Source organism: Shewanella sp. SM73, assembly GCF_025653795.1.
In the GTDB taxonomy this organism is placed as follows: domain Bacteria; phylum Pseudomonadota; class Gammaproteobacteria; order Enterobacterales; family Shewanellaceae; genus Shewanella; species Shewanella oncorhynchi.
In genome coordinates, this window is the sequence record NZ_JAKKRY010000016.1 from 1 (window position 1) to 115343 (window position 115343).

Annotated in this window: 111 protein-coding genes, 3 other RNA genes, 2 pseudogenes and 1 CRISPR repeat array (1 of these 117 running past the window's edge); of the genes and pseudogenes, 29 read left to right on the top strand and 87 right to left on the bottom strand. The window is 45.9% G+C overall.

The window, feature by feature from the left end:
• Window positions 1–177: type II toxin-antitoxin system Phd/YefM family antitoxin (locus tag L5M51_RS18420; RefSeq protein ID WP_263174020.1), on the bottom strand; the 177-nt coding region annotated here is incomplete at its 3' end.
• A 267-nt stretch (window positions 178–444) separates the two neighbouring features.
• On the opposite strand from L5M51_RS18420, the pseudogene L5M51_RS18425 reads away from it, so the two are divergent.
• Window positions 445–948 (top strand): annotated as a pseudogene (locus L5M51_RS18425) (Tn3 family transposase); the annotation flags it as partial.
• A gap of 260 nt (window positions 949–1208) precedes the next feature.
• Here L5M51_RS18425 and L5M51_RS18430 read toward each other — a convergent pair.
• The 4 genes from L5M51_RS18430 to L5M51_RS18445 form a co-directional block, all read right to left on the bottom strand.
• Window positions 1209–1556: a hypothetical protein gene (locus L5M51_RS18430; protein ID WP_263174027.1), complete on the bottom strand. Its 348-nt coding sequence runs from the start codon at window positions 1554–1556 to the stop codon at window positions 1209–1211.
• Window positions 1557–2291: 735 nt separating this feature from the next.
• Window positions 2292–2619: direct repeats of the CRISPR family, unit length 28 nt; unit sequence ATTTTCAGCTGCCTATTCGGCAGGTCAC.
• A 130-nt stretch (window positions 2620–2749) separates the two neighbouring features.
• Entirely contained in the window at window positions 2750–3361 is a 612-nt protein-coding gene (gene cas6f, locus L5M51_RS18435; protein ID WP_263174028.1) for a type I-F CRISPR-associated endoribonuclease Cas6/Csy4, read from the bottom strand.
• A gap of 1 nt (window position 3362) precedes the next feature.
• Window positions 3363–4412: a type I-F CRISPR-associated protein Csy3 gene (gene csy3, locus L5M51_RS18440; protein ID WP_263174030.1), complete on the bottom strand. Its 1050-nt coding sequence runs from the start codon at window positions 4410–4412 to the stop codon at window positions 3363–3365.
• 9 nt (window positions 4413–4421) lie between these two features.
• Window positions 4422–6359, bottom strand: coding sequence for a type I-F CRISPR-associated protein Csy2 (locus tag L5M51_RS18445; RefSeq protein WP_263174031.1), 1938 nt, complete (start codon window positions 6357–6359; stop codon window positions 4422–4424).
• A 246-nt stretch (window positions 6360–6605) separates the two neighbouring features.
• Here L5M51_RS18445 and L5M51_RS18450 point away from each other — a divergent pair, with 246 nt between their 5' ends.
• Window positions 6606–7814, top strand: coding sequence for an IS4-like element IS10A family transposase (locus L5M51_RS18450; protein ID WP_001206290.1), 1209 nt, complete (start codon window positions 6606–6608; stop codon window positions 7812–7814).
• Window positions 7815–7857: 43 nt separating this feature from the next.
• Here the strand turns inward: L5M51_RS18450 and L5M51_RS18455 are convergent, their stop codons facing one another.
• On the bottom strand, window positions 7858–9090 hold the full coding sequence (locus L5M51_RS18455; RefSeq protein ID WP_263174032.1) for a TniQ family protein: 1233 nt from the start codon (window positions 9088–9090) through the stop codon (window positions 7858–7860).
• Between the two features lie 276 nt (window positions 9091–9366).
• Between L5M51_RS18455 and L5M51_RS18460 the strand changes: the two genes are divergently transcribed.
• Genes L5M51_RS18460 through L5M51_RS18480 form a run of 5 tightly spaced genes read left to right on the top strand, consistent with a single transcriptional unit; the run spans window position 9367 to window position 19084 of the window.
• Window positions 9367–10992 carry a class I SAM-dependent DNA methyltransferase gene (locus L5M51_RS18460; protein ID WP_263174034.1) on the top strand — a complete coding sequence of 542 codons (1626 nt, stop codon included), beginning with the start codon at window positions 9367–9369 and terminating at the stop codon, window positions 10990–10992.
• Window positions 10989–12191 (top strand): restriction endonuclease subunit S, encoded by a 1203-nt coding sequence (locus tag L5M51_RS18465; RefSeq protein WP_263174035.1) that lies wholly within the window; start codon window positions 10989–10991, stop codon window positions 12189–12191. The genes L5M51_RS18460 and L5M51_RS18465 overlap by 4 nt, the downstream gene beginning before the upstream one ends.
• 18 nt (window positions 12192–12209) lie before the next feature.
• A complete protein-coding gene (locus tag L5M51_RS18470; RefSeq protein ID WP_263174036.1) occupies window positions 12210–15911 on the top strand; it encodes a DEAD/DEAH box helicase family protein in 3702 nt (1233 codons plus the stop codon).
• A 14-nt stretch (window positions 15912–15925) separates the two neighbouring features.
• A complete protein-coding gene (locus tag L5M51_RS18475) occupies window positions 15926–17401 on the top strand; it encodes a hypothetical protein (protein ID WP_263174037.1) in 1476 nt (491 codons plus the stop codon).
• Window positions 17402–17416: 15 nt separating this feature from the next.
• Window positions 17417–19084: a hypothetical protein gene (locus tag L5M51_RS18480; protein ID WP_263174038.1), complete on the top strand. Its 1668-nt coding sequence runs from the start codon at window positions 17417–17419 to the stop codon at window positions 19082–19084.
• 3 nt (window positions 19085–19087) lie between these two features.
• Here L5M51_RS18480 and L5M51_RS18485 read toward each other — a convergent pair whose 3' ends face one another.
• On the bottom strand, window positions 19088–19399 hold the full coding sequence (locus L5M51_RS18485) for a helix-turn-helix domain-containing protein (RefSeq protein WP_411568991.1): 312 nt from the start codon (window positions 19397–19399) through the stop codon (window positions 19088–19090).
• A gap of 135 nt (window positions 19400–19534) precedes the next feature.
• Here L5M51_RS18485 and L5M51_RS18490 point away from each other — a divergent pair, with 135 nt between their 5' ends.
• The gene (locus tag L5M51_RS18490) at window positions 19535–20122 is read left to right on the top strand and encodes a hypothetical protein (RefSeq protein WP_263174040.1); all 588 of its coding nucleotides are present in this window, start codon (window positions 19535–19537) and stop codon (window positions 20120–20122) included.
• Entirely contained in the window at window positions 20119–21531 is a 1413-nt protein-coding gene (locus L5M51_RS18495) for a DEAD/DEAH box helicase (protein WP_263174041.1), read from the top strand. The genes L5M51_RS18490 and L5M51_RS18495 overlap by 4 nt, the downstream gene beginning before the upstream one ends.
• Here the strand turns inward: L5M51_RS18495 and L5M51_RS18500 are convergent.
• The 9 genes from L5M51_RS18500 to L5M51_RS18540 form a co-directional block, all read right to left on the bottom strand.
• A complete protein-coding gene (locus L5M51_RS18500; RefSeq protein ID WP_263174043.1) occupies window positions 21513–22535 on the bottom strand; it encodes a TniB family NTP-binding protein in 1023 nt (340 codons plus the stop codon). The two genes, L5M51_RS18495 and L5M51_RS18500, sit on opposite strands and share 19 nt — an antisense overlap.
• A complete protein-coding gene (locus tag L5M51_RS18505) occupies window positions 22532–24385 on the bottom strand; it encodes a Mu transposase C-terminal domain-containing protein (protein WP_263174044.1) in 1854 nt (617 codons plus the stop codon). Before L5M51_RS18505 ends, L5M51_RS18500 begins: the two co-directional genes overlap by 4 nt.
• On the bottom strand, window positions 24382–25005 hold the full coding sequence (locus tag L5M51_RS18510; protein ID WP_263174046.1) for a TnsA endonuclease N-terminal domain-containing protein: 624 nt from the start codon (window positions 25003–25005) through the stop codon (window positions 24382–24384). Before L5M51_RS18510 ends, L5M51_RS18505 begins: the two co-directional genes overlap by 4 nt.
• Window positions 25006–25212: 207 nt before the next feature.
• Window positions 25213–25818, bottom strand: coding sequence for a hypothetical protein (locus tag L5M51_RS18515; RefSeq protein ID WP_263174048.1), 606 nt, complete (start codon window positions 25816–25818; stop codon window positions 25213–25215).
• Window positions 25819–25913: 95 nt separating this feature from the next.
• Window positions 25914–26951, bottom strand: a complete 1038-nt coding sequence (locus tag L5M51_RS18520; RefSeq protein ID WP_105250503.1) for an acyltransferase family protein — start codon at window positions 26949–26951, stop codon at window positions 25914–25916.
• Window positions 26952–26953: 2 nt separating this feature from the next.
• Window positions 26954–28351, bottom strand: coding sequence for a hypothetical protein (locus tag L5M51_RS18525; RefSeq protein ID WP_263174051.1), 1398 nt, complete (start codon window positions 28349–28351; stop codon window positions 26954–26956).
• Window positions 28352–28544: 193 nt separating this feature from the next.
• The gene (locus L5M51_RS18530) at window positions 28545–28895 is read right to left on the bottom strand and encodes a YkvA family protein (protein WP_263174141.1); all 351 of its coding nucleotides are present in this window, start codon (window positions 28893–28895) and stop codon (window positions 28545–28547) included.
• A 49-nt stretch (window positions 28896–28944) separates the two neighbouring features.
• Entirely contained in the window at window positions 28945–29703 is a 759-nt protein-coding gene (locus L5M51_RS18535; protein WP_263174052.1) for a helix-turn-helix transcriptional regulator, read from the bottom strand.
• A 24-nt stretch (window positions 29704–29727) separates the two neighbouring features.
• Window positions 29728–30270 (bottom strand): YbhB/YbcL family Raf kinase inhibitor-like protein, encoded by a 543-nt coding sequence (locus L5M51_RS18540; protein ID WP_263174054.1) that lies wholly within the window; start codon window positions 30268–30270, stop codon window positions 29728–29730.
• 503 nt (window positions 30271–30773) lie between these two features.
• Between L5M51_RS18540 and speFL the strand changes: the two genes are divergently transcribed.
• From speFL to L5M51_RS18555, 4 genes are all read left to right on the top strand, one after another.
• Window positions 30774–30857, top strand: coding sequence for a leader peptide SpeFL (gene speFL / locus L5M51_RS22855; protein ID WP_224022194.1), 84 nt, complete (start codon window positions 30774–30776; stop codon window positions 30855–30857).
• 321 nt (window positions 30858–31178) lie between these two features.
• Window positions 31179–33341, top strand: a complete 2163-nt coding sequence (gene speF / locus L5M51_RS18545; protein ID WP_105250508.1) for an ornithine decarboxylase SpeF — start codon at window positions 31179–31181, stop codon at window positions 33339–33341.
• Window positions 33342–33427: 86 nt separating this feature from the next.
• A complete protein-coding gene (potE, locus tag L5M51_RS18550) occupies window positions 33428–34747 on the top strand; it encodes a putrescine-ornithine antiporter (RefSeq protein ID WP_105250509.1) in 1320 nt (439 codons plus the stop codon).
• Window positions 34748–34871: 124 nt separating this feature from the next.
• Window positions 34872–36026, top strand: coding sequence for a porin (locus L5M51_RS18555; RefSeq protein ID WP_263174055.1), 1155 nt, complete (start codon window positions 34872–34874; stop codon window positions 36024–36026).
• 374 nt (window positions 36027–36400) lie between these two features.
• Here L5M51_RS18555 and L5M51_RS18560 read toward each other — a convergent pair whose 3' ends face one another.
• Window positions 36401–36961 carry a gluconokinase gene (locus L5M51_RS18560; RefSeq protein WP_263174056.1) on the bottom strand — a complete coding sequence of 187 codons (561 nt, stop codon included), beginning with the start codon at window positions 36959–36961 and terminating at the stop codon, window positions 36401–36403.
• Window positions 36962–37046: 85 nt separating this feature from the next.
• Here L5M51_RS18560 and gntU point away from each other — a divergent pair, with 85 nt between their 5' ends.
• A complete protein-coding gene (gntU, locus tag L5M51_RS18565; protein ID WP_263174057.1) occupies window positions 37047–38390 on the top strand; it encodes a gluconate transporter in 1344 nt (447 codons plus the stop codon).
• 53 nt (window positions 38391–38443) lie between these two features.
• On the opposite strand, the gene gntR is transcribed toward gntU, so the two are convergent.
• The 3 genes from gntR to L5M51_RS18580 form a co-directional block, all read right to left on the bottom strand.
• A complete protein-coding gene (gntR, locus tag L5M51_RS18570) occupies window positions 38444–39442 on the bottom strand; it encodes a gluconate operon transcriptional repressor GntR (RefSeq protein ID WP_168826035.1) in 999 nt (332 codons plus the stop codon).
• A gap of 221 nt (window positions 39443–39663) precedes the next feature.
• Entirely contained in the window at window positions 39664–42084 is a 2421-nt protein-coding gene (locus L5M51_RS18575) for a YgiQ family radical SAM protein (protein WP_263174059.1), read from the bottom strand.
• A 215-nt stretch (window positions 42085–42299) separates the two neighbouring features.
• The gene (locus L5M51_RS18580) at window positions 42300–42710 is read right to left on the bottom strand and encodes an MAPEG family protein (RefSeq protein ID WP_263174061.1); all 411 of its coding nucleotides are present in this window, start codon (window positions 42708–42710) and stop codon (window positions 42300–42302) included.
• Window positions 42711–42867: 157 nt separating this feature from the next.
• Here L5M51_RS18580 and L5M51_RS18585 point away from each other — a divergent pair, with 157 nt between their 5' ends.
• Together L5M51_RS18585 and L5M51_RS18590 are read left to right on the top strand one after the other, a co-directional pair.
• Window positions 42868–44088: a threonine/serine exporter ThrE family protein gene (locus L5M51_RS18585; protein ID WP_105250515.1), complete on the top strand. Its 1221-nt coding sequence runs from the start codon at window positions 42868–42870 to the stop codon at window positions 44086–44088.
• A gap of 191 nt (window positions 44089–44279) precedes the next feature.
• Window positions 44280–45926: a hypothetical protein gene (locus tag L5M51_RS18590; protein ID WP_263147632.1), complete on the top strand. Its 1647-nt coding sequence runs from the start codon at window positions 44280–44282 to the stop codon at window positions 45924–45926.
• Window positions 45927–45991: 65 nt separating this feature from the next.
• Here the strand turns inward: L5M51_RS18590 and L5M51_RS18595 are convergent, their stop codons facing one another.
• Entirely contained in the window at window positions 45992–46777 is a 786-nt protein-coding gene (locus L5M51_RS18595; RefSeq protein WP_263174063.1) for a DJ-1/PfpI family protein, read from the bottom strand.
• A 150-nt stretch (window positions 46778–46927) separates the two neighbouring features.
• Here L5M51_RS18595 and L5M51_RS18600 point away from each other — a divergent pair, with 150 nt between their 5' ends.
• Window positions 46928–47554, top strand: a complete 627-nt coding sequence (locus L5M51_RS18600; protein WP_219234835.1) for a TetR/AcrR family transcriptional regulator — start codon at window positions 46928–46930, stop codon at window positions 47552–47554.
• A gap of 28 nt (window positions 47555–47582) precedes the next feature.
• On the opposite strand, the gene L5M51_RS18605 is transcribed toward L5M51_RS18600, so the two are convergent.
• The 5 genes from L5M51_RS18605 to rsmI form a co-directional block, all read right to left on the bottom strand.
• Window positions 47583–47837 (bottom strand): hypothetical protein, encoded by a 255-nt coding sequence (locus L5M51_RS18605; RefSeq protein WP_263174065.1) that lies wholly within the window; start codon window positions 47835–47837, stop codon window positions 47583–47585.
• A gap of 11 nt (window positions 47838–47848) precedes the next feature.
• Complete coding sequence (locus L5M51_RS18610; protein ID WP_219234833.1) at window positions 47849–48352, bottom strand: hypothetical protein; 504 nt, start codon at window positions 48350–48352, stop codon at window positions 47849–47851.
• A gap of 9 nt (window positions 48353–48361) precedes the next feature.
• Window positions 48362–48685 carry a DUF883 C-terminal domain-containing protein gene (locus L5M51_RS18615; protein WP_105250521.1) on the bottom strand — a complete coding sequence of 108 codons (324 nt, stop codon included), beginning with the start codon at window positions 48683–48685 and terminating at the stop codon, window positions 48362–48364.
• A gap of 372 nt (window positions 48686–49057) precedes the next feature.
• An RNA gene (gene rnpB / locus L5M51_RS18620) (RNase P RNA component class A) lies at window positions 49058–49409 on the bottom strand.
• A 65-nt stretch (window positions 49410–49474) separates the two neighbouring features.
• Window positions 49475–50317, bottom strand: a complete 843-nt coding sequence (gene rsmI, locus L5M51_RS18625; protein WP_105250522.1) for a 16S rRNA (cytidine(1402)-2'-O)-methyltransferase — start codon at window positions 50315–50317, stop codon at window positions 49475–49477.
• Between the two features lie 88 nt (window positions 50318–50405).
• Between rsmI and L5M51_RS18630 the strand changes: the two genes are divergently transcribed.
• The 4 genes from L5M51_RS18630 to dolP all read left to right on the top strand — a co-directional run bounded on the left by L5M51_RS18630 (window position 50406) and on the right by dolP (window position 53889).
• The gene (locus L5M51_RS18630; protein WP_263174067.1) at window positions 50406–52301 is read left to right on the top strand and encodes a penicillin-binding protein activator; all 1896 of its coding nucleotides are present in this window, start codon (window positions 50406–50408) and stop codon (window positions 52299–52301) included.
• Window positions 52298–52624 carry a YraN family protein gene (locus L5M51_RS18635; RefSeq protein ID WP_105250524.1) on the top strand — a complete coding sequence of 109 codons (327 nt, stop codon included), beginning with the start codon at window positions 52298–52300 and terminating at the stop codon, window positions 52622–52624. The genes L5M51_RS18630 and L5M51_RS18635 overlap by 4 nt, the downstream gene beginning before the upstream one ends.
• A gap of 108 nt (window positions 52625–52732) precedes the next feature.
• Window positions 52733–53326 (top strand): phosphoheptose isomerase, encoded by a 594-nt coding sequence (locus tag L5M51_RS18640; RefSeq protein WP_105250525.1) that lies wholly within the window; start codon window positions 52733–52735, stop codon window positions 53324–53326.
• The gene (dolP, locus tag L5M51_RS18645) at window positions 53323–53889 is read left to right on the top strand and encodes a division/outer membrane stress-associated lipid-binding lipoprotein (protein WP_105250526.1); all 567 of its coding nucleotides are present in this window, start codon (window positions 53323–53325) and stop codon (window positions 53887–53889) included. Before L5M51_RS18640 ends, dolP begins: the two co-directional genes overlap by 4 nt.
• Before the next feature lie 75 nt (window positions 53890–53964).
• On the opposite strand, the gene L5M51_RS18650 is transcribed toward dolP, so the two are convergent.
• Window positions 53965–54849 carry a DMT family transporter gene (locus L5M51_RS18650; protein ID WP_131525400.1) on the bottom strand — a complete coding sequence of 295 codons (885 nt, stop codon included), beginning with the start codon at window positions 54847–54849 and terminating at the stop codon, window positions 53965–53967.
• Between the two features lie 119 nt (window positions 54850–54968).
• On the opposite strand from L5M51_RS18650, the gene L5M51_RS18655 reads away from it, so the two are divergent.
• On the top strand, window positions 54969–55841 hold the full coding sequence (locus L5M51_RS18655) for a LysR substrate-binding domain-containing protein (protein WP_173913161.1): 873 nt from the start codon (window positions 54969–54971) through the stop codon (window positions 55839–55841).
• A 61-nt stretch (window positions 55842–55902) separates the two neighbouring features.
• On the opposite strand, the gene trpS is transcribed toward L5M51_RS18655, so the two are convergent.
• From trpS to rpe, 3 genes are all read right to left on the bottom strand, one after another.
• Window positions 55903–56901 (bottom strand): tryptophan--tRNA ligase, encoded by a 999-nt coding sequence (trpS, locus tag L5M51_RS18660; RefSeq protein ID WP_113941452.1) that lies wholly within the window; start codon window positions 56899–56901, stop codon window positions 55903–55905.
• Window positions 56902–56971: 70 nt separating this feature from the next.
• Window positions 56972–57649, bottom strand: coding sequence for a phosphoglycolate phosphatase (locus tag L5M51_RS18665; protein ID WP_263174068.1), 678 nt, complete (start codon window positions 57647–57649; stop codon window positions 56972–56974).
• Between the two features lie 2 nt (window positions 57650–57651).
• Window positions 57652–58326, bottom strand: coding sequence for a ribulose-phosphate 3-epimerase (gene rpe, locus L5M51_RS18670; RefSeq protein ID WP_012090481.1), 675 nt, complete (start codon window positions 58324–58326; stop codon window positions 57652–57654).
• 276 nt (window positions 58327–58602) lie between these two features.
• Between rpe and L5M51_RS18675 the strand changes: the two genes are divergently transcribed.
• Both L5M51_RS18675 and L5M51_RS18680 read left to right on the top strand, forming a co-directional pair.
• The gene (locus tag L5M51_RS18675; RefSeq protein ID WP_212601379.1) at window positions 58603–58968 is read left to right on the top strand and encodes a hypothetical protein; all 366 of its coding nucleotides are present in this window, start codon (window positions 58603–58605) and stop codon (window positions 58966–58968) included.
• The gene (locus L5M51_RS18680; RefSeq protein WP_131525403.1) at window positions 58968–59153 is read left to right on the top strand and encodes a DUF2970 domain-containing protein; all 186 of its coding nucleotides are present in this window, start codon (window positions 58968–58970) and stop codon (window positions 59151–59153) included. Before L5M51_RS18675 ends, L5M51_RS18680 begins: the two co-directional genes overlap by 1 nt.
• A gap of 18 nt (window positions 59154–59171) precedes the next feature.
• Here L5M51_RS18680 and L5M51_RS18685 read toward each other — a convergent pair whose 3' ends face one another.
• The 9 genes from L5M51_RS18685 to L5M51_RS18725 all read right to left on the bottom strand — a co-directional run bounded on the left by L5M51_RS18685 (window position 59172) and on the right by L5M51_RS18725 (window position 68192).
• Complete coding sequence (locus L5M51_RS18685) at window positions 59172–60011, bottom strand: Dam family site-specific DNA-(adenine-N6)-methyltransferase (protein ID WP_131525404.1); 840 nt, start codon at window positions 60009–60011, stop codon at window positions 59172–59174.
• Window positions 60012–60059: 48 nt separating this feature from the next.
• Window positions 60060–61496: an AAA family ATPase gene (locus L5M51_RS18690; protein WP_263174069.1), complete on the bottom strand. Its 1437-nt coding sequence runs from the start codon at window positions 61494–61496 to the stop codon at window positions 60060–60062.
• An 18-nt stretch (window positions 61497–61514) separates the two neighbouring features.
• Window positions 61515–62591, bottom strand: coding sequence for a 3-dehydroquinate synthase (gene aroB / locus L5M51_RS18695; RefSeq protein ID WP_113941457.1), 1077 nt, complete (start codon window positions 62589–62591; stop codon window positions 61515–61517).
• A 9-nt stretch (window positions 62592–62600) separates the two neighbouring features.
• A complete protein-coding gene (gene aroK, locus L5M51_RS18700; RefSeq protein ID WP_006083542.1) occupies window positions 62601–63116 on the bottom strand; it encodes a shikimate kinase AroK in 516 nt (171 codons plus the stop codon).
• A 216-nt stretch (window positions 63117–63332) separates the two neighbouring features.
• Window positions 63333–65384, bottom strand: coding sequence for a type IV pilus secretin PilQ (locus L5M51_RS18705; protein ID WP_113941458.1), 2052 nt, complete (start codon window positions 65382–65384; stop codon window positions 63333–63335).
• A 21-nt stretch (window positions 65385–65405) separates the two neighbouring features.
• Window positions 65406–65921, bottom strand: coding sequence for a pilus assembly protein PilP (locus tag L5M51_RS18710; protein WP_105250537.1), 516 nt, complete (start codon window positions 65919–65921; stop codon window positions 65406–65408).
• Window positions 65921–66544, bottom strand: coding sequence for a type 4a pilus biogenesis protein PilO (locus L5M51_RS18715; protein ID WP_263174071.1), 624 nt, complete (start codon window positions 66542–66544; stop codon window positions 65921–65923). Before L5M51_RS18715 ends, L5M51_RS18710 begins: the two co-directional genes overlap by 1 nt.
• Window positions 66541–67125 carry a PilN domain-containing protein gene (locus L5M51_RS18720; RefSeq protein WP_105250539.1) on the bottom strand — a complete coding sequence of 195 codons (585 nt, stop codon included), beginning with the start codon at window positions 67123–67125 and terminating at the stop codon, window positions 66541–66543. The genes L5M51_RS18715 and L5M51_RS18720 overlap by 4 nt, the downstream gene beginning before the upstream one ends.
• The gene (locus L5M51_RS18725; RefSeq protein ID WP_105253014.1) at window positions 67113–68192 is read right to left on the bottom strand and encodes a pilus assembly protein PilM; all 1080 of its coding nucleotides are present in this window, start codon (window positions 68190–68192) and stop codon (window positions 67113–67115) included. The genes L5M51_RS18720 and L5M51_RS18725 overlap by 13 nt, the downstream gene beginning before the upstream one ends.
• A 188-nt stretch (window positions 68193–68380) precedes the next feature.
• On the opposite strand from L5M51_RS18725, the gene L5M51_RS18730 reads away from it, so the two are divergent.
• Window positions 68381–70915, top strand: coding sequence for a penicillin-binding protein 1A (locus L5M51_RS18730; protein ID WP_263174072.1), 2535 nt, complete (start codon window positions 68381–68383; stop codon window positions 70913–70915).
• Window positions 70916–71015: 100 nt separating this feature from the next.
• Here the strand turns inward: L5M51_RS18730 and argH are convergent, their stop codons facing one another.
• From argH to argC, 5 genes are all read right to left on the bottom strand, one after another.
• Window positions 71016–72383 (bottom strand): argininosuccinate lyase, encoded by a 1368-nt coding sequence (argH, locus tag L5M51_RS18735; RefSeq protein WP_263174074.1) that lies wholly within the window; start codon window positions 72381–72383, stop codon window positions 71016–71018.
• Between the two features lie 108 nt (window positions 72384–72491).
• Window positions 72492–73730, bottom strand: coding sequence for an argininosuccinate synthase (locus tag L5M51_RS18740; protein WP_168826067.1), 1239 nt, complete (start codon window positions 73728–73730; stop codon window positions 72492–72494).
• 59 nt (window positions 73731–73789) lie between these two features.
• Window positions 73790–74695 carry an ornithine carbamoyltransferase gene (locus tag L5M51_RS18745; RefSeq protein WP_263174076.1) on the bottom strand — a complete coding sequence of 302 codons (906 nt, stop codon included), beginning with the start codon at window positions 74693–74695 and terminating at the stop codon, window positions 73790–73792.
• A gap of 12 nt (window positions 74696–74707) precedes the next feature.
• Window positions 74708–75490, bottom strand: a complete 783-nt coding sequence (argB, locus tag L5M51_RS18750) for an acetylglutamate kinase (RefSeq protein WP_106649098.1) — start codon at window positions 75488–75490, stop codon at window positions 74708–74710.
• 31 nt (window positions 75491–75521) lie between these two features.
• Window positions 75522–76502: an N-acetyl-gamma-glutamyl-phosphate reductase gene (gene argC / locus L5M51_RS18755; RefSeq protein ID WP_263174077.1), complete on the bottom strand. Its 981-nt coding sequence runs from the start codon at window positions 76500–76502 to the stop codon at window positions 75522–75524.
• 621 nt (window positions 76503–77123) lie between these two features.
• On the opposite strand from argC, the gene ppc reads away from it, so the two are divergent.
• Complete coding sequence (gene ppc, locus L5M51_RS18760; RefSeq protein WP_263174079.1) at window positions 77124–79793, top strand: phosphoenolpyruvate carboxylase; 2670 nt, start codon at window positions 77124–77126, stop codon at window positions 79791–79793.
• Window positions 79793–80338: a DUF1439 domain-containing protein gene (locus L5M51_RS18765; RefSeq protein WP_263147679.1), complete on the top strand. Its 546-nt coding sequence runs from the start codon at window positions 79793–79795 to the stop codon at window positions 80336–80338. The genes ppc and L5M51_RS18765 overlap by 1 nt, the downstream gene beginning before the upstream one ends.
• 91 nt (window positions 80339–80429) lie before the next feature.
• Here L5M51_RS18765 and L5M51_RS18770 read toward each other — a convergent pair.
• The 42 genes and pseudogenes from L5M51_RS18770 to L5M51_RS18975 all read right to left on the bottom strand — a co-directional run.
• Window positions 80430–81404: pseudogene (locus tag L5M51_RS18770) on the bottom strand (CinA family nicotinamide mononucleotide deamidase-related protein); the annotation flags it as partial.
• 82 nt (window positions 81405–81486) lie between these two features.
• Window positions 81487–81900, bottom strand: a complete 414-nt coding sequence (locus L5M51_RS18775) for a hypothetical protein (protein ID WP_263174080.1) — start codon at window positions 81898–81900, stop codon at window positions 81487–81489.
• Window positions 81901–81911: 11 nt separating this feature from the next.
• The gene (locus L5M51_RS18780) at window positions 81912–87899 is read right to left on the bottom strand and encodes a hypothetical protein (RefSeq protein WP_263174082.1); all 5988 of its coding nucleotides are present in this window, start codon (window positions 87897–87899) and stop codon (window positions 81912–81914) included.
• Window positions 87884–88288: a DUF6950 family protein gene (locus L5M51_RS18785; protein ID WP_263174084.1), complete on the bottom strand. Its 405-nt coding sequence runs from the start codon at window positions 88286–88288 to the stop codon at window positions 87884–87886. The genes L5M51_RS18780 and L5M51_RS18785 overlap by 16 nt, the downstream gene beginning before the upstream one ends.
• A gap of 6 nt (window positions 88289–88294) precedes the next feature.
• Window positions 88295–88909 (bottom strand): hypothetical protein, encoded by a 615-nt coding sequence (locus L5M51_RS18790; RefSeq protein ID WP_263174085.1) that lies wholly within the window; start codon window positions 88907–88909, stop codon window positions 88295–88297.
• Window positions 88906–89508, bottom strand: a complete 603-nt coding sequence (locus L5M51_RS18795; protein WP_263174086.1) for a hypothetical protein — start codon at window positions 89506–89508, stop codon at window positions 88906–88908. Before L5M51_RS18795 ends, L5M51_RS18790 begins: the two co-directional genes overlap by 4 nt.
• A 94-nt stretch (window positions 89509–89602) precedes the next feature.
• Complete coding sequence (locus tag L5M51_RS18800) at window positions 89603–92467, bottom strand: tape measure protein (RefSeq protein WP_263174089.1); 2865 nt, start codon at window positions 92465–92467, stop codon at window positions 89603–89605.
• The gene (locus tag L5M51_RS18805) at window positions 92460–92783 is read right to left on the bottom strand and encodes a hypothetical protein (RefSeq protein WP_263174091.1); all 324 of its coding nucleotides are present in this window, start codon (window positions 92781–92783) and stop codon (window positions 92460–92462) included. The genes L5M51_RS18800 and L5M51_RS18805 overlap by 8 nt, the downstream gene beginning before the upstream one ends.
• Before the next feature lie 17 nt (window positions 92784–92800).
• Window positions 92801–93130, bottom strand: coding sequence for a hypothetical protein (locus L5M51_RS18810; protein WP_263174092.1), 330 nt, complete (start codon window positions 93128–93130; stop codon window positions 92801–92803).
• Between the two features lie 8 nt (window positions 93131–93138).
• On the bottom strand, window positions 93139–94047 hold the full coding sequence (locus L5M51_RS18815; RefSeq protein WP_263174093.1) for a phage tail tube protein: 909 nt from the start codon (window positions 94045–94047) through the stop codon (window positions 93139–93141).
• Between the two features lie 4 nt (window positions 94048–94051).
• The gene (locus L5M51_RS18820) at window positions 94052–94462 is read right to left on the bottom strand and encodes a hypothetical protein (protein ID WP_263174094.1); all 411 of its coding nucleotides are present in this window, start codon (window positions 94460–94462) and stop codon (window positions 94052–94054) included.
• Window positions 94459–94878, bottom strand: coding sequence for a gp436 family protein (locus tag L5M51_RS18825; RefSeq protein ID WP_263174097.1), 420 nt, complete (start codon window positions 94876–94878; stop codon window positions 94459–94461). The genes L5M51_RS18820 and L5M51_RS18825 overlap by 4 nt, the downstream gene beginning before the upstream one ends.
• Before the next feature lie 2 nt (window positions 94879–94880).
• Window positions 94881–95396, bottom strand: coding sequence for an HI1506-related protein (locus L5M51_RS18830; protein WP_263174099.1), 516 nt, complete (start codon window positions 95394–95396; stop codon window positions 94881–94883).
• 70 nt (window positions 95397–95466) lie between these two features.
• The gene (locus tag L5M51_RS18835) at window positions 95467–96372 is read right to left on the bottom strand and encodes a Mu-like prophage major head subunit gpT family protein (protein WP_263174100.1); all 906 of its coding nucleotides are present in this window, start codon (window positions 96370–96372) and stop codon (window positions 95467–95469) included.
• Window positions 96373–96385: 13 nt separating this feature from the next.
• Window positions 96386–97528, bottom strand: a complete 1143-nt coding sequence (locus tag L5M51_RS18840; protein WP_263174101.1) for a phage protease — start codon at window positions 97526–97528, stop codon at window positions 96386–96388.
• A 78-nt stretch (window positions 97529–97606) separates the two neighbouring features.
• The gene (locus L5M51_RS18845; protein WP_263174103.1) at window positions 97607–97993 is read right to left on the bottom strand and encodes a hypothetical protein; all 387 of its coding nucleotides are present in this window, start codon (window positions 97991–97993) and stop codon (window positions 97607–97609) included.
• Between the two features lie 179 nt (window positions 97994–98172).
• The gene (locus L5M51_RS18850; RefSeq protein WP_263174105.1) at window positions 98173–98631 is read right to left on the bottom strand and encodes a phage virion morphogenesis protein; all 459 of its coding nucleotides are present in this window, start codon (window positions 98629–98631) and stop codon (window positions 98173–98175) included.
• 91 nt (window positions 98632–98722) lie between these two features.
• Entirely contained in the window at window positions 98723–99991 is a 1269-nt protein-coding gene (locus tag L5M51_RS18855) for a PBECR2 nuclease fold domain-containing protein (RefSeq protein WP_263174106.1), read from the bottom strand.
• Window positions 99991–101739, bottom strand: coding sequence for a DUF935 domain-containing protein (locus L5M51_RS18860; protein ID WP_263174107.1), 1749 nt, complete (start codon window positions 101737–101739; stop codon window positions 99991–99993). Before L5M51_RS18860 ends, L5M51_RS18855 begins: the two co-directional genes overlap by 1 nt.
• Window positions 101739–103415, bottom strand: coding sequence for a hypothetical protein (locus L5M51_RS18865; protein WP_263174108.1), 1677 nt, complete (start codon window positions 103413–103415; stop codon window positions 101739–101741). The genes L5M51_RS18860 and L5M51_RS18865 overlap by 1 nt, the downstream gene beginning before the upstream one ends.
• A complete protein-coding gene (locus L5M51_RS18870; RefSeq protein ID WP_263174110.1) occupies window positions 103415–103987 on the bottom strand; it encodes a DUF3486 family protein in 573 nt (190 codons plus the stop codon). Before L5M51_RS18870 ends, L5M51_RS18865 begins: the two co-directional genes overlap by 1 nt.
• Window positions 103977–104231, bottom strand: a complete 255-nt coding sequence (locus tag L5M51_RS18875) for a hypothetical protein (protein ID WP_263174112.1) — start codon at window positions 104229–104231, stop codon at window positions 103977–103979. Before L5M51_RS18875 ends, L5M51_RS18870 begins: the two co-directional genes overlap by 11 nt.
• Window positions 104232–104233: 2 nt before the next feature.
• On the bottom strand, window positions 104234–104530 hold the full coding sequence (locus tag L5M51_RS18880; protein ID WP_263174114.1) for an ArsR family transcriptional regulator: 297 nt from the start codon (window positions 104528–104530) through the stop codon (window positions 104234–104236).
• Window positions 104530–104865 carry a DUF2730 domain-containing protein gene (locus L5M51_RS18885; protein ID WP_263174116.1) on the bottom strand — a complete coding sequence of 112 codons (336 nt, stop codon included), beginning with the start codon at window positions 104863–104865 and terminating at the stop codon, window positions 104530–104532. The genes L5M51_RS18880 and L5M51_RS18885 overlap by 1 nt, the downstream gene beginning before the upstream one ends.
• A complete protein-coding gene (locus L5M51_RS18890; protein WP_263174118.1) occupies window positions 104862–105086 on the bottom strand; it encodes a hypothetical protein in 225 nt (74 codons plus the stop codon). Before L5M51_RS18890 ends, L5M51_RS18885 begins: the two co-directional genes overlap by 4 nt.
• Window positions 105087–105170: 84 nt before the next feature.
• Entirely contained in the window at window positions 105171–105740 is a 570-nt protein-coding gene (locus L5M51_RS18895; RefSeq protein ID WP_263174120.1) for a hypothetical protein, read from the bottom strand.
• Window positions 105737–106297 (bottom strand): lysozyme, encoded by a 561-nt coding sequence (locus tag L5M51_RS18900; RefSeq protein WP_263174121.1) that lies wholly within the window; start codon window positions 106295–106297, stop codon window positions 105737–105739. The genes L5M51_RS18895 and L5M51_RS18900 overlap by 4 nt, the downstream gene beginning before the upstream one ends.
• Window positions 106287–106583 carry a hypothetical protein gene (locus L5M51_RS18905; protein WP_263174122.1) on the bottom strand — a complete coding sequence of 99 codons (297 nt, stop codon included), beginning with the start codon at window positions 106581–106583 and terminating at the stop codon, window positions 106287–106289. The genes L5M51_RS18900 and L5M51_RS18905 overlap by 11 nt, the downstream gene beginning before the upstream one ends.
• A 79-nt stretch (window positions 106584–106662) precedes the next feature.
• Window positions 106663–107121: a hypothetical protein gene (locus tag L5M51_RS18910; protein ID WP_263174124.1), complete on the bottom strand. Its 459-nt coding sequence runs from the start codon at window positions 107119–107121 to the stop codon at window positions 106663–106665.
• 53 nt (window positions 107122–107174) lie between these two features.
• Window positions 107175–107609, bottom strand: a complete 435-nt coding sequence (locus L5M51_RS18915) for a Mor transcription activator family protein (protein WP_263174125.1) — start codon at window positions 107607–107609, stop codon at window positions 107175–107177.
• Window positions 107599–108129: a hypothetical protein gene (locus tag L5M51_RS18920; RefSeq protein WP_263174127.1), complete on the bottom strand. Its 531-nt coding sequence runs from the start codon at window positions 108127–108129 to the stop codon at window positions 107599–107601. The genes L5M51_RS18915 and L5M51_RS18920 overlap by 11 nt, the downstream gene beginning before the upstream one ends.
• A complete protein-coding gene (locus L5M51_RS18925) occupies window positions 108126–108740 on the bottom strand; it encodes a gp16 family protein (RefSeq protein ID WP_263174128.1) in 615 nt (204 codons plus the stop codon). The genes L5M51_RS18920 and L5M51_RS18925 overlap by 4 nt, the downstream gene beginning before the upstream one ends.
• Entirely contained in the window at window positions 108734–108955 is a 222-nt protein-coding gene (locus L5M51_RS18930) for a hypothetical protein (RefSeq protein ID WP_131524992.1), read from the bottom strand. The genes L5M51_RS18925 and L5M51_RS18930 overlap by 7 nt, the downstream gene beginning before the upstream one ends.
• Window positions 108956–108970: 15 nt before the next feature.
• Window positions 108971–109047: hammerhead ribozyme type II (locus L5M51_RS18935), an RNA gene on the bottom strand.
• Between the two features lie 14 nt (window positions 109048–109061).
• A complete protein-coding gene (locus tag L5M51_RS18940) occupies window positions 109062–109505 on the bottom strand; it encodes a hypothetical protein (RefSeq protein WP_173247656.1) in 444 nt (147 codons plus the stop codon).
• 11 nt (window positions 109506–109516) lie between these two features.
• The gene (locus L5M51_RS18945; protein ID WP_173247653.1) at window positions 109517–109717 is read right to left on the bottom strand and encodes an ANR family transcriptional regulator; all 201 of its coding nucleotides are present in this window, start codon (window positions 109715–109717) and stop codon (window positions 109517–109519) included.
• Between the two features lie 15 nt (window positions 109718–109732).
• Window positions 109733–109804: hammerhead ribozyme type II (locus L5M51_RS18950), an RNA gene on the bottom strand.
• Between the two features lie 3 nt (window positions 109805–109807).
• The gene (locus L5M51_RS18955) at window positions 109808–110443 is read right to left on the bottom strand and encodes a DUF3164 family protein (RefSeq protein ID WP_263174129.1); all 636 of its coding nucleotides are present in this window, start codon (window positions 110441–110443) and stop codon (window positions 109808–109810) included.
• 1 nt (window position 110444) lies between these two features.
• Window positions 110445–110663, bottom strand: coding sequence for a hypothetical protein (locus tag L5M51_RS18960; protein WP_263174131.1), 219 nt, complete (start codon window positions 110661–110663; stop codon window positions 110445–110447).
• A gap of 42 nt (window positions 110664–110705) precedes the next feature.
• Entirely contained in the window at window positions 110706–111671 is a 966-nt protein-coding gene (locus tag L5M51_RS18965; protein ID WP_263174133.1) for an AAA family ATPase, read from the bottom strand.
• Window positions 111672–111729: 58 nt separating this feature from the next.
• Window positions 111730–113727 (bottom strand): transposase domain-containing protein, encoded by a 1998-nt coding sequence (locus L5M51_RS18970; protein WP_263174134.1) that lies wholly within the window; start codon window positions 113725–113727, stop codon window positions 111730–111732.
• A complete protein-coding gene (locus tag L5M51_RS18975) occupies window positions 113724–114209 on the bottom strand; it encodes a hypothetical protein (RefSeq protein ID WP_263174136.1) in 486 nt (161 codons plus the stop codon). Before L5M51_RS18975 ends, L5M51_RS18970 begins: the two co-directional genes overlap by 4 nt.
• A gap of 110 nt (window positions 114210–114319) precedes the next feature.
• On the opposite strand from L5M51_RS18975, the gene L5M51_RS18980 reads away from it, so the two are divergent.
• A complete protein-coding gene (locus tag L5M51_RS18980) occupies window positions 114320–114772 on the top strand; it encodes a hypothetical protein (RefSeq protein ID WP_263174137.1) in 453 nt (150 codons plus the stop codon).
• Between the two features lie 10 nt (window positions 114773–114782).
• On the opposite strand, the gene L5M51_RS18985 is transcribed toward L5M51_RS18980, so the two are convergent.
• A complete protein-coding gene (locus L5M51_RS18985; protein WP_263174138.1) occupies window positions 114783–115091 on the bottom strand; it encodes a helix-turn-helix domain-containing protein in 309 nt (102 codons plus the stop codon).
• Between the two features lie 175 nt (window positions 115092–115266).
• On the opposite strand from L5M51_RS18985, the gene L5M51_RS18990 reads away from it, so the two are divergent.
• Window positions 115267–115343: the 5' end (the start) of an XRE family transcriptional regulator gene (locus L5M51_RS18990; RefSeq protein WP_263174139.1), read on the top strand. The gene runs 691 nt beyond the window's last position; 77 of the gene's 768 nt are visible here — the first part of the coding sequence; the start codon lies at window positions 115267–115269; its stop codon lies beyond the right edge, outside the window.

A 115343-nucleotide genomic window follows, 5' to 3' on the forward strand; every position in this document is an offset into this window, starting at 1 on the left:
CACCGCTTTGGATTGAAGCAAATGTAATTTTAGTGTCTCGATACTTTGGTATGCATCAGCTGAAATAACAACGGCCACAGGCTTGCCATTTTTATTAATTTGGATTGGAGCTTGTTGAGCTTTGAGCAACAAATCTCCAAAGTGAATTTTTGCTTCATTGGCTGAAAGAGTGTTCATTTATCACCTTTAAACGAATCGTTCGATTCGCTCAATTTACACCAGTTGGGCGATAAAAGTCAAAAATGCACCCTATCAAAATGTATACAATTTGATAGAGTAATTTATCACCTATCAAAACTACTATCATAAGTCGGTTATCAAAATCTCTAAAGAGATTATGGCAAATTTTTAATGTTTAGGTTTAAGGTGTATTTGATATTGAAAACAAGTTGTTACCTCGTGCATAAATCTAACTTTACACTTTTGGCGCGTTGGGCAAATTTAGCCATCAAGCAGGGCACGGTGACGGCCTCGCTGATGCTGCGCAAGCTCGGCAGCTATCCGCGCCAAAACGGCTTGGCCGTCGCCCTGCGCGAGCTGGGGCGCATCGAGCGCACGCTGTTCATTCTGGATTGGCTGCAAAGCGTGGAGCTGCGCCGCCGCGTCCATGCGGGGCTGAATAAGGGCGAGGCGCGCAACGCGCTGGCCAGGGCGGTCTTCTTCTACCGATTGGGTGAAATCCGCGACCGCAGTTTTGAGCAGCAGCGCTACCGGGCCAGCGGCCTCAATCTGGTGACGGCGGCCATCGTGTTGTGGAACACGGTCTATCTGGAGCGTGCCACCAGTGCTTTGCGTGCCCACGGCATGGCGCTGGACGACACGTTGCTGCAATATCTGTCCCCGCTGGGGTGGGAGCATATCAACCTGACCGGCGATTACCTATGGCGCAGCAGTGCCAAGGTCGGTGCGGGGAAGTTCAGGCCATTGCGACCGCTGCCACCGGCTTAGCGTGCTTTATTTTCCGTTTTCTGAGACGACCCCAACTACCTCGCCATTAACGATGGATGTCCATTTAGTCGTTGTGATAGAAGGGCGTGTCTTCAACACTAATCTGAGTTCTGCGAGGGCGCGGCATACAAACCTCCTTGTTCAATGCTTAGCCTAAGCATAGTCGGAGGTTAATTACCGCGCCATTAATGATGGATGTCCATTTAGTTGTAATCACATTTAGTTGTAATCAAAATGGCCTCATCGTAATCAAAAACAGGTTAACTTGTGCGATAAAGTTCCTTGTTACAATGATTGCAAATATGAACACGTCTTTTATCTGATGGGCCATCTATGCCCCAGCTTCTGATGCTTGAGCTATTACACTGAGAACATTTCATTCCATGTGAAGTTTTTTTGTTTGGATTAATTTTAATGTATTCATCAAATGTCTGGTGTTGTTGCCAAGTATTATGAACCTTCCCTTCGTCCATAGTAGGTTTCAAAAAAAAGAGATAAAAAATCCCCCCGCCAACAATAAGCCCTGCAACAGGGTTTATAACATATGCTATGCCTCCAAATATAAAGACAAAGACTGAAACAAATAAAAATTGTATAATCTTCAACATAAACATTCCGTTCTATTAATTTAGCTAGGCACAATACTGAGCAGATTTATCTTAAAATTTTAAATTTTGTGTGACCTTAAATTAATAATATGTCATTTCCCACTACAAAAATAGAGTGTTAAAGCACACTTCAAAGGTAAGCGTCCATTGCTTTGGAAATCTGATCATTATTTAAAGATACCAGAATAAGATCGGTTTCCATGAGTGCAGCTCCTTGAACACATAACGTTTGTATAGTGCGTATGCGCGTTTATCTCATTAGACCAGTAAAAACGCGCACAGTTAACTACATGTATTGCAAAGAACTTATCAGCTTTTCATTAAATACACCATCCTGAAAAACGCGCATGCGCGTTTCCCAAACCGATTATCTAATTTGTAAAAAATATATATCAATAATTTAAAAGGGTTTTGTTTGTTTTTGGCTGGAAAAACGCGCAAGCAAATGAGGTTAAAAACACTCAAAAGCATCTAATTTTAAATACGACTGTATACCTATACATTGTTAGTCGCTTTACGGTAGAGCCAAACATTAGGCAAATAGATGAGATTTTTTAGGGCAACTCGTTCGTCAGCTTTCGATTCACTAAACAAGTGCTAGCAAACTTTGGGGCAGAAATGAGTCAGAAACTATGAATCTTACAGATAAAGCCCTCCTCCCATAACAATGGGAGGAGGTTTAACTACCTTTTCGGCAGGCATCTCAAAGTCGACTTTAAAATCACGATTTTCGCGCTTTTCAGCTGCCTATTCGGCAGGTCACTCATTTTGGACGATTCAACGATATGGACTTGAATTTTCAGCTGCCTATTCGGCAGGTCACTGTTCATCTACTATGATGATTCGAACACTAACATTTTCAGCTGCCTATTCGGCAGGTCACATTTATGGGCCATGGTGTTGGGGGGCACTGTAATTTTCAGCTGCCTATTCGGCAGGTCACGTAAATCTGCGCAAGGTGCTATGCATGGGTGAATTTTCAGCTGCCTATTCGGCAGGTCACACATCATTGTAATACGTTTGGCACTCCATCTTATTTTCAGCTGCCTATTCGGCAGGTCACAATACGTTTATAAAATAAACCTAAATAAAATCAATTGCTAGAGTCAAAATCCAGAAAATAACCATATAATTCCTCATATAGATAATTAGCCTTACAATCAAAACATTACCGCAACCACGAAACCAAAAGGTCAAATTTTATCTATAAGACGAGATAGCTCCGGTACTGTTCCATTTAGTTGTAAATTGCTAGCAACCCCATAGCTACTAAACAATGGTTCAGTTTGCTCCTTTGCTACCATTTTCTGTATATGAAGAAGGTAATCTTGCTTATTACTACCGCTGCTCATTGCTATACGATGGAAAATGTTAAACTCTCTTGGCTGAGTATTTTTTATAGGATTAAATGTCTCACCTCGAGCTAACGCTCGTTTTTCCAAACGTTTTAAGCGTCTGCGAGCCTCACCAACAAACATGTTTGCAATTGCCTGATTACGTTTGAACATCACTTCAACACAATCATCAGGTACAACGTCAACGTTACCAAGACTAAAAAAGCCACATTCTTTCATATCTTGAAAATAGGATTGCTGCTTTAGCTCACTCAAAACCGTTTTATCAGAATGAACAAAAGCAATGACATTACCGATAGAGGCATCCGACCAAGCAGGAAACGTCACCCCAAGACCTTTAATTTCATGTTTGCAGATGTACCCATGCATTACTGAGATACAACGCCCCATCAGCAAGGCCAAGTTTGCTTCTTTTGGTAAGAAACGCACCATAAAAAAGTAGCGCTGCATATTATGCCTTCTTCGTTTCGGCTCTCTTCTGGAACATGCCACCCTTTATCAGGACAGCAAAAAGATAGTAAATATTAGGATGAATTGAATGCCCTGACTCTGCGGCCTGTTGCTTGAGTTCAGCTAAATACAGCTCTGTATTTACAAATAAGGTATAAAAACTCAGTGCAGATTCAGGTGAACGCCGTGCAATACCCAGCTCTTTGTCTGCACCGTACTCATGTACTCGTAATCGTTTAACATCGTCCTGATCCCACCAATTATCAATTGATTGAATAGCCGCACCTATCTTGACCGAATTAAAACTCACCGCATAACGACCATCAGTACATTTAACCTTAGTAAACTGTTTTGAAGTTTCACCTTCTGCGGACTTTTCACCAAAGGTTTGGCTTGGGTAGATCTCTTGGCAAAAGACAGTCTCAATTTTTGCTGTAATATCGGCGTTCCAAAATACATTCGGATCAGTCAAAGCTAAGTGCATCTCTTTACTTAATTCATCAAGAACTGTCCGGGCTTCATCAGACCAAATATTCCAAGCTAACTGCCTCGTATTACTGATTTGATAATACTTTCCCGCACTGGTTTTAATATCTATTTGAGTGTTACCAGAGTTTTGATTACGCCAGAGCCAAGTTCCTAACAGCAGATTTTTACAAAAACGGCTCGCCAGCTCTTGGTAACCGTCGCACTCCTTAAATGCTGCAGACAACTTTTCAAGCAAAGTTGAAACTTCAGGATCGCTGCAGCCAGATGGTTTGAGTGAGTTAGCTTGTACTCTTAGCGAGAAACGGCAATAGATGTGCCCTACATTTGGCGGAACATAACATTCTTCAATCGTTAGAGGATTACAGTGTGTAAGGTCCTGGGGTGCTAAGTTTTTCGATTTAAATTGAGGAGTAAATGCTTCAGTGAATCCAGCTTTTTGACCACGTATACGAGTGATTTCAGCTTCAAGAGGAACAAAATCAGAATCGGCCGTTTTATAGAAAAATACCGCCTTACTTGGGTAGAGGGATCGGTCATACTTTAAAACATTGCATAGCTCCATACACCTTCCTTAAATCCGTTTCATCAGCATTGAATGCTCTTTTGCTTCTAACATCCAAAACGCTCTCTTAAAATAGTTTATTTGCCCCTGTAACCTTATCTCAATTGCCGATGCACACTCAACTACGCCAAGCGCTGGTTCAGCATAGCAATGTAAAGGCTCTAGGCTACCAACTCGGCTAACGGGTTCAGTTAATGGTAAATAGCCAACCATAGTGGGACACAGCGATGAATTTTTATCCAACAAAAACAGAAGATCACTAATATTATCTATTGAATATCTCGTCGGCATAATCCATTTTCCTGACATAGGCAGTCTTTTCAATGTTGAGAAAAGTTCAGCTTCGGATTGATAAAGCTGGCACCACGCACCAACAGCATCTAACTCGGGAGGATGCATTACTCCACCGGCAAAGTTCGCCGGAAAACTTGCTTTCAACATTTCAGTTCGATTATCTAAGATAACTAAATCGTCTTCATAACCATCAATATGAATGACAAGATCAAACACTAAATCACAATGTCTATTATCAATTATTCCAGCTCGTCTAAATTGATTCTCTTTCGATCCTTGCATGCCGTACTCAGGCAGTTTTTTGCCCGAGACAGATGAGTACTGACGAATAAACCACGAAAATGAGGTTAATCTAAGCTGAGTACCCAAGCCTTCGTTTAATCGCCGCTGGTAGTTATGCATCATTCCCCAAACAGCTGTGAGAGAAGGAATGCCAACACAATACGGATTAGATAAAGCTTGGGCATCAAACACTCGAATACCTTTCAAATGTAAATATCGCTGGAAATGCTCACCTTCAGCATCATTTTGTAGCAAAGGTTCTTTACAAGCCCAATGAGTTAACAACCATTTCAAGCTATTTCGAAGAAGGGGCATCAGTCTCTGATGAAAGGCATACTGACTTATCATTGCTGAATGCGACATCACCGAATTCAATCTGCCGAACAGAGGCAGCAGCAATTCAGGTAATAGCTCATTCTCAAAGGTTAAAAACTGATACTCTAATGAGCCATTAATAGGCTCAAGCTCGCTAAGAAGAATCGGCCCCTCTTTAACCTCTAATCGCCATTCCAACATTGGCGCAAGCCACTCAGATAACATCGCTCTTATCTGTCTAAGATTGGCGACTTTTTGTTGCCTGCGTTGCTTTAACGCCAACGCTGATTCACTCGATAACAGTTCATCCAATACCCTCACAAATCGAGGCTGTGACAATACATTTTGATTCAATACATCCTGACCAGATAAGACCCTAGCCAGTAAATTGTTGCCTAATCCGTGAGTTTTTTTATTAATACGAGGCGGATAATTCAGGGCTTTAGCATTACCGCCAAGAGATGCGACTAGCTCACTGACTGCCGCAGGACGAATAAACTCAAGACTGGTATATCGGCCCTGTTTTTTGATTGCTGCTTGCTGGAGTTCAGACTGAAGTGCATGGCTTACAACGGGGGTAATCGCTATATATCCATCACGGAATGGCATTCGAACCTGTACGGAGTATTTATCGACTTTATCTGGGCTTAACTGCGCAGGTAAAAAATGCTTCACCCTGCCGCAAATATTCATAAACTGTTTAACAGGCATGCCAAGTTCTTGAAAAGCCTCTTTCCAGTGTTTTGGTGCTTCACACATTAATGTTGCAAGGCAAGTTACTTTACCTTGCCAAATAAACTGGCAGCCAAACAGCTTGGCAAAATTGACTTTCGCACTGTCATGAGACCACCCTAAAGTACGCTGGCAATTAGCGCTACTCAACATATTGGGATGTAATTGAGGACTGAAGGCAACGAGCCTTTGTTTACTGACCCGAATATCTGGGTACTTGAGATTATGGGTATGCAGCCATTGTACTTCGTCAATGCAAACATCAATATGGGTTTGGTTATTAACAGTTGTTCTAGCTAAGCTTTTATCGAGTAAATCATCCACCAACTTTTTCGGATAGGTAAGATTAAGCAAAATAATTAGGGCAGAGCTTTCCTCGCCAGTCACATCTAACGGTTCTGTATAAGCAGCAAATGCACGCCTCAACGCTGCCGAACGCGCTTGAACGTCTTCAATGTCTAGCACTGAAGAATCCCCTGATGATTTACAAATAAATCATCAAATTAGAGTGGAAGCGCATCTTGTTGCATGATCAAATGGTTTCGCTAAAAACTACACTTGGACAACAAGATGCGCGAAGCCAATATCCTACAACATTCTTTACACCAATACTGCCCAGAACTTCACCTAAAACGATTAAACAGCTTGATGCTGGCCTCTAAGGCACTGATTGAATGTAAGACACTGACCTTGACTGAGTTAGGTCGAAATTTACCAACCACGGCCCGAACCAAGCACAACATCAAGCGCATTGATCGTTTGCTCGGCAACACGCATCTGCATCAAGAACGGTTAGCTGTCTACCAATGGCATGCCAGCCTCATCTGTTCTGGTAACCCTATGCCGATTGTGCTCGTCGATTGGTCAGACATCCGAGAGCATAAACGCATCATGGCTCTGCGCGCCTCAATAGCCTTCAATGGCCGCTCTATTACCCTGTATGAGAAGTCCTATCCCCTATCAGAACAATGCTCTAAGGCCTCCCACAACGGTTTTTTAGCGGACTTAGCCAAGATTTTACCTTTGCATGTTACCCCTCTCATCGTGACTGACGCGGGGTTCAAAGTGCCTTGGTACAAAGAGGTTGAGGCGCATGGTTGGTTTTGGCTAAGCCGTATTCGCGGTACAGTTCAATTTGCAGATATTGGCGCTGAAAATTGGCGTGCAGTTCGCAGTACACATGACTTGGCCAACGGTCAAGCGAAGAGCCTGGGTTGTAAGACCTTGACCAAAACTAACCCTATCAATTGCCATCTCACGCTTTATCGTAGCAAACCTAAGGGGCGTACAAATCAGCGTTCAACGAGGACTAATTGCCACCATCCATCGGCAAAAACGTACTCAACATCGGCGAAAGAGCCTTGGGTGTTAGCCAGCAATTTACCACCAGAATCTCGGAGCCCAAAGCAGCTGGTAAACCTGTACGCCAAACGTATGCAAATAGAGGAAACCTTTCGTGACCTCAAAAGCCCGGCATACGGCTTTGGCTTACGCCAAAGTCGTACCAACAGTCCAGAGCGATTCGACATCATCCTACTGATAGCGTTGATGGTTCAATGCCTGTTGTGGCTAGTTGGTTTACACGCACAGCAACAGGGCTGGGATAAGCATTTTCAGGCCAATACCATTGGGCATCGAACGGTACTCTCAACGATTCGCTTGGGATTGGAGGTACTCAGGCGGCCTGATTATCAAATCACGGAGAAAGAATTGCTGGCGGCCTGGGTATTATTCGCCAATCAGTTGCTCAAATATGGCTATGCTATGGCTGATTTATGAGGGGATCCTTCAGTGTCTAGCAGTGCTCGCAAATGTAAATTCGTTACCATGCCGATATGTACATCCCCTGTTTATCACTGCCGAAGCTGCTTTTATACTCAATCACTTGTCTTAAATAAAAAACACCAATATGTGGATCAATCCTCTGCTTCATTTTTTGCCTAAACGCCGACGTTAATATCCCATCTTGATGAAGCCGATAAACTTGCTCTTGGGTTGTTGACAGTAAAACCGCCGTTTCTGCAACTGTCACTAGCGTATCAGCCACGTTAGGTTTTTTCGATTTTGGATGTAGCTCAACCAATCTTTGCAAATAACGCATTAATGCAACATAGATAAAATGTGGATCTTTATCCTCAGGATACAGACAGCGGGAATGCAGAATTAACTCACCATAAATAAATCGAAATGCAGTGTGGTTAAATAACTTTATCAGTCTTAATTCAGCGCCTTGCGTCAGCTGATCCAGTTCTTGATAAAGGTTTTCGTGCCAGTTATCAAAATACTCCACCGCATCGCAAAAAGAAGCTTCTTTACTTTTGCAATAACGCTTTTGATACCAAACTAGAGCCGCAAGCCGATGAGTTGCAGATACTTCATGAAGAAGCGGATTTGTAGACGTAACATCACCATTGATAAGGCTTCGCGCTAATATGAGATCTGATTGTTTAGCGCTAATAACTGCTGCTTTTGAAATCTCAAATCCACAGGAACAATAGCCAATTGATTCATTCTCAATATAGTTGAGCGGTGCTTTGCATTCGGGGCAATGATGAATCAATTCGCACTCATGCTTGTTACAGGCAGTGTATGGCTTTAAATGCCAAACTTGCCGAATATAAGGCTCATCCTTTAAGCATTGAGGGCAAACGGGCACACTCTCAACATCATCCTCATTTGCATAACGGATAAAACTTAAAGGAATATCGATACCATTACGATGCACTGCAACGCTAGACTCCATAAAGACTCTGTTCGATCTAAATAGGGCTATTTTCTCCAGTTCATGGGGAGGTAAACCAAGAAGGGATTCAAGTAAGCCCAACGCCCTCATCCTAAAGTGGCTATTGTGCTTAGCATGATAAATATTGAGGCGTTTTAGCTCGATAGGAAAAGCCCCATGCGCCTCAAAGTCGAGCTCATGTAGCTCTTCTCTGATCGCCAAGCTGAGCTGCTGGTAAGAATCAAAAAAGTTCTCTGAAACGATTCGAAGCAAATAACTTTCAAGCGACTCATCAATGAATGCTCTTGCTCTAGGGGAAAATAAAAATGCCATCACCCACCAAAAAACTAAGTAATCCTTAGCTAGACGATAAGGTTGTGCCGAAAAAATAGCAAGTTAATCCTCCAAATTTTACCTTCCATAACCTTTAACTGATGCAGATAACTGGCTCAAAAAGTTGGCCTATTACCATAACATAACGCAAATTTACTGCTATGATGAGGACAACTTTTTAGCCGCCAAACGCTAAGGCTTCAGCCTATATCAAGCGGCTCATATCAAGCGGCCCATACTCCGCTTGATTCGTGATATTGAATACAGAGAGATAAAATGTTAACAGGCAAAATACGCAATCAAATCGACCAAGTGTGGACCATGTTCTGGACTGGCGGGGTCGCCAACCCTATCTCCGTGATTGAGCAAATATCTTATCTGTTATTTATCCGCCGTTTAGATGAGCTACAACGCACCGCCGAGCGTCGCGCGCAGGCCACGGGCATTGCTGTAGCTAACCCCATCTTTGGCCCTGATGAACAAGCACTGCGCTGGAGTCATTTTAAAGATAAAGATCCTGATGTGATGATGGACATAGTCCAAAATCAGGTGTTTCCTAAAATAAAAAATCTTCACGATGAAGGTAGCTTTGCCGAGCACATGAAAGATGCCATCTTTATGATCCCCTCCGCTAAGCTGCTATCGCAAGTGGTCGATTTGCTCAATGCCATCAACATGGACGACAAAGACACCAAGGGCGACTTATACGAATATCTATTAAGCAAATTGCAACAATCGGGCGTTAACGGCCAGTTCCGCACCCCGCGCCACATGATTCAAATGATGGTCGAGCTGATGCAGCCAAAACTGGGCGACACCATTTGCGATCCCGCATCTGGTACCTGTGGCTTTTTAATGGCGGCGCTCGAATACGTTGAACACCGCTACAAGCAAGAGGTTAATAAGCCTGCCAATCGCCAGCACTTTAATAATGCCATGTTCACCGGCTTTGACTTTGATAAAAGTATGCTGCGCATCGGCGCGATGAACATGCTGCTGCACGGCATTGAAAACCCAACTGTGCTGTATCGCGATAGTTTACAAGACCAAGGCGATGCCAATATTCGCGAAGCCTATAGCTTGATTTTGGCCAACCCGCCCTTTAAGGGCTCGGTCGATTTTGACATTATTGCGCCGGATTTACTGCGCGCGCTGGGTAAAAACCCTGCCGCCAAAAAAGTCGCGCCAAAGTACAAAACCGAAATCGATGCAGACGGGGTTGAAACCCAAGTTGAAGTGAAAGCCAAGGGCCCGACTGAAAAGTCCGAACTGCTGTTTTTAGCGCTGATTTTACGCATGCTTAAAGTCGGTGGCCGCGCCGCGGTGATTGTGCCAGACGGGGTATTATTTGGCTCAACCAAGTCCCACAAAAGCATTCGTGAAAAACTGGTTAACGAGCAAAAGCTTGAGGCGGTTATCTCGCTGCCATCGGGGGTGTTTAAGCCCTATGCTGGTGTCAGTACCGCGATTTTAATCTTCACCAAAACCAACTCCGGCGGCACCGACAAGGTGTGGTTTTACGATATGCAGGCCGATGGGTATTCGCTGGATGATAAACGAACCCCGCTGGTAAAAGACGGCCCAGATGGTAGTAAAGGGCAGCCGACCCACGAGCAAAGCAATATTGCCGACATTATTGCCCGCTTTACTAGCCTAACTCATGCCGATGGCACGCCCAACCTTGCCAGCCCAGAGCACAACCGCAAAACCACAGATCAAAGCTTTATGGTGCCAGTGGCACGCATTACCGCCAATGATTGCGATTTAAGCCTGAATAAATACAAGCAAGTGGTGTATGAGGAAGTGCAGTACGACTCACCCAAAGTGATCTTAGGACGGATTAAAGCTTTGCAAGCGAAGATGACAAAGAGTGTGGAAGAGCTAGAAGGGTTACTGAAATGAGCTGGCCACTAGTTGCGCTTAAGGACTGCTGTACCGTTGTTGGCGGCGCCACTCCAAGAAGAGAGGTTGAATCTTATTGGGATAGTAAAGATGTACCTTGGGTTACGCCTAAAGACATATCAAAAATAAATAGCCTATACATCAATGATGCGCCTGAATATATATCCAACGAGGGTTTTGATAGTTGTGCTGCATGTAAACTGCCGATAGGAAGTCTATTACTTACCTCAAGAGCACCTATTGGGAATATTGCAATAACAACTAAAGAAATGTGCACCAATCAGGGATTTAAAAGTCTAATACCATCATATAAAGTAGATGTTAAATATCTTTATTTTTGTATGCTTCACTCAGCAGAGAGACTTGAAAATGAAGGCAACGGTGCAACATTTAAAGAGGTTTCTAAAAAAATTGTAGAAGCCTTCAAAATCCCACTCCCGCCACTGGAAACCCAGAAGCAAATTGCGGCGGTATTAGAAAAAGCCGACCAACTACGTAAAGACTGCCAACAAATGGAGCAAGAGCTAAACAGCCTCGCCCAGTCAGTGTTTATTGAGATGTTCGGCGACCCAGCAACCAATCCGAAAGGCTGGAAGATTGGTACTATTGCAGAACTGTTATCATCGGCTAATTATGGAACATCTGAAAAGTCGTCAACTGATATCCTGAAATACCCAGTACTTCGCATGAACAATATAACCTATGAAGGTAATTGGGATTTTACATCTTTAAAGTACATGGATATGGACGAGAAGGATGAAGATAAGTATTTAGTACAAGACGGCGATATATTATTTAACAGAACAAATAGCAAAGAACTTGTTGGTAAAACAGCTGTTTACCGAGAGAAAGAGCCGATGGCATATGCTGGTTACTTGGTAAGAGCACGGTGTAATAAATTCGGACACCCTGACTATATTTCATCTTTTATGAATTCTAAATATGGTAAGCAGACTCTTCAGACAATGTGTAAAAGTATTGTTGGAATGGCAAACATCAATGCCAAAGAGTTTCAAAGTATCAAGATTGCAAAACCACCAATTGAATTGCAGATAGATTTTTCAGTTAGAATCGCAAAAATTAGAGCCTTGATACAAGAGGTTAAATTACAAGATCTTGAATATCAAAAAGTATTCAATGCTCTAATGCAAAAAGCCTTTAGCGGCGAACATAACTTTGCTAACGTGAAAACCTCATAAAATGTAAAAGGAAATTACATGTCAGAGACGGTCACTCCTTCCGCCAGTACGCTAAACCCTGCCAGTGTCGCGTTGGGTGTTAGCAACTTTGCGTTTATGGCTGAGCTGCTTAGCGCCGCCAATGCTAGCGCTAATACAGCGAACGCCACAAATCCCAAGGTAGACAAGGAGACCAATCTCTTTAGCCGACACTGCGCCGAAATACTGGCCCGCGCCCAAAGCGCTGAGGCCAATATTAAAAGCGACCCACGTATTGCAGGCTTTTATGCCCGCAATGCGCTGGAGCTGATGGTTGAAACCGTGTTTGACATCGACAACTGGCTAAAACGGCCGCGCCATGATGCGACCTTAATGTCGCTGATCCATGACCAAGGCTTTAAAGATAACCTTGCCAGTCACTTATTCCCCAAGCTTAAACTCATCATCAAAATCGGTAACGAGGCGGTGCACGGCAAAAGTACCCCGCCACAACGGGATGCGTTACAAGCGGTCAAAGAGCTGCACCATGTGCTGTATTGGTTTATGCGCACTTATACGCCAACGCTCGATAAAACCCGCTTTACCATCGCGCCCTTTGATGAAGCCCTTGTACCGCAAAAGCTCGCCATTGATGCAGGCTTAGTCACTAAAGCCATCAGCAGTATTAAGCGGGTGCAAGAGCTTGAAAAACAGCTCGCCGAAAGCGACAGCATTAAGCGTGACGACTATCAGCAACAGCTGAGTGAAAATGCCGCGTTAAAGGCGCAAAACGAAGCTTTGCTTGCGCAAATTGCCAAGGCCAAGCAAACGGCCGATAGCACGCAGGACAGCCATGACTATAACGAAGTCGAAACCCGTGATTACCTCATCGATGTGCTGCTAAATGAGGCGGGTTGGCCGCTTAAAGATAAGCGCGACCGTGAATATCCCGTAACCACCATGCCGATATCAGATGCTAATCCACAGGGCAATGGTGCTGTTGATTATGTGCTCTGGGGTGATGATGGCACTGCGCTGGCGGTTGTCGAAGCTAAGCGCACCAGTCGCCGCCCAGAAGACGGCCAACAGCAAGCCAAGCTGTATGCCGATTGTTTAGCGCGTCAATGCGGTGTGCGGCCGATTATTTTTTACAGCAACGGTTACGAAACTTATTTGTGGGATGATGCCTTTTACCCGCCGCGCAAAGTACAAGGTTTTTACACCAAAGATGAATTGGCGCTAATGATTAAGCGCCGCAGTGACAGGGTGGCGTTTTTTAGTGACGATAAGGGTAAAGGCAAAAAACTGACTACCCAGATCAATGAGGATATTACCAACCGTCATTATCAAAAAGCGGCGATTACCCATATTTTGCAGCACTTTGAGCTTGAACATCAACGCAAGGCGCTGCTGGTAATGGCAACGGGCACGGGTAAAACCCGTACTGTGATAAGCCTGGTCGATTTGTTGGTTAAAAATAACTGGGTGAAAAACGTGTTGTTTTTGGCCGATCGCAATGCGTTGTTATCTCAAGCAAAAAAGAACTTTGTTAAACTCTTACCCCGTGTCAGTTGCGCCATATTAAGTTCTGGCCAGAGTAAAGACAGCATCGACAGCCGCTTGTATTTTGCCACTTATCCCACCATGAAAAACCTGCTCGACCGTGGCGCGAATGAGCGCCCCTTTGGTGTCGGCCATTTTGATTTAATCATTGTCGATGAAGCGCATCGCTCGGTATATGCCAAGTATCGGCAAATTTTTGAGTATTTTGACGGCCTGTTAGTAGGCTTAACCGCCACCCCGAAAGATGAGGTTGAAAAAGATACCTACGGCATTTTTGACTTACAAAAAGGCATGCCCACCTATGCCTATGAAGACGGCAGCGCCTATGCCGAAAAATACTTAGTGCCACCGACGAAGATTTCGGTCGCGACGCAGTTTTTGCGCGATGGGGTGAAGTATCAAGCATTATCGGATGAGGAAAAACAGGAATGGGAAAGTAAACCCGAGCTTGAGGGCCGCGATGAGGTGCTTCCTTCGGAATTAAATAAGTTTTTGTTTAACGAAGATACCGCCGAGAAGATGTTTGCCCAGCTAATGAGTAAAGAGCCGCTTGGGGGCATTCATGTGGAAGGTGGCGATGTGATAGGTAAAACCATCATCTTTGCAGCCAACAATGATCATGCGGTATTCCTTGAAAAAATGTTTAACAAAAACTACCCCAAATGGGCGGGAAAGCTGGCGCGGGTGATCACCTTTAAAGAAACCTATGCCCAAAGTTTGATCGATGAATTTGGCGGCGATGAAAACGAGCGCAAAGACTTTGATCCGAAGAATCCCACCTGCCGGATTGCGATATCGGTGGATATGCTTGACACAGGTATTGATGTGCCTGAAGTGGTCAATTTAGTGTTTTTTAAAGTGGTTCGCTCTAAGGTCAAATTTACCCAGATGGTTGGCCGTGGCACCCGTTTATGCCCCAATTTATTTGGCCCAGGTGATGACAAAACTACCTTTAAAATATTCGATTATTGCCAAAACTTTGAGTTTTTTGACGCCAACCCTGAAGGTTTACCCGTCGGCATTACAAAACCAGTTATGCAGCAAGTGTTTGAAAAGCGAGTGCAATTAAGTACCTTGCTCAATGCTCGCTTGCTCGATGACACCTACCGCGATAAATACCCAGAAGATTGCGAGCTATTGCGCGACTTGAACAACTATCAACTGGATATGCTGCATCATCAAGTAACGGGCATGAACCTTGATAACTTTATTGTGAGGCCCAAACGCCAGAAGGTTGAACCGTTTTTGGAACGCGGTTTTTGGGATCATATTGATGATGCAAAATTTACTGAGCTTGAAAGCCATGTCTCGGCGCTCCCCACAGAAGCCGACGCTTTTAATCAGGATGAGCAGGTTAGTAATTTATCCAATCGTTTTGACAATCTGATGTTAACCATGCAGTTAGCCTTACTTGAAAAAGGCATGGTGCCAGAACTGAGTCGGCAACGAGTGATGGAAATCGCCCAGCAACTTGAGGCCAAATCCACCATCCCTGCCGTACAAGCGCAGTTACAGTTAATTCAAGACATTCAAGTCCATGAGTTTTGGCAAGATATTCATGTAACGACATTAGAAGATATTCGTAAACGCTTGCGTAACCTAATGTTTGCATTGGATAAAGATAAAAAAGAGGTGGTATACACCCAATTTGTGGATGAAGTACAGGGCGTGCATGACGTAACAGCCGTGTATCAAAATCCTACGATGGATTTAGCCCAATACCGCAAGAAAATTGAACTGTATATTCAAGATCATCAAGATCAACTGACCATTCAAAAACTCAAGCGGAATAAACCCATTACCCAAGCCGACTTGGACGTTCTCGAAGGTTTGCTGTTGGATGCCAGCGGCATGAGTGACATAGAAGCCTATCGCCACCAAATACTACAAGAAAAGCCATTAGGCACCTTTATTCGGCAATTGGTGGGCATGGACTTGAATGCCGCTAAGGAAGCCTTCAGCAGCTTTTTAGATGAAGGGATATATAACGCCGAACAAATTAACTTTGTAAACCAAGTTATTGATTATCTTGTTGATAATGGTGTGCTAGATATGGCGCATATATTCGAGCCGCCTTTTACTGACTACCACGGCGAAAGCGCCTACGGCTTTTTTGATGAAGGCAAAGTGGTCGAGCTGTTTGGGGTGATACGAGCGGTGAATGCCAATGCGGTAGCTGAAGAAAGTAAGAGTGCTTAGGAAACAAACATATTATGAAAACACACCAACAAATATCATTAGACGATATTAGTGCACAACTTAAATTTATTAAGAATTCTGACGATCTACGCTCGGTAAATGAGCTTCTAACTCGTTCAATGGCAACACAAAAAATCCAAGGATTACTCAAAGATGATAATCTTGTTTTGATTTGTAATGCTGTTATTGAGCTAGCCTTAGCGGATAAAGACAATAAACAAGAAAATAGGCTCATTTCTGCAGCAATATTAGGGCGAATTTCTGCTGTTGTACGTAGTCGCAAAGAAATTGTATTTGAGCGACTCGGTGAATTATTTCACGGGGAGCCAGGATCAATAGATTTACTGGCTGACGGTGACGAGAAATATTATGCATCAATAGCATTTGCGTCAGTTAAAGCCCCTTGGTTAGTTAAATACTGTCTTCAAGAAGCTGTATCTGTTGATACAGCCGAAAAAGCCCGCAGAATATTTATAGCTACAGCATTAGGTGAAATAGGCAATTTATCTTCATTTTGGCATGAGTTCAGCAGCGCTTTCGAAGCACTAAAATTGATGGAAGGTAACGAGGCAAGATACAAACGAATCCGCCGAATTTCTAGCTCTACTCTAGAGGTAGTTCAAGAGTGGTCCAGTAAAGTAGGTACAAATCCAGGTACTGCGTTAGGAGAGTGGTTATTTAAGCTGATGCTAACTAATAACCGAGAAGTTGGTGAGGATGTCCTAACTGATATTATCGATGATAGTTTACTTATGTTGGCACGTATTATCGAGTTACGTTTTTCTTATGCGTTATTAGCTCCCACCTATGCAATGCTTGAAAAAGCGCGCACTGTTCTAGGGCGAGATGCGTGGGTTGAAATTATGCGTCAGTCAAAAAATTTAGAGCGTATTAGGACCTGCTTAAAGGAAGCTGCTCTCGTTGTTGCCCGTCAAGGCAAAACCGATAGTGATCTAGTTGAAATGCTTGTATCTGCTTATTACTCAAGATCTCAGGCCATGCCAGCAATTGTTTCCCACTTCACAGAAGCTCAAGAACTTGATCCTGAAGTAAAAGCTTGGTGGGAACAAGCTGGCAATGTGCAAAATAGAATTCGCGAAGCTGTGCATAAAATTGGCAATTCTGAAGATCAACAAATCGGTTCGTTATTGATTAATGTTGAAGACAGTAAAACAGTTATGGAAAAGCTCGAAAGAGCGGTAGTTCCATTTGTTGAAATATCGGACCCAGCTTTGGCTGCTACAGTAAAAAAAGCTGCTTCCAGTTATGCTGAAATAGCCTTAGTGGCAAGACAGCTTGCCACTATGCGTAAATTGAAGCATATGGGGTTAAAAGGCGCGGTTTTAGAATACAACCCATTACAGCACGAATTGCTAGGTGGGCATCAGATGGGGATTAGAACGGTTCGTGTTGAAAGAGATGGTATCCAGAAGGATTTTGGCGGAAAAATCAAAGTCTTGGTTAAACCACGAGTATCAAAAGAAGAATAACCTAGGAGGTGTTATATGGAAAGTATGGAAGCAAAAATCCTGCTAAAGAGTTTGCTCAAACGAATCAAACAAGTCGATGAGGATAGTTTCGAACTAAATGGTCTATTAACGGATGATGAGCTTACCGCACTTAAGTTCGCATTAAGTATGCTAGAAGGTAGTGCTATTTCTGTGACGCCTGTTGAGCCTACAATTATCACATCTACTCTAGCTCAGCCTTCTGAACTAGAAAGTCATGTTATTAAGCTGGACAAATCTGTACTTTCATTACCACAACCAGCCAATGATAAGCGACTTTGTTTAGATTTTGGAACGGCTATGTCTAAAGTTACCTTAGTCAAAGATCGTTCACATAAACGTGATTTTGAAGAGATCCACGTATTGCGATTAGGAGTACCTGGAGATCAAGAAGAAATTTCGGAAACCATGCTGATTTCATCTGTGTTTATTGATCCAGATGGTAAAATCTGGTTTGGTAAGAAAGCACAAGATTGGTCAAAATTTCACTCGGGTTTACAGCGTTTAGATAACATTAAACGTTATTTGTCTGAGGAAGGTTTTAATGAACCGGTTTCCGCTTTGTTTAATCCGACAGACCTCAAAATTACCTACGGTGATATGGTTATGGCTTATTTGATGTATCTTACTTGGGCAGTGAATCGATGCCTAGAAGAGTTCAATGAGCCAAGAAACCTGAATCGTAGATTTGCTATGCCATGTTTAGATACGAGTAAGTCTAGGGATACTGAGCAGCTTTTATCTCGTATGTTAGGTGAGGCGCAAATCTTGGCAGATACTTTTGATCAAGCTTTGGAGGATGGTATTCATCTTTCTGCGTTTATTGAAGCTAAGAGGCTAGTTCGCCAAGATAAGATTGAGTATCCCTTTATTAATAATGGTATCACCGAGCCATTAGGTGTTGCTGGTTCTATTATTAGTTGGGAAGGAACTGTTAATTCATTACTAATGGTTGTTGATATTGGTGCAGGTACCAGCGACTTTAGCGTTTATCGAATGGCTTATAATCCTAGCACAGGGATAAGCAAAGCTTTAGAAGTTGAAAATTCGACGATAGGGATAACTGAAGCTGGTAACCATCTTGATAAACTTCTAAAACAGCTAATTCTTAAAAAAGCCGAGATTACATCTGATAGTGAGAATTTTAGAAACATTTCTGGGGATCTTGAATTGTCACTGCGGGATTATAAAGAGCGATTATTTGAAGATAGTGAAGTACATGTTAAGTTATTCAATGGCGCACTTATACCGATCAGCCTAGATGAATTTATGTCATTGCCCCAAGTCACACTGTTTGCTGATTCACTAGTTGGTTGCAGGGACAAAATTCTCAATAGAATTGATAGCAGTTTTATTACGGGAGCTCCTAATGGGGCATTAGCTGTAGCTTTGACTGGTGGCGGAGCTAGTTTACCAATGGTAAAGGCTTTAGCTAAAGGTTCTATTCGGGTCCAAGGTAAAGAGCTTAAACTGGTTCAAACTAAGGCATTTCCTATTTGGTTAGCGGAAGAATATCCTGAACTAGAAGATGATTATCCTCGAATTGCTGTATCACTAGGTGGTGCGAGGAAGCGCATAATTGATAATGGCGGAGTCGCTAGTCTTACGGCAGGTGGGGAATCAGGAGAACGAACATTAGAGGGATTTTATACTAAAGGGCATTAGTGATTAATCACCTTTAATTTGATGCACTAGTGCAGCTTTTTCTTCCTCAGTCATCTTTTCAAGTAAGCACAGTAACTCTGCTGTGCTTTCTGACTCACAAAAAAAATACGCCACAGGCACACCTAGCTCATGGGCCATGGCCTTTAAGGTCTTGTAGTCAGGCGTGTGTTTGCCTTTCTCATACTGATTCATACGCGCACTGGCGCTACCAACCTCCATACCTAGCTGAATACCCAGTTGTTTTTGACTAATTCCCTTAGCAATGCGGGCTTGTTTAAGTCTAATAGGTAATGGATTGATGATTTTATCTGCCACAGCTTCAACATGATTTGTCCTTTGATGCTCAGATTGTCTTAGTTTTTTCACTTGAGGTATACTAAGGAATCCTTAGCTTTTTATCGCAAGTTGTCAAGCTCTATACGAACTTGGCGTTTAGTATAAGGAAAAATATTGAATGAATGTCATGGATCGGCACATTACATATTGAAACTTAAGACTATTAGTAAATATTTTGGTGCAATAATGATCCGCATAAATGCAGTATTACACACGATTTTGATTGCTAGTGAATTACAACAATTCACTGTTACCTACCTGAAAAACCAAATGATTATGGTAGAACCTTCAATTTTGCCAAAAGAGTCAGATCAAATTGTGCGTCGTACTCTTTCAAAACTGTTGAAAATTGGCTTTTTAGAGAAAATATCTTCTGGAAAACAGTTAAATTTTGAGAAGACGCTAATGTTCGATGCAACTAGACTCATTCAGAGCAAAGCGCGTCCTACAAAAGTAAAAGTATCTCACCCTAAGAGCTCTGAAATAGAGAGCCTGCATGCAACTCTAAATCAGTATCAGGTCGATTTACTCGGCTTTATTGGTGAAGCGGAAGAGTTTAAACGCCTGTATGAAGAGTTTCCAAATTCTAAAGCTAATCTTTATCCTCATTACATGTATGCCCGAAATCAAGGCTCTACACTCATGGGTAAAATTAAGGCTGTTGAAGCCTATTTAAGGCACCTTACAGGAGCATCAGAGTGAAATTAAGGCAATGGCAACGTGCTTGTGTTGATGAGGCGCTTAGACGTTACCAAACACAAAGCCATTTTATGTGTTTAGCCACGCCAGGTGCGGGCAAAACAATAATGGCAGCTGAACTAGCATCAAGACTAATCGATGCTGGTAAAATTGATTTTGTGCTGTGCTTCTCTCCATCATCAGAGGTGAATGACAGCATTCGCTCAACCTTTTCAAAGCGTCTGAACAAGCGATTTGACGGGCTAATGGGTGCCATTGGTAGTGTCTATACCTACCAGTTCATGCCCTCCTTAACTGAGGCGTTTTGGCAGATCTTACGAACGCATAAAGTGTTTGTGATCATGGATGAAGTTCATCATCTAAAAGGCAATCTTCTTAGTAATGCCAATGCATGGGGAGAAGAAGTTCTATTAAATATCCAATACCATGCGGCATATACGTTAGCGCTTTCTGGTACACCTTGGCGCTCAGATAAGGCCCCTATTGTGCTTTCACGATTCACTGAACCAGATAATACAATCCACTGTGATTTTAGCTATGGATTAAAGCAGGCAATTGCGGATAACGTCTGTCGTCAGCCTAATATCGTTTTAATTGATAACAACAAAATCAAACTAGAAATTGATCAAGAGATTGAGACATTTGCATCTATAGCTGAGCTCTTGTTAGATCCAAGATACAGTTATCAGGCATTAATTAATCATCATCAAATAATGCATTATATGTTGAATCAAAGCGTTAAAAAATTAGCTGAAATACGCCTGAGTAACCCGAATGCAGGTGGTTTAGTTGTTGCGGCGTCAATTAAGCATGCTAAACAATTACTCCAAATCCTTGTCTCTGATCTTAAGCAAAACGCGTGTATCGTGACATCTAACTTAAAGCATCCTTCCCGCATTATTGATGGCTTCCGACAAAATAATACCCAGTGGATTGTTAGTGTGGGGATGATTTCTGAAGGGACTGATATCCCTCGGCTGCAAGTATGTTGTCATTTGAGCCGAATAAAAACTGAAATGCATTACCGACAAGTGCTAGGTCGAATATTAAGAGTTAATTCAGATGAGACTCAACAAGCTTGGTTATTCACGTTAGCTGAAACAAACCTGACAGAGTTTGCTTATCGAATTGACCAAGATTTACCAGAGCAATCAGTGGTTATCGAGCAGACTGGCTCACAGGATTTAGACCTAGAGTTACCGCAATTAACATCGAGTGAGGCTACCCAAGGGAATATAGGTAATGAGTTACATGTAGATCTGTTAGGTTTTTCATTATCCAATACTAATGGGCATGCTAGCACTTCACATAAGTCAGCCATTGACGAAGAGAACTCTTACAATCTGGCATTGCTAGGTTCATATAAAGAGCAAATCGTTAGGATGTTTGACAATTATTTACTCAGTAGCTGAGCCAAGGTTTGTGGTTTAGAAAATACTCTAGCAATCAGCATGTCTTCTGCTGACATTGCATTTGAGTTATACCTAGAATGCTCAAAAACTTCAGAAATCAGAATATCCTCTATTGGTTGAGTAAATGGATTATTTGAAACTGTCCCTGATGTTCTATTGAAAAGTGTTGTATAAGCATCAGCAAAATGTTGATTTCCTAGCGTGTTAGCATCTGCGAGCAGCGCATTCTTCAATGCTTCTAAAAGAAGGTGTTTTAGAATCCTATTTTCACCTCTACAGGCTGCAAACAAGGGAATTGCCACATGTTTATCTTCCAGCTTGGGAGGCTCCGCAAACGGCATGTATTTAGCTAAACCCATCAGATATTGGCGGTAATACTTGCTGTCTTTTTGAAGACTAAAATATTCAAGTTTTCTTCTTCTCACTAAGCGAGATGACCACTGTGGTTCTTCTGCAATTTGTTCGGCCCAAGGCATACCGACTAACACAATAGGAACCCTGGCTTCTTCACTTATATACTTGCACGCATTTGCAATCAGCTGTCTCTCTTGAACTGTTTTGAACTCGATTAATTCTTGAAACTCATTAATGATGATCAGTTCAACGTTGGCCTTTATCAGATTATCGACTAGTTTTTTCCTCAAATCCGTTGCATAACCACGGCTTTTTCTTTGATGGCTTCCAAATATGTCAAGATCCATCAACATCTGAGTTAATGTTGCATCTAATCCTTTACCACTAGATATTCGGCTAACCAGAACTGGTATAGATTCACGGCCATAATTCTGACTAGCTAATACGCGTTTTTTATAGTGATTAATTAGGTGGCTCTTGCCTACTCCGGTATCTCCCGTTAAGAGCATACATTGCTGATCTGATTGAAAAGTTCGATTCAACCTTAGCTCATCAAAATCATTAAAAATGGTTATCAACTGAGGATGCATGACAATACAGTCGCTAAATTTACCCAGTTGTTCAATTTGAGTATGACTTAAGGTCTTCATTCAAAAGCCTCTAAATCATCATCCCAATTATCGAAAACATTGATTTTCTTAGTGTCTGATTTATTTGGTAAAAACAAGTCTAGTTCTTCTCGGTTTAGTCTAATTGAACCTTGGCCCGTATTACTGATATCGGCCAATTGAGCTTGTTTTTTTACTGCTGTAATTTTAGCTTTTGTTTTTGATGCAATAAATGCTTCTTGTTCCTGCTTAACTCGCGCATGAATTGCCATACGCGCTTTGGCTAACCCCAAATCATCCTTCCCTTCCCGAATAATCTCACGATTAATTTTCTTAATCACTTTATGCTCATGAAGGCTCAATCCGTGGGTATAATCACTATTATCAGTACAGGGGACTTTAAGATAACCGCCTAATTCCTCGAGATAAACATGGATATTTGATAGATCATCTGGGTCGACTTTAATGATTTTTTTGATGGTTTCTTTGGTTTGTGGGTAATGCTTTCTGTAATCGGCCAAAGCAGTAGAGTCATACATTAACTCTTCAAATTTGAAACCATTTCTGGTTAATGTTCGCTCATCTGAAATACCCATCAGCACAGTAAACCGTTGTTCGTCCTCTGTACTCATCTTTAGTGGCGGGTAAATATCAAAGCCACGCTGCCACTGTTTTATGGGAATTCGTGTTTCACGTGAGTTTGAATCTTGATGATAAATATCAACAATCCAGCGATTGAATTCTTCAACAAAAGTAGAGAAGCGCATAATAGCGTCTTTTTCAGATTTATATTCTTCTTTTGCCAAGATATTCGAGAAGGTTTTCCCTGGTAACTCTGTTAAAAAGTATTGGTTAATCATCCCGAAAAAACGTTCTACAAAAGGCTTTAACCAAGGTTTACGAACTGGGTTATATTGAATGTTTATTCCTGCCTCTTTACAGGCATGCTCTAAACTTTTCGACCAAAATTCAGCTCCATTATCCACAACTAGGTTTTCAAATTTACCATAGCAAGGCCACTCATTTTGAAGCTCTATATCAAGACCTTCAAATGATTTAGGTTTTATTGCATGTACGATTGCCTTGGCAGCTGAAACATATGAAGGCGACCGATAGCTTAAGTGAAACCCCAAAACACAACCACTAAAAACATCGACGATTAAGGTTAAATATGGCCTGCCAAGTGGGATAGATAAATCATCATCAAGCAAGATTAGATCAAGCGGGGTGTGATCGATTTCTACCCGCTCTAATATTCGTGTTGGGGGAATATGGGAAGAGCAATAAGCAAACCATTGGTCAGCTTTAAATTTACCATGCCTTGCGACTGCCACTGGATAAGGAGGTAATGACTTTATTCTTTGGTTAAAGCTTTTATAAGAAATGATAGGAATTTGTCCATCAACAATGCTCTCATTTTCAATTCTGATGGCATCTTTATAGTACTGATATGCTGTAGATACTTTAGGTCTTTTAGCATCTAAAAAACGAGTTAGTGCTTGTTCAAAAAAAGCTTCGTCACCTTTAACACGACTTGTTCTATTGCCCATTTTATGACGTTTAGTAACTAACGAAGCAAGGTCACCATTACTGTCTATGTAGCTTTTACGCCAACGGACTAGGGTTCGCCAATTAGGGCGCTTTTCCATAGCGTTAATAAAAAGTGTATCAAGAATTGGATCTAGATTTTTTTGAGTCCATCCACCTGTAATTTCCTTTTCGATGAAAGCAATAAGTTGATATTTATCGAGAGCTTTATCTTTTAAAAAATCGGGAAAGGTATCTAAATCTCGCTTGACTAATTCGGCATCAGCTAACTTAACATATTGAGCTGGAGTATCAGGTTTATTAACTAATTCAGACTCATTGAATTCATCCTTGAAGTCCATCATTCAATGCACCATACCGAAGGATTACAAGTAAGATCGTCCTGGATTAAGTTGGTCTTGATTAATCCTTTATGTATAAGAGAATAAAGATATGATCTAGCCTCACCTAACGGTAATGACAGCTTAATTGCAACATCACTTACGTTAATTTTTCCTGTTCTTTTTATAAGCTTGATCAATTCAATTTGAATAGCATTTAAGTCATAGATACCTGAATACCGGTGTAATATTTTAAGATTATTTAGAATAGGATTTACGCGGATTTGACGTTCTGTAACCAAAATAAGATCTGCTCCCATGGACTGAGCGACCACTTTCTTGGCTATGAATTGAGATCTAAAAATAGGGTCAAAAATTTTACTGTAGGGCTTATATTCATGATATTTCATAGTCCCATCATTGTAGTAAATTAGCGCATCAGGCGTATAAAATGCTCTTACGCCGTCAAAATCGTAATAAAACTTTTCAGGTTGACTAATAAACATTTTGATCGATTCATTGTACTCAAGATGAAAGTACGCATCAAACTCCAATGAACTCTCACACATTATTGTTTCGCCAACTTTTGCACTAACAAATTTAAATATATTTTTATTAGGTGACGGTTTACGTAAATTTCTCATATTTTCGATAAAAATTGAACAATTCAAGTACATTTAGTGTACTAACATGCAAAAATTTGTCAATGTATGGGTTATTAATCGTTCAAGATACTGATATTAAAGAAAATGACTTTTGTAGTGTAATTACAAAAGTCATTTTTATGTCATTGAATGAGTTAAATTTGTCAGACTATGGGTACATTATGTCAATGTATGGGTTCAGCGACACTAGTCGTGTCCCCAAGGTTTGGGCGGTAATGCTACTGGCTGGGTAAGATCAAAATCGACTTTGAAATCGCGATTTTCGCGCGTAAGTTGATAGCTAAACGTTGTTGGCGTAATTTCCATGTGCCACACATTCGTGATCGACTGGGTTAGCCCATTCTTAACGAAGTTATCGATAGATTCCCTATCGATTGGAAATGATTGTTTCTGTACTGTCCCATCATTCATAGTGTCGCCGCCATACATGGTTACAGCATCTTCACTTCCATCCTGATGGCGATGATCGTGCTTCAACTTAAGTCCTTGCTGCGTTTTAGTCAGCACCCAAGTACGCGAGTGGTCATCACCCACATGGAACGGGATCTTGAGCTCAGTGTCGCTACATTCACGCACGTGCATAATTAACGACTTGCCGCTAAAGGCCGAATCAGCCGTGTCACCCGATACCACTTTTCCCGCAAAGGCTTGGCCACAATGGGCTGCTATTTGTGTGAAAAAAGTATTCTGCGTCTTGGTGGATAGCGACTCAACTTGAGCGGCGATGGATGGCAACGCGATAAAAGACAAACTGATAAGCCCGAGGCTCGGTAGGGTAATGTTGGGATTCATTATGTTCTCCACTTTTTTAGATGGAAAACACCCTAACACTAGGAAATAAATTCAAACTGAATTTCACCTAGTGTTAGTGATGATAAGCCAAGTGATTACCAGCCGATATAAGTACGCGATCGATTACCCAGACGCTTTTTGATAAAGCGAGCCGTCATAATACTGCCTACCATCATGAAAATGAAAATCCCAGCGGAAAAGAGCACGCTAGTCACAGCAGAACCTGGTGGAAAGCGGAAACGCATTACGGTTGCAGCTGTGTTAAATAGCATATCGAAGAGTGGATGAATAAAGAAAATTGCAAAACTCATCTCAGCGACTTCGACTAACCAAGGCAAACGACTTCGTCCCGACAACCATTCACAGAAATTCAGTACTAATACACATAAACAAAGTTTCTGAATAAACTGCCAATCGATACCGTTGTAATCAAACGGTGCCTTATGATAGTTACCAATATGCTGCACTATGTAAGTTTGTTCGACTAAGCTCACCACTAAAAAAATCATCGCTAGTGCGGTGAAAATAGAGCCAAAGCGCGTCACAATATGTTCATCTTGCGAATATAAAATACCAATCAAGTAGAAAGGTACAAAATACACGACTGAGTGGATGAAATTGACGTTACCTATAGGTCTATGCAATAGAATCGCTACCACACAGCTCAGTACAAATAGTGTCCAACGCATCTGCTGCGAGCAACGGATAAACCATAAAAAAATCGGCGAGAATAAAAACACCGCCATGATGAAGGGAATGTACCAGTGCGGATACAGAATATAACCGTTACGCACAGTATAAAAAATACTCAGCAAGACATTATCGAGCGGCTGATGCTCCATAAATATCCAGCGCAAACACAAACAAAATAGACCAATCAATGACACAACTAAAAAAGGATAAAGTACGTTTTGTACTTTGTTCTTCATAAACTTGCTGTAGTCGAAATCCTTATAAAAAATGCGATGGAAAAAGTATCCCGAGATAAACACAAATAACGCCGTGCCACCACGCAATAGATTTTCCAGCAACAGCGGGAAACCTTCACCAGAGTTGTAAATACTGTGGCCAAGCACGATAAAAATAATCGCAATGCCACGCATGTAGGTAAATTCGAGCTGATTTTTTCTCATTATTAATTCATCGCACAGTAGAGGGTTCTTCCATCAACAACACTCGCAGAAACCCTAATAGTTCCATGGACTTCCGCTTCGTTGAATACCAGATACTGACCCTCACGCTGAAAGGGGAATGCTAAAGGTAACAGAGTTGCCGCCTCAATGCCCTCACAAAAATTTTGTACTGGAACATCGAGTAATGGACTGCCACTCACTGACAAGTTACTAAATTGCGCGCTCATCCCTAAATAAGCTTGAGTCATTTCCTCTTGATAGGGCACCACATAAAAGCCAGAACGTACGTCACCCACATCGATAAAACTGCTGCTATCGCTCACGCTCGGCATAACCAATAACGGCACTTTCGGATCCTGCACATTCAACAACAACTGAGACAATTTTGCTTGAGTTGCAGGGTAATACGCTAGCATCTCCTGCAGCTGTTTCTTTTGTTTAGTGTCTTTCTTGTCTAGCGGGGATACTGGCTTTACGCGGTTCAGTAGTAAATCCACAGGCAACATACCCGACATGACCGACTCTTTCCACACATAAGGGTCTTGAGTGCTATCCAACAATATGCCCGCCAGAGCGCCAATATTTGCCGCCTCAGCCGTCCAACCAACCCACATCTTCTGCTGTTGATAATAGTCATACACATATTTTGTCAGTATTTGCTGATAACCAAGTAAAGTTTGATTTTGACTCAACACACGCGCACCAGCGACCAATTCCACATACTTAGCGCTGCCTTCAACGAGATCATTGATGTAACCGACTTTATCTTCATTCGGCGCAATTTGGCGCCATTGCTGCAACCAATAGGCTGCATAGCTAAGATGTAATGACTGTTGCTCGGGTTGTGCCAGCGCCGCCATTAAGGCATCAAATAACTGTAAACGATAATAGCGAGCATCGAAGTTGAGCGGAAAGACTTCGCCCTCATAACGCTTACCGTCTTCCAATACTCGCCATTCGGATTGGGCATAAAAATGGAAGGCTTCATGCAAGCCATTGCTCGCCCAGATTAAAAAAGCTAAATCCGTTGGCTTAGTGTCGCGAGTAAATTGGATGTTCGGCACTTCGAGCTGGATCAATACGCCTGGCTGGCCATTATATTGTGGAAAGCCGAAACTCACCGATAGACCCGAGTGCAGATTGACCGACTCTAACACACTGTTATCTTGGATTATTTCGCCACCAGGCTGTCGAAGCCAGACATTACCACCATAACTAAAGAGGTGTACTTTATCTTCAAGGCGAAAACCGGGCCACAAAGCTTCGCTCTGGCGACTATTCTGTGCCATAAAATCGAGGTAAAGACGGGCGAGTTGTTCCGGAGAGGCCTCATCGGCAAGCGCTGGGGTAGCGGCAGAGACACCTAAAAGCCATAGGATCACTACCATAATATTTTTCATTTATCTGCCTAAACAAACACAAGGGGTTTACAAAACAGCGCTAGCATATAGCGCAATCAAGCAATAGTGAAACATTTGCAAAAAAATATTTTTACCCCAGAAAATCTCAGTCAAAACCAAATCAACGACTCCTAATGAAATCATATTTTTAGCACAATTTTACATCACTTAGGCAATTGCGCTCGCAATAGGTTTAAGTCTTAGGTTCGCTCGGCATATCTCCAAACCACTGTGCGAGTTTATCCGCCGCAAGGGATTTCACTTCATCATCGATATATAAGGTCACCATAGTCAGGGCCGCGGCAAGGGCACCTAAATCATCGGTAAAGCCAACTAAAGGAGTCAGATCGGGAATTGCATCTAAAGGCAAAATAAAATACGCTAACGCGCCGTAGATGACTGACTTAGCCCACTTAGGCGTATTGGGTTGTTGCGCTGCATAATAAAGCCATAGTGCCCGCTCAATGACCTCTCTACCTGCTTGACGGCTAAAGAGTTTGATCTTGTTCCAAAATCCGCTGTCAGTAAATTGCTCATCCGCCATCATATTTCTCCAGTACCCTAAAGTTGTTTGGGTATACACCAATGCCACTTCACAGAGTACGACGATAAGCCGCTGGGGTCAGGCCAAATTGTTGCTTAAAACGTAAGGAAAACTTTTCCGCAGATTGATAACCACAGGCCAAAGCCACTTGTAATACTGGCTCGCTCGAATTCTGCAACATGGCTAAACCATGACAAAGCCGCACTTCTACCAGTAACTGCCTAAAACTGGTGTCTTCTAAGGCCAATTTACGCCTAAGGCTTGCCGTGCTCATGTGTAACTTGTCGGCAATATCCTCCTGCTGCCATGATGCCGAAGGACTCACACTCATCAAGGCCAAGGCCACTTGAGTCACGCTGCGTTGGGTGTGTCCATACAACCAGTTCACACTGCGTTTATCCGGCAAACTTAACAGTAACGCGGCCAAATAATGTAGTTGAACAGGATCGGCCAGAGACAAGGTCAAACTCTGTAATAGCGCATTCCAAGCTAAGTCCACAGCGCGTGATATGTTTTGGACTGGCATAGGGTCACGCCAATCGGTAGCACTTGATAAAATGCCTTGGGGTAAATCGTGGGGGAGTAATAACTGCACCGCCCGATAACGCCCAAGAAAAGGTCGATTAACAAAGCTAATATGCGAACCAGCAGGAATTAACAGTAACTGCCCTTGGCCTACTAAAACAGATTCATCTTGCCAGAGCAGAGACTTTTCACCATAGATAACCCGAATAATCGACGGCTGATGTACAGGGACTTGAGATAAAGATTGTGCCTGCTTCGAATCATATTCAAACATACGGATCATGACACCAGCCTAATTATCAATGGATTATCGATTATATACCGCAGTCAACTTGGCGTTGCCGAGCGCTTGTGCCCTGAGCATAAAGCCCAATAAGGCAGGGCTAGCGTCCTTTGGCAATTCTAAAGCACTGGGTAATGCCCACACAGTAAATTCATACCTGTGAACGCCATGACCTTGGGGCGGGCATGCGCCACCAAAATTTGTAGTGCCAAAATCGTTCTTCAAGGCAATGGCACCTTTGGGCAGTGCATCAACATGCGAGCCCGCACCTTGTGCGAGTGAAGTTTGCGCTAAGGGTAAGTTATATACGGCCCAGTGCCACCAACCGCTGCCCGTTGGCGCATCTGGATCATAAGCTGTCACTGCAAATGCTTTAGTTCCTGTGGGCACCTCAGTCCAAGTCAGTTGCGGTGAAGTATTTTCCCCTTGGCAACCAAAGCCATTAAACACTAATTGCGATGTCAGTTTATTGCCCTCGCTCATATCTTTGCTCGTTAATGTCATAGCACTTGCCTGCCCAACGAATAACCCAAGCACTAAACTCGCCCCTAACCACCCTTTATTCATGTCTATCTCCTATTCATGTTCGACCTGACTCACTTTACGTCAATCAAAAAAATAACATCTGCCCTAAAACGACAACTTTCTGCCCCAAATGCTCAAATGTGAGAAAAAAGTTATCATTTTTGCATTTTTCAAGCAGGAAAATGATTTTGTAACGAGAATATCTGCATAACAATGCAAATATGGAATGCGGTATAAATCAGAATGATGATTACAGCAGCCTTTAAATTAAGATTAGCTATTTTAAATAAGATATTTTATGCAAATAATATTATTTAAATAATGTTGACAATATTTACTTTCATAATTTAGATAAAGATACTTAAGCATGATTGACTCCATTTAATATTGATAAATTAAGTTAAATTGACGTGCTAATTATTTAAAAATAAGACATAGGTCATGATTTTATTTATAACTCGCATATAAACTTCATTACGTAATAAAAACCTAACCATTTTCTCTAAGTCATAATGGAGTCGTATATGAAGAGGAAATCTAAAATTATGGCGCATATCAGGCGCACACGGCATATCATGATGCCTAGTCAACGTGACTATTTCGATCATTCCTTTATCTTCCTCCGCTAACCTTAGCGTAGGTAGTAGGCCAATTAACAGGTCTAAAGTGCTATTGCCCTAATAGGCGCAAACACTTATCGTACTGTTTTCATTTGGTTTATTATCTAACACCTTAATCAAAGCATTCTTTTATCAGTGCAATTTTTCTGCGGCTAAGCTATTCATACGCTCAATAAATATATTTCTACTTATATTTATTTCGTAACTTTGGCATAACCACATTTAATCTGCGCACGGAATAGCTATATCTAATTTTCATACCATTAATGTTTTTAATTAGGTATAGGCACACTTGTATCTATTTTTTATAAAGTAAAAGGGAAATTAACTATGAAATCATTAAAAGTAGCCGCTAGCTTATCTGTTAGATCTTGTTTCGATATCGACAGAGAGGTTGTCAATGTATTAACCACAGATTTTTGCGATGTGGGCGCGGCTGTCGTCTCTGTTGATGATGTTAGAAATGGTATTGTTGAAAAGATTAAAAACACCGGATTGAAACTGCCCATTTTCGTTTCAGTTTGCTGTGAAGAAACCTTCCCTGATGATGTTTGCTCATCGATTACAGGGGTATTTGAACTCTGCGGTGATAACACTGACTTCTACGGAAAACAGGTTGAGACTGCAATAAGTAAATATGAACAAGCGCTATTGCCACCTTTCTTCGGTACGTTAAAAAAATACGTCGAAATGGGTAACTCTACCTTTGCCTGTCCTGGTCACCAAGGCGGACAATTCTTCCGCAAACACCCTGTGGGCCGCCAATTCTTCGACTTTTTTGGCGAAACAATTTTCCGCGCGGATATGTGTAATGCCGACGTGAAACTGGGTGATTTACTGATCCATGAAGGCGCTCCACTGGAAGCACAGAAATACGCTGCCAAAGTTTTTAATGCCGATAAAACCTATTTCGTACTTAACGGCACTTCGTCATCAAATAAAGTCGCGACTAATGCGCTGTTAGCGAAAGGCGACCTCGTGTTATTCGACCGCAATAATCACAAATCAAACCACCATGGCGCATTAATTCAAGCAGGTGCTACACCTGTTTATTTAGAAACGGCACGTAATCCCTTCGGATTTATTGGTGGCATTGATGCCCACTGTTTCCAAGAGTCCTATTTAAGAGAGCAAATTCGTGAAGTCGCGCCAGAAAGAGCCGATGAAAAACGCCCATTCCGCTTGGCGATAATCCAACTCGGCACCTATGACGGCACTATCTACAATGCTCGCCAAGTGATTGATAAAATTGGCCATCTTTGTGACTACGTCTTATTCGACTCGGCTTGGGTGGGTTATGAACAGTTCATCCCTATGATGAATGACTGCTCACCACTCTTGCTCGAACTAACTGCTGAAGATCCAGGCATTATCGTGACTCAATCGGTGCATAAACAGCAGGCAGGTTTCTCACAAACCTCGCAAATCCATAAAAAAGATAAACATATCAAAGGCCAAGATAGATATTGCAACCATAAACGCTTCAACAACGCCTTTATGATGCATGCCTCTACCAGTCCCTTCTATCCTTTATTTGCGGCGCTAGATGTAAACGCGAAAATGCATGAAGGCGCGAGCGGTCGTTATCTGTGGCGCGAAGCGGTAAAAGCGGGTATCGAAGCACGTAAGCTATTGCTCAAAAAGTGTAAATATATCAAACCATTCGTGCCAACAATGATCGACGGCCGCCTATGGCAAGACTATGAAACCGAACAAATGGCCGATGACTTACGCTTCTTCGAATTCGAACCTGGTCAGAAATGGCACTCCTTCGAAGGTTATGAAAAAGGCCAATACTTTGTTGACCCTTGTAAGTTCTTATTAACAACACCGGGCATAGATGCTGAAACAGGCAAATATACCGAATTTGGTATTCCAGCGACTATTCTGGCTAACTTCTTACGGGAAAATAATATTATTCCAGAGAAGTGCGACTTGAATTCGATTTTATTCCTGATGACACCTGCGGAAGATATGGCCAAGATGCAACATCTGGTATCACAAATATCTCGTTTCGAGAAATTAGTCGATGAAGATGCGCCATTATCTGAAGTATTACCTAACGTTTATAACGCCAATAAAGCCCGTTATAAAGACTATTCTATCCGTCAACTCTGCCAAGAAATGCACAATCTTTATGTCAGCCATGACGTAAAACAACTGCAGAAAGAAATGTTCCGTAAAGCACATTTCCCTACAAAAGTGATGGACCCGCAGGAAGCAAACCTAGAGTTTATTCGTGGCAAAGTAGAATTAGTCCCACTCTCGCAAATTGAAGGAAGAATTGCAGCAGAAGGCGCGCTCCCTTACCCACCAGGCGTGTTATGTATGGTGCCAGGTGAAATATGGGGCGGTTCTGTTCAACGTTATTTCCTTGCCCTTGAAGAAGGCATCAACCTATTACCTGGATTCTCACCAGAACTGCAAGGTGTTTATCTCGAAAATACCGCAGACGGCAAAATTCAAGCAATGGGCTATGTACTAAATAAATAATGAAGACTGACTGCAGAGTTTATTAACCCCACTCTGCAGTCAAATTCATGCCTCCTATAATAAGTCACCTAAATTAGGTTATTAGTATGAGTAAATCAGAAAATAAAATTGGCGTCGTCCAATTAACTATTATCACCATAGTCAACATGATGGGTTCGGGCATTATTATGCTGCCAACCCAATTAGCTCAAGTCGGTACTATCTCCATTTTATCTTGGTTAGTAACAGCTGCAGGGTCAACGGCCCTCGCCTTCGCCTTTGCTAAGTGCGGTATGTTCAGTAAAAAATCCGGTGGTATGGGCGGTTATGCCGAGTATGCCTTCGGCCGTTCTGGCAACTTTATGGCCAACTACACCTATGCCGTCTCGCTGTTAATCGCCAACGTCGCGATTGCCATCTCTGCCGTGGGTTACGCAGCCGTGTTGCTGGAAGTTAACTTAAGCCCGATGGCAATTTGTCTTGCGACCATTGGCGTACTTTGGTTGGCAACCATTGCTAACTTCGGTGGTGCCCGCATCACGGGTCGCGTCAGTAGCGTGACTGTGTGGGGGATTATTCTGCCTGTGATTGGCGTATCTTTAATTGGCTGGTTCTGGTTTGACATCGACCTCTATAAAGGCGCATGGAACCCGCATGATATGCCATTCTTCAAAGCCTTAGGCGGTTCTATCGCTATGACTTTGTGGGCGTTCCTCGGTTTAGAATCGGCCTGTGCAAACTCAGAAGCCGTCGATAACCCAGAAAAAAACGTACCTATCGCCGTGATGGGCGGAACCTTAGGTGCAGCAGTGATTTATATCGTTTCCACTAACGTCATTGCCGGTATTGTGCCAAACGCCGAGCTTGCCATGTCGAATGCGCCATTCGGTTTAGCCTTCGCACAAATGTTTAATCCTGTGGTCGGTAAAATCGTGATGGCCTGCGCCATTATCTCTTGTACTGGATCACTCTTAGGTTGGCAGTTCACTATTGCCCAAGTGTTTAAAGCCTCTGCCGATGAAGGATTTTTTCCTAAAATTTTCTCTAAAGTCAGTAAAGCCGATGCGCCAATTTGGGGCATGACTATTATCGTCTCGATCCAAACAGCGTTATCGCTGATGACCATTAGCCCATCACTGAGTAAGCAGTTCGAAGCACTCGTTAACCTCGCCGTCGTCACCAACATTGTGCCTTATATCTTATCTATGGCCGCGCTTGGCATAATGCAAAGACAGCAAAAAGTGCCTATCAATAAAGCCCGCGTTGCCAACGTGATCGCCGTAATCGGTGCGTTATATAGCTTCTACGCTCTGTACAGCTCTGGCGAAACCGCAGTGATGCTTGGCGCCATAGCCACCTTCTTCGGTTGGACTATTTTCGGCGTGATCTCAAACCAAGCGCCTGTTGCCGACACACGTCCAGCCTAAATACGGCTAACGCATGATCGGAAACAATTAATACCAACATCCACATCAAGACTAACGATAACTCTGGGATCATAGGCCAAGCCTATGATCCCCTGGAGAATACTTGCTCATTATCGGGGGATTTATGAATAAGACTTGTCTCGCTTTAGTGTTACCTATGCTATTAACGGCCACCAGCAGTCAGGCGGTTGAACTCTATAAAGATCAAAAAAACACATTAAATTTAACAGGTTGGTTAGGGTTTGCAGCATTAAATGACAGCCACGATACTTCAGTTATCGACGACTCGTCACGCCTAAGATTCAGCTTCGAACGGAGCGAGAAAAATGGCTGGACCGCTTTTGCTACCACAGAATGGGGGATCAACATGGTCTCCAGCGACGATGGGCTAGTGATGCAAGGGGGCAAACTCGCCGCCGAAAAAACCGATGATTTTCTCTATAACCGCTTAGGTTATGTTGGCATGTCCCATGATACATGGGGCAACCTGAGTTTCGGTAAACAATGGGGAGCCTATTACGATGTCGCAGGCACTACAGATTTACCGAACGTATTTGCAGGTTACAGCGTTGGCGCTTACACCTTCGGTGATGGCAGCCTCACAGGTACAGGCCGTGCCGATTCCGCATTCATTTACCGTAATAATTTAGGCCCAGTACAAATCGCCCTGCAATATGCCGCCAAAACCAATGGTGATGTCAGCCTAAAAAACGATGACGGTAGCGAGATGACCAACTCAGAACTGAGTTTTGACAGCAGCTACGGCGCCAGTATCACTTATACGGTAACCGATAAATTTAAGCTACTAGCAGGTTTTAACCGCGGTGATTTTGAAGGCCACTTAGGCAATACTCAAGTCGATGAAACCAATGAAATTATGGGCATTGGTGCCATGTATGGTGACTACTATCACTATGCCGAAGGACGTGAGGCCAACGGTCTCTATGTGGGCTTTAACGCTCACAAAAGTAAAAATAATGAGCTGGTCAACGGCGATCTCTACGACGCCACTGGTGCCGAGTTGATGACGGCCTATCAATTCGACAACGGTTTTGTGCCCATGGTTGTACTCAGTTATTTAGATTTAGACACAGATGCAGCTACGCCGATTCAAGGTCAATGGACTCGCCAATTTGCCATGCTGGGGCTGCATTATCGCTACAGTAACGACACTGTGATGTTTGCCGAGATGAAGCTAGATTTCAGTGATATGGATGATCCTGCACTTGAAGCACAGGAAGACAACAGCTTCGCAGTGGGGATTAACTACTTTTTTTAGGACTAAAGGAGATGTTAGCTAAGGTTTCTAAAGCGCTCATTCTACTTTGGCATTGCTTAGTCGCATGAAGCAGGACGATTTTGAGTAACAGTCTTTAGTGACAGTTCTAATCACATTTTGAGTTAAATCATGTTTAGCAGGATAGGCAGCTCGCGTCATCGCTCATATGCGTGAGCTTATTTGAGACTGAGGTGCGGCGCACGTTCCGTCTACAAACGCTCGCCGTAACACTCATTGGATGGTACCGCAGGCTTACCATTATCTCTACGCCACTCCAAGTTAGTTTCTGGAGTGGCTTTTTTTATAAAAAATTGAGCGGTTTAAGCCGATGTGCATTACGACTTTGCGCTTGACTTCAATGGCCAACGTTGACCTTACGCTTCGCCATTTATCGCCTGAATACAGCGCTGCACGACTTCTTCGAAAGTGCCATCTATGCTCACTTGGATAACGTCAGCTTCATCAGTCGCGGGCATTTCCAGCGTGTCGAACTGACTCTTGAGCAGCTCAATCGGCATGAAGTGGGCTTTTCTGGCAAACATGCGTTCTTTGACTAATTCAAAATCTCCGTATAGATGAATGAACACCAGCTTGCTGTTGTTCTGACGGATTAAATCACGATACTGGCGACGCAGTGCAGAGCAGACAATAACCCCCTGCTCCCCCTTTTGCTCAATGCTATACACAGCGTCGTTGATGCGCTCAAGCCAAGGAGCGCGATCGCTATCGTTGAGCGGTGAGCCAGATTTCATCTTGATAATATTGGCTCTAGGATGCAGATCATCACCATCAATAAATTTCGTCTCTAAAGCCTCTGCGACCGCGGCACCAATCGAAGATTTGCCACAACTAGAGACGCCCATGAACACATAGCTATTGCCTTTTTTTCTCTCAGTCACTTTGTTAACCTCATGCCAATTCCCGAATTTAGTCACTTCCCACTCTACCATATTACGGGTAACATGTTACCGGTAACCTACAAAAATGTGGACAACTTAACTAACAAGGAAAAGTCCTCTTATGTCTGATATGTCATTGATTCTGACAGCACTGGGTTCAATCGCCCTGCTACTGTTCTTAGTGATGAAAGTGAGATTACATGCAGTAGTATCACTGATACTGGTGTCGATCATTGCCGGCCTTTTCTCTGGTATGAACCCAGCTGATATTACCAATACGATTCAACAAGGTATGGGGGGAACACTGGGCTTTGTTGCGGTTGTGGTCGCTTTGGGAGCCATGTTTGGCCGGGTAATGGAAGAGACTGGCGCGCTAGATCAGATAGCCCATACACTGCTGAATAAATTTGGTAACGACAAAGCTCACTGGGCCATGACCTTTACAGGCTTTATCTGTGCGCTCCCCCTCTTCTTCGACGTTGCTGTGGTACTGCTGATTGGCATCGCCTTTGCCGTGGTTCGTAAAGGGGGCGGCAGCGTCGTTAAAATTGGTATTTCACTGCTCGCGGGTATTGCCACCTGTCAGGCATTTCTCATCCCTGCACCAGGGCCTATTTTGGTCGCTTCCCAGCTCAATGCCGACTTTGGCTACATGATAGTTTTCGGTTTATTGGCATCGATTCCGGCGATGATTCTAGGCGGTCCACTCTTTGCCAGCCTTATCTCCCAAAAAGTCCATGTTGAGCTGCCTGCCCACGAGCAGCAGGAAAAAGGTGAACGAGAAGGCGGACCGATCCCCTCATTCGCGCTATCAATCAGTATTGTGGTGTTCCCACTGCTGCTTATCGGTTTAAAGACAGTTGTGTCACGCTTTATTGATGAAAAATCCGATCTGCATAATTGGCTCGCCTTGATAGGTCATCCATTCACCGCCATTTTGCTAGCCTGTTTAATCGCATTCTATGTACTGGGCGTTAGACGCAATATTCCAAATGAGCGCATCATGGAAATCTGTAGCAGTTCGCTCCAACCTGCTGGGATCATTATTCTCGTCACCGGTGCTGGCGGCGTGTTTAAGCAAGTGCTGATTGACTCAGGTGTCGGCGATGCATTAGGCAATATGTTGGCAGGTTCGGGATTACCGATTGTAATACTAGCATTTATTTTGTCGGCTTCGGTGCGCGTGATCCAGGGGTCGGCAACCGTGGCCATGTTAACGGCTTGCGGCCTTATCATCCCAATACTTGAACCACTAAACTTAGATGGTGCTCAATTGGCGGCAATTACGATTGCCATTGGCGGTGGTTCGATTGTGCTCTCGCACGTCAATGACTCAGGCTTCTGGCTCGCTAACCGTTTTCTTGGATTGTCAGAAAAACAAACACTGCAAACTTGGACTGTAATGGAGACCATTATCGGTACGACGGGCGGCATAGTCGCAGTCATCATCTCTGCGTTTCTCTAACGATAACCTGTGATGACAAACATAAGTCGTTAAGCGAAAGAACGAGGGGAAGTCTACAGTGTTTCCCCTAAATCAATACGATAGCCAAGATCGATAACCGATTCTGCTATCTCTTTGCCATTTAGCCTGTCTAATAGCTCAGTGGCAGCAATTCGACCAATCTCTTTTCTTGGCGTAATAATGCTCGCCAATTTTGGCGTCATAGATTGGCCAATATCATGGCCATGAAACCCTGCAACGCCAATTTGTTCAGGGATCTTGATGCCTTGTCTTTGACACTCAAATATCACTCCCGCCGCTAAGTCATCGTTGGTGCAAAAAAAGCTATCCACATAGGGATATTTCGCTAATGTTTGTTGCAATAACGACGCCCCCAAGGAAAACGACGATGCCTCATTTGTGGTCATCGCCAAAGGTGTAAGCTGAGCCTCCTGCATCGCTAACTCGTAGCCTCGCATCTTAAGCTGAGTGCGAATATCCATGCGCGCACCTAAGTAAGCAATGTGGCGATAGCCTTGTGCAATCATGGCCTTAACCATTTCGCATGCGGCCGCTGTGTTATCGAAACCCACACACTGTTGAATCGAAGGCGACACACTATCCATCATTTCGATGACCGGAATGCCCGCCGTTTCAATCATTCGCACGGTACGCGGCGTGTGGTAACTTTCGGACAAGAGTAAGCCATCGATATTGTAAGAGAGCAGTGATGCCACCCGCTCTTCTTCTAATTCAGCCTGATACCCGTAGTGAGCCAGCATGGTTTGATAACCGCGTTTGCCGGTCACATTCTCGATACCGCGCAGCACTTCAGCAAATACTTGGTTGGTTAACGAAGGCACTAACACGCCAATGGCGCGACTGGTTGCTTGCGCTAAAATTTCCGGCGCGCGATTAGGAATATAACCTAAGGTTTCTAGTGCGACAGCAATCTTCTCTTGAGTGCTTTGCGCCACCCTTGTTGGATTTTTTAAATAGCGACTCACCGTCATTTTGGTGACCCCAACTTGATCGGCAACGTCTTGAAGACTGGGTCTACGCTTTTTATTCATAGTATCTAATGTTAGTTAACGAACCGCGGATATGGGTGAGATGTATAGCTAAAATATCGAATATAAACAAATAGTAGACATAAACATCAGACAGGGATCTTATAATAGTTCGCCCAGCGATACCAGTTGAGGACTATTTTAGCGGAATGACCATGCTAGCTAGGCCACTCCAAACCATATCTGGAGCAGCCTTTAAACATTATTTGTGATGGCGAAAAGTGTTACTTAGCCTGTTGGCGACCCTGAGAGGGCTTTCCTGCAGATTTGCCACCCGTTTTTGATGGGCTTCCGCCTTTAGCACTGCTGTTCGCTTGAGCGCCGCCGGCCTTAAAACCAGACTGGCCGAAGGGCGCCTTCGCTCCCGGACGGCTCGAATGGACTCCACTGGGTTTAGATCCCGTTGGCTTAGTGCCATTCGCGGCTGGTTTTCCGCCTTTAGCAGCGGGTTTTGACTCAGCACCAGCCTGAGCTTGCGCGCCGCCTTTCGCTGCACTTTTAGATTTACCGTCGCCCTTGCGGTCATCAAACTGATTGCCCGAGAAGCGAGTAAAGGCTTTTTGGCCTTGGTTAGCATCTTTCATCCACTTAGGTCCGCGCTCATTTCGACCCTCTGGCGGCACTAACTGATGCGGACTATTACCGATCAAGTCTTCACGCCCCATGGCGGTTAAGCCTTCACGGATCAATGGCCAACCCGCAGGATCGTGATAACGCAGCAATGCTTTGTGCAAGCGACGTTGGCGCCCTTTCTTCGGTACAGATACCACTTCGCTGGTGTGCTTGACGTTTTTCAGCGAGTTTAACTCGGTATGATAAATCGTGGTCGCATTCGCCATCGGTGACGGATAAAAATTCTGTACTTGGTCGAGCTTGAACTTACGCTCCTTCAACCACAACGCTAAGTTCACCATGTCTTCGTCGGTCGTGCCTGGATGGGCCGAAATAAAGTAAGGGATCAGGAACTGCTCTTTGCACGCTTCCTTAGAAAACTTATCGAACAATTCTTTAAACTTATCGTAGGCGCCCATGCCGGGCTTCATCATCTTGCTGAGCGGACCTTCTTCGGTATGCTCAGGGGCGATTTTTAAGTAGCCGCCCACATGGTGCTGCACTAACTCTTTAACATAAGCCGGATCTTCGATCGCCAAGTCGTAACGCACGCCAGAGGCGATCAATACTTTCTTGATGCCAGGTACCGCACGCGCAGCGCGATACAAGTCGATTGTATGTTTATGATCTGTGCCTAAGTGGCCGCAAATCGATGGAAACACACAAGAAAGACGACGACAGGTTTTTTCAGCCTTTTCGCTGGTACAACCTAAACGATACATGTTGGCGGTTGGGCCGCCTAAATCGGAAATCACCCCAGTAAAGCCTGGCACTTTATCCTGAATATCTTTGATTTCTTTAACAATCGACTCTTGTGAACGACTCTGAATGATTCTGCCCTCATGCTCGGTAATCGAGCAGAAAGAACAGCCACCAAAGCAACCACGCATGATGTTGATAGACGTCTTGATCATGTCATAGGCAGGGATTTTTTCCTTGCCGTAAATCGGATGAGGAATACGCTGATAGGGTAAATCGAATACCGCATCCATCTCATCGGTATTGAGCGGCCATGCGGGCGGATTCACCCAAACGGCGCGGTCGCCATGGGGTTGAAATAACGCACGGGCACAACCTGGGTTTTGCTCTTGGTGCAAAATCCGTGAAGCATGGGCATATAAATATTTGTCTTCGGACACTTTTTCAAACGCTGGCAGCAGCACATAGGTTTTATCCCATGGCTTAGGTTTAGGCGGCTGAACGCTAATTGGCTTAGGGGCTTCGTTATCGAATATCTTCACATCCGACGGGCCAGACAAGTTAGCACAACCCACATCATCGGCGCCGTAAGGATTCGGCAGCGGCTCTATCTTGTGCAGTTGGTCAATCTTGCGCGAGTCCATACCGCGCCATTCGGGCAGTGGCTCTTTACGGATAACAGCTGTGCCACGCACATCGTGCAACGAGCTTATCGGTTCACCGGCGGCTAAGCGGCGTGCCACTTCAACTAAAGGACGCTCGGCATTGCCGTACATCAGAATGTCGGCCTTGGCATCGAAAATTACACTGCGGCGTACTTTATCCGACCAATAATCGTAATGGGCGATGCGGCGCAAACTAGCTTCAATACCGCCAATGATCACAGGCACATCTTTAAAGGCTTCTTTACATCGCTGGGTGTACACAGTCACGGCGCGATCTGGGCGCTTGCCACCAATATCACCCGCGGTATACGCATCGTCAGAACGTAAACGACGATCTGCGGTGTAACGGTTGATCATCGAATCCATGTTGCCGGCGGTGACGCCAAAAAACAGATTTGGACGACCCAATTGCATAAAGGCTTCTTTGCTCGACCAATCTGGCTGGGAAATAATGCCGACTCGGTAACCTTGGGCCTCTAACATACGGCCGATCACTGCCATGCCAAAGCTTGGGTGATCCACATAAGCGTCGCCTGTGACTATGATGATGTCACAGCTATCCCAACCAAGCTTATCCATCTCCTTGCGAGACATAGGTAAGAAAGGCGCAGTGCTGTCGCCCGTGGCCCAATACTTGGGATGACTAAAGAGTGTGGATTCAACTTGCATGGATTGTGACCCGAAAACGTAATGTCAAATAAAGGCGCCACGAAAATAAGTTACGCCAATTTAGGGACGCGGAGTATAGCAGGGAATGGAGGATAGATGCGATTAAAAAAACACCACTCGAGGCATTTTCAGGGGGATTTGAGCCAGAAGCGTAATACCCCTAAATCCGCTATGGATATGGCTTAGGGCGGAATTGACCGCCCAAACCTGCGAGCCTAGAGACCCTTTCCTAAACCTTGAGCAAAATGCAGCAAATTCACCAGCGCCAAACTGATAATCACTAGCCAAGTGAGCAATACGCCCCAAAAACGACCAAAATGGTAACCACCTTGGCCTTGAGTTAAGCCAATAGCATGGAGTAAGCGCGCCACTATCCACACAGTCCCAAAACAGTGTAAATAAAATGCAGGCAAGCCACCCGCTTCGGCCACCAGCATTAAAATCAATACGATAGGCGCATTTTCGATCAGGTTAACATGCACTCGATTAGCCAAAGCTAAGGTGCTGTTACCACCATCCCCTAGGCCGATTTTCTGACCTCGCCTTAATTTAACTACTCGATAAGCCAAAGCGACAATTAATAGCCCTGTGAGGCTAGCGTAAAGACCCGTTATCATCAAAGACATGCCTATTTCCCCTTATCAAAAAGCTGACTATAGCCCGAGCTGCAAAAAATCAGCAATTTATTTGTATTAAGGTTAAAAGCCATTAACCTTTTATAGACAAGATAGGTTAATATGCGCGCGTCATTCCCTACAACTTTTTATACAGTGAATACCCCGATTGGATAACGACGAGTTTATCGAAAAACGCAGATTTATCATAAAGCTAGGCAAAGCCTTGCATAAGTTTGGCACACCCGCTTATCGTCTAGAAACCCACTTACAAACCGTTGCTCGCACCTTAGGTATCGAAGGCTATTTCCTTATTTCTCCGACGTCGATGACCTTCGTTTTGCAACATGATACCGATCAAGAATATAACCATGCCGCTCGAGTTAAGCCCGGTGAACTCGATTTAGGCTCACTCGCCCGCACCGATGAATTGGTCGATGAGTTAACCTCAGGTAAACGCACTTTGGCCGAGGCCTTAGATCGCTTAGAAGAAATTGCCAATAAACCCAATCCCTATGGCCCTGTATTAACTTGCTTTTCTTTTGGAACTTCTGCCGCCGCTTTCGCTATGCTGATGGGCACGGGTTGGAACGATGTATTTTGGTCAGGATTATTAGGCTTATTCGTCTATGGCTTGGTATACCGTGCCGAACGCTCGGCCCGCATGGCCGAAGTGCTCGAACCCTTCGCCACTATCCTTTGCGCAATCGCAGCCTGTGGCATAGCGCGTATTGATCCTAATATTAATATCCCAGTAGTGATCCTCTCCTCCATTATTATTTTTATTCCCGGCTTAGCCTTAACCTTAGGTTTAGCTGAACTCGCCGCACGGGATTTAATTTCTGGCACGGCGCGCATCATGGATGCGAGCATGCAATTATTTAAGCTGTACTTTGGCGCAGTGCTCGGCATGGCAATCGGTAAAGCTATGTTCGGCGAAGCGATTCACATAGAACCTGAGGGTTTACCTCGCTGGGCAATTTGGTCGGCGGTTCCGATTCTATCTATGGCGCTGGTTTTTATTTTCAAAGCAAGGATGCAAGATTCGCCTTGGGGCGTATTGGCTGGGATAGTGGCGTTTTTCTCAGCCATGCTCGGCGGACATTATTTTGGTGATTCGGTGGGGATCTTCTTTGGTGCCTTAGCAGTAGGAATTTATTCTAACCTCTTCGCCCGCTGGATGAAGGCGCCAGCCTCCATCGCCCTGTTGCAGGGAATAGTGATCTTAGTCCCCGGCAGTAAAACCTATATCGGACTCAATGCACTGATCTCAGGAGAGACCATGCTCAATCAGTCGCACATAGGCTCGCAAATCTTTTTGATTTTTATGTCGCTGATTGCGGGGCTCATCTTTGCTAACGTCGCTGTCCCACCTAGGCGTACACTGTAACAATCGCTAATCCGGCTGGAGCCCGCGCCCAGCCGCTACCTCAAGATAATCTTAAGCTAACCTTAAGTAAAATAAGAAACTTATTAAAATGTTTCCTTGACTAACACTCGTTTTCCATGTGTTATTAAATTGTGAATTGCAACGTGAAATTGTTTTCGCTGCAGTCGTCGATTTCATGGGAGTGGCCTTTTATGCAGAAATTTTTTCAGTATGCATGCATCCTATCTTGTTGTGTTGGCAACCTAATCAGGATTGCCCAAGCAGAAGAGGCTAAGCTCGCCGATCCCGCAAACCAAGATCAAACCAAACAAAAAGTCAGCAAGATTGTGGTGGTCAATAACCCCATTTTTGATGAGTCAGATCCCGATGCTTTTTTCATTCACCGCTGGGCTAACGCCCTGCATATCAATACCAAAGAATATGTGGTTCTCGATAATCTAACCTTCAGCGAAAATGATACTGTCACACAAAAAGATCTCGACGAATCCCAACGACTTTTGCGGGCAATGCCTTACATTCGCGATGCGAAAATTTATATCGCAGAAAAAGATCCCCAAGCCGATGTCGATCCATCCGTTGAGTCCGTGGTGGTGGAGACCTGGGATAATTGGTCATTATTACCGACAGCGAGTTTGAGTAGTTCAGGTGGCGACACCCGTTACTCCTTCGGGCTCAAAGAAGACAACTTGCTTGGAACGGGGATCCGCACTCGACTTAAATATCAATCCAATGAATCCCGGAATGGCTATAAATTTGCTTTCGAAGCGCCGCTCAGCATTATTGAACACGGCACAGTTGCCGCTGAGTTCTACGACAATAGCGACGGCCAAGCTAAACACGTTTATGTGAGTAAGCCCTTCTATTCCCTCAATACGAGTACCATGTATTCGGCGGAGTTTTTAGACGATAACCGTACAGATACCCTCAGACAAAATGGGCAAGAGGTGAATGAGTTCACACACACAGTCGACTATCTCAATCTGCAATATGGCTGGTTAATTAATAAAAACAGTCAGCACCTTTCTCGCTTTATTACTGGTGTCACCCAAGACAAGCACGAGTTTGCCCATTCTGAGCGCTATCCTACGTCCATGCTCCCTCAAGACAGGGACTTTATGTACCCTTGGGTCGCGTACGAGTTTATCGAAGATGATTTCCACGTACTGAATAATGTTCACCTGATCACCAATAATGAAGACTTTAACTTAGGTTGGCATCACTATGTGCAATTCGGCATAGAAACCAATGATATAGGTGATAATAATCCCTTAGGCTACCACGTTAACTGGCAAAGCACTGGCGGGTATAAGTTTAACGATCAACTGTGGCTGTTAGAAATGGGGGGAACAAGCACTATCGGCACCACTCAAAAAGATACTTATAAGGTCGATGTTCAAGCCGAATACTTCTATCAAATTCATCCTAAGTGGACGGCTTATGGCAAAGCTTGGGCTAGCCTTTCACAGAACACTTATCTGGATCTAACAAAAGGATTAGGGGATGAAACTGGCGTGCGCGGTTATCCAAACGAATACCAACAAGGGGATAATCAGTGGTTACTGACCGCCGAGATACGCAACTACCCCAATATCAACTTATACCAACTGGCTGAATTAGGCTGGGCAGTCTTTGCCGATCTGGGTCAAGCTTCCGGCGGCCAACTCGCCGAGAATAACGAAGTCAGCGGTCCACTGGGTAGCATAGGCATAGGCGCGCGGATTTATTCCTCTCGATCCAGCTATGGCAACGTAGCCCATATTGATTTTTCACTCCCTTATACGGGCGGCGAGTCAGTAAACAGCTGGGAATGGCGATTCCTAGTGAAAAGCAGTTTTTAAACCTAAGGTACATAATAATCGTATGAACTATGTACTTTTTAAGACAATCCTTGGCGCCTTGTGACCTAAAATAATCCTGACGCTATCAGCCTAACCTCCTGTTCAACCCTCTGTACCAAAAGAGCATCAGCCAATATAGGTGAGCCACAATTAAAGGGAGGTTTAGGATCATATTCAAACAATAACTGCAGTGTTTTAGCCTGTTGTTCACCCTCTATATTGGCAATGAGTGCCAAAGCAAAATCAAGCCCTGCAGTAATACCGCCGCCACTGATCCGATTACGGTCAATCACAATACGTTTATTTTCAAAGGTAATTTGAGGATATTGTGCCAATACTGAAGCATAAGCCCAGTGAGTGGTCGTGCGATAACCATTAAGTAAACCTGTTGCCGCAAGAATCAAGGCACCAGTGCATACAGATGTAATGTATTGCGCTTGCTCCCCCTTGCGTTTTAAGAAAGAAATGACTTTCTCATCCTGTATTTGCGCCAAAGGATTTGCGCTCCCAGGCACTAAAAGGATATCTATCGGCGGACAATTATCGAAATCGTAATTAGGCTGTAAGTTAACGCCCGCATCACAGGGTAATAGCGTGCTGGTTTTCGCAAAAGTGAAGGTTTCAAATGATGGCACAAAGGCTAAAAACTGTAGTGGCCCATAGGCATCGAGCATCGTCATGCCGGGATAAAGGAAAATACCTACTCTTAATTTGTGCTTGATTGGATTATTTGTTTGGTCACTTTGAGCCGCTTCAATATTTTCACTCATCATAGATTCTCCATCGGTAGTGACAATTTCAGGTAACACTGTCGTTGCAGTTAACCCTATGACCGTCACTATAAAGCCCATTATTCCCAACCATCAGGCACAAACTCGCCCGAATGTTTCAAATGGTACACCTGAACCTATCTGTTCCACTTAAGCAAAAATCACAACACAAGAGCCATTGAGGCTAATGTATAATCAAACGCCTGAATTGAATTTGGAGCAAAATCCAGTATGCACACCAAGCCCCACATGCGCATAGAACAAAGCCCACGAGCGATGCTCAAGGTTCTCCACGTTTTCAAGGAAATGCTTAAACAACAAGATTATCGTGATATTGCAGTGGCAGATATTGCGCACAAAGCCGATGTCGGGCGCACGACGTTTTATCGCTACTTCAAACGCAAGCTGGATATTCTTATTGCACTACATCAAAATATTTTTGAAAATATCTTTGAAGATCTACGGTCAACCGAAGACTGGCTTTCAACCAACACACCACCCTCATTGGAAAAACTGCTTATTACTTTTAGCCGAAACAGCATGTTTCGCCGTTCCATGTCATTTAGACTAGGTAGCGACCTCGATGCAGCAACTAAACAATTACAAACTAAACTTGTGCAACATATTGAAAATAAATTGATCAACACCTTCAACACTGACGAATTTATTATTCCAAGCTACACATTAGCCCATAGCATAGCAGCTCTTTATTTAAGCCAAATTCAACAACTTATCGCCAGTCCCACACCTTGTCCTATACAACAAGCAAAATACTTACACTTACTGACTCGAGGCATGATTGTAGCAGCATTGACGACAACTAATAGCAGCGAAACCCATACCAATGGAAATCATTAAGGTAGAAATCACGGCATTTACATCATTCTCAAGCGATGAGTTTGGTAATCCAACGCAAGCCAAAAGTGCTACGCAGTAGTTTAACAGTGCTGTTGTGGCGCATTTGAAACAGGCAGCCAAGGCTAAAACTGACGATTAAACCTGGTGTCGACCCTATAAAATCACGACTGCTTTGCGCTAATTGTAGTTTCCTCATCAGTAACAAATCATGCTGCAACTGGCCTTGTTCCGTCAGCACAGTCAGCTTCAACTGCTGTTTTTTAAGTAACTGTTGAATTAGCATAGTCGCGCCTCCTATTTTTGATGTTCCGACTCTCGAGTCGAGAGCAAAAGCTGTAATTGCTGCCAAGTCTTCGAAAAGCCAGTTTGTGACAGCACATAGCCAAGGCTACGCCAACACCAAAGCAATAAAACAAACTGTAGCACCACCAAAGCGATCACCGAGGCCAATAACGAACCGCTCAATTGAAACAGCATATAGCCCAACAGCAATAAAATACTGCCCCAGAATAACGTAATGCCAGTACCAAAACAGACGACTAAAGCCGCAGCGATAATCAGGCTACGCCCTGTTAACTGCCATTCTGCCGTTGCTATTTTCCCGGCCAACTTCAACTGCTCGAGATAGGCTTGCTTCACTGAACTGCTAAGAACAGCTATTTCAGCCAGTTGCTCCATTGCCTGATCAATAACTTTATGCTGGGCAGCAGCTGATGCTGTCTGCCCAGTTTTGGCGGTTTGCGCACTATGCTGGACGGGCCTTTGTTCTGGCGCCTCTGACCTTGCACGGTTTTGCATAAATCCACCTTAGCGACGGCGCAATAAAGCCGTTAATACCACGCCAGCGGCAAAGGCAATCCCAGCAGTAGCCAATGGATTTTGCGCTGCCAACTCACGGGTTTTGCTATAAGAACTTTGCAGTTGTAATTTGATTTCCTCCTGCTTGAGCGCCAGAGTTTCCTGTGAGCTAGCTGCCGTTTTACGCAAAGTGTCTTCTGCAACTGCGGCTTTCTCTGCTACTACATCAACAGCATGGTGCGTCACTTCAGTTGCTTTCGCTGTTGTGGGTGAATTTAAAGCACCGCTATCTTTACTGTTAGTTTGTTCTGCTACGCTTTTTGAACTGGCCATAGAAAGCCTCCTTGGTGAACACTGTGCAATGCAACAAGATGCTGCACTTTGCGTACAAACCAATGCAATGGCTATACCAAACAATATAAATGCATAAAAACAAAAGGTTATAACTACTTTATTTCTATTAACTCTCTCAGTTAACGGTAGATGTTACCTGCATTGAGTAATTTTTACCTGCGACGAAGAAGGACTAAAAATAGCTATAATGGCGGCTAAACTGAAAGCGAAATAAGCGATAGACTGAAGGGACGGGAGAACGAGATAACTCTGATTTTTTAATGAGTTAATCAAATAAAATTTATCATTACTGTATAAATTAAAAAACAAAAAGCCCGTTTGTCATTACGACAAACGGGCTTTTTGTTGAATGAGGTGAGTTGGCCGATAAGCCGGGTCCTGTCTTGGACAGTCATTCATCTAGGCCTGCAATCGCTCACAGGCTCAAGCGACCTACCCGGTTCCAACGCGAGCCACGCCATACGGAACCCTATTTGGTCTTGCTCCGGGTGGAGTTTACCTTGCTACGAACTATTGCTAGCCGCACGGTGCGCTCTTACCGCACCCTTTCACCCTTACCGACCTGATAAATCAGGCAGGCGGTCTACTCTCTGTTGCACTTGTCGTCGGTTCGCACCGCCCAGGCGTTACCTGGCACCCCGCTCTTTGGAGCCCGGACTTTCCTCCCCGTTCTTGCGAACGCGGCGACTGTCTGGCCAACTCGGCGCGGATTATAGCCTAAGCCACCCTGATGCACCACAGATAATCCGCTCGTAACCGTTTTAGCGCTTATAAATCAGACTCTAGGCCGTATTTATACAGAGCATTCTTTTTAAGTCCATGAATTTGCGCGGCAATTGCTGCGGCTTTCTTCAATGGCAATTCCTCACATAAGAGTTTGAGCGTATTAATGGCGACGGTGGGAATCGCTTCGTCATCACTCAAATGGTAGCCATGCACCATAAGCACGATTTCACCCTTCTGCTGATTCGGGTCAGTACTTACGGTGGCAAGCACCTCTGAGACAGGGCCAGATAAAAAAGTTTCGAAGGTTTTGGTCACTTCACGCGCCATGACGACGTGGCGTTCGCCACCAAGCACTTCAACCATAGTCGTTAGACTGTGCTCAATGCGGTGGGGTGATTCATAAAATATCAGCGTGCGCGGATCTTCTTTCAATGCTAATAACTTATCAGCGCGGGCTTTTTCTTTAGAGGGCAGAAAACCTTCGAAAGAAAAACGGTCCGATGGCAAACCCGAGGCGCTCAGGGCGGTAATTGCCGCGCAAGGGCCGGGCAAAGGGATCACATTAAACCCAGATTGGCGCACATGGGAGACCAAGTGATAACCCGGATCGGAAATCAACGGGGTACCCGCATCTGAAATTAATGCAATCGACAGCCCAGCTGCAAGCTGATCGACAATCCACTGGGCACGAGCACGCTCGTTATGATCATGCAGCGCCGTAGTTTTTGTAGTAATACCAAAGTGGCTCAATAACTTACCGCTGTGGCGAGTATCTTCACAGGCGATCAATGAAACCTGATTCAGCACCTCTATTGCCCGTGAGCTCATATCGCCCAAATTACCTATGGGAGTAGGAACTATGTAGAGTGCGACGCTTTGGTCCATATATACCTCTGTAATGACAGTGCCAAGACTTTCGTCAAGCGCGAGAGAAGGTTAAACTAGAGGCTGCATCTTACCAGAGTGAAGCCCAGTGTTAAAAAGCCTGAATACAACTAAGTTCGTTTCCGTGGCCATTTTATCGGTAATCTTGGCGGGTTGTGGCACTTCAACGCCCACCTCGACCGGAACTGCACCCACAGTGGCCACCTCTTTAGCATCCGCACCTTTGTCGGCCAATGTGTATTTGGCACAAGCCGCCAATAGCAAAGATCCGCAGCAGCGCGATACTAATCTGCTGCTCGCAGCCCATGCCTACATCAATGCCAACGACTACGCAGCGGCGCAGAAGCTACTAAAATCGATACAGCCAAGCTTGAATCAGAGCCCAACATTTTTGGCCGAACATAAATACTTGACCGCGCGCGTGCTTGAACACACGTCCACCTATAGTGATGCACTTAAAGTTCTCAATTATCCAAGCAATTGGAGTTTGCCAAGCTGGCAGATGACGGCTTATCACCAATTCAAGGCACATTTATATCAATTGAATAAACAGCCTATTGAGCAAGTGCGTGAACTGAGTTTACTGACGACTTACTTGCCCCCCGCCCAAGCCAACGAGGTGAATAACGCGATTTGGCAAGTACTGCAGCCAGTGCACGAACAAACCTTAAAAGCCTTTACCCAAGATGCTAAGACTCCTGTGTTTACGGGTTGGTTACAACTGGCTTATATCGCGAAGCATTATGCTGTCGATCCGACACAGTTAGTACGCTACTTAGGCGAATGGCAGAAACAAAATCCTTATCATCCTGCAGCGGCTAAGCTGCCCGCCGATCTTGACAGAGCCTTAAACGCTAAGCCATTTACGCCAAAAAACATTGCTGTGCTGTTGCCGCTGACAGGCTCAAGAGCTAACGCTGCCAATGCAATTCGCCAAGGCATATTAGCCAGTTACATGGCCAAGCAAAATGAGCAAGTCGCAGTCAACTTTTATGACACGGCAAACGATGCTGCCAGCGCTTACCAACAGGCGCTAACTGCGGGAGCCGAATTTATTATTGGCCCATTATTGCCTACGGAAATTGAACAACTGCAAGTGATCAATGCAGCAAACACTGCCGCCACTAATGCGGTGACTAATACTGCTAACCCAGACAAAACGGCCAATACAGCACCTGCTACGCCTGTGCCACAACTGTTTTTAAATCAAGTAGATAAGTTCACCCCCGATCCGAATAAGTTCTACTTTGCATTATCTCCCGCACAAGAGGCGGCCGATGCGGCGGAGCATTTATATCAAGATGGCGTAACTATGCCGTTACTGCTGGCCAGTAACGATGCCCTTGGCAAACGCATGGCCGAAAGCTTTATTCAAGCATGGAAAAAGAAGAGCGATAACCCTGTCGAAGTTCACTACTTCGATGGCGGTGATAAAATGCGCACCACAGTACAAGATGCCCTTGGCGTGCGCGATAGCCAAGAGCGGATCGCCCGTATTAAAGAGCTGTTAGGCAATTCAGTACAAGCCGACTTCCGTTCACGCCAAGATATTGATGCCATTTATATGATTTCAACCCCACAGGATCTAACCCTGCTCAAGGCCTTTATCGACGTCAACTTTAGCGTTTTCACACAACCTGTGCCTTTATATACCTCAAGCCGCAGCCGAGTTGAAAATGAAAGCACACAAACGGCGCAGGATTTAAATAACCTGACCCTAAGCGACGCACCTTGGCTAATGCAAAACGGCGAAGAAAATCTGATGGTCAACACACTATTTTCGGGCTGGAATAACAGTCAGAAACGTTTGTTTGTTATGGGTTATGATGCAATGGATTTGATCGGCCGTTTAGCGCAAATGCGCTCATTCACGGGTTATCAATTCAATGGTCGCAGTGGTGCTTTATCTGTCAGTCCAGATGGCATAGTCAACCGCCAATTAAGCTGGGGACGTTATGAAAGAGGTAGCTTCCGCCAGTTATGACACTCGGACAGCAGGCAGAATCGCACGCCCAACGTTACCTTGAACAACAAGGCTTAACTTTTGTCGAACGTAATGTCCGCTATCCGTTTGGGGAAATTGATTTAATCATGCGCCATAAAAACCATTGGGTATTTGTCGAAGTGAAGTATCGTTCGGCAAATCAATATGGCGGCGCATTACAGGCCCTAAGCAGCGCGCAGATTTCGCGAATTCGCAAAGCGGCTAGCCACTATTTACAACTCAATAGACTCGATGTGCCCTGTCGTTTCGATGTCATCGCCATGGAAGCCGATCAAATTCATTGGCTAGTCGATGCCTTTTAAGTGCCAATAGTGAAAGAGTGACTACACAAATTATTTTAACGTCTGTGCCTCAACACGCTTGTGGAAATATGGCATGATAGCAACACTTTATCCTGAAAGGATTTATCCATGTTAGAACGCATTAAAGACAGCTTTACTGAATCTATCCAGACAAAAATCGATGCAGCCGAAGCACTGCCAGAATCCATCGCCAAAGCGGCCGAGATGATGGTGCACTGTCTTTTGGGTGGCAATAAAATCCTTGCTTGCGGTAACGGCGGCAGTGCTGGTGATGCGCAACATTTCTCAGCAGAACTGCTAAACCGCTACGAGATTGAGCGTCCACCCTTACCAGCCATCGCTCTGTCTACCGATACTTCAACCATCACAGCTATCGCCAACGACTATAGCTATGATGAGATTTTCTCAAAACAGATTTTTGCCTTAGGTCAACCGGGCGATATTCTGCTTGCTATCTCGACCAGTGGTAACTCAGGTAACGTGATTAAAGCCATTGAAGCCGCATTAAGCCGCGACATGACTATCGTAGCGCTAACAGGTAAAGATGGCGGCGCTATGGCTGGCCTACTGAGCGTGAACGATGTGGAAATCCGCGTACCTTCAAATGTCACTGCACGTATCCAAGAAGTGCACTTACTGGTGATCCATTGCCTGTGTGACAATATTGACCGCACCCTCTTCCCACAGGACGAGCAGCAATGAGACACGCTGCCCCGCTGTTAATGGTTTGCTTGCTGCTTCAAGGCTGCGCCGGTGCCGTTATGGTGGGCGCAGTCAGTGGCGCTATGATGGCCAACGACGAACGTACTGTTAAGACTCAGCTTGATGATACCAATACTGATTTTAAGATCACCAGCGCACTGCTAGAGCAAGAAGATCTTAAAAAACAAACGAATATCACAGGTGTATCCGTCAATGGCAATGTACTTATGATAGGCCAAGCCCCTAACTCTACGTTAAGGGATAAAGCCATCAAGGTCGTACAAGATCTTAAGCTCGGCGGCAAAATACATAATCAAATCCGCATTGGCAATCCAACCTCTTTCACCACCCGCAGCAATGACACTTGGGTTACAACCAAAGTGAAGGGCCGCATGCTGAACGAAAAAGATTTGGATGTGACTCGCATTAAAGTCATCACTGAAAATGGTGAAGTCTTCCTGCTGGGGGTTATTCATCGCTCACAAGCAGACTTAGCTGTTGATATCGCCCGTAATACTGCTGGCGTGCGTAAAGTGGTGAAAGTATTTGAGTATGCTAAGTAATTTTGCAGTTTACCTATTTAAAACTTGAGCCTAAGTGGTGAGCTAACTCGCCCACTTAGGCTTTAACCCTCGCTGTTATTTTCCCGTGAGTGTATCTGCTATCTTAGGTGCCGATTTTGATAGGAGCGATCCTAGCCAAGGTAAAAACAACGAAGGCAATACGATTAAGGCGGCACCGAGCCAACTTAAGTTATCCAACCATTCATCGAACAACAACCAGCCTAAAAAGACAATAAACAACAAGCCTGTGTATTCCGCAATCGCGATATCACTCGCCTGTGCCTTGCGGTAAGCCAGCACACAAAACCAGTGATAAACCAATAAAAATGCGTTGCTCAGCAAGGCCACGCCCACCAGCTCCCAACTCAAACCCTCAATCCCCTGAAACGCTGCAATCACTAACGTTGCCGGAATACCCAGCAAGTTATATAGCATTAGCGTTAGCACGGGATGCTCAGCATGGGGCACTTTTTTAAGTGCTAACTGATTCACTGCAAAAGTAAAAGCAGAAAACAGTACAGCAATGCCGTACCAGTTCATTTCGCTCGGCCGCAGGATAATCAAGATGCCGACAAAACCTAAGCCAGTACAGATTGTCTGAGCAGCGGTGATCCTCTCGCTCAGGAAGAAATACCCCATCAAAATAATCATTAGCGGTGCGGAGTAAAACAATGAGCTAACTGTCGCGAGCGGTAATGCCATTAAGCCAATAATTAAAAAAAGCGCGCCAACTGAGCCTATGTTGGCACGCCAAAGGTGAACTGAGATATGTGTCGTCATCGGACGCTGCGAATACAGCCACACTGGCAACAACATAAATACTGAAGAGATTTGCCTGACAAGGAGGAAAGTCGAGGCACTCGCATCGTCCGGTAACCACTTGATCGACACATCATAGAAGGCACTGAATAGGTTACCTACTATCAATAAAATCAAACCAATAACTACTGGGCGTTGCATTTTTAACATCCATAAATCTCAATGGCGGCATGATAATCCTCGCAAAACTTAAGCTGAAATGATGCTTTCTCATGCTAGATGAATTAAATTCATACTAAAGCCTTTAGATATTGAAAATCATGAGAAAGCTCCCGCCATTACGCGCTCTACAAGTGTTTGAAGCTGCCGCCAGACAGCAGCATTTTTCTAAGGCCGCCGATGAACTGTGCATCACCCAAAGTGCAGTGTCGCACCAAGTGCGAGTATTAGAAGAGTATTTTGGCGAGCAACTGTTCGACCGTCAGGGGCGTAAACTGCAGTTAACGCCTAAGGGGCACGGACTATTTTTAGAGTTAGAGCGGATATTCAACGAGTTAAGCGACCTCAACTTGAAAGTACGCGATACGCCAAATCAACAGCTCTGCCTGGCCGTTTACAGCTCATTCTCAGTAAAATGGTTAATCCCAAGACTCGCCGATTTTCGCCGCCAATATCCGAGCGTGAAAATTCGCCTCGAGATGATCACCCAAGATCCTGACCTAAGCACCAGCACCGCGGATATCTTCATCGCCGGTAAGCTAAATCAACGTGGCTATTGGCAACAATTACTGCACAAAGAGCGTTTAATTCCTGTATGCAGCCCCAGTTTTTATCTTAAATGGCGCGATATAAGCCTGAGTAATTTCCAGCAACAAGCTCTGCTGGTGGTTGATGAAGGCCCGCTCGGACTCGACTGGCATAAGTGGTCATCGGCGCACCAAATACCACTCGATAACGAACAACAGCATGTGTTTAGTCATATTGTGATGGCGATTGAAGCGGCGATTGCTGGCCAAGGCTTAGCCCTAGCGCCGGACTTTATGGTGGCTGGCGATATCACAACGGGGCGTTTAGTCGCCTTGAATCTGCCCGATGTGCATACCGGATTTGAATTTACCTTCTTTTGTAAGCAACGCCGTTTATCAGAACCTGCGATTGCCGCTTTCTCATCTTGGCTAAAATCACAGGCTTAGGATGAATTTACAGGCACAAAAAAGCCGACGCGAACGTCGGCTTAATTTATCGATCGATTGATTACACTAACAAACCAATCTTCTCATACACTTTCTTCAGGGTCACTTCGGCGCGCGCCTGCGCACTCTGTGCACCAGCTTTCATCACTTGGTCTAAGTAAGCGCGATCGCTACGAATCGCGCGGTAACGCTCTTGCAGTGGCTCTAACATACTCACAACCGCTTCACCTGCCGCACCTTTCAAATGGCCATACATCTTGCCTTCAAACTCGGCTTCTAGGCTCGCAATGCTTTGCCCTGTCACACCCGACATGAGACTCAGCAGGTTAGAAACACCCGGTTTATTATCCACATCAAAACGCACGACTGGCGGCTCATCACTGTCTGTCATGGCTTTTTTCAGCTTCTTCAGCACTGATTTCGGATCTTCTAGCAGGCCGATAACGTTATTACGGTTATCGTCTGACTTAGACATCTTCTTTAGCGGCTCCTGCAGTGACATGACTTTAGCGCCAAGCTCAGGAATAAAAGGCTCAGGAATGGTGAAAGTATCACCATAGGCATTGTTAAAACGAGTAGCGATATCACGTGTTAACTCAAGGTGTTGTTTCTGATCTTGCCCAACAGGGATTTCGTTCGCTTGATAAATCAGAATATCCGCCGCCATCAACACTGGGTAGCCAAATAAACCCACGTTGATGTTGTTAGCGTGCTTTTGTGATTTATCTTTAAACTGAGTCATGCGGCTCAACTCGCCCATTTGGGTATAGCAGTTTAATGCCCAACCCAATTGCGTATGTTGTGGCACCTGTGACTGGATAAACACTGTACTCTTTTTAGGATCTACGCCACAGGCCAAATACAGGGCTAAGGTATCTAAACACGCTTCACGCAATGCTTTAGGATCTTGGCGCACGGTAATGGCATGCAAATCAACTACACAATACAGGCAGTCGTGGCTATCTTGCATCGCAACCCATTGACGCAATGCACCCATGTAGTTACCTATGGTTAATTCGCCGGACGGCTGTGCACCGCTGAGTACTATGGGTTTGGTCATTACGTCATTGCTCCACTATCTATATATAAAAAGACTAAAAAAAATCGACTAAAGAACAGGTAACCCCCCATTACTTGGTAGGTTTTACCCAGTTCAGAATCTCACTAAATTGCTCACATACGGCATCTGGGCCACTGAGCCCAATATCTTCACCGTAGTTGTAGCCGTAGGTCAAGCCGATTGACGCTATCCCAGCCGCTTTCGCCGCTAAAATGTCGTTTTTAGAATCGCCGACCATCAATAACTCAGTTTTCTCCAATTGCCACTCATGCAATAAATGCTGCAGCGGCAAAGGGTCGGGCTTCATCTTAGCTAAGGTATCGCCACCTAACACTAAGCTGAAAAAGTCGTTAATCCCAAAAGCATTGAGTAATGGCATGGTAAAACGATAGGGTTTATTGGTGACAACCGCTAACTTAAAGCCTGCATCAAACAAAGTTTGCAGCACTTGATGCACGTCGCTATACAGCGCACTGTGCTTTTCAAGATTTTCTTGATAATGATGCATAAAAATCGGCATAGCCGCATCAAGGGTTGTTTGCTCAACATCCGTACCCAAAGCATGACTCATAGCACGGCGCATCAACATCTCTGCACCGTTACCGACCCAAGTACGAACTTGCGCCTCAGAGCAGCTCTTCAAACCTAACTCGGCTAAGGCTTCCTGCGTGGCAACGGTTAGGTCAGGCACACTGTCAATCAGCGTGCCATCTAGATCAAACGCAATCGCTTTAATCTTATCCCACATGGCTATGCCCCAACTTTAGCAAGTTCGGCACGCATCTCATCAACAACGGCCTTATAATCGGGCTTGCCGAAAATAGCCGAGCCCGCAACAAACATGTCCGCACCGGCGGCCGCAATTTCTGCGATATTGTCGACCTTAACGCCGCCATCGACTTCTAAACGAATATCAAAACCACTGGCATCAATACGCGCACGCACTTGGCGCAGCTTATCTAGGGTTGATGGAATAAAGGATTGACCACCAAAACCAGGGTTCACTGACATCAATAGGATCACGTCGAGTTTATCCATCACATGGTCAAGATAATGCAGTGGTGTCGCAGGATTAAACACGAGACCCGCCTTGCAACCGCACTCTTTGATGAGCTGAAGAGTGCGATCGACATGCTCAGAGGCTTCTGGGTGGAAAGTAATAATAGACGCGCCCGCTTTAGCAAAATCAGGCACGATACGGTCAACCGGCTTGACCATCAAATGCACATCAATATCAGCGGTAATCCCATAGTTACGCAGTGCTTGGCACACCATAGGGCCAATCGTTAAGTTAGGAACATAGTGATTATCCATCACATCAAAATGTACTACGTCGGTTCCCGCATCTAACACAGCTTTTACATCGTCACCCAAACGGGCAAAATCGGCAGATAAAATTGATGGAGCAATCAAGAATGGACGCATAAAACACTCGCTGCTATTTGGATAAAAAGTGCCTTATTTTACCCTGAGCCAAGCTAAGCCTCTATAGCTAAAGCCACATTTCTGGCAATTGATCCGCTATGCCTATGTCAGCAAAGCAGCACACTCTGCAGCTATCGCAGTAAATTGGGGCTTAGATTCGGTAAAATAAGCTAATATTTCCGAGCATTTTGGCTGGAATTGATAATTTTTTGTTCATAAACTAAGCGAGTTTGTTATACTCGAGGCGCAGTGCTGGTTCATTCCAAAGGAAGCGTTATGATGGAGCGGTTTAGTCAGTTTTCACACTATGTTAGGTCGGTGACATTCAAGTCATCTATGATGTTGGCATTTACTGCTGTTGTAGTGGCCACGCTAGCTTTTAGCGTTGAAAAACTTACGGAAAATACCGAAACTGCATCTTGCGCTTGTAGCAATGACACTCGTTACAACAATGCACTGCCCAGTAGCCACCCTAATAATCGCTGCGCCGATCAAGCACAAACCTTAAGCTGGAAAACGTGGCTTACAGGTAAAAACCGTTCGAGTCAGTTCCACTTTGTCGATCTACTTGAACTATTACATGGTCATCAAGATAAACCTATGGATGATCTCAAGCCCACTACGTCGCATCTCGCCTATTAATGCTTAGCCGCATTTGGCAAGTATTCCACAGTACCATTGCCGCCTTTTTCGGGGTACAAACTAGCGAAAATCGTAAAAAAGATTTTCAAACCAGTTCCCCATTGCCCTACATAGTGATGGGCATAGTGTTAGCTGTCATCCTAGTGGCAAGTCTGATGTTTCTCGTAGGACAAGTGCTTAGCTAAACGTTATTTATGTTGAAACTAGTCGTCTTTTGGATCGTAGTTTTCATCATATAGCGCCATCAACTCATCCACTTTGTTACGACCACTGCCATTTTGGCTAATGTTGCGTTGCACTTGAATTTTCGCTAAATGCGCGCCGCGATATAACTCGCGAGTTAATGGAATATCGTGATTACTAATCAATACCGGAATACCACGCTCTAACGCGGTATGGCGCGAATGACGAGCCAGTAGTGCTTGATCGTCTAAACTAAAACCGGCACCAACATATGTCGTGAAACTGGATGTAGTAGATAACGGTGCGTAAGGTGGATCGCAATAGATAACATCGCCACTGCGTGTCTGCTCAAAGGCTTTTTCGTAACCAATGCATTTAAACTCAGCACGTTGCGCTTTTTCAGAAAAGGCCCAGATTTCCTTTTCGGGGAAATAAGGTTTTTTATAGGAGCCAAAGGGCACATTGAAGCCACCCTTACGGTTATAACGGCATAAGCCATTAAAACCATGGCGATTTAAATAAAGAAAATACACAGAACGCTGGAAAGGGTCGCGACATTTATTAAAGTCGGTCCGCACCTGATAGTAAGCTTCCTTTTGATTCATCTCGTCGACAAACAATGCTTTAGCTGCGGCAATGTATGCTTCTGGTTGATGCTTCACTATCTGATATAACTCGATCAAGTCCTGATTAATGTCACAGAGCAGGTAGCTAGGATAATCCGTATTCAAGAAAACGGATCCTGCACCCACAAACGGCTCGACCAAACGGTCTCCTGCGGGTAAATAACTGGCTAAATCATCCACCAATTTAAATTTACCGCCAGCCCACTTAAGGAAGGCTCTGTGTTTTTTTATCATTTAACTTGATGAATGCCGACAAAAATAAAGGCCATGATTGTACTCTGTTTATTCTGAAATTTCACGATTTGAGAGACTTTCTTCTACTTGATAATCTTTCAAATCGGCCCATTTTCTGACCCAAGGTTGCTCAAAACGATACTCCTTAACCAATTGAGCCGCCGCATTCGAAGCCAATTTGCTACTGCTATAGTGACCAACGAGAACAACCCACCGCTGTTTATACTTTGCGACTCGAACGCCCTCTACATTCTCAAGACTCTTTAATGTCGAACGCAAGGTCTCTAACTGAGCAACACTCGCTATTTGTACGGTATAACCTTTGAGTGGCTTTTGCGGTTCCAAAACTGTTTTATCAACCTTTGCCGCCTCTGGCGCAGGAGACTGAACATCTACCGTTTTAGCTTGTGGCTCTGCATCCACAGTTGGCTCATCATCACCAAAAGACTTGCTACTCACTTCACCAACACTCACTAAGGCTGCATCATCAGGCTCAGGATGTGGTGCCTCACCATGAAATTCACTTAATGGATCGACAGCCTGTTCTGTTTTGGCTTTGGATGTATCTAGTTCGTTAACTTTCACGGTTACGGCGGCAAACTTTAATTGTTCAGCGCGCAGAGCAAAATAGGGGGCTAAGATTTTTTGCCCATAGGACAAGAAAGCGGGTGAATCTATCGCAGGAAAAGTCGCAGTCTCTATGGCTTGCTCTTCAGAAAATGGTTGAGTAACACCAAGCCAAATACCTAGCGCTAACAACATGCTCACAGCTGTCACCATCACAGCTTTATATTTCATCCAAGAAGATGTTTTCTCTTGCGGGCTATGCAAGGCTTTATCTAACAGATTGACCACTTCTTGCGGCGTACCCGTTTGCTTCTCAAGCTGACTGCGTACGATTTCCCTTGGCGTAAAAGGGTTTTGATCGCTGTATCTCAGCAATGTTTGATACAAAGCTTCACGCTCTGGCATGGTTAACGGCTCAATACTGATAGGCAATATTTGCCGCCGCAATTGCTCGGGTAATTGTGGCAATAGGTCCGCTAAGAATGCCGGCGGAACCGTGAGCGTGACGGCAATATTCTTACCCGCACACTGAATTTGATTGAGAATAATGCACTCAGCCCATAGCGCCTTAGGCAATAAATGCGCATCATCGATAATGATATGTAGGGGTTTAGTTTGCGTGCTCGCAAGCCGCAACAGGGTATCGGCGAGGGGAATGTCGTCGTCAAAAATAGGGGATGAAATTAGCTGGACTAGAATTTTGCGGCGTATCTCAGCGTTATCGGCATGCATAGGACAAATCACAAATGCCGCATTTGACTCGTCAAAATCGGTCGCTAATCCGGTAACTAAGGTCGTTTTTCCTGAACCGCTGACACCAGAAAGCACCAGCAGCTGATCGCTATAACTGGCAACATGATGCATTCTTTGTATGAGGGCTTCCTGAGAAGGAAGCAAGACAGAACCCTGAAACGTCACTCGCCCACCACACAGTTTTTATGCGCAGCGAATAACCTGTTCAAGGGTAGATTCTGTGACTTGACTAAACACATCCGCGCGGCCTATTGCCGTTGGGAGCACCAGTCGAATCTGACCGCCTAAAACTTTTTTATCGCGTCGCATATGTTGAATGAAACTGTCGAAATCCATAGATTCCGGCGCACTCACTGGAAGATCAAAAGCTTGTAGTAACTGTATGATACGACAAACGATTGACTCATCGATAAGCCCCAGTGCCTTAGCTGTTTTAGCAGCAAGGACTGTGCCAGCTGACACGGCTTCACCATGTAGCCAATTACCGTAGCCCATTTCGGCTTCAATCGCGTGACCAAAGGTATGACCCAGATTCAACAAAGCACGCACGCCCTGCTCAGTTTCATCTTGGCTAACCACATCAGCTTTAATCTCACAGCAACGAGAGATAGCATAAACTAATGCTTCGGCATCTAAAGTTTTTAGCGCCGTTACATTATCTTCAAGCCATTGAAAAAAATCAGCATCCCACATGATGCCATACTTGATGACTTCCGCCATTCCCGCCGCAAACTCGCGCGCTGGAAGCGTATGTAAACATAAAGTATCGATAAGCACGATTTGTGGCTGATAAAAGGCCCCAATCATGTTTTTACCAAGAGGATGGTTAACAGCCGTTTTACCGCCGACGGAAGAATCCACCTGCGACAATAAAGTTGTCGGAATTTGAATAAAATCGATCCCACGTTGATAACATGCCGCGGCAAAGCCCGTCATATCACCAATCACGCCGCCACCCAAAGCCACCAGCACAGAATCTCGACCATAGTTTTGCTGCAGCAGTGCAGTAAAAATAGTATCTAGATGTGCTAAGTCTTTGAATTGTTCGCCATCGGGAAGGATAACACTCTCTACCTCACCAAACGAAGCCATCGTCTCTTGTATCTGTTTAAGATACAAAGGCGCGACAGTTTCATTGGTGACGATAAGAATACGTTTTTTAAGCAGGTAGCGAGACAAAGTCTCGCCATCACTCATCAAATTCTGGCCAATGTAAATGGGATAACTACGTACACCTAAATCAACCTGAATTTGCTTCATAAATTCTGCCTAAAAACCTAATTGCTCAATGATCTGATTTGCGACGATCTTTGCGCTTTGATCATCGGTTTTGACAATCACATCGGCAATTTCTTCGTACAATGGATTACGGATCTCTGCAAGATTCTCCAACACTTCTCGAGGATCATCCACTTGCAATAATGGGCGTCGCTTGTCTCTTTGAGTACGAGCAACCTGTTTGTCGATAGTGGTTTCCAGGTAAACCACAATGCCACGAGCAGACAGATGATTACGGATATCTTTGCTTTGTACTGAACCACCACCGGTGGCAAGGACGATACCTTGTTTCTCAGACAAATCAGCAATAACCTGAGCTTCACGACGACGGAAGCCTTCTTCACCTTCGACGTCAAACACCCAAGCAATATCAGCGCCTGTGCGTTGTTCAATCTCTTGATCCGAATCGTGGAATTCTAAATGCAGCATTTGCGCCAGATGGCGACCAATTGTGCTTTTACCTGCGCCCATAGGGCCTACCAGAAAAATATTACGTTTTTCAGCCATTTCTTGTACGTCTGAATCTTATTGAAAAGTATGCCTATATCGACTCAACATCAAGCCGACCTATATGTTACCTTGCTCTTATGAGACTTGACCGAGGATTATCTCAGCTTAGGGTCTACTATGGCAAGCCATGTGCGCTATTTATGCAAAGAATTGTATTTCAGTAATAATAAAGCCAGCAATCACTGCTGGCTTTAGTCGATACATAGCAAGTGCTTAGATCTTCTCACCGACTATTTTGGGGGTTACGAAAATAAGTAGCTCTTGACGCTCATTTTTGTCTGTTGTGTTCCTAAACAGGAAACCGACTAAGGGAATGTCGCCGAGAATAGGGACTTTACTCACACGGCTGATCAAGTTTTGCTGATAAATACCACCAAGGACTATAGTTTCACCGTTATCAACTAGCACTTGAGTGCCAATACGTTGAGTATCGATGGCGACAGCGGGACCCGTTGGTGTGTCAACCGTCTTGCCCTGAGAGTCTTGGGTGATTTCCAAATCTAAAATAACGCGGTTATCTGGTGTAATTTGTGGTGTAACTCGCAAGGACAACACGGCTTTTTTAAAAGTGACCGAGGTTGCACCGCTTGAAGTCGACTGCACATAAGGTATCTCCACACCCTGCTCAATATAAGCCGCCTTTTGGTTAGAGGTAGTAATACGAGGGCTGGCGATAATTTCACCTTTATTTTCTTGCTCTAACGCACTCAATTCCAAATCAAGAATAGTACCATCTGCCAACTTAGCAACGTGGAATGCGATACTTGTTGGATTGGTCACTGCCGCAGGCAAATTAACGTTCAGACGTTGGTCAGGAGTTGGAATGATACCGTTGGCAATACTCTGAGCACCTTCTAATGTACCAGAGGTTCCCTTACTGCCCTGCTGATCCGTTACGCCCCAACGTATGCCTAAGTCTTCAGAGACATCATCTTTGACCGTTACCATACGTGACTCGATCAGTACTTGACGAATAGGGATATCGAGTACTTCGACTAAACGATGGATGTTCTCAATCGTTTCTGCCGTATCTTTCACAAGTACAGTGTTGGTACGTTCATCGACCGCGACTGAGCCGCGTGGCGAGAGTAAACTAGAATCTGCGCTTTTCAGCAGCTCAGCAATGTCGATCGCTTTGGCATAGTTAATTTGCAAGTACTCAGAATACAAAGGTGCTAGCTCTTTAACTTCTTGCCTATTTTTGAGATTTTGGCTTTCACGAATAGCCAACTCTTCGCTCGGTGCCACCATTAAGATGTTGCCTTCGATACGTTTATCTAGGCCTTTGGTTTGTAGAATCAAATCTAATGCTTGGTCCCAGGGCACATCATCCAATCTCAAGGTGATGTTGCCTTCAACAGTATCACTCGTGACTAAGTTAAAATTGTTATAGTCAGCAATGATCTGCAAAACAGTACGTACAGGGATATTTTGAAAGTTAAGCGACAAAGTACGGCCATTGTATTTTTTAACATCTTTCTTGGCGGCAACTCTCTCAACTTTATTCATCGAGAGTCTAAAGAGATTATCCTCTTGCTTATAACTGAACTCATATTCCCCAGCAATATCAACTAAAATGCGCGTTGTTAGATCTTCTTTAAATGTCTCGAAGCTTTTTACTGGTGTTGAAAAATCTTTCACATCCATAACATAAAGCAGATCACTATTAATATCAGTGTTATATAACTTAACTTCGAGTTTAGCGCCCACTTGCTCAACGTTAACGGCAACCGAGCGGTTATTCAAATAGACTAATAACTCACCGCCACCATTTTCATTACGACGAAAATCGATATTTTTAATGCTGTTAACGAAGGGATTTTCTGCCTGAGTCTGAGCGCCTGCAACCTCATCATTAATAGTGAGTCGATATGAGTTGCCCATGACTGAACCTTGGTAAGGTTTCACTTTGGACATACCTAAGGTGACTTTAAGACGAGTATCTTGCTGCTCAGTCATCATGTCAGTTACACCGACTTGATTAATGGGTAAGCGATCCTTAGATAAACCAGAAATACTATTATCAAAGGTTAATACGAGCTCTGCAGGCGAGGCATTAGAGTCAATAACTGGCGGAGTGACCGCTTCTTCAAATACCAACTCTAGCTCTAACTGATGGTCAACCAAGGCATGGTACTTAACATCCATTAATCGGTTTGCAGCATAACTCGATGGCAAAATGCCAAATACCAATGCGATCCCAATAACAGACTTGATTAAGCCTGAAGAAATTAACGGGACTTTTATCGCGGCAGAAGATTTCATTATTCCCTCATCCTTCGCTCGTTATTCTCCAGAAAGTTCTAAATTGCTCGTCCTTTCGGACCAACAACCTGAACCATCTGGAATTAATTCTACTACTTCGACATTTTGTGAAGTAACTTTAGAAATGCGTCCATTAAACAGACCTAAATACTCACCAACGCCCATCCGATAAACACTGCCGTCATTTGTTTCAACTAATGCCCAAGTTGTATCGGCTTCACTTAAGGTGCCACGCATTTTTAAATTATCTAAAGGATAAGTTTCTAATCGTCCTTTTCGACGCTTTAAGTCCGGTTGTAAACAATCTTTGCTGGTATCAACAACTTCTTCCGTTAACTCACGCGAAGGTGGTACAAAAGGGCTACGCATTAACTCGGCTTGATAGGCAAAGTGCTCAAATCTTGGCGGCTCTTTCAAGGGCGGGATATGAGCAACGTGTTGCGCTTTGGTTGTAGTAACAAATAGCTCTAAATCACTACGATCGCCAACACAACCCATTAAAAAAAGACTCAAGGCTAACAAAGGTAAGAATTTCATTATTTCTTCCCCTTATTAGCAGGTTTTTCAGGCGGTAATTCAGCCCCTTCTTTAAAGCGGTATGTCTTGGCTAAGATATCCATTGCTAAGTTGCCGGCTTCATCTCGCTTAATGGTGAAATCATGGAGGCTGACGATACGCGGCAGCTTAGCGACACCACTCACCATACTACCTAGCTGATGGTAATCTCCCGTCACAGACATTTTAATTGGAAACTCAATATAGAAATCCCGCTGAATTTCGGCCTCCCAATTCAAACTATTAATTTTGAGTCCTGCATCCGTTGCAACAAAAGTTAAATCGTCTAGCAAACCTGGCATTTCATTTTCAGATGGCAGCATCTTCAGTAACTCTGCAAACTGCACTTCCATCGTCGCTAGCTGCTCTCGGTAGAGTTTTAAATTTGCCGCAAGTTGATACTTATTCTTGAAATCATCTCTAAGCTGCGCTTCTTTATCTTGCTCTGCGGTATAAATATCTACCGAATCGGAGACGACCAATAAATATCCCGCAGCAAAAACACAGAGTGCTAAAAGGATCGCGAAAAAGGTTTTAACTTGATTTGGCCAACCACCAATATTTTCAAAGTCGATATCATTAAATTGACTTAGATCGAGTTTCATTTACTCGCTCCTTTTGTCATTTTCTCAGGCTCATCTACACTCGCGCCTTTAATAGTGACTCTCAAACTAAAACGCTGTAATTGCCGTAACTCTTCATTTTGGGTCACGATCGACTGCATATTAGGATCGGTTAACCATTCGGAAGTTTTCACTTTTCGCATCATGTTGGCGACATTATTGTTCGATTCACTACGCCCTTCAATCAGCAACAAACTGCCCTTTTTCTCTAGGCTAGACAGATATATTCCTGGAGGTACAATTCGAACAAGCTCATCTAACACGTGAGTAGGCAAATTACGGGATTGCTGTAGATTAAGAATAATTTCTGTACGCCGCTCAATGTCTTTCTTACGTTCAGTAATTTTCTTGATCTCAGAAATTTGTGTTTCAAGCAGACTGATTTCCGATTGCAAATAAGCGTTACGTGCTTTTTGCTCATCTGTCATAACATCTAATAAAGATACTGCGACATAGACTAAAATCGCCGACGCTAAAAATACTGCCGCTAAAATACCAATATAGTCGCGCTTTTGTTTTTCTCTCGCCTCTTCTCGCCAAGGGAGTAGGTTTATGTTCGCCATTGACCGTAACTCCTCAATGCTAAGCCACAAGCAACCATATATTTGCTGATTGTAGGTTGCAGCGCACTTTTAACCGACTCATCGGCATGCAAACACCCTTGAAAAGGATCGGCGATAATAGTGTGAACACCCAATTCATTCGTCAGTAAATTAGCCATACCTTCTAATTTAGATGTTCCACCGCATAATACGAGGTAGTCGACTTTATCTTTACCGCTGGAAGTGCAATAAATCTGTAGCGTACGTTTTATTTGTTGTAATAGCTGAGTTTGAAAAGGTGACAAAACTTCAAACATATAATTTCGTGGTAAGTCGCCTTCAATCTTTGCTTTCTCTGCTTGATCATAAGACATGCCATAGAAGGATAATATTGACTGAGTAAATTGCTCACCACCGAAAGCTTGCTCACGAATAAAAGTCGTCTCACCCGATTCAACCACAGAGAAAGTTGTCATATTCGCGCCGATATCAACCATAGCGACGGCTTTATGTTTCGCTCCTTCTGGAAGCTGGGCCAGAATTAACTCGGCAGCTCTACCTAGAGCGTAACCTTCAACATCCACCACTTTAGCTTCAAGTTCCACGCTATCCAGCGCATCGACTCTGACATCAATATTGTCAGTGCGGCATGCGCTCAACAGCACATCAACTTTAGTAGGATCGGTACTGTTTACGTTTAGCGTTTCAAAATCTATGCTAACTTCATCGAGTGAATACGGAATAAGGTTATCGGCTTCAATTTCTATCTGTGCCTCCATTTCTTCCTCACTAAGGGAGGCATCCATGTAGATCACTTTCGTCATCACAGCAGAACCCGAAACAGAAACAGCGGCATATTTAACGGATTTAGGCAGGCTACGTTTTATTTGCTTAAGGCATTCAACAACGGCATCAGCATCACGAATATCATGATCGTTAACGGCCCCCTTCTTAATGGGTACCGCGGCATGACTCAATATTTTGTATCCGTCAGCAGTCTTACTCAACAAAATGGCCTTAACTTCATGGGAACCGATATCGATTCCCACCATCTGCGGAGCCTGACGCTTCCATAAATTTGAAAGCATATCCATTGTCACTTTTTTATTTATATTTCAGTAAAAGAGATTAGCACAAAATCAACTTGTTATACTTACTTGTATCGAATGTTTCATCATTTTACAAATGCTATTTTATGAGTCTCACGTTTTTACTTCACCAAGACGTGTGCGCCTTATATACTGTCGCACTTAACAGAACATTAGGATAAATTTTGGTGAAGTGGTTAAAACGTATTGTTATAGCACTATTCAGTCTAGCCCTTTTGGGCGTAGGCGCCATTGTGGCAGCATACTTTTATGTTTTGCCGGATTTACCGGATGTTTCAACACTAAAAAATGTGCAACTTCAAACACCTTTACGTATTTACAGTAGTGACGGCAAACTTATTTCTCAATTCGGTGAGAAACGTCGCATTCCACTAACGTTAGACGAAGTGCCAAAACCTCTGCTACAGGCGTTTATCGCAACCGAAGATGCCCGCTTTTATGAACATGGTGGTATAGATCCTGTTGGCGTGCTTCGCGCCGCATTAGTGATGTTGACCACTGGTGAGAAAAAGCAAGGTGCGAGTACGATTACCATGCAGGTCGCACGTAACTTCTTCTTAACCCGCGATAAGACTATTATTCGTAAAGTGAAGGAGATTTTTATCTCCTATCATATTGAAGAGTTACTCACCAAAGATGAAATTTTAGAGCTCTACGTAAACCGCATTTACTTAGGCCAACGGGCCTACGGTGTTGGGGCTGCTGCGCAAGTGTATTTCGGTAAAAACGTGCAGGAACTCAGCTTATCTGAACTGGCCGTTATTGCAGGCCTACCCAAGGCGCCCTCTACACTCAATCCAATCACGTCACCTTCGCGTGCATTGGCTCGCCGTAATGTCGTCCTCATGCGGATGAATGAAGTCGGCTACATCAGCCAAACCGAATACCAAGCGGCACTACAAGAGCCATTGGTGGCCAGATATCATGGCGCTGAAATTGATCTCTATGCCCCTTATATTTCTGAAATGGCTCGGGATTACATGGTACAGAAGTACGGTGAAGAAGAGGCCTATACCAATGGCTACAACGTCTATACGACTATCTCATCGGATCTACAACTTAAAGCTCAACAGGCACTGCGTAATAACGTCTATGCCTATGATGAACGCCATGGCTACCGTGGTCCTGCTGCCGTATTGTGGACGGACGAAAAACCTGAGCCTGCTCAAATCAAAACTGAACTAGCCAAGATTGCTTCAGTACAAGAATTGCAACCCGCCGCAGTCATCAGCATTGCAGATCAGCAAGCCAGCATAATGACCGCCAAGGGCGAGACCAAAGTCATTACTTGGGATGGATTGAAGTGGGCACGTAAGTTTATTACTGATAAGCGTCAAGGCAGTGTACCGAAATCAGCTTCTGACATGCTCAAGGTCGGCGAACGTATTTGGATCCGTGATAACGGCCAATATTTGCAACTATCGCAAGTACCAGAAGTCGCCAGCGCAACAGTATCACTCGACCCCAAAAATGGTGCTATTCGCACTTTAGTTGGTGGTTATAGCTTTAGCCAAAGCCAATACAACCGAGTGACTCAAGCGAAACGTCAATTAGGTTCGAATATTAAACCTTTCATCTATGCCGCAGCATTAGAGAAAGGCTTTACCTTAGCGACCCTCATAGACAATGCGCCAATTAATAAACCCGATATCAGCCAAGGCACTGCATGGCGCCCTAAAAATTCACCCGATATCTATGGCGGCCCAACTCGTTTACGTGTGGGTTTAGCGCAATCTATTAACGTTATGTCTGTGCGTGCAATGCGCCATGTCGGACTCGACGAAACCATTGCTCAACTCGTTGAATTTGGTTTTGATCCTAACGACTTACCTCGCAACGAATCGATTGCATTAGGTTCGTCTTCAGTCACGCCATTGCAAGTAGTTACTGCATTTAACGTATTTGCTAACGGCGGTTTCTTACTCGAACCTTTCTATATTGATCGCGTAGAAGATGCTTACGGCAATGTTATCGAAAAAGCGAATCCTACATTGGCCTGTAAGCCTAGCCAAAGTCTTAGCCAACCAGTTACACTGAGCGATCCTATGGCGTTCAGCGTAAGTGGAGACTCTGGTGCAGAACCTAGTGCCCCCGTTGCGCAGTGTTTCGAACAAACTGGTCGCTACGCTCCGCAAATTATTTCAGAGCAAACGGCATTCCTCATTACCGAAGCACTGAAGAGCGTGATCTGGGGCGGCGGCGATTGGAGTAAAGGCACGGGTTGGCAAGGTACGGCTTGGCGCGCGGCAAAATTGATTAAGCGCCATGATATTGCAGGTAAAACGGGTACCACAAACGAATCGCGCGACACTTGGTTCAGTGGTTTTAGCCCAGTCATCACTAGCACTTTCTGGGTCGGTTTCGACGATCACGGTCGCCAACTTGGCAGAACCGCATGGAATGCAAACGGCGAAAAAGATCAGATAACTGGCGCCGAAGCGGGTGCGAAAACAGCTGGTCCGGGCTGGAACGAATTTATGAACAGTGTCTTACAAGGCACACCTGAAACAACCTCGATTCCACCAGAAGGCATAGTTTCGGTACGCATCGATTTAGCGACGGGTAAACTGACCCGTAAAACCGACTATACCAGTGCGTTCGAGTACTTTATTTCAGGTACAGAGCCGAAGGAATACATCAGCGAAACTCAGGATGAAAACAATTTATTCATCGATGCACCAACTGATGATTTATTCCAATAAACAAATGCTAAAAAGTCATTACCACTAATTGTGGCCCAATAAAAAACGCGACCTAATGTCGCGTTTTTTATTGGCTTGAATTGTGGATTTGAATAACTCGCTAACGTACTTTCTTGGCCGCAATCGCCTGCTGAATTTGTGGCAATGCAGTACCACCGAGTACGTCACGTTTCGCTAAACAAGCTTCAATAGTCAGGTTTGGATAGACATCATCTTCAATGATAGCGGCAAAAGTTTTTAATTCGGCCAAGGAGAAATCCTCAAGCGGAATTTGCTTCGCTATCGCAGCAACCACGACTTCACCCACAACATGGTGCGCCTCACGGAAAGGCATGCCTTTAGACACGAGATAATCCGCAAGCTCAGTAGAATTTGCATAACCTTGCTGTGCGGCTAACAGTGCATTAGGACGATTGACCTTCAAACCTGACAACACTAACGCCACCATATCGAGGCAAATTGCCCAGCTATCGACCACATCAAACAGGCCTTCTTTATCTTCCTGCATATCTTTGTTGTACGCCAAAGGCAGCGCTTTCATCGTAGTGAGAATGCCCACTAAGCTGCCATACACCCGGCCAGTTTTGCCACGGATAAGCTCTAATGCGTCTGGATTTTTCTTCTGTGGCATCAGGGATGAACCCGAGGTCACTTCATCACTCAGGGAAATAAAGTTCGCTTCACCTGAGTTAAAGAAAATCAAATCTTCAGCCATACGGCTTAAGTGCATCATGCTGATCGATGCGGTTGAACAAAGCTCTACCACGTGATCTCTGTCTGATACACTATCTAAGCTATTCAGCGTTGGCGAGGCAAAATTCAGCGCCGCGGCCAGAGCATGTCGATCCATCTTATAAGCTGTGCCTGCTAATGCTCCAGAACCTAAAGGACAGGTATTAGCGCGGGTTAACGCATCGCTTAAACGGCTGATATCCCGCTCAGTCATTTCCACATACGCTAAACACCAGTGGCCAAATGTCACAGGTTGCGCGCGCTGCAAGTGAGTATAACCCGGCATTACCGCATCAAATTCACGCTCAGCCAACGCCAGTAATTCAGCATGTAAACCTTGAAGGCGCGCGAGTAATGCTTTGCCTTCGGATTGACACCAAAGCTTTAAATCGGTGGCAACTTGATCGTTACGGCTACGACCGGTGTGCAATTTCTTACCGAGATCGCCCACTTTGGCAATCAAGGCCGACTCGACGAAACTGTGAATATCTTCAGCGCCCGAGGCGAGAATAATCGCCGGATCGCCCTGTACTTCCACCAGTAAGTCATTAAGCGCTTTTTTCAAGTCACTGCATTCTGTGGCTGTGATAATTCCCACGCTGGCAATCGCATCCGCCCAAGCAATGGAGCCGACCACATCCTGTTCGAACAAGCGATAATCCACAGGCAACGAATCGTTGAATAATTTGAATAGCGCGCTCGTTTCGCCCTGAAATCTTCCACCCCATAAAGCCATGCTAACTCCCCTTACTCACTGCTTATTTAAAATCGACTCATCTGAATCAAAAACTAAATCAAAACCTAAAAACAAAAAAGGGCGCTAGGCGCCCTTTTACACGACCTATTACTTACCCTTAACGTCATTAGCGTTGAGTGCGCGGATGCGGCTCGCTAATGAGTACAGGCGGATAAAGCCTTCTGCATGCTTTTGATCGTAAACTTGATCTTCACCGAAGGTGGCAAACGCTTCAGAGTACAAGCTGTTGGGTGAACGTTTCTTCACTGCGCTCGCTTGGCCTTTATAGAGTTTTACCACAACTTCACCATTAACTGACTCAGCCAATGACTCAGATGCTGCCAACAGTGACTTACACAGTGGTGTGAACCAACGGCCGTCATACACTAAATGCGCCATTTGTGCGGCGACTTGCTCACGCCAGTTACGGCTAGTCTTGTCGAGTACAAGCTCTTCAATCGCACGTAGTGCTGCGAACATCACAGTGCCGCCGGGTGTTTCATAACAGCCACGAGACTTCATGCCGACTAAACGGTTTTCAGTGATGTCGATACGACCCACACCGTGTGGCGCAGCAATCGCGTTTAATGTCATCAGTGCAGCATAAGGCGTTAGGGCTTCACCATTCACTTTAGTAATACGGCCATGTTCTACTTCTAGCGACACATATTCAGGCTTGTTCGGTGCATCTTCAGGATCGGCAGTCAGTGTCCATACGCCTTTGCTTGGCTCGTTCCATGGATCTTCTAACTCACCACCTTCATGGGAAATATGGAAAGCGTTGGCATCACGGCTATAGATTTTAGTCGCTGACGCTGACGTCTTGATGTCACGTTCAGCTAAATAGGCCAGCAGATCTTCACGGCTCTGCATAGTCCATTCACGCCATGGTGCAATCACTTTTAAATCAGGTGCTAATGCGGCGAAGCAACCTTCGAAACGCACTTGGTCGTTACCTTTGCCGGTACAACCGTGACACAGAGCATCGGCGCCCACTTTACGAGCCACTTCAACCTGCGCTTTGGCAATAATAGGACGCGCCATTGACGTACCGAGTAAATAAGTGCCTTCGTAAATCGCACCGCTCGCAATCGTTGGGTAAATATAGTCTTTAACGAATTCTTCTTTTAGATCGACGATATGACATTCAGAAGCACCTGAAGCTAAAGCTTTTTCAGTCAAGCCAACCAGCTCTTCTTCGCCTTGGCCAACGTCGGCGCAGAATGCGATGATTTCACAGTTATCGTAGTTTTCTTTTAACCAAGGAATAATGGCCGAGGTATCTAGACCACCTGAATAGGCTAAAACCACTTTTTTCACGCCAGTATTTTTTATCTCGATAGACATCTTAAATTCCTATGACTCGTTTCTCTTAAGGAGAAAACAGGCTGCTAAACAGGGTTAATTTAACTAAATAAGGTTACCAGTACCGCATTTTGGGCATGCATCCGATTTTCGGCTTGTTGCAGAATTAAGGATCCTGCACCGTCCATCACTTCATCTGTTACTTCTACACCACGGTGGGCGGGCAAACAATGCATAAAGAAGTTAGCGCCCGCTTTCGCCATCAAAGCTTTGTTTACTTGGTATGGTGCAAACTTCGCTTTGATATCAGACAAAGGCGTTGGATCGCCCATTGAAATCCAAGTATCAGTATAAATAGCGTCGTGACCTTCAATCGCATCGATATCTGAAGTCAGCACTATCTTGCCGCCATATCGTTTGGCGAGCTCTTGCACTTCTGCCACTACGTAGCCATCAGGAAAGTGACCCGCTGGGCAGATCACTATCATGGTGGCACCGAGAATAGCCGCACAGTACATCAGCGAGTTAGTGACATTATTACCATCACCAACATAAGCTAATTTAGCTTTACTGACATCCTCAAACTGCTCTGCCAGTGTTAAAAAGTCAGCTAAGGCTTGGCAAGGATGATAAAGATCCGACAGCGCATTGATCACGGGCACTGAGCCGAACTCGGCTAATTGTTCGATAGTGGTGTGTGAATAGGTTCTCGCCACAATTGCGTCGGCCCAACATGACAGGTTAGAAGCAAAGTCAGCAACCGATTCCCGTTTTCCCAGTTCACCATTTTGCTGGTCTAGGTATAAACAGTGGCCCCCGAGCTTATTAATACCGATATCAAAGCTAACGCGTGTTCTGAGTGAGGGCTTTTCAAATAACATCACCACACTCTTGCCATCCAGCGCATGACGATACTCAGCCGGATTGGCTTTAATCGTTTTTGCCAAGGCAATTAGATCCTGTAACTGCTTCTGGGTTAAGTCTTTTATCGATAGTAAATGCTTCATAACCTACTCCACTTATGGTTGGATTTGTGTTCCTACGGCTTCACCTTTTGCTAATGCGATTAATTGGCTTGCATCACGCCACGAGGCAACTTGTACCGCCTGCCCCATCCACTGTGCGACTTCGAGCGCAGCTTCAACTTTGACCTTCATTCCTTTTTCGATCACACCTTGCTTAACAAGGTCTGCTATCTGCTTGCCATTTAAACTGTGGATGAGCTGGCCTTTACCATCGAGCACCCCAGAAACATCCGACAGTAGCACTAACTTGCCGCCCACTAATTTGGCTAAGGCCGTCGCAGCTTGATCAGCATTGACGTTAAGCATTTGGCCATCGTCCATCATGGCGATAGAGCTACAAATCGGCATCCAACCTTGGGCGAGGATAAACTTAAGATAAGTGCCATCGTTTGGCGTGACTTCGCCCACTAGGCCTAAACGCTCATCTTTAATCTTAGCCGAAACAGTATTGCCATCGGCGAGGCTCATGCCCACACTCACAATGCCAGCCTTAGTCGCTGCGCCTTGAAGAATTTTGTTCGAAGTACCCGCAAGTGCGCCGGCAATAATCGGCATTTGCTCGGGCGGAGTCACACGCAAACCTTCTAACTTGACGGTTTCCATACCATTCGCTGCTAGCTGCTCATCCACCAGACAGCCGCCGCCATGCACCATCAACACTTGCTGACCATTGGCTAACATAGCCGCAGCCGTATCCATCAATCGCGCCATCCCCATTTCACATTGCAGCAGCGCGCCGCCCACTTTAAGCACTAATACTGAGTTGTTTGTAGACATCTTGACGACTCTCTTAAATAAGGATGAAGAATTAAAGGTTAAAATGAATCTTTATGCATTGCAGCGCTTGGCTGGCAGCACCTTTCATCAAGTTATCGATGGCACTGGCTACCACTAAGTAACCGCTATTCTCATCAAACTTCCAACCTAAGTGACAGTTAGGTGTCAGCACCACATCGTCTACTTTCGGGAACTGATTGTGCTTCACGGTGACCAATGGCGCCTTGTCATACACGCTATAGGCCGCGGCCACATCGGCAGTCGTAGTACCTGGTTTTAGCTGTACGGTAATGGTCGCTAAAATGCCACGCTTAAAGTTACCAAGGTGCGGTGTAAATATCACTTCTTGGCCAAGCTGAGTGGCGATCTCGGGTTGATGTCTGTGGCCTAATACGCCGTAAGGTGTCAGGCTCACTTCACAAAAACTGGTGTGTAACTGCGCTTTACGGCCCGCCCCTGTTACGCCGCTCACGGCATTGATAACCGGATAAGCCGATGTCAGTAAACTCGCTAGCGGTTTTAACGCTGTCAATGATGCGGTCGGGTAACAACCTGGCACGGCAATCATCTTAGTCGCAGCGATTTCTTTAGCATTCCATTCGGCAAGGCCATACACGGCTTTGGCTAAAACTTCAGGATATTCATGCTCAAAGCCATACCACTTCGGATATTGCGCCACATCGCTAAAACGATAAGCACCGCTTAAATCGAATACCGCTAACCCTTGGCTATAAAACCAAGCCGCTAAATGCAGGCTCACCGAGTGCTCAGTCGCGAGCACCACGGCATCCGCTTCGGCAACGATTTTTGCCTTAGCTTCATCGGACAATGGCGACAGCGTTAATACGATATGGCTATAGCTAGGATACAAATCCGCTAAAGGTTTACCTTTATCTAAACTGTTTTCAGAAACATACAAACCCTGAATCGTCAGATCTGCTTCTGCATCGATTAAAGCGGTCAGTTGCGCGCCTGTGTAACCACTGGCACCAATAATGGCGATATTTTTCATGTTTTTGTCTTATTAACCGAATCAAAGAAACTTAAAGAGTAGATGAATAGCTTACACGCAACCGCGCATATCTATGATGACAAGACTATCGTCGCAGGAAATCGTAATAGGTCGTTATTTTATTCACTGTCAGGCTAATACTGTGCATCATGATATTCACTCTACAGGTCACAGGGGGTGACTTATCTCAACTGATGGCTAGACTACCACAAAGATCTACTTATGCAATATATGTGAATATATATTTTTAATTTATTTTCATCTTTTAAGCTCAAATTAGGATATCGAAGACACAGTTCCCATTCAGCTAACTCGTTAATAACACAGTTATCCAGGGTCAACATGAGTCAAAATCAGTCCTTTTCATTAACAGCTAAGATACATGTCTGCAAAGCATAAAATGATGCACTTCATATTCACTTGCACTAATCATCAAAAAATATTGCGTGACTTCGCATTTCTATTGAATATTCTTCATCAAATACCGTGATTGGTTGCATATCGGATAAGCCAGTCGTATAAGTTATAAGTTCTGCTGTTGACCATAGCCCCAAGTGATAGGTATTGTGCTAACGGGCTAAATGCACAGCGGATTTTTATGTTTTTCTATTCGGAGTAACTATGTCAGTAAACGCGGCAGACAATATGACAGATATGTATGCGTCATTAAGATCGAACGTGAGTATGTTAGGCCAAATCCTTGGCGATACTATGCGTACCCATCTTGGGGACTCTTTTCTTGAGAAGGTTGAACAGATCCGTAAGCTTGCCAAAGACTCACGCCGAGGCGATCAAGCCGCCAGAGAGCAAATGCTCGAGTTACTGACAGCTTTGCCAGACGAAGAATTAGTCCCTTTTGCAAAAGCTTTTAACCAATTTCTTAACTTAGCTAACTTATCCGAGCAATTTCATACTATCAGTCGTAATTGCGACGAACTTGTCTGCGTACCAGACCCAGTGGAACAACTCCTAGGCCGCATGCTCAATGGTCGTGTCGACCAAGCTAAAATGCTCGACTGTCTAAAAACACTGGATATCGATCTGGTGCTAACAGCGCACCCCACTGAAATTTCCCGTCGCACCCTGATCCAAAAATACGCCGCCATTGTCGACTGCTTAACAGAGCAAGAAAACGACCAACTGTCGGATAGAGAACGTCAACAGATCAATCTGCGCCTGCGCCAATTAATCGCGCAAATATGGCACACCAATGAGATCCGCCGCGAGCGCCCCACTCCAGTGGATGAAGCCCGCTGGGGATTATCCACCATTGAAGAGTCACTCTGGCATGCGGTGCCTGACTTCTTAAGACAACTTAACGACCGAGTGCAGCAACGCACAGGGCAGCAATTACCGATTGATATCGCGCCAGTGCGCTTTTCAAGCTGGATGGGCGGCGATCGCGATGGCAACCCGTTTGTTACCGCAAAAGTCACCCAAGAGGTGCTCGACCGTAACCGCCATGCTGCCGCCAGATTATTCTTAAAAGACATAGTCCTACTGGTCGGTGAACTATCGATGGAAGAAGCCAATGATGAGTTAAAGGCTTATACCAATAACAGCTGCGAACCTTACCGCCACGTGTTGCGCTCCATTCGTCAAAGACTGCGCGATACCATAGATTATTTAAATGCGCGCATTGAAGGCCACAATCCTGAAGTCGATAAGTCGAGCCTGATTTGGCAAGAAAGCGATCTCAAAGCGCCGTTAGAAATGCTTTATAAGAGTTTGACCGACTGCGGTATGCGCTTAATCGCCAACGGTTTATTGCTTGATATTCTCCGTCGCCTCGCCTGTTTTGGCATTCACATGCTCAGACTCGACATTCGCCAAGACGCCAGCCGTCACAGCGATGTGCTCGCCGAATTAACTCGCTATCTCGGCATGGGTGATTTCAACCATTGGGATGAAACCGAGAAACAAGCTTTCCTATTACGCGAACTCAGCAACCGTCGTCCACTGATCCCAGGTAACTGGCAACCCTCAGCCGATGTGGCCGAAGTGCTTAATACCTGTCGTTTGATTGCTAAACATCCGGCTAAAGCACTTGGATCCTATGTGATTTCGATGGCGGGTAAGCCATCGGATGTCTTAACGGTTTTACTCTTGCTCAAAGAAACGGGCTGTTCGCACCCAATGCGCGTGGTACCGCTATTTGAAACCTTAAGCGACTTAAACAACGCCGCGGCCTGTATTACCGATTTGCTCGATATCGACTGGTATCGTGGTTACACCAAAGGCATGCAAGAAGTCATGATTGGTTACTCTGACTCGGCTAAAGATGCCGGTGTCATGGCGGCGGCTTGGGCTCAGTATTACGCCCAAGAGCAGTTAGTGGCGGTCTGTAAACAAGCAGGCGTCAAGCTTACGCTATTCCATGGCCGTGGTGGCAGCATTGGTCGCGGGGGTGGTCCTGCACACAAAGCAATCCTATCGCAACCACCAGGTTCGGTAGATGGCCGCATTCGTGTGACTGAGCAGGGCGAAATGATCCGCTTCAAGTTTGGCTTGCCAAAACTCGCGGTTCAAAGCTTGGCCCTGTATACCTCGGCCGTATTGGAAGCAACCCTATTACCACCGCCAGAGCCGAAGCAAGAGTGGCGCAATTGCATGCAACGTATCGCTGAAGAATCAGTGGGTGCTTACCGTGGCATAGTGCGTGATGAACCTGATTTTGTGGCTTATTTCCGCGCGGCAACGCCAGAAGTGGAATTAGGGAAACTGCCACTCGGCAGCCGTCCTGCCAAACGTCGTGTCGATGGTGGGATCGAAAGTCTGCGAGCCATTCCGTGGATTTTTGCTTGGTCGCAAAACCGCTTGATGTTACCTGCATGGCTCGGCGCAGGTGAAGCACTACAAGCCGCCAGTGAACGTGGTGAGATGGGCTTACTGCAAGATATGGAGCGGGAATGGCCCTTCTTCAGCACTCGTATTTCAATGCTGGAAATGGTCTACGCCAAGGCGGAACCTAATTTGGCCCGCTACTACGAAACCTGTTTAGTACCTAAGGACTTGCATCACTTAGGCGAAACCTTGCGCCAACGCTTAGATCTGGGCATTAAAGTCGTGCTTAAGTTGACAAAATCGGATAGTTTAATGGCGCATACACCGTGGAATCGCGAATCAGTTAAACTGCGAAATCCGTATATCGATCCATTAAACTTCTTACAAACCGAGCTATTAGCGCGGACACGTAAGGAAACAACCGAAACTCCTGCGTCTGAACATGTACAGTTAGCGCTAATGCTGACCATTGCAGGTGTGGCAGCGGGTATGAGAAACACTGGTTAATGAAAAAACTTTCCCGCACGATTTGCTTGGGACTGACTGTACTGCTTGGCGGCTGCGTCTCGCAGTACAGTATCAGCGAGCACGAAATGGAGCAGTACCTCAGTAAAGAGATCCATTTTGAGATTAAACAAGGCAATCAATTAGTTGGCGCAGAAGTACGCATTAACGACATCAGTGTCAAGCTAGGTGTAAAACCTGACACTATGAGCGTAAGTGCCGCAACTCAAGTATCAATTAAGAATCCGATCTTTCCATTGAGTGCCAAACTCACGACGACTTTCGAAGCAAAGCCTTGGTATGACAGCGCAACGCACAGTGTCTATCTGCGCCAACTCGAATTAGTCAAAGTGGAATCAACGCCCAAGGATATTGAAAAAGCGATTAGCAGTGCCACGCCGCAGGTGATGGGTTATCTAAGGCAATTCTTAGAAAACCAGCCTGTGTATGTGCTGGATACCAAGGACAGTAACCAAGCACTGATGGCAAAAATGACCGAAAGCATTCAAGTTGCCCCAGGTAAATTAGTACTTAAGTTCACTAAATAATCTGCCATTTTTGTATCTCTGTAGAAGTTAAAATGCTCCCTCGGGAGCATTTTTGTTGGCAGGTTTAAACTGGTATATGCCCGTATAAGAGTTACTTACTGAATCGCCCAATCGACTGATAATCGACGATCACAGCTTCAGCTAAAAGCTCACGTCTTAGCATATCGTAAGCCACTGCAGCACTTAAACTGCGTACCAGATCCCGTGAACGTCTCGGTAGTTTAATCATCTGACTATAAACACCGCCGCGAGTTGCTAAAGCGATCGCCACAGTGCCCACAGGTTTCTCATCTGTGCCACCATCGGGCCCCGCAATTCCACTGGTTGCCAGCGCATAGTCACTATCTAAAATTTGCCTTGCCCCCTTAGCCATTTCTTCCACAGTCGCAATAGAGACAGCACCATGATCATCTAAGGTTGAAGGATTAACACCTAACACGCGAACTTTAGATTCATTACTGTAAGTCACTAATCCGTGCTGTAAGTAAGATGAACTGCCAGGGAAATCAACTAACTGACTGGTGATCATGCCGCCAGTGCAAGACTCGGCAACGCTTAAGGTCAAGCCTGAGTTAAGCAGCTTATAATGAATTTCTTCGGCAAGGGTGGCTTTATCTTCCGCCACAACCGCAGTACCCAGCACCATTTTGATGTGCCCAGCGACGCGAGGTAATACCGCAATCGCCTTCTCGCCACGGGCGAAAATCTTAATCTCAATATGCGGCATAGAAGAGCGGTAACCAATAGTAATGCCTTCTGGCAGCTCTAGCGGTTCTAACTTATCTGCCAAAGCGGACTCACCTTGGCCTATGGTCAACAGTTTCTTTAAGGCAACCTTAGCATCAAGGTTAAACTCATCGCGAATAAAGGGCACAAACTGCTCTGTAACCATGTGCTTCAGCTCAAAAGGCACACCAGGCGTAAAGAATAACCAAGCGCGGTTAAGCTTAACTCTAAAACCACAAGCGGTTCCCACAGGGTTATCAACCATCACAGCTGAGGCTGGTAGCATAGCTTGCTTGAGATTACTTAAAGGCATTTCACGGTTATTACGGGTAAACCACTGTAGCGCGGCGCGAAATGTGATCACATCACGCTTGGAATGTGATCACATAATTTAGCAGCTTTATACCCCATTTAAATCCGATTTAAATCTCCACTTCATCAACCAAAACAGCCCCATCAAACTCGGGTAATGCGAGTATGTGAGCATACGCAGCTTGGCGAGGTGTCATGCCATCAAAAGCTGGCTCATCGAGATTAATACTAAACACTTTAGTATTGCGTCCATCTTTTAAAATTTCGACTGGCGGCTTGCCTGAGTCAAATGCAGCAACGTCTTTAAAAACGCTCACAATCGCACTACAGCCACGGCCCCCGTGCGTTGATGCAATCACCTTATAAGACTGACTAACCTCAGTCCCTTCACCTGGGGCGGTGACAATGTCCATTCGTTCAGCGGAAGATGTGTTATTGCTGGTGTTCAGCTCTGAAATAACTAATAGCGGATTAGCTAATTCTAGGCCGGATGATAAAACTAAAGCTGGCATAGTAAATGACATAAAACTTCCTCTTATTGCTCTGTTGATATTAACGATAAATTGTGAGTGTTTACGTTGCTTGTAGCGTGGTAGCGAGAATAACTAATAACCAATACTCGATAGTTAAAATCGCTGGTTGAATTGGTATTATCAGTAAATGTGAATGATCCCCAACAAGTTTCCCTCACTAACCAATGCGCTGGCGGTTCAGCCTCAAAATCAGCCGAAGTTGTGCCATTGAAAACACCACTGCTCACTGTCGCCCAGCTTCCTGAGCCTATCTTGCGTTGTAGCTGCCACGATAGTTGTGGTTGAGTAGGATTGTTTGGGTTAGTCGGATTTTGTGAATAAGCACTTAATGCAAATGAAACAACTACTGTTTTAGCTTTACCATTAGAGCCAAACGGCCCGATAGTAACTGGATAGCTATTTGCTGCATACGGATTTTTATCAGTATTTGTTACCCCGGTTTTTAGTACGCCAGCACTAAGCGAGCCGCCAAAATAGGCATCACCGTTCGCAGCAAGATAAGTAATCGCATTCGATTTACGTAGATTGGCCCAGTCAGGCACACCATTAACTAATAGTTTAGGCCCGTACCATTCAACGAGGCCATCAGGGCCAAAAGCAGAGGCAGATTGCACCTTCATGTAAGCAGTGCCAATCAAGCGTAATTCACCGCCTTCAATAATCGGTGATGTTATTTTTTCACCTGCCTTTATATGACGTCCAAGGATCGCATCAGCAGCTATGCTATTAGCAGTAAGCCCACCGAATACAGCTAAGCGAGCAGCTAGATCATTGAATAGGCCACTGGTACCAACAAGCTTATTAATCAGTGCGGTATCGGCCTGTATTTCATTTGCAGTCAGGCCACCAAAGGCACCTATTCGGGCTTTTAAAGAGTTAAATAATCCACTATCACCAATCAACTTAATGATCATGGCATCATTCACTGCTAACTTATCTGAATTGATTGCATTGGTAGCAATTGAATTAGCGCTAATACCTCCGAACATCGCTAGCTGTGCCTGTAACTGGTTAAATAAGCCCACATTTGCGATCAACTTTTGAACCAGGGCAGTATCAGCAGTAACTTTGTCGGCAGTGACTGCGCCAGCTTGTAAATGATTAGTCGCAATTGCTAAAGATGCTATAGTTTCAGCAGTTAAACCACCAAATGCACCTAATTTGGATTTTAACTCATTGAATAATGCAGAGTTAGCAATCAGAGTTGAGATTATCCCTATCTGTGCCTCAAACAATCCAGCTGATATGTTACTAACTGCTTGTGTAACCGCATTAGAATTTTGAACATCTGACGTAAACTCAAGACCTGGTACCCATGGTGGTGCAACTGTTGCCCCTGCATTCACTTCACATACTGCAATCTTAGTAAAAAATAGATAGCTTTGAGGATGACCAATATCGGTATCAAATTTACGAATGCCGACACGCACATAAGACACATTTGCGGGGGCCGTTGCTATCATCTGCAATCGCTTATAGCCTGAAAGGGTTTTACCGCCTGAGAAACCATCTAAGTAACTAATTAATTGATAGTCTTGAAACAGTAACTCGTTACTACTGTTATAGAAAAAACAGAATAATGCACCACTGCACCCATGAGCGCCAAAGTAACCACTAAAAGCAAAGTGCTTACCTGCTGAAACGGGGATTTTATCTGACCATAAGTGTAAATCTTTGTTCGTGGTACCTGTCCCAGAGCTAGATTGCAGAAGTAATGCTGTAGCACCACCCACTAATGCCCAGTCACCTGTTCGCCACACATCTACAGCGATAGGACCAGATATTTGGTTAGTCCATCCTTCCCAACCAGGAATATTACTAAAAGAACCAGTATTCCCTAGGGTGTCCATAAGAAAAGCACTGTTTTTTAGTAAATTAACTCCGGTAGAGTTGTCATCGGTATATTTATTTGCCGCATTTTTTGCAGCATCAGCCTTAGCCTGCGCATCGGCAATCGCTCTTAACTCTTCATTTGTTACTTTTCCATCAGCATAGGCTTTAGCTGTAACTTCAGCTAAATTTGCCTTAGCTAAAGCATAATCGTTTAAGTCATTATGGGAGGGAGACCACGCACTGGGTTTATTCCCCTCTTCTACTTTATACCAGCTTGAATGTACTGTTCCTGTTCTAACACCATCAGATGGATAGCAATACGATGCTATATAATAAACACCTGTCACTGGTGCAATAAATGAAGCGTAAGTTGTAGACTCTGTTAATGAGTAATTATTTAATCCCTTAGCAAATGACCAATCACTAAAATAGAGAATACTGGCTAAGAAGTGACCTTGTTCTATAGCTAGTTGTGTGCAATATCCAGCCGCAGAGAATACATACTCCCGCCCAGCAATAAGATTGACTGTTCTGCCTCCAAAACCGTAATCTATTGAATCTATATTGATAATAGAGTTGTCAACTAAGTTTGTTCCACCTATTTTAATCGCATTTATTTTAGATCTAGCATCTTCACTTGCGATAGCAATTGCCTGCAACTTAGCTGCATCAGCTTTTGCTTGTGCATCGGCAATAGCCCTAGACTCCTCATCTGTGACCTTACCATCTGCATAGGACTTAGCTGTTACTTCAGCTAAATTTGCCTTAGCTAAAGCATACTCTTGTGCTGCTAATTGGGCTGAATTTGATTTTGAAGTGGCATCGACAGATGCTGCATTTATTGCCGCTTGTTTAGCTGCATCAGCCTTTGCTTGTGCATCGGCAATAGCCCTAGACTCTTCAATTGATACTTTGCCATCCGCATAGGATTTGGCTGTTACTTCAGCTAAATTTGCCTTAGCTAAAGCATACTCTTGTGCTGCTAATTGGGCTGAATTTGATTTATTTAATGCATCGAGAGCGGCATTAGCTTCGGCCTGTGACTTGGCATTATTAGCCTTATTTGAGGCATCTATAGCAGCCGCAGCAATAGCATTAGAATTTTGAACATCAGAAGTATATTCAAGACCTGGTACCCATGGTGGTGCAACTGTTGCCCCTGCATTCACTTCACATACTGCAATCTTAGTAAAAAATAGATAGCTTTGATTTAAACCAATATCGGTATCAAATTTACGAATGCCGACACGCACATAAGACACATTTGCGGGGGCCGTTGCTATCATCTGCAATCGCTTATAGCCTGAAAGGGTTTTACCGCCTGAGAAACCATCTAAGTAACTAATTAATTGAGAGTCTTGAAACAGTAACTCGTTACTACTGTTATAGAAAAAACAGAATAATGCACCACTGCACCCATGAGCGCCAAAGTAACCACTAAAAGCAAAGTGCTTACCTGCTGAAACGGGGATTTTATCTGACCATAAGTGTAAATCTTTGTTCGTGGTACCTGTCCCAGAGCTAGATTGCAGAAGTAATGCTGTAGCACCACCCACTAATGCCCAGTCACCTGTTCGCCACACATCTACAGCGATAGGCCCAGATATTTGGTTAGTCCATCCTTCCCAACCAGGAATATTACTAAAAGAACCAGTATTCCCTATGGTGTCCATAAGAAAAGCACTGTTTTTTAGTAAATTAACTCCGGTAGAGTTGTCATCGGTATATTTATTTGCCGCATTTTTTGCAGCATCAGCTTTAGCCTGCGCACTGGCAGGCGTTTCACCGCCTAATGCTGGCGCGTTTATCCCCTGATTCAGCAGCGATAATGCTGTGATCAAATTATTAGCCAGTGCCGGATTGTTTAACGCATCCTGCGCGGCCAGCATATCCTTATCCGGCGCGAACGGCAGCTTACCCGCCATCAGGTTATCAAGCTTGGCTTCTTCCTCCGGTGTAAATACTGGGGGGATCACAGCATTAATCTTTGACCAGGTATAATCCTGCCAGTTACCACTTGGGCTGGCTGTAGGCTTATCGGGAGCGATCCCCATATAGGCTTTACCATCACCATTAGCTTCGACGGTAGTAAATCCGGTACCGCTTGCATCATCAGCCCAAGCAAACCAAGTGTAGTTTTTAAACGTGTTGCCAATCAGATCAATGATGGATGTGTTATCAGCCGAGGTTGTCGCTTCTACAGGGCCATACCAACTGCTAACACCGTAGTTATTAATCGTGCGTGCCCAAACATGGTAACGAGTGTTTGGGTGTCTATCTGGCCATACTGCGTCTTTCCCTGTGCCGATAAGCGCGGCTTCAGCGATATTGTTGGTGATACTACCTAAGATCTCAAACTGTGTTGTTTGCGCAATTTGGGCGGCGGTAGTGGGTCGTAGTGTCAAGGTTAACGGCCCAGCAATCACAGCAATCCCGATAACAGGGGCTGGCAATGTTGCACCAATAGTTAATGTTGCTGGCACATTTGAGCGGTTAGCAAAGAGGTTTAGCGCCCAAAGTGATACAGTGTAGAAACCCGTATCTAATTTAGGCAACATCGAGCGGGTAGCATCAGCATTGGTTTGATAAACCACGTCCCCAAGTCCGTTACTCACCTCGATCACATAGCGATAACTACTATTATTTGCGGGTGCGCTCCACGTCAGTTGGCCTTGCCATTGCGGGTCATCTTGATATTCAACGTACTGCAAACCGATTGGCGTGGGGACAGTTGCAGGGTTTGGCAAAATTACATTCGGCGTTAAGTCGCGCTCGGTATAACTGCCCATGGCGTAGTCGAATAACTCGGCGGAGGTTTCAATCAAAATCAAACTAACGGGTTTACCGTAATCAAACTGCCAATCAACAATTTGAAAGGTGCCATCAATGCCAAGGCGTGGCAGACTCAACCCGACCACTTTACCCACGCTCACCGCCACCCCAATCATTTTAACGGGCATAGAGATTTGCATGCCTGCACGCTTCTGCTCTAAGTACAGTTTACCTAGGCGCTGGGCAGTCCATACTGATTGAGTAAAGGGCAGATCTAAATCGTGATCAATATATTCGCCATCGTCATGGGCGCGATAATAACTGGATTCATACGGCGGAAAGTCCGTGGGCTGATAGAAATTCTCAGGATCAACAAATGTCCCGCGCACGGCATTACAGAGTTCAGCACGGGGCGTATACGGCCTAACATCAATATCACCCGCAGCATCATCCTCGGTCAGTACTAACACCTCAGGCCCTTGGTACACGCCTGCATATAACCGATACTGGCCGCTAACATACACATGCATGCCAGCGCCTGCCGTTAGCATTTTCTCCATAATGGATGAAGGCGACACATCCTGGTTATAAGTACCATTACAGGTATAACGCTTTTCAAACTTGCCCGTTTTATATTCAACAAGTTGATCACTATCGTTGGCAGCTGCCGCAAAATAACTGACGTCTATTTCATGTGCTGCGGCCCCAACGCCTGACTCAAAGCGGTTGTAGTCCAAGCAACACAGGGCCCAGTTATCAGACCATTCCCACGTTGTAGGTTCTTCCCAGTTATGAGTATTTTTACGGGGGTCATATACCTGTTTGCCACGTACCAATGCTTTGATATTCGGCACACCGTTGGGAAATACCTTAGTGTCAAACTTCAAACGGGCATAGAGATAAGTCACCCCAAAGCCCACATGGGCCAATGTCCATTGGCGACACTCGGCGGTTAAATCTGGATCAGAGGTGGTTTGATTTCCAAGGTGAACTTTTAGCCGTGCAACACTGGCATACTTTGAAGTTAGCGCACCATTTGCCCATGCTACGTCATCGCCAAAATAGATTTTTTCAACACCATCACATCGATGTCCAGCGAGTGGGATCACTAAGTGGAGGTACGCATTATCAGCTCCCGTTTCTTCTGCAAACACGAGTGGGCCAGATACCATGGCACGCCCGTAAATCCCGCGCCGAGGCTCAACAGGGCTTCGTAACATCTGTTGCTGTGTAAACGCTTCATTTGCAAAACTACCACCATCAAATTTAGGTGTAGCTGCATAGGTCAGTGCTGCTGCACCAATCCCAATGGCAATAGCCGCAGCAGTAGAAACAACCCCCGCAGCGGCAATACCAGCCGCAATACCAACTATGACTGGTGGCATGGCAACCTCCAACCAAACTGAGCCATAGTTAGCGGTAATGGCACCACGCCTAACTCACCCATAGCCCACACATTCGCCCCCCACACAATACCGAGCGCGGGGGCATCATCGGCGATCACCAGCGCAATATCGCCACGCGCCAATGCTAATGTGGCCACTCGCTCACCAAATGCAGCGTCAGCAATATCACTGATAGAGTTAAAGCCCGCGCGGCGTAGTGCCCGTGTAGCGCCTAACTTGCTGTGATAACGCCCGCGAAGCTCTGCCGCTGGGTCAAAACCGCACATTTTTTGCACCCAGTTCGCAACGAATAAGCAGCAATCACATTTACCCCATTCAAAAGGGCGGCGACGGTAATAAGGTAAAAAACCAATGAAGTTGTTAGTCATTATTCATCACCTTTGATGCTGCGCAGTGCCACGACCACCGCCGCCACCAGAACCGCCAACCGCTTTACCTGGCACGCCCCAAAAAATTTCCTTCTCAGCCATTTGGCTGACAAATTCAAAAAACTTATCACCTGGTTGACGGGCTTGTTGATCGGCATCGGTATAGCGGCTATTGCGTGGGTTCTTCCAATCCACACCACGGCTATTAAGATCAAGCTGAATAGTTGACGGGTTGCCTAAGCGGATGTTCATCACATCCATCCGGCCGCTAAACAAGGTGTCACGGGCCACGATTTGACAAAAGTTATCAAGGGCGGCCAAGTACAAACTGCCTTGGCGATTCTGGTAATGCTCGGTTAAGGCTATCGACGCGAGCTCTTGGGGAATACCCGATAAGGTTAACCGTAGGCGGTAGGGCTGTACTTGGCCTGACTGCTTAACCATGCCGACTTTACCCAGCACTCCTGTCCCTTTGTAAACAATGCCTTGATACAAGGCATCACCCACAGCGGAGTGAAGGCGCAGCATGCCAGACGCAAAATCCAATTCAGTCATTAAAATTGCACTGATATTCGGACGACGTAACCACTGTTGCATTTCAGGCGTCATAAACTGATTCATAGACTGACGTCCTCGATAAGTGAGAGAGTTAAACTGGATAGAATGAGTCGCTTAGTAGAACGACGACCACCTTGGTCATCGTCTTTAAGCATCATCACGGCTTTCGCCTTACGGGTGATCAGCGCTGTACCATCGACGGGGATATGTCGCATGGGCGATTCAAACAAAAGCTGACATTGACCTAATGCATTTGCAGTGGCATCAGCGGTCATTAAGTGGAGTTGATCACCTAATTGAAAGTAATCTCCAACGCATAGAAACAGCGTTGACGCTTGGCAACCTCGGATAGTTAAGCGATTACCCACCTGACCAGAACCATGCACAACCGGAGCCCCGAGTGCGGCACCTCTTGGCTGAGCATAAGCATGATCCCAAAGTAGAATGCGGCCAGAGGCACCGCGTAATTGAGCCAGTAAACCGTATAGAACGGCACCCTTGGGGCGCGTGAGCGTGTCAAAGCGCAGCTGGGCTTCCCAAGCTGCACCTGGCAGTTCTAATGTTTGGCGTGAGCTGTTAAACGGATTGCTAAACACTTCCGTTTGCGACTTCAAACGCCAAACACATTCAGTGGGGTAGATATCGTCAGGGAAAATTAACATAGGTCAGTCAACAATGGGCTGCTAAATCAGGGTGTAGCCCAAGTGTGACTGGCCGAGGTGATTGATTGGATTGGAAAGGTTTCGGGATAGAGTTCTATCCCCGTGCGCGAAACACCTCGCCACGATTATTGAGATCATCCACTACAGCCTCCTTAGTCATTCGGACTAATTGCGGCAGCACATCTTCGAGTGTTTGAGCATCAGTATCATTTTTAACGACGATGGTATTGCTCTGTTGAACCACCACACTGCGGCCTGCACCGCCACCGTTCGCACTGGCTTGCATGGCGTTCATTAATGTTTGCTGCTGGCGACGGGTGTAAATCGTTTCACCACCATCGAGCAGGTAGGTGCCTTCGCGGGGGATGGTACCACCACCATGGAACTTACCGATGATGCTGGGTAGCATTGCCATTGCTGCCACCATGGCTGCCATCCCTATCATGGCACCACTGCCCATGGTTGCGATCGACGTTGTTGCCGCAGCGGGGGCCATTGATGCAGTAATCGCAGCGCCTGTGCCTGCAGCTGTCGTCGCAGCTGTAGTGGCATTGGTCGTCATTAGAGTATTATCAAATGCGGCCGCCAACGCTTTTTGCGCCATCCACTCAACTAACATTTGTACTGCGGCCTTACCCACACCTTTTAGCACTTGTGCAGTAGCATCACCAAAATCTTTAGCTTCAAACAATGCGTCAGCGGTAGCACTACCTATACCTTGGCTCATGCGTTCAACACTGTTCTGCCACATTTCATCCCAATCAAAACTTACACTTTTATTAATATCCTTCATTGCCTCAGCATGGCGGCGTTGCTCAGCTTCAATCAGCGCATTAATTTGATTACGCTTTAACGCTTCAGACTCAGGGGTATCATTCAGCTCAGTATTGAGCACATCCAAATTATTGGTATGCGTCTGTTGCTCAGCATGTTTGGGATCGAGTTGATTTTGTAACTGACTGTATGGCGTGCTTTCTTCATACTGATTTTTCAGAAGGCCGAGCAAGCGAGTACGCTCAGCAATCGGCGCATTGGTTGATTCAAAATAGGTCTTTAATAGCGCCTCATGTTTAGCGTATTCCTTCGCCGCTTGGGTGACAGGATCAATGGCTCCAAGCAAGGTTTTAAGTTGCTCTTGGCGCTGTTTTTCGGCCTCCTTATTTTTCTTGGTTTGTTCTTCGGCGGCCTTGGCTGCATCGAGATCGGCGGCCACCTTTTTCAGCTTTTCAGCCATCAGCGGATCAAGCCCTTTAAGCGCACCGATTTCCAACTCATAGCGCAGCTTGGCCGCTTCCGTCGTTTGGCCATAAAGCGTTAACTGCTTTTGCAGATTGATCAACATTTCAGCGGCGGTTTTAGTGAGATTGGGATCGACTATAGTAGGGTCGGCTTTAATCTCTGGCATGCCCACAGCAAACAATGCTTGCTGCTTTTTACTTGCAAGGTCTAGCTGCTTATTCAGCTCTTCTATACGGGCTTTTAATTGTGCAATTTGGCCATCATCGCGCAGATAACTTCCGTTAAATGCATCATAGGCTGGCTCCCTATTAAGCCGTTCAATCTCTGCGGTGGTTGCAATCAACTCATCCCGCAACACTTTCATTTCGGTACCAAGTACACGGACTTTTGATTGACGTTCAAGATCCGTCAGCTTTTGATAACTGCCGACTAAACTGTCAACTTTACTGCTCAAATCATCAGTAGGCTGTGTGGCATTATCGGCAGTCATGGCCCAATAGGCTAAAGCAGCTGCACCCATCATCACCAATCCAGCAGGGCCACCTGCAAGTGATAACGCAGCGTTTAAGGTTCGAGTAGCAAGAGTGGCGGTGCCTGTTGCAACGGTCAGCGCTTGACGTGCAGCAGTGAGCCGAGCCTCAGCAACTATCGCTTGTCCAGCTGAAATAACGGATGCCCGTAACATAGTTGCGCGTTGCAGCTCTGCCTGTGCTGCAGCAACGCTAGCTGCTCGGGTACGATAACTAGCGACTTCATTGGCAATCAAGCTTGTTGCATGGGTACCCAGTGCGGCTGTTCCTCGTCCAAGCGCAACGGCGAGGCCCACCCCAACGATATCCACTAAGGTGTCAAAGTTTTCGCTTAACACCACAATACCGCTGGCAAGCGTCGCCGTAGCCCCAAGCGCTTCGTTACTGTTGCCTATCCAATCGCTATAGACGTTATCCAGTGCCGTCAGTGCATCACGCACGGCGGTAGGCATGTCTTCTACCGCTTTGAGGTTTTGTTGATGTGATTGCAGCAATGCATTGGTCAGGTCGGTAATCGACAACTTACCAGAAGTGCCCAATAAACGGATCTCAGCGCCCGTTTTACCTGTGGCGGCGCTGAGGTTATTGAGAATACTCGGCATTACCCCAAAGATAGATTGCCAGGCATCGGCCTCCACCTTGCCTTTCTGAATCGACTGGGACAGGGCATCCTGTGCTTGCTGCGCTTTATCCGCACTCGCGGCGTTAGTCACCAGCAAAGCGCTGTAGCTGTCCACGATATCAATAGACTGGGTAAGGTTATAACCAAGGTCGCGCAAAATGGGCGACATACGAGTAAAGTTTTCGCGGGTTTCGGTCAGGCTGCGGTAGGTTTGGTTAGCACTGGCAACCATGCGTGACTGTGCATATTCGTAGTCGGCAACACTGGTGGTGGCCATCTTCATGCGTGAGGCCATTTGGCCCCATTCATCAGCGCGATCAATAACGGCCATCGCGGTGAGGCCACCGGCTAACGCGATAGCCGATTGGTACAAACCAGCAAAGTTATGCTGGGCAACGTCCGCCGACTTAGCCGTCGTATCTAGCCCAATGGCAGCCGTTTTGCCCGCTGTGCCTGTGGCTTGTAACTCACCCGTTAACCCGATGAGTTCTTTTTTAGCACCGCCCACCACGGTCACCAGTTGGCGACCATCGGCGGTTAATGTCAGCGCAAGCTTTAAATCATTCATCGTTAAGTTGCTCGTTAAAGATGTGAGTTACCGTGTTAGCAATCAGGCGCAGCCTTAAGTAGTCGTCCTTGCTGTACTTGCGTTCTGCCATTTCGGCATCAGCTTTCACCGCCATAATATCCAACCCCTCGCATATGCGACCTTGCCACCGCATCAGTTCCGCCACTTGGCACCACCATTCAATGGCGCTTTGGTGTTCATCCCAAAACAGCACAGCCTCGGCTTCATCCTCTGGTTCAGCCTCAATCCCTAAGGCTTTTAAATCATTATCGAGTTCGTGCTGTTCCCTATCGTTTAACGGATTACGGGCATACAAAGCCCGTAATCCATCCGTTAGTTTTTTCTTGCAGCTTCACCCGAAGCGGCACGTTGATAGCCACGAATAACCGCCAGCGTAAAAGGCTGCCACTGGTATAGTGCCGCGCGGTTCTCTGCCGTGTCCTCCATCGACTCACCGTTGGCATCACTAATGCCATGCCACCCCAGCAACACACGATCAAACGCAATTGCATGGCCTTTCTTGATGAGTTCAATCCATTCATCTTCGGGGATAAGCTCGAGATCAAGGGCAATATCATGCGAGCTCACCACGCCTTTATCTTCAGCAACTTTTATCGTTTCTGGCCACTCTTTAACGAGGCGTTTTTGCGTAAATACAAACATAGTGACTCCTATTTGGTAGTTAACAGGTCAATGGTTGAAATGGGTTTAAACGGGATTTCATAGGTCAGTGTGCCGTCCTGATCGCCATACTCTGGGCGGCCAAGTGATATCCGTGAGCTGCTCCAAATCACTTGATTAAGCGCAGGGCCGTGGCTGAACTCCATGGCGACTTCGGTGTTGTTGGCAGCAAGGGCAAACGGATCGAAGTCGGCAAGGCTCGCAGCTTCGATAATGATCTTGCCGCTCGGCTTAAAGTCAGTGATCAGCACTTCTTCAAAGCCCACATACTCAGCATAAGTGACACTATTGGCTTGGTCATATTCAAAGGAAATCAGTTTTGCAGGAGCACCCGCCAACGAAAAGGCGCTGTATTTAACCCCTACAGGCACAGGCTTTTGCCACGCGGAAAAATTAGTGACAGGCAAAGCCGCCGCTGTTACTGGCACAAATAGCCCTGTAAAGGTAAACATTAAACTCGGCAGTTCTTTGGCTTTACCCGAGAGTTTAAAGGTGCCGCGCGCACCCAATAGCGCATGCAATACACCGTGGTAGTTCATGTACATCGTCAGTGAGGCGGTGCTGTCCTCGTTGATGGCCATCACCACACTGGACGCACCTGGCGTAATATCCCGTGAACAGGCTTTCACTAACGGTGCCCAAGCGGGTGCAGTAATAGCAGTACCGCTACCCGCTAAATCAACACTAAATTCAACCGTGGCATAGATTTCGGTTGCAAGCTCAGGGCTATTGCCGAGTTTGCCATCATCATATTTAAGTTCAGTATTGTCGCCCGCCATGGGGACAACTTTTACATCTCGCCCAAGCACTGCCACGGGGGCGCCTGCGGCAATCGCATCCACGCCGTAGGTGGCTTCGAGGGCAAACAGTAATGCTTTTTTACGTGTTTTACGTGCCATAGTGTTAAACGCCTAAGGCGTCCTCCGTGTATTCAGTCGTAAATTTATCGAGCCACGCAACTGTGCCAGGGCGCGACGGTTGTAACTGGCCACCGCTTAAGTACAGCGGCGTATAATCTTTGTGGGGTTCCCAGCCATAAAGCAGCTCGCGGATCTGTTGTCGCTGTGCAATCACATCTGGCTGGGCATTATTACGGGCAGGTACCACAAGCAGCACGCCAATGGTCGTGGCGATGGTATGGCGATAAAGCCCCATTCCTTCAACCAGTGGACCAACACGCTCTTGTAAATCCAGCACAAACAGCTTTTGCCGTGGCACATTTTTATCCTGCAAATCACCGAGCGCCACTAAGCCTTCAACGTCAAGGAATACAGGCTTAAGGCGAGCGATAACGAGATCAGGAATAGAGATCATACAAACCCCTTACTGGCCTTACGTGACCAAACAGAGCCTGCCGATTGCACCTCGGAGGTATTGCTACCCTCGGGGGTGTCAGTTAGCGGTAAACCCAAGGTCACTGAGCCATTGCTGATTTTATCCAGCAGTTTCAGTGCATCATCGTGGCGCTTGGTGACTTGCTCCGTTGCTCGCTCGTCGTATAGGTAGTAACGGGCTAAGTCGCAACTGATCCGATTGAGCACATCTGGCGCAGTTGCAAGTGGCAAAGGATAACGTGCTGCTAAGTAGCCATCGATCGTGGCCGAAGCATCATTAAGCGCGGCATCGATCACCGCGCTATCCATCACACCAGCACCACCACGGTCACTCAAATCAATAAGCTCAGCTTCGCTAAAGCGGTTTTGCATATCGAGTATCGTGGCGTAGTTCATGCTTATGCACCTTGCTCTGTGTTAAGCGCTTTGGCCTCATCGCCAGTGTCACCAATCTTGGCATCGGTAGGCACTTGCACCTGAACTGCGGCAATGGCGGCAACCAACTCAGGTTTTTTCATTCCCTTAAAGCCTGCAATTTCCAGTGACTCAGCAAGCTCCTTAAGGTCTGCAACCGTCATATCGTCCAAGTTTTTTTGCACACCATCGTGGGTAACAACGCCTGCAATCGTGCTAGTGATGTCGGGTTGTTTTACGCCATCTGTACTATCTGCAGTGCCCACACTCCCTTGCGTTTGTGCCACATTAGCCGTTTGAGCCGTGCCTGCACTTGTATCATCTTGGGTTTCGTTAGTTTCAACTGAAACCACCAAGCGTGGATCCCCTTCAATCGCTTGTAACTGGGAATCGGTAAGCTCACTGTCACTAAATACATTTTGTCCTTTAGTAAACGCGATACCTGCACGGCGATACCCATCATGGGCGCGACAATTAATAACAATCGTTTTTTGAGACATAACATGGATTCTCCTACAAGGTAGGGCGACAAGGTGTTAAGCCTTGAGCCCTAAGCCTGTGTAAAGTGGACTACAGATAGTCAGCAACCAGTACTTCTAGTTGACCAGACAAGGTATTGGTTTCGCCGCCACCAATGTTTTGCTTCATGGCTTCAAGCGCTGCTTGTTGCTGTGTACCGCGCACGACAAGCATATTGGGCTTGATACCCAGAGGCTTACCGCCATCGGCTTTAAACCCACGCATAGCTTCAATCGCGGCCCACACGTTTTCAGCGGTTAATGGCTTGGTTGAGCAATAGGCCATCTGCCAGAACCCGTACCCCCCGTTAGCACGACAATCCACGCCGTAGCGGAACTGCTTAGAGGTAAATACCGCTTCATCATCTTGCTTGGTCATGGCGGTAAACTGCATCGCTTTACGGTCTTGGTAAATCAGCGGCCTTAAAGCGCGAGTGGTATCGAGTAAATACCACTTGGTTTGTGGTGCACCGCCATTATTGTCGTAGTTACTCACGCTAGTGACAGCACCCGTGCCATCGTGCGCGGCGTACACTGGGTGGTCAGTATCAAAAAAGTTCTGCCCGTCGTAGCACAAACTAGTGGTGCCCGCATCGAGCATGGGGAACAGCAGTTCGTCAGGGAAGACTTCCGATGAGCGGCCCATTTCGACGAACATTGGCGCATACACACCAATTTCGTCATCTTCAATATCATCACGATCGACACCGATTGATGACTCAAAGGGTTTGTTGACGACGGTATAAGAACTGGCGGTCATATCGTTAATCACCCGATCGCCAATCCATTCGCGAAACTTAGGCCACTTACCCAACCAACCGTAAGTATTCGACTTACTGGTCGATTTGATCACAGTCGCAATCTTGCTGTACTGGCTAGCGGCTTGGCTCTTGCCCTGTTCGAATGACTTATTAAAGCCAGTCATCAGGGCGGTGAGAGTTGCTGGTGTAATAATCATGTTTCAATTACCCCTATTTAGTGGCAGTAGCGGCAAAGTCTTTGTGACTAATACCAAGTAGGTCGGCGACCGTTTTGTCTTCCGCTGTTAAGGCGGCTAACCCCTTGTCTTTATCAAGGTCGGTGGTCGTTGTGGTGGTTTGGGTGGTGGTGAGTGCCGCAATCGCAATGCGATCGCTGAACATGGTTTTAAGGGCTGCAATGCCTTTTTCTTTACCCACGGTTTCTAACCACTCACGGTCAGATTTGCCGTAGATCTTGGCTTTTTCTTTTTCCAGCAACTCGGCCACCGCATCGGTACCCGCTTGCTTACTGAGTGCGGCCACTTGCACTTGCAACTCATTAAAGGCCGCTACAGGCACAAACTGAGATGGATCGATGCCCGTGGGTTTAGCTTTGAGCGCAACGACTTCTGTCGCGGCTGCCGTCGCCTTATCGGTTTGCTCTTTGTGCGCAGCAATCGCCTTATCAATCAGCGCTTTTACGGCAGCAGCATCTTCGAGGTTAACCCCCTCGGCGCTGATCCCGAGCGCTGCGAGTAGGCGCAGTAGCTCTTCATTCATGGTGTTGTCTCCATTAGTTGGGGTTCCAGAATAGGAACTTTTAAGTGCGGCGATGGCACGCATACCATCGAGCGCAGGTTGATTGGTCAGGGCCACATGCAGCAGCTCTAACACTTGGCCTGTGGTCTTGCTGTAGGAAAATACCGCGCTGATATAGCGGTACTCTTTGGCTTCGATATGAGCGCTGGCTTTAGGTGTCCAGTCCACCGGATCGGCAAACAAACCTTGCCCTGGCACATAACGCAACGCAGCGCCTTTAAACCAGCCCGCAGCGGGGGCGGGTTGACCATTTTTCTCTGTGTTGAGTGTTTGGTGTTCATAGTCAAAGTGAAAGTCGTTCACTTTGGCTTTGGCGGCGGCTTGGATAGATTGCCAAGCCGCATCATTCATCAGCCATTGCCCACTGGGTACATCGAATGGGCGGCCATCCGTGGCCTTAAACAATCCATCTGGGAGCAACTGCACACTGGTATCGTCAGACTCTAGCGCTAGCGAGCACGCCACTGTGCCCACAGTCTCTGACGCAGAGGCCTGTAGTGCCAGATTGGCTCTGACAGAAAGTGCAGCAATAGCAATGGCGTTTAATCTAGGCATAAAAAATGGGTACTCAGTTAACGTGAGTACCCATTCTGTGGCGAGCGGTAAAACTATCGGATTGGAAAGGTTTCGGGATTAGTTAATTTGGATTTGATATTGCTTTAAACAGCCTTTAAACGCTTCCACTTCACCAGTGGTATTAATGAGTGCTGCAGCACTACTCTCATACAATGCAACATTGCCATCATTAATCACATCGGCACTCATAAGCAGATAGTTCATTGTTCCTGTATAGGTTTCAACCCTAAACCCTGTGGCGCGGGTTGATTGACGAACTTCAAAGTTAACCCCGCCCCAATGGGCTTTATTAAAACCATCAGTTAAACAGTCAACAAAGTGCGCCACTTTATCAGGAACAATGTTACCAGATAAAATAACCGAAAATTCATCAGTGTCTGTTCGGGTTGGCGAAGAGCAAGCGGTAAGCGAAGCAACAAGTAAAATTAATAATGCCTTTTTCACACGCATATCCTTATAAATATTTAACTAACTTGTTTTAGATATTGGTCGGCAGCATAACCCAGTTTAAAACCCGTTTAAATCCTTGTTAAAGCGTTTAAGTGGTTTTTAGATAAGCCGTTATACCAAGTTGTGCTTTGCTTCGCTTAAATCGCGTTTGAGGGCGTTAATCGGAAATTGGGCTAGGCCATTAAATAATCGCCCACCGTAGCAATGATTTCGATTTCATCATCTTGGCTCACCCCTAAAAATTCACGCGCAGGGATATCTTTATTGGGGATCATGCTATTGGGCGCGGTAGTGCCACCAAACTGGTGCATAGCGGCATATACCATATTACTACCGAGTTGCATTTGCTCACTGCTAACCTGATAGACCAAATTGTATAAGTAGCCGCGCTCGATCAAAATCTTGTCTTGGTTCCGGCTTTTTGCCCCTAGGGTAAAGTCGCTCAGTGCAGCGAAGGGGGTTCCGTCAGGGGATTCTCCTGCGGTGATGCGGTCTTGTGTGCTTCCTCTGAGGTATTCTGCAATGGCACTTAAGGCAGGTTGTAAATCCTGACCTCTATCAATCAACTGTTGAAATGCCGTTAATGCGCCCTCAAAACCGTGTTCTGTAATAGTGATCTGTGTGCCAGCCATGTGCTATGCTCTTAAGTGTTCAAGTGGTGAAGGTGAGGCTCGGCTCAATACCGTAAACCGCTGGCGGCACAGTCCGAGACTGGGCTCGCTCCTAATCCTTTTTGTCTGCGTTTTCCTTTGCATCGTCTTCTGCAACATAAACTAACATCCCTGACCGCTGATTATTCACATAGGTAATTTGCTTTACGGGGATAAATGTCCATGCCTCCAACACTCCCTTAGCCACTTGAGCTACCACTAATTGCCCCTTGTACTTGCCCGCGTTCACCATTCGAATAATCCGCCAGCGTAACTCAATCTTGCCCGTGCCTTTGTGGCGCTCAAACGATGCCCATACTTCATCAGGTTGGGTTAACACCTCAGGCAATAGCGGTAGCAAAGGGGCGCGGGCGATATCGATATGCTTGGCTAAACTGGCGGCATTCACATACACAGGGTAAGGGCCACTTTGCCAAACTGTATCTGCGCCGCCTAGCACTTGTGTGGCTAACGCTTGCAACTCGGTTTGAGTGCTCACCCTATCGGCTAAGGCCACCGTATTAGGGTGTAACGGCAATAACTCAGGGCGGCCAGCGGTTCGCCAGTTCCCAGCGGTGAGTGGTTCCCACGCATCGTTTTTAATCGCCCGCCATTGCGCCATGGCTTTATCTGATAGTTGCTGGCCTAAATGGGTTTGCCCTGGTGAATAATCAAAGCCAGGATCAATCCCTTTAGGCACCGTGAGTACTTCACCCGTTTTAGGGTTTACCCACTCATAGCTTTCATCAGCAGGCAATTGGTTGACGCTCAGACCTTGGCGTTTGAGTTGACCTTCTGTCATCCCGCGTACCGAGCAAGTACAACCCCAACCGTTTTGCGGAAAATGCGTGGTCCACCACGGGCTACTCGCTGGCAACACCATATCGTGCCAACGCAAATGGTCTTGCCTTGGGGTGGCGCTATGGCCGTGTTTATATTGCCAATAGGGGAACTGTTGCAGTTGATCCCAGCGCCCCGCGTTGTAGCTTTGGCGCATATTGGTATCGTAAATAATCTGCGCTCGCCAGTCGGCATTGCCCGTATGATCCCAACCGTGCTTGGCCACTATGGTTTTAAACTGCTTTTTAAACTCGTTTAAACTCATGCCGTCGCTTATGGCCCTATCAACCGATTGCCGCAAGTCGGTAAGCAGCTCGGCCTTTTGTGCGCCCGCCACCACAAAAGCGCGGCTGTGCATACCACCCCACAAGTCGTCCCACGCCTGTGTGGGCATATTCAGTTTTTGCCGAAAGAAGTCGATGGCCTGCTGAAATTGTACGCCACCGTATTGGGCTGTGGGCGCTGGTGTTGATGTTGGCGGCAGCACTGATTTTGACGGCATTAGTTACCAAGCTCCACATCATAGCGGCCAGCCAACGCAGCAGTAGACATGGCTTGCTGCATAATCGCCGCCAGCTTTGCCGCTCCTTGGTTGCTGTAGGCATCTATCAGCACTTGCTCGATTTCATCCCAGCTTTGAGCCTTTTCAACTAACGCGGCAATACCTGTGATCTCCGCATCCAGCTGTGCCCCTGCGGCACTGGCAAGGGACTGAGTAAGCGGGGTCAGCTCCATGGTTTTACTGGGTAGTTGTTTCAGTGACGCTATAGGAGCAGGAATTCCCCCTAGCATTTCATCAATTAAGGATTCAGGAATAGCTGGGAATCCCGCTTTAATTAGCGCTCTGGCACTGTTTTTATCAATCTGTTCATCATTAAGTTGCGTGATAATTTCACTGAGTGACTTAATTTGAGCACCGTTCAGTGCGGTTTGCTGGATTGAGTCTGCACCTGTTGTGGCCTGTCCGTTTTGTTCCATAGACAAGTTACCATTAGATCCCAACACCGCTTCACCTTCTTTGGGCATGGGAATACGCAATTTTTCATTCACCCAAGCGCTGGGGATTTTCGCACCAACCTGCACCAGTGCGGGTATTGCTTGGCTAAATTGCACTAGGTCTTCGGCTTGCTGAGTATCAAACACTAAGCGGGCACGGCGGCGAGGATGGCCAAAGGTGGTGCCATTCATCATCACTAAGGGCCACACGAGATCACGGGTTAATGTCGAGGCGATTTGGCGTAAATCCGAGAGCAGCAATTCTTCGCGTACTTCGTTATGCACATTACCAAGCGCATTGGTTGAACTCTTACCGTCGGCTTGACTTGTGAGTGTTCCGCCTAAAATTGCTTTAGATTGGCTGCGTTCTGCCCAGTCGAGCATGGCCATATAAGGATCACTGGCACCACGTGCTGCATCCTTAAATTCGATATCCATCCCTTTAGGGATAATCCCACCCGCATTATGACCAATGCTCATAATGGCATGCAGCAGCGTGGCTTTCTCTTCTTTACTGGCTCCGTTCGGATATTTACCGAGGCGCAGCGGCAGGCCATAGATTTCTAAAAACTCGGCAAGATCCCTTACCGAATAGTTTTTAAATAGGAACGGCCACGCCAGCACCCGCACTAGGCCCGCCCGAGCCACATAGCCCGACTTGGCTTTATGGGTATGTTGTATCCAGCCCAGTGGCCATAGTTCCTCCTTGCCGCCGCCATCAAGGCGCAGCAAGACTTTATTGCGGTTATCGTCATCGACGGTAAAACGACGCGCGGGGATCGACTCAAACTTACCTGGATACCAAATACTGCCGTCTTGCTCCCAATGGATTTGACTATTAGCTACACAGCGTAAAATACCGTCGCCCATATCCAGGATAAGATCTTCAAAGTCTGGGATGCTGTTAATCACATCAGTGACCATATCCGCATCACGCTGCTCTTCCTTACTGGCGTTTGGTGGCGGCACGATTTGCCATGCCTTACCCAGCAGCGCATTCTTGCGTTTTTGTATCTCGGCCATGATATGGGCGTCTTTCTCTTCAATATCATCGGCCAGATCAAACTGGGCTGTAAGATTGTTATATTCAGCATCGAGCATGATCTGTGCTAACCGTGCAGGGGTTAGTCCACTGGTAGGATGCTCCGCCCATTCTTTACGAATAAAGCCCACTTGGGCACGGTCTGTTTGTGGGGTGTTTAAGGCGGGATTGGAACGCCCTAGACGTTGTTTAATTTGCTCTGGCGTGGCCATTACCAGCCTCCTTTAGTTGATACACTATAGTCATCTTCATCAGCACGATTGCCAGATCTGCTATTGCTGTTGGCATCCCAACGACTAGTCGATTTAGGTAAAGCGGTAAACTCGATAGCGCCGCCCTCCATGTATGACGCACGAACAGCCATACACAGACCAACGGCAAAGTCACCGTGGCGCTTGCCTTTGCTATTGCTGGACTCTAAATCAACCTTACGACCTTTATCGATCGAGGGGATACCGTTAACTAACTTGATATGCTGTAAGTCATCGAGCACGCTTTGGTGACGGGGGATCTCAAGGTTAAATGCTTCAAACTCGCCCTTCATTTTTGGCATCCATTCGTGATACCAACTCTGCGACAGATGTACTTGGTCCACCATTTCAGTGCCATATTTAAGCGCGGCTTGCTCAGCTAAATAACCGCCGTTACCCGTGGCATCAAACGCCAACCCCACTAGCCTTGGCATCCGGTCACAGATATAAAACATCACCTGGCGCTGTTGCTCGTAGGTGGTATCGCGAAGCTCCACCACAAAGGGGATGCGCTTTCTTAAATCGGGTTTAATGGCCAAGGGCACAAACACGGTTAAGTCGCCGCGCCGCGCAAAGTCTTCACCAAAGGAATGGTTATGCTCTGGATTTAGCTTGGCCAACTCTGCTTTTAAATGCTGCTCGCACCAATCGCGCACCTCGGCTTCGCGCATTTCTGGCGTCCAGCTCATGAAGTTTTCAGGCGCTTCAAAACGGTAAATAGGGATAGAACGATCGGCGACCATGGCCGCTTCAATCAGTACCCGACTGATGTAAGCACCACCCGATTTTTTAGGCACACAGCCATATTCTTCATCGGCACTTTCTTTATTGGTGGCGTTTTTATAGAGGCCATCGCGCCAAGCTATCTCACCCGCCAGCGACCACGTTTGACCTGTGACATAACAGATACGCTTATACAAGCCATCCCGAATGGCATCATCCAGCGTGATGCGGTGGATGCTGTAGTCTTTGCGGCCTTCACGGGCATCATTAATCAAGCTATTGAATAAATTATCCACGCCATTGTGGGTGCTGATTAACCTGACCTTGTTGCCCCACATGGTTAATGCTAACGCCGCCTTAAGTAGCTCTTCGAGCGACTCATGGAAACCCGCTTCGTCGATCACCACATCGCCCTGTAAGCCACGCAGGTTAGAGGGACGAGAACTCAGTGCCTGAATTTTTCGGCCCGTCTTGGGGAAGCGGATCATGTAGGTGAGGATTTCTTCTTTCTTCTGCGAATCCCAGAAGGTTTGCTCATACACATCAGCTTCTGCGAGCTGGTTAAAAGCACGGGCAAAGAGCGCACAAGCGGCGATATATTCAAGCGCCATCTCTTTTTTGCTGCCAACGTAAAAGGTATTGCAGCCACCACGGCGGCGCGGCTTAGCGGCTTTAATCACATTGCGGCCAGCCTCTGCCCAGGTTAATCCTGTGCGCCGGCTTTTTTCGGCAATCATGATCGGTGCTTCATCTTCAAACCAGCGCTGCTGGTAAGGCAAAAATACAGGCTCATTGGCAGGTTGAGCGTCGCCAATATCCTGGGGCACATCCACCCCAGCCAGCGCCATTTCTTCCGCTAAGTCAATTTTTCGCGGCTCACTGATAGCCGTCATGTGTAAGCCACTTTTAGCCATTATGCTTTCCCTAACAGAATTTGGCGGATACGGCCTTCGAGCTGCTCGCTCATACCATCTTCCCCACGCAATTCTTCATTAAGTGCATTAGCCGCTTCGGCCGCGAACGCGGTGCGGATCTCTTTCTCGCGCTTATGGCTGGCCATGGCGGCAGACTCCAAACGCTGCACTGCTAACATGGCATCTTTAATCATGCCAACGTCGGCACCGTCACCCGTTCCTGACTCGTTTAAAAGGGCTTTAAATAGCTGTGAACGGGCCATTTCAAGGATCAGTTTGGTGACTTCACCCGTGGGTTTGTCACCCAGTTCTGCAGTCCACACTTGGGTGATCTCACGCATTTCACGCAAGGATTTACCCACGGCCTCCATCTTAGTGGCGTAACGGTTGATGCCTGCGCGGGAAAGCTGGTTTTCTTCAGGCAAGCCTGCGGCTTTAATCAGCGCATTGATTTCATCGAGCAAATCAATCTGCTGAATCGAGCCATTACGCAGCCCCGCATCGAGCTTTTTGCGGATAGGATCAGGCAGTAAATCCACTTTAGAGCGTCGGCCTCGGGTTTCACTCGCCATCGTCTAACCCCTCCCATTCTCGTAGCCACTGCGCACGAACTAAGTGGATCTGCTTCTGTAGTTCTGCCTCTGCCGCAAACACCTTGGGAACCGTCTTTTTAAGGCGCTGATCTAGCTCTTTGATGTGCGGCTTAACGTGCTCGTTTTTAGCAAGCACGTTCTTTTCGAGTTCGCGGATAACAAACAAATCCGCCACTAAGCGGATGCCTGCAAGCTCACCACGATTTAGGATTGCTCTTGCCATGGCTACTCTCCCGCCCGTGGGCGTTTAACCCCTGGTACTACCGCGCGGCCTGTCGCCACATCTTGACCACGACCTGTTAGCGTAGCCGTGGTCACTTTGCCAACCAGTTCAGTTTTAATCAGCCCTTGCTCGTTAAGCCAAGCGAGCTGAACCAGCAAGGCATCGCGGCTAATGTCGAGGCCGTAGGCATTTAAGCCATCTTGTAAGATGGACTCATTGAGTGCGAAGGCTCCCGCCTCTGTGAGTAATCGAAGCACCACTAAGCGTTGGTGCTCATTGATAATGTTCTGCATTGCCATTAATGGCCTCCTTTAAGTTCGTTTTCGAGAAGCATGTCGGTCTTGGTTTCTAAGCGCCTAATGCCTTGTTCCATTGCACCAAAGCGCTCACCTAAACCTGTGAGGGTTTTATCGAGCGCATGCAGTTCGTCACGGGTCGGCATGTACTCCAATTGCATTTCAGTTTCGCTAAGGCGCTTGTCGATTTCAGCCACCTTTTGGATCACTTTTTCATGCTCAATCCGTGGGGTAAATCGCGTGCTAAACCACGCCATCAGCAGTGCACATAAAACGCTAATGACGCTGCCAATGAAGCCCCAATACTTACCGAAATATTCAAATAACGATTCGATCATAAACGCTTCCCATAGCGCTGCTTTTGGCGCTTATCTTCATCCTGTTGGCAACTAATACAGCGCTGTGCTGTGTGTCGTTCTGGCTCCACAGCCTCAAGACAATCAATACAAATACCATTGCCTTGGCGGTGTTGTTTGTGCCTGGCGGCATCCCTTACTGCATCAACGCAGGCAGCTCGCTCGCGGGTTTCCATATTGCTAGCCCAATCGTTTTCGTCCATGGGGTTCCTTATTTTGTTTGGTCTGTTTGATGGCGTTGCCGCCAATCGTGCAGGGCTTGCCAGTCGAGGTTGCATTGCCCTAAGTCAGCGATGAGAGACAGCATCAACTCGGCTAAGGCTGGGTTGGCTAGGCACAAGGTTTGCTGCGTCAGTAAGCACTGGATCACGGGCTGTGGCACTTGGGTCACTTGGCACTCGCGCATCAGTGCTGCGGGCGGCAACACATACGCTGTCGTGTAAACGGGCACGTTGCGCACAATCGGCTGCGTGGCTGAGCAAGCGCACAACATCATTAGGCACAGGAGCATCGCGCCATGCTTTAGCATCTTCATCGGTAGTGTCCTGCAACAGTTGATTGAGTTGATTTTTAAGGGCGTGATGGCGGCCCATTAGCTCTGCCTTTTGCAGCGAGACTTGCTGTAATTGCAAGGCAAGCTGCTCTGACTCAGCAGCTAATGCGGCCTTATCGGCATTGGATTTGCGCAAGCTATCAGCCAAGTTATCAGCATCGGTTTGCAGCGTTGATTTATCCGCGAGAGCTTGGGTAAGTTGGCTTCTTGTCGTGGCTAATTGGTATTGAGCTAAACAAAGCACTGCCACAAAAAGCGACACAATCAACCATTGAATGGCGATACTAATTTGGGAGGGCGTCATTGCGTTACCCCTCCGGCCATGAGTTCGCTTAGGCAAATGCTTTGCTCTTCTGCACGGCGCTTGATGAGGCCATTTAGGCGCACCTTGTTACCGAATAGGTCGGTGCCATACGTCCAGCCATTACAGACGCGCTCACCCGTTTGCTTATTGGTTGAACAGGCTTGGGTTAGCTCTTTGCACGCGCCCACTCTGTCGCCCGCTAACAGCTTTTTACGCAAGGTTGAGCTGGCAAAGTTGCCGTATCCCGCCCAGTGCAAAAACGATAAATAGGCGGCGTGCTCGCTGTGGGTGAGCGTTACTGGCGCGGTGAGGCTGAGCAGCTGCTTATCTTCCTTGGCGATATCCTTGGCAAAGATCTCCATGCATTGCTGCTCGGTGAAGGTTTGCCAAAGCTTTAAGTCTTTGCTCGTATGGCCACGGCAGGCGGTCAGTACACCCACGGCATCGACATAGACGCTCAGGCTATTGCCTTCCCATTTATCGGTAATGGTAGCGCCCGTAATGGCTGCAGAACTTAAACCTGCGGCGACTAAAATCGCCTTGAGTTTACTGTTCATTAGGCACCGCCATAGCTTGTGCCTTGCGTTGCTTGCGGGCTTTTAAAACATGGAGGTAAGTGACGGCATGCCAGCCTTGTTCAAAGTAGCTTTGACGGGTGAGACTGTTGCTATACAAAGGCACGACGGTAGGTACATTGCCTGATAACTCCGCCTTGATACGGGCATTAAAACCGTCTTTGGCGCACTGGCGATAGACTCGGTTTTGTATGCGTTTGGGCTGCGCATTCGCAATCGGCATACTGTTAACGCCGCTGCGATAGTTGTTGTGGGTGACAAAGGCCATAAAAAAACCGAGACAGTGAACATGGGTTCATTGTCTCGGCTTAAGGGTTTGGAGCGGATTGGAAAGGTTTCGGGATTAGTTATTTGATAATTTCTAACACCTTTCCATTCATATCTGTTTTAGCAACGACTTCTTCTATGACTAATGCCCCAAACGAATTTTTACCTCGGTACTGCATCGTAACTATGAGGTAATTATACTTGTCAGCATACTGAGTCTTAATGTGCTCAAAACTGCTTGGATCTTTTAAATTAGCTTTAACAAATTTAACGAGGCCATTGTGCGAACCATCCCAACCGCTAAACTGACGGTTTACAGTTTGTTGATGTGAAGATGGTGCAGTTTTACTTGTATCTTTGCTTGGAGAAAACATCCAGTAAGCGAAAGACAAAGCTACAACAACCACGATAATGTTAATTGTTACACTAAGATTATCAAACTTTCCGCATTTCGGGCAGGTTAAGCGGTTCTTCATGTTGCTGAATGGAAACACTGAATTGCACTTACTACATGTATAATCAAAATCCTTGGCAGCCATTTATCTCTCCTTTGTTTTTACAACATAAGTACATTACTGAATTTAGCCTTACATTAAAACAACCTCCTTTGCTTTCTTGCGACAAATGCCGCGCGCTGTTCGGCCACAATCTCGCTCACTCTTCGCTCGGTTAAGCCATAATCGCGGCTTAATTGCTCAAGGTTGTTGCCCTTAAACTCGCGCCAAATTCGGATATCGCGCAGGGCATTTTTAAGACGTTCTCCGTTGGGAATATATACGTCACGGCCACCTAAATAAGCACTCAAACTGGTCGCTAAGGCTTCGCTCACATTATCTGCATCGACAATATTATGTTGCTTAAGCGTCACTCGCATCACATCGCAAAGGCTTTGCAGGGTCGATGGCCAGCGGCGAATAAAATCTTCACGTTCATCTGGCTTGAGTGTTGCTAATGTCGCCAATGCGTGCTCAAGTTCTGCGGCACTGGTTGAAAGTAAATCCAGTTGTTCACCTTGTTCATTCAGCATTGGTGCCTCCTTGTTCGTTTGCCTTCGCCTTTTTTGCTTTTGCCTTAAATTGCGCCATCTGTGCATCAAACTTGGCTTTGGTTTCAGCCAAGCTTTCAGGACGGCCGTAGCTGGTGATCTCATAGCTTGGCTTTGCGTTTGCAGCGGGCGCAGCCACAGGGGTAATTGAGTGCTGGCTAATGCTTTCAAGCACTTTTTTTAAGTAATTGTGGTTGGTTAGTGGTCTTGCATTACCTTCAGTTCTGGCAGTGCGAAGCTTGATCACCGTCTCTTCTAACGCCGCACGTAACCAGTCTCGGTTTGAGGTTAGCGCCAGTGTGTCGTTCACCAGCGTGAGTGCACGGTTAAAACTCAAGTCGCTTTTTACGGGGCGGAATAAGCCGATGTAGTTCATTAGAATCCGCCCAGTGGCACCGTCCATCGGTGCAAGTGTGGCGAGCAGCTCGCGCGCCGCATCGTCATTCACTAAGGCATCTAAGTGGATATTACTGTGGCATACAGGGCAACGGCAGAGTTTCATAGGTGGCACTCATACTGGGCAACAATCACTTCATAACTTGCAGGGCGAGTGCCGTTTTCATTCATTTTTAAACGCTCACCACGGGCAATAATGCGCTCGATAAGTACGCGCTTATGCCAGTTTTTCAGACTTTCAAGTACCTTGTAGGCTTGCGGTTCTGTCATCCATGGGGTGGCATCAACGCCCTCATTTTTACTGCGTAGCGTCATGCGACGCACATAGGCATCAAGCGCCGATTCACTGTTATCCTGGATAACTAAGTGGTGGCCCATGGTGATCCAAATGGCACGTATTTTATCTATGCTTGCCAATTTGCTTTTACCCGCAGCAGGACTTAAACGGCGTTTAACCGCTGTTTTATTGTTGGTTACAGTAGGTTTAAAGCCCTTTTGTTTAAACACTTCTAGCGCCTGTTCAAGCTCTGGCAAGTTCATTGCCCGCAAGGAATCTTTACCCGTGGCATTTTTCAGCATGGCGCGGTAGATGGCTTCATCGAGCTGCAATGATCCCTTAGCCACATTGATTAAGGTGATCAGGCGCTTCTTGTGTTGAGCGACTGGGTGCGCCTGCGCATTAGTCTGCACAGGGGCTTTTTGATTAGTTTCTAACATTCGTCATCCTCATCGGTTGTCGCACTGGATACTATCTTGATGGCTTTAGGCTGACTCTTAAGCTGCTGCCAATTCGGTGTTGCTGCATTTAAAAAGTTAACAGCCCAAAGCTCACGATCGGCGAGCAGTTCTGCCTTAGTTTTCCCCTTACGAACGGGCCTAACTGGGCAGTTCGCAATGGCATATTTGAGTAAGCGTTTAGCATAGGGTGTCATTCATCATTGCTCTTTTGTTAGCTGCTCATCAGTACCCAGCCACAACGCCGGATAGACAGGCAAGGCACCACAGCACCTTGCTCGTTTCGCTTAATCAAATAAGTTCTTATTCCGGCTCGTCTAGTAAAAAAGCGTGAGTAAGCGCTAAGCCTTCAAGCTTTTTAAACTGGCGGCAGAGTACGGAGGCTTTCGAAAAAAATGGCATTAAAACACCAACCTTATGATGCAAGTTTGGGAAGTATTCTTTAGCTTTGCGCTTGCCAAATTTCTTTTCTAAATCAGCAATTTTCTTAGGTGAATAAGCGCTACGAGTTTTGGTATTCCAAACCTGCGGCAAAATCTTAGGTGTATCTTCTGGTTGATTCTCAGGTGAGCAAATCCAACCGCCTTTGATATAACCATCAATGTAAACCGCCAACTCTGTTGATGATTCGCTCTTACGCTCACGCTGAACACTGATCTCATGACCTTGATAGCTGAACTTAACATTGACAAAGCTACCCGCCATTTCCGTTTCAAGCTGTTGCCATTGCTCTTTTGTGATCGCCATTTTCTCTGTCCTTATTTACGCAGTTGGCGTACATGGCAGAACGCCATACGAGAGTCAGCCCAATCGTAATTCGTTATTGAACTAGCCAGTTTTCGTGCTTGGCCCCAAAGCAAAGTGGCAATACCATAGTTGCCTGTACGCTCTTGCTCTGCGGCATCTGATGCGGTTCTGATATATTCGGTACTTTCGACTGTTTTCTTGGTTTTCATCATCTTCATCCTCGTATGTGTTAGCTGCTCATCAGTACCCAGCCACTACGCTGGATAGACCACGCCTCAAGATTGAGGCGGGTTTCGCTTATATCAAAGGGTGCTGATATCCAATGGGAGTTGGATGTATTTGCCGTTGGGTTGGCGCTCATATAGGCGCAGGTACTGGCTAGTGCCTGTGATTTGAATCGCGTCGGCTATAGCGTCCATGGCCCGTTTCCAGTTGGCATCGTCGATATCCAGCTGGCGCAGACTGAGCACTTGGTTAACGTCAATTCGGCCTTGCTGGTTTACCCGAAAGGCATGCTCAACCATCGCCATCAGGCGGGTATCCGCGCCACCGCTCCAGCTTTTAATGCAATCATCAATCAAGGTTTTAGCGGTTTGGATACGCTCATCAAATACGCGGTGTTCACCCACTGCACGGCGCACTTGGTACTTGCCATCAAAGCTAGTAAGTAAAATATTGCCCTTACTGCCACCGACCTTAACGCCATATTCACTGGCCGATAGTTCGGCAAAATCATCAATTTTCGCCATAGTCATCAGTTTGAAATTAAGCATCTGTTCACGCAGTTCTTTGGCTGAACCGACAATAGCCAGCACCACTTCATCGCGCAGTTTGTCCACGGCCTTAATACGGTCTTCATGTACCAAATCGCCTACGGCATTTTTGCGATAGCCCTGCGGAATAGCGTCGTGGTTATGGGTTAGTTCTTGTGTGTTCATCTTATTTGTCCTCATTCCAGCGCACTGTCACGCCGTGAAATTGCACCGCCATACAACGGCGACGAATGCCTTTAATGTTCTCGATAATGTCCACAGCCATGCGGCGAAAATCAGCAGTTGGCTTGTCGATTTGCACAACCTTCACGCCACTGTGGACAACCTTCATACCGCGTAAACGCAGCGCGCTAATCACATCGAATTTAGGGTTTTGGTGTCTCATGTCTTGCTCCTTGCTTATGCTTAAACGGGTTAGGTAACAGGGTTATTCCACGCCTTCGAGGTCTTTAAAGGCGGCGCGTAAATGGCTAACGCCAATGGCGCTATTGCTGCCGCTGGCCATCATGGCGGCAAGGCGTAGGGTTTGATTAAGCAGACGCAGCGCACCAGGCTTTTCAGATATAACCGTCATCAGGGCGCGTTCGCTGTCGCCGTGAATGCCCCAAGCGGTGGCAATGGCGGTCACATCGTTTTTCTTGGCTTTATGAATGCCGACCTTTTTGGCGATACGGCTAAACAAGCGGGCAAAATCTTCATTGCGGCGGCCGCCAGTCAGTTGGGCATAAACGCGGTTATTACCAACCAGCACCATGCCGACTTGGGTTTGTTCCTGCAAAATGCGCAGTTCTTCGAGGGTGGCGTAATCCAAATGATCCGCCTCATCGATGATCACCAATCCACCCGTACCCATGAGACGGCGCTTAATGGCGCGAGCCAATGGGCCTTTGCGGCGCGGCGCATCGTCCATACCGAGTTCTAATGCCAGTTCATACAAGCATTCGCTGAGGCTGGATGCGCTGGGTGAAGCGGTGATCATCCACACGTTAGGGTTATCGTTGGCGTAGTGTTTAGCCGCTGTGGTTTTACCCACGCCCGAGGCACCAAATACCACGCTGATACACTCAGCTGCATGGGCATAGGCTAGTGCGGTATGGATTTGGTTTGCAGTTTGAGTTTGTACAAACTTAGGTGCGACAGGGTTTGTGGCGCGGTTCGTCTGCAGGGCAAGCCATGCGCTGAGCTTTTCAGCCACACCCGCAGCATCGCCACCGACGCCATCATATTTACCGTTGAGGTACTGGCTGATCACGCTAGTGCTCATATCTATCTCTTTTGCCAGTTTCGTCTGGGTGACTTTTTTGCTATCGATCATCCCTTTAATGGTGTCGATAACCTGCTGCTGTTGGTCTGGTTTCACTTCTGATTGAGAAATACTGACAACCTTGTTCATGATATTTTTTCCTTTTCCATTTCGGGTAAGAGCTGATTAAGTTGGGTTTAAACGGGTGTTAAAGTCGGTTTTTATTTTTCTCGGCAAACAACGCCGATACGCCGAGTGCAAAGGCCTCTTCAAAGTTTTCAGCCTCTGGCTGGGCGGCGACAGTGCGCACGGTATTGCCGTGACGGATATGCACCATCTCGGTGGCTGCTGGCGTTAATGGCGGCTCAGGTTCAACCCCGCGCATTAACTCAGCGGCTTCAAGGTTGCTCATGCGCTTATGTGCTTTGGCAGCTAACTTATTAGCCTTGGTGAATTGGGTACGGTGGCGAGTGTGTTCGCGGGCGGCATCGGTATCACCAAAGCCAGTCGCTTGAATACAGTTGGCCTCACAGATCAGCAGACCAGACAGCGTGTAACACACCACCATGCCGTGCAGATTATCGGGGTCGAAACGGGCGACGATCTTCTGGCCGACATAGCTATATAAAGCCTCGTGGTGATAACGGTTTTTACGGCTGGCAACCGCGCCGCCTGCATCGAGAACTACCGTTGCTTGGCTGCTAACACGTACCGCTTCGGCGCTGAGTAACAGCATGCGTTTTTGTTCAGCAGTGGCTTTACGCACCGTGGCATTTTGGTAACTGGCAGCAAAGGCTTCGTCGAATGACATTACGCCGCGACACACTTCAGTTTCACGGTTTGGCCTTTGGTTAAAGGTCTGTACGCCTTCGGCTAACACCCGCATAAACACCTCGACAGCAACGGCTGTACTGCCATAGTTATCGGGTTTTGCCTTTGTGTTTGCGCCAGTGTATGCACCCTCAAAGGCAATGTTTTTATCCACAAATTCGCCCAAACCACCCACGCCAAAAGCGCGTTCGATTGGCTTAGCTTGACCATGGCCTTTACCGTGGAGCACGCTCGACCAATGCAGTTGAATACCGAGCATTGGGATCAAACCCATTGGGTCGTCAGGCTTCACTTTAAAGCGATAGCGGTTAGGTACGCCGCCCGTCATCCATTTGTTGGCGGCTGCACGGGTGTTATCCAGCGTAAGTTGCTTAGGAATACCGTATTGGTTGACCACATCCATTAGCGACAGACGAATCGTGTCGGTGTTTTCAGACACACCAACGCGCCAAGCGAGGATCTTGCGGGTGCGAATATCTGCCCAAAACCATGTTTTAGGGCGCAGGATCTCGCCGTTATGCCAGCGCACAAACACGTTATGTTGATAGCCGTCGCCGTTGATCCACTCCATCGCCTTGATATCCAGCACGGTACGTTGCTGTGCAGGGTAGAGTTGCATCAGAGCGTGTTCGCCTTGGCGTAACATCACTTGCTGTTCGTGCGGCACTTCTTTATCTAAGCGACGTTTTAAGCTATCAACCGAGGGTACTTCCCAGTTGTGTTTTTTGGCTGTGTCTAACAAGGCCCAATAGCTAGTGGCAAAGTTAGGTTGTTCTAACCGCAGGTAGTCGGTTTTAAACCATTCCCACGCTTCATCACTCACGGGGGCTAAACGGTTAGCGGCGTTGTTCATGGCCGCAATTTTGTTTTTGGTCAGCAACTGCGGTGCCCAATCGGCTTTATCAAAGCCTTCGACCTTTTTACAGTCACGGCGCAGGGTTGGCACAGCAAGTCCAAACTCAACGGCGATATGTTCATACGCAGCCATCTTGTTGGTACCGGATTCAACTAGCGCATAAAAGGCACTCACATAAGCCAGTTTGGCTTTGGCAACAGACTGGGCGTGTTCGCCCGCACGTTCCCACAATTGCCAAAGGCTAGCGGCATCGTAACGCTCACGCGCGGATTTAGGTTTTGGGGCATTCAGCACAGTACCGTTAAGCTCAATCTTGCCTTGCTGTGCAAGCAACTTGGCTTTAGTGGCAGGCGGTAAACTGTTGAGGTGATATTCAAAACCACCGCCACGGCCTTCACGTTTGCGGCATGTCCAACCTTCGCGCTTGGCTTTAGCGTTAATGTTTTGTGTCGTGCCAGGCATGTCAGGTAAACCGATTAATTCAGCAGCACTAAACCATTGTTTTTGTGATGTGCTCATTCATTTTCTCCATCGAACATCGCCAGCTCTGGTTCTTGGCTTTTACTGACGTTTTCGCTATGCCAGGCAATGCCACCCATCACATTGTTAAGTGCAGTGATGGTGTCTTCGGCTGCGCTTTGTCCTTGGTAAAAACGGATCAGTAATCCCATAGCTTCACTAAACGAGCCTTGTAGTTCGTTGACTTCGGTATTAGTGGCTTTACGGCCGCTGGGAATATCGATAACGAGGCGGTTGCTAGATGCAGCGATATACAAGGTCATGTAATCCGCACCACAGGCGTGCTCAAATGGGCGGATCAATACGGCAGGAATACGACCATTCTCAAGCCATTTATATAGCGTCCACTTGCTAGGCAAACCCATCAGATCGGCAACGCGGTCTACTGAAAGGTTTTGTTTTTCGCGGGCAAACTCTAAGCACAACTCCATTGAGTGGCGCAGATTATTTGCTCGTACCTTTTTCCAGTTGCGTCTAGCCATTGGAAACCCCTATAAAATTCAGTTCCAAACAAAGTCGATCGTTGCGCTTGTCGGAGCGATCGCATTGCTCATACACTTCAATGCAATTCAATCAATAAAACAGGCTAACTATGACCAACCCACTCAACGTACCAAGCGAACTCATACCCATGGATGCAGAAACACTCCACGAGTTGGTGACGTCATTTATCTTTGTTTCCATTGATGCTTTGCATGCTGAACTGCAACAAATACGCAATCTCTTACCAGGCGTTTTAGTACCCGAAGTTCGTCCCGAAACGTCAACATCCAACGTAATGGCGCTAGGCGAATGTGTTGGTAACGCACTATCTTTCGCGTTTGCGCCCACTGACGACGAGCTTCGCTATGCGCTCTCGCATCTGCCACCGTCCCAAATCCAACTTTTAACATCACGCCTTCGCCAAATAGCGCATCGCTTGGTTCAGTTAGAAGAGGATCATCATTGCCAGCTACTGGCGGTATCCCCTGTGTGGCATCAACGCTGGCGCTTGCTGATTGAGGGGCAGTTACATCCTGCTTACATAGGGGGCATGTTTTTTTAGGTGCGCTCATTTATGCGACCTCTTGAACTTGTTTGTGCGCACTTTTATTAGCTGTTGTGCTAATATCGTTTTCGATGAGTTTGTTAGGATGTGAGTAACGGCTAGGCCAGATCTCAGCGGCATCAATGCCAATGGCATCAGCAATTATGCGCTCGCCCTTTGGCCAAGAAACCCGCAACGCATTTTGCAAAGTGTTTGAGGCTAAGCCATTCTCACGGGCAACGGCGGATAAGGTGGAGCCCTGTTTACGGATGGCAGCGATAATATCGGCGCGATGCCAGTCGTCTTTTGTGCGAAGTGAAGTAGTTTGCTTACGCATTTTTTTTGCTCCTATATATAGCTGTTTGCTTGAACTCATTTAGTTAACTGCAAGTGTAAATTAACCTCAAATGAATTCGGTTGCAATAGATTTATATCTTCATTCAAGTTCATTATTGAGTTTAAAAGCACTCATATTATTGTTTTTTATTTAGTATCAATGGGTTATCTTCTGTATGGATGAATTAAATAAAGTTGAACGACCTCATTCAAGTTCAGGTGGTGAAGTTGAATGTTTTAGTTCTAGGCTTAC

Bases quoted from the DNA above. Each gene is read 5' to 3' on its own strand.
- aroK (WP_006083542.1), bottom strand. From the start codon at position 63,116: ATGGCTGAAAAACGTAATATTTTTCTGGTAGGCCCTATGGGCGCAGGT.
- trpS (WP_113941452.1), bottom strand. From the start codon at position 56,901: ATGACCAAACCCATAGTACTCAGCGGTGCACAGCCGTCCGGCGAATTA.
- L5M51_RS18815 (WP_263174093.1), bottom strand. From the start codon at position 94,047: ATGGCACGTAAAACACGTAAAAAAGCATTACTGTTTGCCCTCGAAGCC.
- L5M51_RS18740 (WP_168826067.1), bottom strand. From the start codon at position 73,730: ATGTCTATCGAGATAAAAAATACTGGCGTGAAAAAAGTGGTTTTAGCC.
- L5M51_RS18580 (WP_263174061.1), bottom strand. From the start codon at position 42,710: ATGTCTTTGATGATAACGGGTCTTTACGCTAGCCTCACAGGGCTATTA.
- L5M51_RS18665 (WP_263174068.1), bottom strand. From the start codon at position 57,649: ATGTGGGATAAGATTAAAGCGATTGCGTTTGATCTAGATGGCACGCTG.
- L5M51_RS18575 (WP_263174059.1), bottom strand. From the start codon at position 42,084: ATGCAAGTTGAATCCACACTCTTTAGTCATCCCAAGTATTGGGCCACG.
- L5M51_RS18910 (WP_263174124.1), bottom strand. From the start codon at position 107,121: ATGGCTGCCAAGGATTTTGATTATACATGTAGTAAGTGCAATTCAGTG.
- L5M51_RS18895 (WP_263174120.1), bottom strand. From the start codon at position 105,740: ATGACGCCCTCCCAAATTAGTATCGCCATTCAATGGTTGATTGTGTCG.
- L5M51_RS18795 (WP_263174086.1), bottom strand. From the start codon at position 89,508: ATGTTAATTTTCCCTGACGATATCTACCCCACTGAATGTGTTTGGCGT.
- gntU (WP_263174057.1), top strand. From the start codon at position 37,047: ATGTCTGATATGTCATTGATTCTGACAGCACTGGGTTCAATCGCCCTG.
- L5M51_RS18975 (WP_263174136.1), bottom strand. From the start codon at position 114,209: ATGGCTAGACGCAACTGGAAAAAGGTACGAGCAAATAATCTGCGCCAC.
- L5M51_RS18820 (WP_263174094.1), bottom strand. From the start codon at position 94,462: ATGATCTCTATTCCTGATCTCGTTATCGCTCGCCTTAAGCCTGTATTC.
- L5M51_RS18520 (WP_105250503.1), bottom strand. From the start codon at position 26,951: ATGAGAAAAAATCAGCTCGAATTTACCTACATGCGTGGCATTGCGATT.
- L5M51_RS18535 (WP_263174052.1), bottom strand. From the start codon at position 29,703: ATGATCCGTATGTTTGAATATGATTCGAAGCAGGCACAATCTTTATCT.
- L5M51_RS18835 (WP_263174100.1), bottom strand. From the start codon at position 96,372: ATGATTATTACACCAGCAACTCTCACCGCCCTGATGACTGGCTTTAAT.
- L5M51_RS18860 (WP_263174107.1), bottom strand. From the start codon at position 101,739: ATGGCCACGCCAGAGCAAATTAAACAACGTCTAGGGCGTTCCAATCCC.
- L5M51_RS18810 (WP_263174092.1), bottom strand. From the start codon at position 93,130: ATGTTTGTATTTACGCAAAAACGCCTCGTTAAAGAGTGGCCAGAAACG.
- L5M51_RS18765 (WP_263147679.1), top strand. From the start codon at position 79,793: ATGAAAAAACTTTCCCGCACGATTTGCTTGGGACTGACTGTACTGCTT.
- L5M51_RS18955 (WP_263174129.1), bottom strand. From the start codon at position 110,443: ATGAACACACAAGAACTAACCCATAACCACGACGCTATTCCGCAGGGC.
- L5M51_RS18460 (WP_263174034.1), top strand. From the start codon at position 9,367: ATGTTAACAGGCAAAATACGCAATCAAATCGACCAAGTGTGGACCATG.
- dolP (WP_105250526.1), top strand. From the start codon at position 53,323: ATGAGACACGCTGCCCCGCTGTTAATGGTTTGCTTGCTGCTTCAAGGC.
- rsmI (WP_105250522.1), bottom strand. From the start codon at position 50,317: ATGGACCAAAGCGTCGCACTCTACATAGTTCCTACTCCCATAGGTAAT.
- L5M51_RS18790 (WP_263174085.1), bottom strand. From the start codon at position 88,909: ATGAATCAGTTTATGACGCCTGAAATGCAACAGTGGTTACGTCGTCCG.
- L5M51_RS18880 (WP_263174114.1), bottom strand. From the start codon at position 104,530: ATGGCAATGCAGAACATTATCAATGAGCACCAACGCTTAGTGGTGCTT.
- L5M51_RS18705 (WP_113941458.1), bottom strand. From the start codon at position 65,384: ATGAAATCTTCTGCCGCGATAAAAGTCCCGTTAATTTCTTCAGGCTTA.
- L5M51_RS18965 (WP_263174133.1), bottom strand. From the start codon at position 111,671: ATGAACAAGGTTGTCAGTATTTCTCAATCAGAAGTGAAACCAGACCAA.
- L5M51_RS18685 (WP_131525404.1), bottom strand. From the start codon at position 60,011: ATGATAAAAAAACACAGAGCCTTCCTTAAGTGGGCTGGCGGTAAATTT.
- L5M51_RS18610 (WP_219234833.1), bottom strand. From the start codon at position 48,352: ATGCAAAACCGTGCAAGGTCAGAGGCGCCAGAACAAAGGCCCGTCCAG.
- L5M51_RS18855 (WP_263174106.1), bottom strand. From the start codon at position 99,991: ATGCCGTCAAAATCAGTGCTGCCGCCAACATCAACACCAGCGCCCACA.
- L5M51_RS18780 (WP_263174082.1), bottom strand. From the start codon at position 87,899: ATGCCACCAGTCATAGTTGGTATTGCGGCTGGTATTGCCGCTGCGGGG.
- L5M51_RS18450 (WP_001206290.1), top strand. From the start codon at position 6,606: ATGCGCGAAGCCAATATCCTACAACATTCTTTACACCAATACTGCCCA.
- argC (WP_263174077.1), bottom strand. From the start codon at position 76,502: ATGAAAAATATCGCCATTATTGGTGCCAGTGGTTACACAGGCGCGCAA.
- L5M51_RS18915 (WP_263174125.1), bottom strand. From the start codon at position 107,609: ATGCTGAATGAACAAGGTGAACAACTGGATTTACTTTCAACCAGTGCC.
- L5M51_RS18970 (WP_263174134.1), bottom strand. From the start codon at position 113,727: ATGAGCACATCACAAAAACAATGGTTTAGTGCTGCTGAATTAATCGGT.
- L5M51_RS18850 (WP_263174105.1), bottom strand. From the start codon at position 98,631: ATGGCTGGCACACAGATCACTATTACAGAACACGGTTTTGAGGGCGCA.
- L5M51_RS18540 (WP_263174054.1), bottom strand. From the start codon at position 30,270: ATGAATAAAGGGTGGTTAGGGGCGAGTTTAGTGCTTGGGTTATTCGTT.
- L5M51_RS18800 (WP_263174089.1), bottom strand. From the start codon at position 92,467: ATGAATGATTTAAAGCTTGCGCTGACATTAACCGCCGATGGTCGCCAA.
- argH (WP_263174074.1), bottom strand. From the start codon at position 72,383: ATGGCTTTATGGGGTGGAAGATTTCAGGGCGAAACGAGCGCGCTATTC.
- L5M51_RS18885 (WP_263174116.1), bottom strand. From the start codon at position 104,865: ATGATCGAATCGTTATTTGAATATTTCGGTAAGTATTGGGGCTTCATT.
- L5M51_RS18505 (WP_263174044.1), bottom strand. From the start codon at position 24,385: ATGATGGACTTCAAGGATGAATTCAATGAGTCTGAATTAGTTAATAAA.
- L5M51_RS18900 (WP_263174121.1), bottom strand. From the start codon at position 106,297: ATGAACAGTAAACTCAAGGCGATTTTAGTCGCCGCAGGTTTAAGTTCT.
- L5M51_RS18680 (WP_131525403.1), top strand. From the start codon at position 58,968: ATGCTTAGCCGCATTTGGCAAGTATTCCACAGTACCATTGCCGCCTTT.
- L5M51_RS18945 (WP_173247653.1), bottom strand. From the start codon at position 109,717: ATGATGAAAACCAAGAAAACAGTCGAAAGTACCGAATATATCAGAACC.
- L5M51_RS18710 (WP_105250537.1), bottom strand. From the start codon at position 65,921: ATGAAATTCTTACCTTTGTTAGCCTTGAGTCTTTTTTTAATGGGTTGT.
- L5M51_RS18825 (WP_263174097.1), bottom strand. From the start codon at position 94,878: ATGAACTACGCCACGATACTCGATATGCAAAACCGCTTTAGCGAAGCT.
- L5M51_RS18455 (WP_263174032.1), bottom strand. From the start codon at position 9,090: ATGGCATTTTTATTTTCCCCTAGAGCAAGAGCATTCATTGATGAGTCG.
- L5M51_RS18475 (WP_263174037.1), top strand. From the start codon at position 15,926: ATGAAAACACACCAACAAATATCATTAGACGATATTAGTGCACAACTT.
- L5M51_RS18430 (WP_263174027.1), bottom strand. From the start codon at position 1,556: ATGTTGAAGATTATACAATTTTTATTTGTTTCAGTCTTTGTCTTTATA.
- L5M51_RS18890 (WP_263174118.1), bottom strand. From the start codon at position 105,086: ATGGACGAAAACGATTGGGCTAGCAATATGGAAACCCGCGAGCGAGCT.
- L5M51_RS18615 (WP_105250521.1), bottom strand. From the start codon at position 48,685: ATGGCCAGTTCAAAAAGCGTAGCAGAACAAACTAACAGTAAAGATAGC.
- L5M51_RS18930 (WP_131524992.1), bottom strand. From the start codon at position 108,955: ATGACACCCTATGCTAAACGCTTACTCAAATATGCCATTGCGAACTGC.
- L5M51_RS18905 (WP_263174122.1), bottom strand. From the start codon at position 106,583: ATGGCCTTTGTCACCCACAACAACTATCGCAGCGGCGTTAACAGTATG.
- L5M51_RS18525 (WP_263174051.1), bottom strand. From the start codon at position 28,351: ATGAAAAATATTATGGTAGTGATCCTATGGCTTTTAGGTGTCTCTGCC.
- L5M51_RS18785 (WP_263174084.1), bottom strand. From the start codon at position 88,288: ATGACTAACAACTTCATTGGTTTTTTACCTTATTACCGTCGCCGCCCT.
- L5M51_RS18745 (WP_263174076.1), bottom strand. From the start codon at position 74,695: ATGAAGCATTTACTATCGATAAAAGACTTAACCCAGAAGCAGTTACAG.
- L5M51_RS18775 (WP_263174080.1), bottom strand. From the start codon at position 81,900: ATGTCATTTACTATGCCAGCTTTAGTTTTATCATCCGGCCTAGAATTA.
- L5M51_RS18515 (WP_263174048.1), bottom strand. From the start codon at position 25,818: ATGAATCCCAACATTACCCTACCGAGCCTCGGGCTTATCAGTTTGTCT.
- cas6f (WP_263174028.1), bottom strand. From the start codon at position 3,361: ATGCAGCGCTACTTTTTTATGGTGCGTTTCTTACCAAAAGAAGCAAAC.
- csy3 (WP_263174030.1), bottom strand. From the start codon at position 4,412: ATGGAGCTATGCAATGTTTTAAAGTATGACCGATCCCTCTACCCAAGT.
- L5M51_RS18840 (WP_263174101.1), bottom strand. From the start codon at position 97,528: ATGCCTAGATTAAACGCCATTGCTATTGCTGCACTTTCTGTCAGAGCC.
- L5M51_RS18870 (WP_263174110.1), bottom strand. From the start codon at position 103,987: ATGGCGAGTGAAACCCGAGGCCGACGCTCTAAAGTGGATTTACTGCCT.
- argB (WP_106649098.1), bottom strand. From the start codon at position 75,490: ATGTCTACAAACAACTCAGTATTAGTGCTTAAAGTGGGCGGCGCGCTG.
- L5M51_RS18875 (WP_263174112.1), bottom strand. From the start codon at position 104,231: ATGGCAAGAGCAATCCTAAATCGTGGTGAGCTTGCAGGCATCCGCTTA.
- L5M51_RS18510 (WP_263174046.1), bottom strand. From the start codon at position 25,005: ATGAGAAATTTACGTAAACCGTCACCTAATAAAAATATATTTAAATTT.
- ppc (WP_263174079.1), top strand. From the start codon at position 77,124: ATGTCAGTAAACGCGGCAGACAATATGACAGATATGTATGCGTCATTA.
- L5M51_RS18865 (WP_263174108.1), bottom strand. From the start codon at position 103,415: ATGGCTAAAAGTGGCTTACACATGACGGCTATCAGTGAGCCGCGAAAA.
- L5M51_RS18600 (WP_219234835.1), top strand. From the start codon at position 46,928: ATGCACACCAAGCCCCACATGCGCATAGAACAAAGCCCACGAGCGATG.
- speFL (WP_224022194.1), top strand. From the start codon at position 30,774: ATGGCGCATATCAGGCGCACACGGCATATCATGATGCCTAGTCAACGT.
- L5M51_RS18925 (WP_263174128.1), bottom strand. From the start codon at position 108,740: ATGTTAGAAACTAATCAAAAAGCCCCTGTGCAGACTAATGCGCAGGCG.
- L5M51_RS18655 (WP_173913161.1), top strand. From the start codon at position 54,969: ATGAGAAAGCTCCCGCCATTACGCGCTCTACAAGTGTTTGAAGCTGCC.
- L5M51_RS18640 (WP_105250525.1), top strand. From the start codon at position 52,733: ATGTTAGAACGCATTAAAGACAGCTTTACTGAATCTATCCAGACAAAA.
- speF (WP_105250508.1), top strand. From the start codon at position 31,179: ATGAAATCATTAAAAGTAGCCGCTAGCTTATCTGTTAGATCTTGTTTC.
- L5M51_RS18635 (WP_105250524.1), top strand. From the start codon at position 52,298: ATGACACTCGGACAGCAGGCAGAATCGCACGCCCAACGTTACCTTGAA.
- L5M51_RS18530 (WP_263174141.1), bottom strand. From the start codon at position 28,895: ATGGCGGATGAGCAATTTACTGACAGCGGATTTTGGAACAAGATCAAA.
- L5M51_RS18650 (WP_131525400.1), bottom strand. From the start codon at position 54,849: ATGCAACGCCCAGTAGTTATTGGTTTGATTTTATTGATAGTAGGTAAC.
- aroB (WP_113941457.1), bottom strand. From the start codon at position 62,591: ATGAAGCAAATTCAGGTTGATTTAGGTGTACGTAGTTATCCCATTTAC.
- L5M51_RS18985 (WP_263174138.1), bottom strand. From the start codon at position 115,091: ATGCGTAAGCAAACTACTTCACTTCGCACAAAAGACGACTGGCATCGC.
- L5M51_RS18595 (WP_263174063.1), bottom strand. From the start codon at position 46,777: ATGGGCTTTATAGTGACGGTCATAGGGTTAACTGCAACGACAGTGTTA.
- gntR (WP_168826035.1), bottom strand. From the start codon at position 39,442: ATGAATAAAAAGCGTAGACCCAGTCTTCAAGACGTTGCCGATCAAGTT.
- L5M51_RS18590 (WP_263147632.1), top strand. From the start codon at position 44,280: ATGCAGAAATTTTTTCAGTATGCATGCATCCTATCTTGTTGTGTTGGC.
- rpe (WP_012090481.1), bottom strand. From the start codon at position 58,326: ATGCGTCCATTCTTGATTGCTCCATCAATTTTATCTGCCGATTTTGCC.
- L5M51_RS18720 (WP_105250539.1), bottom strand. From the start codon at position 67,125: ATGGCGAACATAAACCTACTCCCTTGGCGAGAAGAGGCGAGAGAAAAA.
- L5M51_RS18465 (WP_263174035.1), top strand. From the start codon at position 10,989: ATGAGCTGGCCACTAGTTGCGCTTAAGGACTGCTGTACCGTTGTTGGC.
- L5M51_RS18470 (WP_263174036.1), top strand. From the start codon at position 12,210: ATGTCAGAGACGGTCACTCCTTCCGCCAGTACGCTAAACCCTGCCAGT.
- L5M51_RS18725 (WP_105253014.1), bottom strand. From the start codon at position 68,192: ATGCTTTCAAATTTATGGAAGCGTCAGGCTCCGCAGATGGTGGGAATC.
- L5M51_RS18480 (WP_263174038.1), top strand. From the start codon at position 17,417: ATGGAAAGTATGGAAGCAAAAATCCTGCTAAAGAGTTTGCTCAAACGA.
- L5M51_RS18980 (WP_263174137.1), top strand. From the start codon at position 114,320: ATGACCAACCCACTCAACGTACCAAGCGAACTCATACCCATGGATGCA.
- L5M51_RS18605 (WP_263174065.1), bottom strand. From the start codon at position 47,837: ATGCTAATTCAACAGTTACTTAAAAAACAGCAGTTGAAGCTGACTGTG.
- L5M51_RS18830 (WP_263174099.1), bottom strand. From the start codon at position 95,396: ATGTCTCAAAAAACGATTGTTATTAATTGTCGCGCCCATGATGGGTAT.
- L5M51_RS18920 (WP_263174127.1), bottom strand. From the start codon at position 108,129: ATGAAACTCTGCCGTTGCCCTGTATGCCACAGTAATATCCACTTAGAT.
- L5M51_RS18960 (WP_263174131.1), bottom strand. From the start codon at position 110,663: ATGAGACACCAAAACCCTAAATTCGATGTGATTAGCGCGCTGCGTTTA.
- L5M51_RS18715 (WP_263174071.1), bottom strand. From the start codon at position 66,544: ATGAAACTCGATCTAAGTCAATTTAATGATATCGACTTTGAAAATATT.
- L5M51_RS18500 (WP_263174043.1), bottom strand. From the start codon at position 22,535: ATGAAGACCTTAAGTCATACTCAAATTGAACAACTGGGTAAATTTAGC.
- potE (WP_105250509.1), top strand. From the start codon at position 33,428: ATGAGTAAATCAGAAAATAAAATTGGCGTCGTCCAATTAACTATTATC.
- L5M51_RS18940 (WP_173247656.1), bottom strand. From the start codon at position 109,505: ATGGCGATCACAAAAGAGCAATGGCAACAGCTTGAAACGGAAATGGCG.
- L5M51_RS18555 (WP_263174055.1), top strand. From the start codon at position 34,872: ATGAATAAGACTTGTCTCGCTTTAGTGTTACCTATGCTATTAACGGCC.
- L5M51_RS18675 (WP_212601379.1), top strand. From the start codon at position 58,603: ATGATGGAGCGGTTTAGTCAGTTTTCACACTATGTTAGGTCGGTGACA.